This window comes from Melioribacter sp., from assembly GCF_049325435.1.
Lineage (GTDB): Bacteria > Bacteroidota > Ignavibacteria > Ignavibacteriales > Melioribacteraceae > Melioribacter > Melioribacter roseus.
In genome coordinates this window covers 1-89392 of the sequence record NZ_JBMOLD010000006.1, presented here as the reverse complement: position 1 = coordinate 89392, position 89392 = coordinate 1, and the positions used below count along the sequence as shown (strand labels likewise).

Here is an 89392-nt window from a genome sequence, read left to right as displayed (position 1 = left end):
TTATTTCGAACCTGTGACCTACCCGCCAAGGCGGGTCGCTCTAGCCAACTGAGCTAAGAACCCATTTAATTTATTTAACTCATAAAACTATTTTCTTTTTTAATAATCAGTTAATTTATCTTGTCAATGTATAATATTATTTCGAACCTGTGACCTACCCGCGAAGGCGGGTCGCTCTAGCCAACTGAGCTAAGAACCCATTTAATTTATTTAACTCATAAAACTATTTTCTTTTTTAATAATCAGTTAATTTATCTTGTTAATATATAATATCGTTTCGAACCTGCGACCTACCCGCCAAGGCGGGTCGCTCTAGCCAACTGAGCTAAGAATTCAATTAACTTATTTTCAATAAGTTATAATTAACTACAAAAACTTAGTTTTGAAAAAAGACGTACCGAGGGCCGGACTCGAACCGGCACGGGTGAAAACACCCACAGGATTTTAAGTCCTGTGCGTCTACCAATTCCGCCACCCCGGCAGACATTATGTCAATGAATAATAATCCAAAATGGAATACAAATATAATCTTTTTTTTATCTTTTTTGCAATATATGGACAAATAATAGAATTTTAAGGCGCAAATTTACTTATATTACCTAATCGTATTTGCAAAGAAACCGCTAAAACATTATTTTTGTACCGCTTAAAATAATGGGCCCATAGCTCAGTTGGTTAGAGCAGCTGACTCATAATCAGCGGGTCGGAGGTTCAAGTCCTTCTGGGCCCACAGAAAAAAATAAAAGCCCGGTACTTAATTTTGCCGGGTTTTTTGTTTTTAAAAAATCAGCGGATCGGAGGCCCGTCTAAGTCGGGTAAATTCAAGTCCTTCTGGGCCCACAGAAAAAAGTTAAACCCGGTACTTAAACTATTGCCGGGTTTTTTGTTTTTATAAAATCAGCGGGTCGGAGGCCCGTCTAAGTCGGGTAAATTCAAGTCCTTCTGGGCCCACAGAAAAAAATTAACCCGGTACTTAAACTATTGCCGGGTTTTTTGTTTTCAAAAAATCAGCGGATCGGAGGCCCGTCTAAGTCGGGTAAATTCAAGTCCTTCCGGGCAATAGATTATTTATAATTAATGGCTCTCAACTTTTATCATTTCTAAATAAAAAGCCCCATTCACAATTAAGGAATGAGGCTTTGTTATCTTTTTTATTCTACTAAGTACTCTTCTTTTATTTAAAGGCTACATCCCACACTTTGGTTAATTCGTCCTTTCCGTCAGGACCTTCCACATAAAGCGTCACGTTGTAATCGCCACCTTTCTTATATTGATAAATCGGATTTTGCTCGTATGAGTAGTTGCCGTCTCCGAAGTCCCACTTCCACTTCGTTATGTTCCCGACCGACAAATCCCGAAAAGCCACTATTCTTTTTTCGAAATCGATTATCTTAAAATCCCAGTCGGCTTTAATTTTGGGAAGGAATTCCTTTAACAGCGGCATTAGTTTGAACAGGCATAAATAAGACGCATTGCCATACATTGTATGTTCGCGCGAGAGATTCCAGAAACCGTTATGTCCGCTTGAAGCGGAATCATCATAGTCGATAACCGCCCACGATAGTCCGATCATCTTATTCTCCTCGAGCTTCGATTCTACAGATCGCGAAGGTCCGTCCGCCGAAGCATAATCGAATAGCGTAATGTAAAATTCAAGTGTCAATTTCCCGGAATCGCCGGTTTTATTAAAATCATATTTACAAGCGGAAAGCGCGTACGGAAAATCTTTTATCCAGGGTTGAACGCCCCATACCATACACCAGTCTTTATTCCCGGAAGGAGTAAAAATATGATAGTTCTGTGCGTGCACTCCATGCATCAACCAATGCTCGTCTTCTGTTTTTATACGCGGATCGAGTTTAACTCTTATATCACCCACAGCATTTTCTTTCCATACTTTATAATGCCCGTGGTCTACCAACGGACCGCCCGACAGATCGCCGTCTACTACAACTTCGAATATGTCGTTATGGTGATCGCGTCTGGAAAAATTCCAGAAATTGTCATAAGCTTCGTACAAAAAATAGAGTCGGTTTAATCCTTTTACCCAGCCAACTTTCACTTTTACATCGAGATTTTTTTTGTCGATTTTATCCTGTTTTCCGGAGTCTTCCCACAATTGCTCGATACCGATTGCAAAAGAGTCCGGAACTATTGACCAGTCTTCTATATTTCCGTCGATTACGGGTATTCTTTCGTGAGGAAACTGGAATACGGAAAAAGTTGTATCCTGCCTCAACTGACAGAAATTCGAAGAGGTAATTATAACCATGAATATTAGCGATACAATAATTCTTTTCATTATTTTACCTATAAAAATAAGATGTCATCATATTTGGTTTGGTTTGCGGAACTGCCGTTAAATGATTTTATTCTTATATTTTCTGAATTTTCAATCTTAATAGCGTTCGTGAAATATTCGGGTAAATTCTCGCCCCATTTTATTGAACTGTTAAATACTGAAACATCTTTAGCATGCCGAATACTTATAGCCGGATTGTCTCTGTGTTCAATCGGCTCATAAATTTTAGTGGGCCGGTTGTCGAATAATCCGCCTTTATATTTTGTCCATCTGTCGAATTTTACCGAGACATTTTCAAGTTTAACATTTTCAATTATACTCTCTTTGGTACCGTTAATTCTGATACTGTTTTCGGCTTTACCGAATACATTTTTCACTAATATATTTTTGATTTTACCAGATTTAGTATCGGGATTTCTCGGTATAGCTGTAAACGAAATTGCTTCTCCGCGTCCCCACCACGGGTCGGAATGATACCTCGATATAAACTCGATATTGCTGAAAACAATATCGCTTACTATACCGTTATCTCTCAGTTGAATATTTATTCCCCGGCAGCTCGATTTTATTTTACAATTTTCAAAAAGCACGTTCTTGATATCGCTCGTAGTTTCGGTGCCGATTTTTACTCCCGAATCCTGAGTCTCGAGTATGCAATCGTAAACGCGAATATCCGTAGACGGACCGTAGTCTTTGTCCTGTTTAGTGGCTTTAACCACTATTGCGTCGTCTCCGCAAACTATATCGCAATTTTTTATTTCCACTTTTCTGCAATGGTCGGGATCGACGCCGTCGCAATTTGGAACGTCGAGATAATTTCTGACCCGGATTCCATCTACCAGAACATTTTCGCAGCCGAGCATATGAACGCCCCATTCCGGCGCTCTGCTGAAAGAAAAATCTTTCAGCTGCATGTTCCTGCATTCTTTCAGAATAAACATTTTCGGACGCCATTTGTTGGGAATCCACCATTCGTTTTCTTCTTCGTAATGGGACATAAAATCAGTAGCGCGTCCTTCAATATTACCGAAGCCCGACATAGTCAAACCTTCGGCGCCCTCGGCATAAAAGACAGCCGAATTCTTGTAATCGGCTTGATTTGCGCTAATTATCAATTCAGCGCCCTGATCGATAAAAAACTCGACTCCGCTTTTCAAAACAATTGTGCCGGTTAAGAATTTGTATCCTTCCGGAATAATAACTTTTGCGTTGCCTCCTTCGGCATGGGCTTTGTCAATCGCATTTTGAATGGCTTTAGTATCCAAAGTTTTACCGTCGCCCGCAGCGCCGAATTTAAGAACATTATATTCTTTCCCGCCGCCTCCTTTTGGCGTAAAAATAAACGGACTCAACGAAGGAGAGATGGCTGTCAACGCCACGGCTCCCGCAGTTTTTATGATGGCATCACGACGTTTCATAGATTTTCCTCTGTTATGTTATCAGAAATTTGCTAAAACAGAAAATTCAATATATGACTTTAAACGAAAAAGAGCGGAATATTATAAACCGTATTAATTCCCGAAAATTCGGTCTGTTAACCGATTTTTTATTCGACCGAATGAATGTTTTGATTGATTCATGGGAGACTTCGAACAGATTAAAACAGGAAAAAATATTTTGCAGTTTTTAATAAACCGCTCTTTAGGGATAGGAAATCAGCTTCTTTTGCTGAGGACTTCTTTTTCGTAATTTTCAATTACAGTAATATAGTCTTCCCCGACGGGAACGTCATTAATCAGGCAATAATAATCATATACAGCTCCGAACGGTTTGGTTTTCAACAGTTCGAGCAAAGCCAAGCGCTCGAAATATTGTCCGTTTTCTTCATATTCCCTCAGCTTTTCGGTAGGTTCAAGCAGCGCGAACAAGAAGGCAAGCTGAGTGGCTCTTGTACCGACCACGTACGCTCCTATCCTGTTCATACTACCGTCGAAGAAATCGAGCCCTACATAAATTCGTTTCAAAGCGTTTGCTCTTACTATTTCCTCGGCGATCAATTTAACTTCGTCGTTAAATATTACCACATGGTCGCTGTCCCAGCGTACGCCGCGGCTGATATGAAGGAGCAATTCATCCACAAAGAGAAGCAAAGAAGAAACTTTGTCTCCTATTTGTTCGGTCGGATGGAAGTGGCCGCTGTCGATACAAATCAGTTTGTTATTCCTAACCGCATAGCCGGTATAAAATTCGTGCGAACCAACGACCATCGATTCCGAACCGATGCCGAAGAGTTTGCTTTCGAGCGAGTCCCTTAGATATTCCTTTGGAAATTCCGTTTTGAATATTTCGTCCAGGGATTCTTTCAGTAAAGCGCGGTGAGCGGCTCTGTCGACGGGAATATCTTTTGAACCGTCGGGAATCCAGATATTATTAACAGACGGTTTGCCGAGTTGCTTGCCAATTTCGGCTGCAATTTCCCGCGTGCGTTTGACGTGCTCGATCCAGAATTTTCTGTGTTTTTCATTTTTACTCGACAGTGTAAAACCGTCGTCTGCATAGGGATGCGAAAAGCAGGTAGGATTGAAATCAATACCGATACCGAGTTTCTTCGCCCAGTCGACCCAGCTTTGAAAATGTTTTATTTCTATTTGGTCTCGATCGACTTTTTCGCCTTGAAAATCGCCGTAGATGGCATGGAGATTCAGACGTTGTTTACCCGGCAGCAGACTCATAACTTTTTCGATATCAGCTCGCAATTGTTCAATTGTTCTGGCTTTCCCGGGATAATTGCCGGTCACTTGAATCCCGCCGCCGCTGAGTTCGGAATCGGGAGTTTCGAATCCGCCCACGTCGTCAGCCTGCCAGCAGTGAAGACTTATGTTCACCTCTTCCATTTTTTTAATAGCCTCGTCGGTATCAACGCCAAACTCAGCATATGCTTCTTTGGCAATTTGATATGCCTGTTCAACAGTTTTTGGATTTTTCATGTAATCCTCCGTATTTCTGTATGATTATAATTTGATTACAAATGTGGATAGAATTAATACAATTAAGCCGACCATCAAAGTAGCGACGGTTTTGGCGCCGGCATTTTTCCATTCCTTGAGTATTAAGCCCCAAACATTACTGAAGAGAATGTTTAATGCCATTAAAATACTCCAGCCGAATACAAACATTTCTTCGGGCAGTTTGCTTTGTCCCATCCCGAAGAAAAAGAACTGCAAATACCAGAGCGTTCCGCCCAGAAGGCTGAAAAGCAGATTGTTTAACAAAACCCGTTTATTGACACTAACATAATCGCCGAAGGTTTTGTTTTTATAGTTGAGATACATACAGTAGACAAAATTCGTAACAAATCCTCCGAACATTACAATAATATAAACGGGATTTACTACGAAGAGCGGATCCGTTCCGAAGGAAGAGGCAACTTTTTGAATAGCATAACCGGCGTCGATTACTCCGGGAATGCCGTTGATACCGAAATTGAAGCAAGCGCTCATTAAGCCCGATAGCACCGCAATCAGCAATCCTTTTTTTAGAGCGAAGTCTTTTATGGCTTCTCTTCTGGCTTCCTCCGGCATATTGCGCGAACGAAGGACGCCCGCATATCCTACGATGGCTATACCTGCTACGCAAAGAGCCACTCCCAATAAAATCAATCTTCCTTCATAAGTCGTAAATAAATTTCGCCCCGATACAAAAGGCGGAATTAAAGTTCCCAGAGCCGCTGTAAATCCGAGGGCAACCGATTGACCGAGCCCCACTCCCAGATATCTCATACTCAATCCGAACGTCAACCCGCCGACTCCCCAAAGAGCGCCGAATATAAATGCAGCCCAAACGGCGTCGCCCGGGGAGTTTTTCAAAACGTCCAGCAGATTTGGAACAGTGAAATATGCAAAAATCCAGGGCGCCAGAATCCACGATACAACTCCCTGAACAATCCAGTATGATTCCCACGACCATTCTTTGATTTTTTTAATCGGCACGTAAAAGCTTGCAGCGCATATACTGCCAAATGCAATAAGTATAATACTCATTAATGAATCCATATGATTTATCCTTTGTTTATTAGTCCATATGAAATACCATTTCCAGAGGAACGGTAACTGGCGAATTGTCCGGATTTGTTTCCATTATATCAGCCATGTACTTCCACCATTTTTGGACAATCGGGTTCGACCCCAAATCCTGCGACGACGAATCCCCGGCAAGTTTTTGTACTGCAAAAAGCGTATTGGTTTCTTCGTCCAGAAATATCGAATAGTCTCTGACGCCGCTTTCAAGCAGAAGGGTTTTTAGTTCAGGCCAGATGGCCTCGTGTCTCTTTTTGTATTCTTCTTTAAAACCGGGTTTGAGTTTCATTTTAAAAGCAAATGTCTTCATAAATCCCCCTCAGTTATTTTTTAAATTCTCTTTCAATTTGACGACTTCAATACCCGCGTCAATTACGGAACCGATGCCGTGCTTTTCATTTAATCTGGCGGGACGTTCGTAATAGAAAACGAGATTGTCCTCAATTCCAGTACCCACGCAAATATCTTTTACCTGACCGTCAGACCTGATTTTCAATTTTTTCAAGCCCTCCCATCCTTTGAGCGCAACCGAAGCATAACGTTTATCGATCCAGCCCTGGTTGACAGCTCTAGCAATTGAATAGACAAACATTGCAGAACATGAAGATTCAAGATATGAATCGTTTTTATCGAGCAATTGATGCCACAGACCTTCTGGGTTTTGGTATTTGGCAATGCCGAGGATTTGCCTTTCGAGATCTTTTCTAACTTCTTCCCTGCCGGGATAATCTTCGGGTAAAATATTCAACAGGTGAACTTTAGCCATCATTACCCAGCCGTTACATCTTCCCCAATGCGCAACGCCGTTTCGTTCAACGTCGGTATAATAGCAGTGCCAGTACAATTCTTTATTGTCGTCCCACAGATATTTGGTAAAGTTTTTTATTTGAAGAATTGCGTCGTCCCAATATTTTGTGTCGCCTGAGAACTTGCCCATTCTTGCCAGAAACGGAACGCTCATATAAAGGTCGTCAGCCCACAGAGTCATTTCGTGCGGAAACCTTCTGACCAGAGTTCCGTCTTCGAGACGCTCCTGCCCTTCCGAAATATGCCGCGCTGCGTCTTCGATATATTTTTTGTAATCGTCGCGTTTGACGAATTCATAAACGTCCATCATGCTGGCGCCCATTGCGCCGCAATCGTCTAGTTCGCGCATTGTCCATAATTGTCCGAATGGGAAATGATAATGAGGCCCGTCTTTTTCTTTATTGTATCTTGCCTGGAAATATTTATAATTGTCCATACCGAAAGCAACATGAGCAGCCGCATAGTCGGCATATTTTTTATCTCCTGTAAATTCAGACAGATTAATCAATGCCATATTGATCACACCGTTTGTATAATGCCATTCGCCGAAGGGGGAAATAAACCGAAGCGCCGCGTCTTTCGGCGCGTCTTTTGTTGACGAATACACTTTTCCAGTATTCAAGTCTTTAAATCCCAGGACTCCGTGTTCGACAATATAATCGGCTACTTTCCTGATTATCTTTTCGTCCTCATTTTTGTTCTGGGCAAGCGCCAGCGTACTTATAAATAAAATAAGCGTAAAATAAATTACTCGTTTCACAGCTTTCTCCTTTAATTTATTAATGAAATAGGTAAAAGTCTTTAGTTATGTTTTCCGAGCCAATCTTCCGGAATCGGTATAATGCAAAGATTCATTGATCTACCGTCTTCGGACAGCATAGCCGATTGGATAAGAATTTTAGAGCCGTCCGGGCTGAACGAGGGATGAGGATGATCTGCCGCAGTGGTTTTATGGCCGGCAGAGAGCAATTTCATTTCATGAGATTGTCTGTCGATTAAATAAATCTCGCGCGCAAAATTATCGCCTGCGGCGAACCGGCCGTCATGCGAACCGACAACATGCCAGAATCCGCTGCCGTAAGGTATTTGACCGGCAATCATCATTTCACGCGTTTTGATATTTACAATCGCCAGACCGGTCGGTTTTTCCCTAGTGCCGCAATTTCCCCATTCCGCTTCCTGCCCCGGACTCTCGTTATCGGTTTCATCCGATTTATTTATTCCGGGAATTTTTCTGTGTCCCAATATAGCAAATGCTACTTCGTCGGGAGTTATTACGACTTCGTGAGTAACCCATTCGTAAGGAGCTTCGGGGTATAACGGTCTTAAGCCAGTTCCGTCCGAGTTTACAATCCATGTGCGTTGCGGCGATTTCCCTCCCGTCTCCCAACAAAAAACTATTTGGCCCGGCGCCCACGGATTGCTTTGAATATGCCCTACCTGAAAAGGAACGGAGACAACATATTTAATTTCTCCGGTCTTAACATTAATGCCAGCAATGCCGCCGGGGCCTGCGCCCATATTGCGGGGACCGAAATTTCCTTCTATCGTGGCGTCTTCCGGCAGATATTTCATTGCTTTTTCTTTGCCTACGCGGAACCATAACCACTCTTCATCCGCGTCAAAAGCGAGTTCTCCGTTAGCTCCGTAATCGGCGGGAATTACGCCGCAGACTTTTTGATAAAAAGAAGCGTCTTTCAGAGCGCCCTTTTCGCTGTCTTCGAATAGTTTATCGAGATTAACTTCGATAATTTCCCTCGGGTTGCTATCATCATAAAATCTTTTCATATAATAAAGCTTCATCGATTTTCTGGCTACAATCAGCGTTCCTCTGTAACCGCCTTCGGTAACCTGTACAATATCGCCGCTCTTTTCATTAACTGCCATAGCTTCGCCCCTTACTCTCCTCGACCTGAAAATAATCCAATTGCCGTCGGAAGTCCATTGATTGTGCGTGGGATAAATTTTGGAATCGCCCGACTGCAAGCTTGTCAAAAAGATTAATTTAACTCCGGTTACCGGATCGATTACGACTTTGCGTTCCGATGGAAATCGTTTCCCTATGTGCGAAAAAACATTTGAAGAAAATATACCGTTAATTATCAGAGCGAACACAATAAAGATAATTTTTCTTTTCATTATACTGTTCCGAGATGATTAAAAATTATTTTAAACGGTAGATCTTGAAGTCGTCTATTTCCTGGTGCGATTTTACAGTACGGAATCCGAAATATCCTTCCGTTAAAGGATCGTTGTCTTTATAAGTAAAATACAATTCGCCGTCGACGTAAAGGCTTGTCGTTCCATTGTAAACAATAATTTGTATAAAGTAGGTTTTGTTCGGTCGAAGGAGATGTTTTTCATCCTTATAATCGAATATGAGAGCGCGCTCGCCGTTTCCCCGGTATTTCCGAAATCGCGTAGTTGTATTGCTGTTTCCGCCAATACCCGCATAATAAAGACTCAACGAGTCATACGACGAGAATGCGCCGTCTCGCGTGAACAAATTATCGTTCCTCGGGTCTGTTGCCATCCAGAATTGATTTAAGTCGGATAATCTGTCGTTATATCCACCGTTATCAATTACCTTCCTTTTATACTCAATCAACAAATTACCTTCGAGTTTTTTATTAAACCATACGGTAGCTCCGTGCTCTACGTCGATAATCAATTTACCGTCTTGAATTTCAACTTTGGAAAAAGGCGATTTTTTTGTTTCGACAATCCAATTATCCAGTCCGTTTTCGAAGTCGTCCCGGTACAGTAACTCGCCTATTTTGTATCCTTCGGCGCAGACGCTATCCCTGAAATTTTGTAAAATTTCTTCGGGAATATTATCACCGACGAGTTCAAGCAATTCGATTGCATTCAGGCACCATTGCGCCGTATTGTTCGTTGAAACTCCTCTCACTTCATAAACCGGCTGTAAACTTTGAACGCTGTCGAATTTTGTCATTTTGAAAACCGTATGATAATACCTCGGTTTTGCGTTAAGAAATTCGTTCCATGCCCGGGCTGCAAAAGCAGTGTCGCCCGAAACTTTAGCGTACCAAGCGGGCAATCTGGCATACCAGGAGCCGGGTTTTCCGAGTTCGACTTTTCTTCCGAATTCTTTCTCGACTTCAGAAACCGGAGCTCCGTAAAGTTTACAGAATTGATTCCACATTTTATTCCATTTTTCGTTTTTCAATAAATTAGTTAATTCGAAAGCGACTTCGGGACCGCCCATCAGAACCGAAAGATGCGCCGAACCAATGTCGTCTTCATTCAATCGATAAAGTTTGTAAGTCTTAGGATCATATCCGAAAGCGGCGTCTTTTCCCGAAAAGAAACCGTACGGCATGTCATAAAGACTGTTAACTCCCTGCATAATTCTGTTGCGATATGTCGTATCCCCAGTTCTTTCCCATTCCGTCATCCAGTTGCCTACAAGCGCAAGCCAGTCGGGTCCGACGCGTACATGCGTAGGATAATCGCTCTTTTCGAGAATCAAACGCAACGGGTCGATTTTACCTATCGCTTCATTAGCAGCCTCCGTTACTTCATGCATTAAATCGCCCGTTCTTTCGTCGGTAGTCAGATAATAGTAAAATCGATTTAAAGCCGCTTGAGAAATTCGCGCTTCTTTGGCGCCGCATCCCCAATGAACGACGTTGTGGCGGCTGCCCAATCCTTTGAAAGGTCCCAGATGATAAATATCCACTTCGCTGTTATGGCGAGTCATTGCTTCAGCCATTCGGAATATGTCGCTATTTCCCGTTCTCAAAAAGCTGTACCAGAGCCACATATTCGGCATCAATTCCGTATTTGCCCAGGCATATCCCCCCATATCGTATTTCCACGTATGCCTGCGGCGGTCGTAGCTGTGTTGAATATCTCCGTAATGCCAGAAACCGTACCAGTGGCGTTGTTCCACTTCCAGTTGATAATATTTAAATGCATTTTCGAGTTGGTTTTCGAGCCAGCATTTAACATTATTGCCCCTGTCCGGCAAACTCCAGACGCCGAATACAGGGATGCTGTGCAGATATTCCGGCGTTGCCGCCAATAAAGGCGGTTGATTAACCGTTGCAACCATTTTATGAAGAGTTTCATAATCGGGCACATTGCCGGAGGCAAATAATACCAATTCTGTTGTGCGTGCGACACCGGTTGCGATACTAAATCCCGGTTGAACGTCTTCATAACTTGCCAGAAGATTATGTCCCCAGGCTAAAGTATCGTAATGACGCATATCCATTTCGTCTGCATCCGGAGGCCAGAGCCAAGTTTTCAATCGGACAGTATCTTTTTTGACGTCTGTTATTTCGAAAGCGGAAGGAAACGACTGCCAGAAATCGCGTAAACATACCGTCAATCCGCCTGAAACGTCGCCGACAAAAGCCAAACCGCTTGCCCGATGACCGTATCCGGCGTCTATCCATGCGCTTTTATCGTTTGTCCTTTTCAATATCCTGAATCCGTCCGCGTTGAGCTGCGTTAATTTATAATCATTCCACGAAGCCCAGTTGTCAATAAGAAACCGTTGCTGTTTTGAAAGCGAATCAGGTTCGGGAATTCGTAAACCTCTCAATTGTCTGTCGTAAAAATCTTCCCGGCGGTCCAAAGGATATCTTCCGCTCAAAGGCTGACACGGTTCGTCCCATAATCTGCCGTCGTCCCCGGAAAAACGGATATGGCGGTTGTACAGTTGTTCGTCGAGCGGAACGTCAAAAACCAGTCCCAAACCGCGTATAAAATCTTTTTGCTGATCGCCGTCATAAATAATCGTATGAATCATACGGATAGATTGTTGACCTGCGTAAAAATAGAGTCGAACAATAAACGGCAGCCAGCTTCTGGCGCCCGACTCGGAGAAATGTTTGCCTTCTATTTTAATTACCGCTCTGACCGGTCCGCTTTGCTCGACCGTAACATTATCAATATTGCCGATAAATTTTTCTTTTGCGGGTTGTATTCCGGCTTCGGAGCTTGGTCCATTCTGTAAAATACAAACCAATCTTCCGCCTGTGGAAATTTCTCTCGCGTTAATCTTTATAAAACGAATAAGTCGTTCGCCGCGCTTGGGAATGCCACACTGTAGAACTCCTGTGTTCACTAATATATCATTGCCTGTATCTGTTACTTCCACTTTTGTTTTAAACGGATTGACATCGGCAGCTTTTATGGCTTGGAGTTGAAATACGGCGCCGGAATTCGTATCGACAACAGTACTTAAACCGATCCATTTTAACGAACCGTCCGGCCAATAAGCCAAAGGCCATGATTGAACAGGCAAAGTTTTTCCCTGTGAATCTTTCAATAAAAATTTTGTTGATTTATCTAACTTGCCTTCAGGAAACGGAACCCCCCAGCTAACGCCGGTAGATAATAACGGCGGTTTACCCCCAAGCCAGGATAACTTTACCGGAGCATTGTTCTGGGCTAAAGTCGAATTCCATAAGATACCGAGAATTAGCAGTACACATACTAAAACTATCAGCCGAATTCTTTTTTTCTTTTGAAAACTATCGGATATTTCTCTCTTCATAATTTTTTTACTCTGTCTTTTCGACTTTTATTATGTAATCGCAGTTGGGTAGTTATAATTTCGTCCGAACGGAAACAACATAACACATCGGCAAGCTTATTTAATGACAATCATTTTTTTAGATTCCGTGAACAGCGGCGTTTCTTTATTTTGAATCGTAATCCTATAAAAATAAATTCCGCCGCTTAGATTCGAAGCGTCGAACACTACTGTATAATAACCGGCTTCTTTATATTCATTAACTAACTCAGCAATTTCGCAGCCAAGTAAATCGTACACTTTAATATTTATTTTTGAAGCAGAAGTTATGGTATAATTAATTTGCGTACTTGGATTAAACGGGTTCGGATAATTTTGATACAACTGAAATTCGGCGGGTACAGAACTACTTTTGTTCTCCGGCGGTACGCCGGTGGTTCCACCGGCCATTTTATAAATTTCGCTTCCGGCAAGCAGGAAGGCTCCTAGCCCATAATCTTCAAAGTTCGGCGCTTTGTCGTAAGTAACGGGCTGTCCGTCGGAGGGTTGTTTACCGGTGCTTTGAACGTATCCCAAAAATCCGTTTTCGTGGAGCGCGTCATTGGCTAATGCATTCCAACCCTTTATTGCCGCTTCTTTATAAACGGAGTCTGTTAACAATCCTTTATTCACGCCCCATGCCAAGCCGAAAGTAAAGAACGCGGTACCGGATGTTTCTTTACCGCCGAATTCGCCGGGGTCATGCAAGCTTACGTTCCAGAAACCGTCTTCGCGTTGAACCGCTATGAGCGCCTCGGCCATTTCATTAAATGTTGTTTCATATTCGTCTCTGTGCGGAGCGTTATAGGGCATTACATCCAAAACGCGCGCTAGCGCCGCAAGAACCCAGCCGTTGCCTCTCGACCAATACGTATCTTCGCCGTTCGGCGAAGTGTGAGGAGGATCGAAATCTTTGTCGCGCCACCAAAGATGGTCGATTTTATTATATAATCCCGAATCCCCTTCTTCCGTTTTGGTATGCATATACATTCGATACATTCGATTAAAATATAGAGTATCGTCGTAGATTGCGCCGAGTTTTGCAAACACCGGCATCGCCATATGCAATGCGTCTATCCACCACCAATCATCAACTTTATTGCTGTTTATCATTCCATCGATAACTTTTTTAATTTTTTCAATCCTTTCCGGTTGAGGATCTATCTGGTAAAGTTCGATATATGTTTGACCGCACGCCTGGTTATCCGCATTACGTGTAGTCGTGCCTCCGTAAGCCGGTTCCCAATTGTGGCTTTCGGCCCATTGAACCGCATAATCATAAAATTTTTTGTCGGGTTTAATTCCGTACAACGCCATTAAACCTTCATAGTATGTGGCGCGTGTCCAGATATTGCTCGGGCGTCTTTTATCCGTAACAATATCCGCTCCCGGGTCCGGCCATTTCTTCATAAAGTATTCATTAGCCAGCAGCATTTTTTCCAGAACTATATTTTTATCTACATTTTTATCTACCGGGTTTTGAGCATGAACGTTTGTAACGTTTAATAAGGCGACCGTTATAAGACAACTGATTATTCCGGTAATCTTATATCCGTAATAATTTTTCATAAAAGGTTTTTTGAGTTAATAGAATTTCAAATAGGCTGTGCCTCTTTCAAAAGACACAGCCTTGGATAAGTGAGAGGCTACTCACTTCAGGAGCATAAGTTTCTTAACGCTCACAAAATCATTCGCTTCGATACGATAGAAATAGACGCCGGAAGCCAAATCAGAAGCGTTGAACTGAATAGTATGATAACCGGCGGCATATTCTCCGTTAACCAGATTGGCTACCAATCTGCCCAGGAGGTCATATACTGCAATTTTGACGATGCTTTTTTCCGGCAGCGAGAACTTAATGGTTGTTGTCGGATTGAAAGGATTCGGATAATTCTGTTCGAGCGAATAAGAGACCGGCAAAGATTTTTCTTCTTCAACCGATACCGGTTCGGGCACTTTGCCAAGATTTACCATACGAGCCACTTCATTCAGGTAAACTTGTTTTGCGCCTTCCGTAAAATTATAATAATTGAATAAAGCGGCATCCCCGCCGGTTGCATAAGCGTGGTCGTTTCCGTTTCCGATTAATGAACGATATCCGGCAGGCATATCTCCGGCTCCGTCATAAAATTCGACCCAGGGTTCCCAGCGTACAAAGAGGACATTTGACGTGGCGGCATCCCTTGCAAGCACAATACCGTTACCGGCGTCCGCGGCTTCCAGGAAATCATAAGGAGAAGTTACCCAATACATTGTGCTGTCGCTCGATAACGTAACGCCTGCGAATACAGGGTCGTCAGGCATTTCGATTTTAGCTATTATGGTATCTCCTGCTGAATCAAATGACGTTGTAGCGCCGGTGGGCAGCCAATTCAATCTGTTGTTGCGCGCCGCCCATAAATGCAATAAAAGAACGGGCGAAGTTATATTATTCCAGGCGGTTTTATGCGAACCTCCAAAATCGCCGCTTGTTCCGGAACGTCCTATTATCACAAGGTCGACTGAATTCAGCGTATCGACAAATCCTTCTGAAGCTGTTTCGAGCGATGCCGAATAAAGAGTGTATACTTTATAGCCCTGCTCCAGTAGCTCGTCTATAAAAGGTTTGTCGGCGCTTAGATTTGTATTCGGATCGACAACGCTTTCTTTACTAATAAATGCAATGGTTTTTCCTAGTCCGACCGGTCTCGGCGGAGCCTCGGGCAAATTGACCATCCGCTCGACTTCATTCAGGTATACCTGTTTGGCTTCGGGAGTAAAATTGTAGTAATTAAAAGGACCCGCATGGTCGTTGCCGTTGCCGATTAACGTACGATATCCTGCGGGATAATCCCCTGCGCCGTCATAGAATTCCACCCAGGGATCCCAGCGTACGAACAACACATTTGAGGTTCCGGCTTCGCGAGCCAATATCGTTCCGTTTCCCCCGTCGGTTGTCGCCATAAAATCGTAAGGAGAAACTACCCAATTCATAGTGTTGTCTTCAGCCAGCGTTATTCCCCGAAATACCGGATCGTCCGGCAATTCAATTTTTGCCTTAATAGTATCCCCCGCATTATCGTATGATGTAGTTGTTCCCGTCGGCAACCAATTCAAACGATTGTTGCGGGCTGCCCACAGATGCAGCAACATAACAGGAGCTTTAATGTTATTCCAAGCTTCCTTGTGACTTCCCCCGAAATCTCCGCTGGAGCCCGAACGTCCGATAATTATAAGGTCGGCGGAGTTCAAACTGTCCAACAGACCTTGCGAGGCGGTTTCTATAGAATTCGTATAAACCGTAAAAACTTCATATCCTGCAGATATTAGGTCGTCTATAAAAGGTTTATCGGCGTTTTCATTTGTTGCGGGATCAATTTTACCTGGCATACTTACAAAAGCTATTACTTTCGGCATCCATTCCTTATTTATATTGGGATCGAAAGTCTCGCTCGATGTAATAATAATATGATCCAGCAATGCATTCGGTTCACGACCGAAAAAATCGACAGAATGAACGCCGGCAGAATCGATTACAATCGGCGTATTCCCTTTATGCCAAGACCATGATCCTCTCGGTTGGCCTGAGACCTGGCCGGCTACAACACCGTCAACGCCGTAGAAAAAAGAATCGCTATGGTCATCCGGGAAAAACACATAAGCCCATACATAATGCGTTCCGGTATCGACAAAGTTTACATTATAAGATAATTTGATATTGATTGTTTCGGCGTTGCTTGTGCTTCCGTCGCCTTTTGCCATATAAGCTTTCATATAACCTTCGCCCATAAAGCCCTCAACGGAATCTTCCAGCGCAAAAACGTCGCCGTCTTTTGCATCCAGACCGGGTCTGTATGCGTCATATTTTTCCGCCGGAATAACGACCAGTCCGAGCGAGTCGCTCTTCTGTACGAATTGCGCATTTACACTGCTCAAGAACAGTAAGACAAATGTTGCCAAAAGATATTTGATCTTATACTTCATTACCCCTCCTAAATTAATTATTGTTTAATATGAATTCGGAAAGCAGAATCGGAAAAATTTTTTAACTATAGTATACCGATGCCCTAATTCGTGTAAGTTTGTAAACTATCTACTTTTTCGGTTTTAAATCGTCCGTGGATTGTTTTGTATGAAAGTCTATTGCAGGCGGTCGTTCTTTCTTTTCGAAGAGCTCAGCAATCGTTTCATAATCGACTTTGTATTTGGGATTAAATTTGTCCGATAACATATATTTTGTCAAACTATATAATAATTGTCTTGCAGCTGGCCGTTCCGCCAAATTGCTTTGAAGGTCTGCGCTGCAAACCATAAGTTTTCCGTTTTCCACCTGGGCTTCAAACACTACGGCTAATCTGCGATTTAAGAACCATGTATCGATCGGTTGTATCAGGGGTTTAAAATCCGGCGGGAACAACTCAAGATTCATTACCTGCTGACGGTTTAAAATTTCCCACCATTGCAAATTGCTGTGAAATTCTGTGGGGAAATCCGAAAACGCCGGATGTTTGGGATTACACAAAATTCCCAGAGTATGCGGCGGACGCATCTTAAACCACGATGTATTCCAAAATACCGGATTCAAATACTGAATTACATCTTTGCCGCGCTCGACTTTACCGGCGGCATGTAAAAATACTTTCCCGCCGTTCTTTAGCACGGAATCGGCTTTTTCATCGAGTTCATTACAAAAATATATGTCACGCTTATCAATAGTCGGAAGTTCAACCGGATAGACCCAGAAATTCCAGCTATTTGTATAATTGGCTACCGAAACCGATAAAGTCAATTTTTTAGCTTTTGTAATTTGCAAAAGCGGCAAATCGATGGAACCAAGAGTTATACAATTGTCGAGCCGTATGTCGTGTTCCTTAAAAGAACTTTGAGCTATAATGTTACCGGCGCAATCGGTCACCTTCCATTGCGCGGTAATATTTTTCAGCGGTTGTTTTCCGAAATGAAAAACTTCTATATCAGCATGAAATGTTTCGTTGTTCATAAAAACAAATTTGGGTATACGGGCAAGAGGGACGGTAGGTCCGAAAAAGTTTCTGAATTCAGACGCGGTTATATAACCTTTTTCTTCCCAGAATGCATTGAGCACACCGACGAGCGCAGTTCCCTGCCCCGGGTAATCGTTTAATGCGAGCAATTGTATACCTGCCAATTTACGAGTACGCAAAGCGGCTTCGATTTCTAACTTGTAACACAATGCCTGCAGCTTTCCCGACGCCATTAAAAAATCTTCCGCTTGTTCACCCATATGATTCTTTGTTAATACTTCCCGGAACAATTCGAAATTCTTTGCTTTGTAGACGCCAGTATACTTATCAATCTCTTTGAAATCCGGGAAAGCGCAATGTTGTCCCATTTCATGCACGACGTAAGGAACAGTATATTGTTCTATTTTATTAAAATAATCGAACATACTTTCCGGACGCTTTTTCCAGGGAAGGCCGCGCGGTTCCGATCTGACGATGAATTGACTTTCCGGAACGAGAGGCCAACTTTTTCCGATTGACGCGCCTGTATAAACCCTGCGGTTGTCTTTCTCTTTCCAATGATTGACGAGTTTGCCCAGGTATTCCGCTTGATTCCGTCCCGCCGGCTCGTTGCCGTAAGCCATCATACAAAATGAAGGATGGTTGCCGTAAGCGTCTAAAATACGATCGGCTTCATCGTAAATATATTGATCGACAGGTTTGCCGTCTCCCAAACTTGTGCCATGATTCGCCCAACTTGGACCTTCAATCTGTAAATAAAATCCCAATTTGTCCGCGGCGGAAAATGCCGCTTCGGGCGGGCACCAGGAGTGAAAACGCATATGGTTCAAACCGAACTCTTTACATATTTTGAAAATCCTTTCCCACGATATTTCTTCTGTCGGCGGATAACCTCTTTTGGGAAAAACGCAATTTTCAACCGTACCTCTTAAAAAAACCGGGCGATTATTGACTTCAAAGCGAGTCCCGTTGATAGAAAACGAACGCATTCCGAATTGGATTACACTTTCATCGGTATTTCCGAATTCATCCGTCAAAACCGCAGTCATCATATAAAGCGCCGGATTAAATTCATCCCAGAATTGAACATTCTTGCCCATCGGATAAATTATTTCGATCTGCGACTTTCCTTTTACTGCGATTATTTCCTGATTCAAAGGTTCAACTGTATGATCTATCGGTGAATTAAATGATTTCGCTCGAAGCGTTATTTTTGCTCTCGCACTTTTATCCAAAATGTTATCGATAATTATTACCGCTTTTACTGATTTCTCTTCGATATCCGGATAAAGTTTGATAGCGTCAAAAGAAACGGGCGGTTTGGACATAAGACAAATATCGCCGATTATTCCGTTCCAGTTGCCTTGCGTTTGGTCCGTAATGCCGTGCGAATCCGGACCGACATTTATTTCTTTAATACGATTATCGACTCTTATGGAAATTACATGACTGCCGGGAGTTAACAATTTCGATAAATCGTAGCGATGGGGCGTTGAAATACTGTTCCGCATTCCGACTTTTGCGCCGTCAATCCATACCGTTGTTTCCCAATGAGGACGTTCTAAAAACAATTCAATCTTTCGCCCGTTCCAATCAGCGGGAATATTCACCTCTCGCTGATACCATGCTACCCCCACATAATGTTTGTTTGGCGTTAACCAGAATGGAAACTTCAGGTTATCTTTTTTTCTGTACTTTGCCATCTCCGGTCTAAAATACCATGAACTGTCGTAAATGCTGCCGGTCCACTTTGTGTCAACAGAGAGTTCGTCGCCTTTGTTGTTATCTCTCATAGAACCGGGCAGAGTTACAAAATCCGTTAATTTTTTTCCGTACCAGTTTAGTTTGATTCCTACGTCGTCCCGATCAATTTGGAAACGCCACTTACCCTTTAAAGAAATTGCGTCGTCCCCGGTTGTTTTTGCAAAATGTAATTCTCCGGGAAAAGACAAAAAGGCAAGAACTAATAAAACACTCGCACAAATTTTAGATATATTATTCATAATTTATAAAGGTATAAATGAAACGCGCCACTTCATTCATGGGATAAGAAACAGAGGAAATAATTACTTCTTAAATTCAGTAAATAATAATTTTGCTTATCGCTAAGCCGGGATCGAGGAGCGACAGATGCAAATCGACCATGCCGTCTTCATCAAGAATAAAGTCGGTTTTCGTACGAGAAAAACCCCGCAGCACATTTTCACTCCACTCCGCACTTTTCGAGGGCGTATTTACATCGACTATATCGACGAGGCGACCGTTTATCGATATTGCCGTACGAAGTCCGCGCGTCTCGTTGATTGAATGCGTCGGCAGACAAATCAATTCTACTGTACGTTTGCCTTTGGGAAGATTCAATCGGACGGAAGCTCCGGGAGCTTGCAAAGCATTAGATTCGTCAAATGACCGATCCGTAAAGTTTATCCACGACAGACTTGCACCGCCGACTCCCAATCCCGGCAGGAGGCACAATTTTGTTGTATCAAATATTAATTCATTGACTGAAATAATTTTTATCGGTTTTCTTTTATTTACCGTTAATTCTTTTTTATCGTTATGTGAATTTGAATCCGGCATATCAAAGACAGGCCGGTTGCGCGGGTTCATGCACATTATTCCGTTCCATTTTCCGCCGGATATTTTCTTGTTATAGATTTCGGTCAACTCCTTAATTTTTTCGTATGCCTGTTTCGACATTTCATACTTGCCCAGGCGCGCATAAAAATGTTTTTCGTTCAAGTAAGCAGCGCCAAGCACGGGATAGACAATCAATTGAAAATAAGCGTCCTGTACTCTTTCGGGTATTCGTCGCTTCAGTTCCATTGTTTTATTAACAATCTCCTTATAGGATGTCATTCGTTCGTTCATTTCTTTTTCCGTAAAATTAAGTTTATCAATATGTTCCGGTTTACCGGAAGCCGCCAGGCGATAATATTCATTTTTTATTTTTACGATATCGCCGGAATAATTGATTCCGAAATTTTTAGCCGCCCATTCTTCCGGATATTTCTCTGCGTCGACAGGCTGCCATGAGTTAATATCCCATGCCAAATCCATTGCAAATTCGATTTCCATTTCAGCAGGTTTTATATCGCCCACATTAAACACCCATAATCTGTCCGCTCCATTTTGATATGCTTTAGTCATTTCATAAGAGATAAGGGAGGGCGATGTCGAGCACAGCCATAGATAATCTTCGGGCGCGCCCCAGTACGACAAATGATAATAGACGCCGCTTCCGCCGCTTCGTTTTTGTTCTTCGGGCGTAGAAAGTTTGCGAATGAAGCCGTGATTGTCGTCTGCCCACACTATTGTTACGTCATCCGGCGCTTTAACGCCTGCGTAATAAAGTGCAAGCGCCTCTTTATAAGGACAAAATATTTGAGGAATTTCGGAGGGCGATTTTTTGAAATGTTCGGAGATAAGCTTCCTTTGATCTGCGATTACTTTGTTCAAAAGCTCAACTTTGTCTTTCGTATTGTCAGGACCGGGCATGCCGCTGTCGTGAATTCCGCGCATACCGATTGTAAAGACAGCTTCAAGATTCAGAGCCGCCACTTCCTCAATCCTGTCTTCCCAGTATTTTTTAATTTCATCCGAGTTAGTGTCGTAACGCCATTCTCCCGGTTGTTTTCCGTACTCCGTCACAAAATTATTTTTCCATTCGTCCACGTTATTTCTGAGCATCGGTTCGGCGTGACTCGAGCCGACTACAATACTATATTTTTTAGCGGTTTGCGGATTCGATTTGTAATAGAAAAACGCTTTAGTGCAAGGATGCATCGCAGGCCATATAAAATTTGCTTTCAATCTCAAGAGGAGTTCAAATATCAAAGCGTACGTTTTGGGACCAATATCTTTGATGTCGGTATCGATATTCTTTGCAGCCCAGGGTTGCAAACCCCAGTCTTCATCATTCAGAAAAACACCGCGATATTTTACCGAGGGCGGTCCCATAGTTATTTTATCAATCTCAAGCGAAAGCTCCTTTCGTTTTTCGGGTAAAAGGTCAGCCCAATAGACCCAGGGCGACACTCCAAGCCGTTTAGACACTTCGAATATTCCAAATGCCGTACCTCGAGGGTCGCTGCCGCAAATTACAAGGGCTCTATTAATATTTGGCAGAGGACTGTCTATAATTTCTAATATAAAACTTTCCCACTTATCAATAATCTTATCAACAGAAAGCTTTTTCTCCTTAACCATCCGGTCGATTAAATCAGACTTGCCGATTGTGCCAATGATAATCGCCGAAGGCGCGTTAATGTATTCGCCATTATGAATACCGGGTATTATGTCTGTAATCAAACTGATATCTTTTGCCAAAGCATTGGCGCATATTCCGACTACTTCGGCGTCATTTTTATCAAAGATAATCGGGACTGCAGAATTATTTCGAACAATATGGAATTCTTTACTGTCGTTCTTTTTTGTAAACGCGTCTGTCCTTCCTGAGATTGCAGCCATTACTACCGAAAAGAGCGTAAATATGGCAATCAACCTCCGTAGTATCATTTGACAAAATACGGTAAGCTTTCCGGTACCCAATTAACAGCCTCTAATGTTTTTTAATACGAGATGCATTGAATGATAAGCAATGATGAATGATAACCGTGTAATGGATTAAATGTCTTTCCGGGAAAATTATGCTTTCCGAATATGGAATAGTCGCGTAAAAATGCTTCTTGAAATATTATCTGATATTTACGCCTATCAACTTTACGGGGCCTATCAAGCCCGACTCGAGAGGCTCCCAATTAATTGCCGTGAACAATCCGTCTTCACCCAGATTTATTCTTTCCTTAGCCGCAAAGTTTATATTATAAAATTTTTTGTAATTGATTCCGTTTTTATCCATGTATATAATCCTGTTAGCCATCAGATTTGTTACACGAACTTCGAGGATATTTTCATCCTTCAATTTATTTTTGTCAATTACAACATAGTATTCGGGACCAATTAGAGTTGTAATCTTTTCGCCGTTGAGATATATTACGGCGGAGTTACAAACTTTACCCAGATCGATCATAATTGCGTCCGAACCGAAATCCGGATTGGCAAAGGAGATTGAATAGCTTGCCGTACCGGAGAACCATTGCAATTCATCGGAATATTCGGTCCACGATTTCAAATTGTTCGTCTTAAACGAATCGGGCGCTACGGGACCTCCTTTAATAAACTTGATTTGCCATTCCCCGTTCAACGTAAGCGTATCCCCTGCGGATTTATAAAACTTATATTCTTCCGTATTTTGATCTTCAGGATACCATTGCAAAATGAGAGTTTCGCCTTTTTTAATATCGATATAAACGCCGGCATAATTATCGTCGATAATTTTGATTTTTGCTTTCCCGTATTTCCTATTCACCGGATCGAACAAAATTGCGCTGTTTCCTCCTTTGCGAATTCTAATCCAGCCGTCGACATCCTTTTCGCTCCAATTACTTATAAAATAGCAGAGTCCGTCTTCTCGAATTACCCTGTTAAACCATAAACCTTCGTCGGCTAAATTTTCGGGATATACATTAATAATACCCAGAACTTTTGATAAGCTATCAGTTACAATAAATTTTCCTTTGCCTAACTTGGAAATTCCGTAACCTTCTTCCGGCTGCAAGTTAACTTCGCTCAATTGCTTTTTGAAAACTTCCCTGTTTTCATTTAGGTTTTGCAGCCCCGGAACGTCTTTGGGCAGGTTATTGCTGAATATTACCGTAGCTCCTTCTTCCGCCAATTCAATTAGTTTATTTAACGTATTCAACGGCATGTAATCGGTCTCCGGCACGACAATTACTTTGTAACTTACACTATTGCCTGCGACAATTTTATTATTTTCAACCGTCAGATTGTGTAATAGCCTGTCGGAGACGAAATCGAATTGGTAACCCTCATTTAAAAAATATTCGCTTAGTCGTTCCAGGTCTTTCGTCAGTTCGTCCCGATGAGTTCCCAGATGTTTCAAAAGCGCACCGTCTCTTTTTGCCCAGATATCATAAATCGGGTAATAGAGCAGAATATCGTTGTCAGGTTTCGAAGATTGTAAAAAAGACTGGCAATTAGTAACATATTCGTTCATCTTTTTCAGGTCTTCCCACCAGGTATTTGTGGGGGCAAAATGAACGGAAGCATAGAAAAGCCGTCCGGGCCATTCTTCCGAAGGCGGCGAATAAGGTGTTCCGTGATAGACAAGATGATTAACGCCGTTTGCAAAGTAGCGGTCGAAATTTTTCTTTGCGTCGGATAATGTGGAAAGGAAATGTTCATTCAGCCATGTTGCCGCTTCGGCGGAAACTAATTTTTTGCCTGCAACATGCCCCGCCGACGAAGCCAATTTAATGCGCAACGGAGAAGCGCCTTCGGTTTCGGGAATATCGCTAGCGGCATAAAGGTCGAGCACGTTTGCAGGCGAGCCATGCGCCTGATTGCGTACTACGGCGTTATAATTACGCGACCAATTTTTCCATACTTTTGTAAAGCGTTCCAACAACAAATCGGAAATGGTTTCCCTGTAATCAGAAAGTACTCTCGAATTCATATCTTCGGTATCTTCGCCGAACAGCGCGGGCAAATAATTTTTCAGATCGTACCCTCTCAATCTTTTGAATTCTTCGAACATAAGCGGAGTCCAATCCGCCTCTCCTAAAGCGTCGTCCACTTCGTAAGAATCGTTGAAAAACGCTCTGATAGCGTCGAGTTTTTTCCCTTTTGCATTGTTATCAAATTGCGCTAAAAAATGTTTAATAGCTTTTTCGGAAAAATGGTCAATTACATTGCCTTCCCCTCCCCTGCTTGCTCGTTCAACCATTTTTCCGTGCCATCCCTGAAAAACAGCATAAAGTTTCCATTGCCCTTCGGGCGCAGTCCAGTGTAATTTCCCTTCTTTGTCAACTTTGTTTGTTATATCGACTTTTTCGCCCTTATTGTTATAAGCGATCAAAGCAATCAAAGGAAGTTTCCTTTTAAAACGAACCTGGTCGAGCGCAAGCTCTTGAAGATTCGGATTGGCGCTTATAGGATATTTTATTTCCGAAATATCGACTTTACGCCTAACGGCTCTTACAAGCGATTCCTGAATAAACTCGATTTTTTCATTTAATTTTTCACCCTGCTTCAAGTTATAAACTTTGTATTGAACGTACTTGCAAGCATCTTCATCCGAAATCCAGGGGCCGCCGAAAGGCCAGCCTGAAGCGTTTGCCACGTCGACTCCGAGTCCCAATTCCTTACCTATATTCAAAGTATGCTCAAGCATATCCATCCAGCGCGGAGTCAAAAACTTAATATCTTTGTCTTCATAACCTTTGACGCCGTATATAGCCGTAACTTCAACGCCTCCGAAGCCTGCTTTACTCAATTCTTCCATATTTAATTTCAAGTCGGCTTTCGTAACGGCGCTTCCGTGCCACCACCATCGCGTCCACGGCTTTGTAATGTTATTTACTTCAGGCCATAAATTCTCCTGCCCTTTATTTATTACATTGCAGGACATAAATGTGACCACGACCGTTAACAAAATGAAAAGATATCCGAACCGAGAAATAATCTTTGCCATATCAAATCTGTTTTTATGAAAAGATAATGATTACTATTTCAATAAAGTCATCTGTTTTACGACTGAATTATCGTTTATTTTCAATTTATAAAAGTACACTCCGCTTGCCAGTCCTTCCCCGTCGAAAGTCAATTTATAGCTGCCCCTTTCCTGAAATCCGCTAACGAGGGTAGCTATCTTTTGACCAGATGAATTAAATACGGCGAGATTAACAACCGCAGGCTCGCTTAATTCATATAATATATTGGTTACAGGATTAAAAGGATTGGGATAATTCTGATATAATTTGAAGTTATCCGGCAAGTCAATGCAATTAAGATTAATCGAAGTAATAAATCCCGATTCGATGGCTCCTAAATCGGGCGCATTCCCGAAATAAGGGAATCCGATGTCTGTTCCCGCGTCTATTATTTTACCGCCCTGCGCCGGACTCATAAAATCGATATCGGGCAAACTACCGTCTTCCTTACGGGGAGATGTCAGTAAATTTATATCCAGACTTTTAAAGTCGGCGTCTGACAGGGTAAGGTCAAATTGCCAAGAGTTGGTTACAAGAATATTCCTGCTTGTATCGATATAGGCAATGTGTTTATTGCCGAAACCTTTCTGATAACTCAAATTATTTTTCAATATATGATCGTATCCGTCGCCGTCAATATTATCGGCGTCTTCACGGCTCGGGCGATTAAGCATATTGAAATTAATTGTATTCTGATAAGCGGAATTGTTATACCAGTAATTACCCGCCAGATGATGATTTGCATAAAATCCATTGGCCTTATTTTTAGCCGCTATGCAAAACTGGATCGTATGCATTGGAACCGGATTGGGAATTCTGTCGGCAGTGTCGTGTGCAAAGCCGCCCGCCTTGAAACCGTTTCCGTCTCCGAGACTTTGGAACGAAGCTGAATATCCGTTATAAAAAGCCCAGCAGCTGTCGAAAACCACAGACGCGTCGGCGCGAATGATATCGAATCCGTCGTCGCTATTGAACCACGCGCGACAACCTTTGAACACAGTGCCCGTTCCGCTTGCGTCGGGATGGCAACCGAAACCGTCCGTATTTCCGCCTAGTCCGTCTTCCGAAACGTTATCCCAATTCCTGTAGGAATCGCAATTGAGAAATAAATTGTTGCCTCCTTTATAATGCCTTAATCCCGTTCCCACATTATCGTGCATGCTTATTTGCTCGAATATATTATTATTGCCCCTGCTGTAAATGCAGTACGATTCGGTGTGGGATGTTATAGTAACCTGGATGCCCGTCATTTCAATTCCTTTCAGGTGAATATAATTTCCGATGACGTAGATACCCACGACTCTTTGATTAGCAGGCATTACATCTGAAAAATCGAAGACGGGAGTCTCCCCAGGGTAAGCCCAATATTTGATTGTATTTCCTTCGGTCCCGCTTTTATCCAGATATGTAACGCATGCAAAAAGATTCGACACAACTCTCGATATCCGGTCTTCTCTTACTTTGTAAAGACCGCCGCCTATATAAACAGTATCCCCGGCTTTGGCTAATTCCTGCGCTTTCTGGAGCGATTCAAGCGGCCGGTCGATAGCGCCGGGATTCGAATCGTCGCCGTCAGGAGCTACATAAATTTGTGAATTAATATTAATCGACGTCAATATTATGACGAGCGATGCAAAAATAATTTTTCTATACACAAGAGCCTCTTTTTAAAACGGATAAAATCTTAATATGAAGAAAAAGCGAATAACGGGGTTATACCTATTTTAGCTGCCAATTTTCTTTCGTTTCAAGTTCCTTTAGATCATATTTAATCTTCGTTCTTTCGACCGACTCTTTATATAACCCGTTCAAGTCGGGTAATGTCAATCGAGCGCCTTTTCGTACGAAGAAAGGCGTTTTATAATCGGGCGTTTCGACTTCTACGTATTGACCGCCTTCGTATTCTTTTTTATCCCATTGGTCGATCCAGATTTCGCCTTTTGGCAAATATATTTTCTTTTTTGTTTTGCCCTCTTCCCAAACCACAGATACGAGGATGTCGTTACCGAACTTATATGTAGTCCAATCTTTCCAGCTTTCCTTCTGCTCGGGATATTCGAGAAACAGAGGTCTAATGATGGGCATCCCCGTTTCACTGGCAATCTTAGCGTGATCATAGATATAATCAACCAGATGCATTCTCAATTTTGTATAGAACCTCCAGACAGCGAGCAGTTCGTGGTCAAAAGACGGTTCGTAATTCATATCCCAAAAAACGCGGTTGTTTGTCGGTCCCACTTCCATGATAGGAGAAAAGCATGCAAAACCGAGCCAGCGCTTGGTAGTTTCCCGATTAATATTTTTCGGATAGCCGCCGGCGTCCGAACCCCATACGGGATACCCCATTACCGCGCATCTCTGAGCCCCGATTATGACCGACCTGAGTCCTTCGGGAGGATTGCCCGTATCGCCCGCCCACATTCCGCCGTACCGTGCGCTGCCTGTATATTGGGCTCGCGGGAATAGAATAAAATCGTTACCCAAAATCGGGCGCACAGCGTCGAATGTAGCTTTTACATATTGTCGCGGATAATCGTTATAATTTTCTCTGTAGCTTGTGCCTATTGAAGTAAATAGATTTAATGAATCCAGAAGTTTTTCGCCGTCGGCTCTGTCGAGTTTGAAACCTTTAACGCCGATTTTAGCCAATTTAGCCGGACCGTTTTCGCCCCACCATTTACACGCTTCTTCGTTCGTAAAATCGATTAACGCCTGTCTGGCATTTCTCCATATGTTGCTTTCCAACTCATAACCTCTGGCGGCGGCAGTATCCGCCATTTTGCCCATAACAAACGGACCGATCCAGAGCATTGTCTTTATGTTTTTCGAATCGAGCCATTTAATCATTTTCTCGAAATTCGGCAGTCTGTTGTAATCGATTTCGTAATCGTCAAAACCTCTTACACCCGGTCCCCATGGTCTGTCGATCCAATAAGCAGTGCATGGAATATCGTAAGCCGCCATTAATAAAATTTCTTCGGTTATCTGAGAATTATAAGGAGAATTTACTTTTGTGCCGTCGTAATACTTATCGTTGTTAAAATGTTCATCGCGCCAGCGCCAGGGCCCGAATGCCCATTTGGGAGGCGCGAACGACGGACCGGTTTCAAGAGCATGTCTTTTCACAAGTTCCGCCGGCGATTCGTCCATCATCAACGAAAAAGAAAATTGAGGACCTTCGAAAGATATTTGAACCATGTCTTCGTATTCTTTACAAAAATCGATAACGCCCGGCCAAGTTCCTTTTACAAAGAGGGCATAATTGCCGGAAGAAATATAAAACGGAGCGTAAGCCGAAACGGTCGGTTTCGGCTTCACATCAATTCTCTGTCCCCGTAAATTCAATCCTTCTTTAATGCCTTTAGCCCACGATTTATCCTGGGGCCCGTCTACCACTCTTTCAAAGATGCCCGTAAAGTATTCTTCCGGTTCTGCTTTTGTGTTGATTATCCAGGCGGATGGTTTGACATTTTCGTCCGCCAGTTTGAAATTAAACAGAATTTCCTTGTCGGATTCTTTAGTATCTAAAATTACCCTACCGTAATCGCCCTTCCATATATACGTATATTCATTTTCGGAATTCTTTTTTATTTCGGGAGATCCTTTGAGCCAATTAATTTTTCCTTCTGTTATGAAACCAACGGAGCCCAATGTATCCGCGGAAGTTATCAATATATCATTACCATATCTGTTTTCAATCTCAAACTTAGTATACGATTCGCCGTTATTTAGAAACATCAGCTTTTGCGGATTACTGCAAGCTGTAAAACCGATAAAAAACAGTAACGCCAATGAATTAACTAATGAAGTCATACTTTTTTTAGCGTTGGTATTCATATAGAAGCCTTCTTTTTCTTTTATCTCAAAAAAACTTTAAAAAAGTTAAAAATTTATCTCAGCAGAATCATCTTTTTTGTAGAAATAAAATTGCCTGCCAACAATTGATAAAAGTAGATACCGCTTGGTAAATTATCCGCATTGAATTCAATCCTGTAATTACCGGGCTCTTTCTGTTCATTAACCAGAGTTGCAACCCGGCGTCCCAATGCGTCATAAACACGCAGCATTACATGTATTCCAGAGGCGCCGGATTTCACGGTCGCAGGTATTGTATAAGTGATAACCGTAGAAGGATTAAAAGGATTCGGATAATTCTGGTAGAGCAAAAATTCTGCCGGTAATTCCGATACCGTTTCGACGGATGTAAGAGGAGTCGATTTAATAATTATTTCATCAAGATTTCCAAAGTCGGAACCGGTGGCAGAGAAACGAATTGTATTGTCATACCCTGAATTCAAATTAACCTCGACGCTATCCGTCACATAATTGGTCCAATCTCCCGTGCCTTTCATAGTGAGATTAGTTGCCTGGCCGTTAACGATCAGACTTCCCGTTCTGTCTGTATTTCCCAATGCATAACGGAATAACAGGGCTCGGGGTCCGCCGCCGAAACCCGGCATATTTGTAAATTCAACGGCGCTGTTACTTGCGTCAAAATTCGTGAATGCAGCCCCGTGATACCCCAAATGATTATTTTCCACAAAGACGCTTCCAATCAAATTAGCGTCCTCGGATTGAAACACAAAAGAATCCGCCGGCGTAATTTGTATTATATCCGTATGAAAAGATTCGGCGTTATTGGTATCGGTAACCGTTAAAGTGTAGTAATAAGTTTTTCCTTTGATTAAATTTTTATCCACATACGATGTAAAATTCTTATCAAGCTTGAATTTTACCGGATCAGACATATCGATAGATTCCGACCTGTAAATATTAACATGGGAGATTAAATCAATATCGTCATACTTCCAGAGCAGCAAACAAGAATTATTATCGTATCGATACGACACTCCGGCAGGAGCGTCCGGCCTTAACGTGGGCGTTACTGTAATAATGTCGGATAAATCGGATTTGTTGCCGTCCGTGTCGTACGCTCTCAAAGCATAATAATAAGTTGTATCGTATGTAACATTTGTGTCGAGATATGATGTAACATTGCCCACGTCAAGCGAATCTAAAAAATCATGAGGCGATTTGCCTTTGTAAAGAATATAGCCGGCAAGATCGGCTTCCACGTTCGAATCCCATTCTATCAACACCGTATCACCCAACGAAACGCCTCGCAAATTCATCGGTTTGGACGGCGGTTTTAATCTGTCTGGAATAAGCATACTCTTACCGACAAAAAAACTTGTGTGAGGCGGTTGGTTATAACCGACGTTCTGCCAGGCAATTGCCAGACGGTATTGCCTGTCGTGCATTAAAGTAACAAGTCTGTAATCGGTTTTAATATTTGTCGTATAAATTCTTAACGAATTATTGTCGCTCGTACGCCATATAACTTCCTCGCGCCAATCTCCGAATAAATCGGCTTGCAAAGAAGGAGTGGCTTTTGAGCCGTTGTTCGACGAGCATCCGTTTGCCAAAAGCAAAACCGGATTATTACTGCCGTTGTATTTACGGATATTATTATTATCGAGGAGTTCGCGCTCGAGGTCGCCATCCCACCAGACAACAAAGTTGGAAGACGGAGGATTCGGTCCTACTTTAAGATTTGTAGCGCTTCTCAATCCGTCGGTTCCTCCCCAGCATTCCATCCCCTCATACGAGTCGTCCAGATTCGCGGATACGCCTCTTCCGACATCAGCCGGTCCTGTGCCCCAGATTATCTCGCCCGTTTTACCGTCGAGTAATGCGGAGCCGACTTGCGCATTTTCGTGAATTCCCCAGACTTCCAATCCTGGTCGATTCGGATCGATATCGGAAACGTGCAAAGCGTCGCCGTGACCCAGCCTTGAATTCCACAGACCTGTTCCATCGTCGTCGACAGCCATGGCGCCGTATACGATTTCGTCTTTACCGTCGCCGTCCAGATCGGCTACGCTCAAATTATGATTGCCTTGCCCGGCATAAGCCGGATATCCGTTATTAGTATCGAAAATCCAGCGGGAAGTTAATTGTCCGTCCCGCCAGTCCCAGGCAGCCAGAACGGTGCGCGTATAATAACCGCGGCACATTACAACGCTCGGACGTTCGCCGTCCAGATAAGCCACGCATGCCAAAAATCGATCGACTCTGTTGCCGTATGAATCTCCCCATAAACTGACGTTGCCTCTCGGCGGCAGATAATCCGTCGTTGCCAGAGCCTTGCCTGTCATACCGTCAAAAATCGTAAAGTATTCCGGACCCGACAAAATATAACCGCTTGAATTTCTGTAGTCTGCGTTCGGATCTCCAATGACATTGCCTTCTCCGTCGATAGCGCCGTCGGCTGTTTTGCAAGCCAATTCAGCCCGTCCGTCGCCGTCGAGGTCATAAACCATAAATTGCGTATAATGAGCGCCCGCACGAATGTTCCTTCCCAAATCAATTCGCCAGAGCAGCGTTCCGTCCAATTCGATACCGTCCAGATATACATTCCCCGTATAACCGCTTTGCGAATTATCCTTTGAATTTGACGGATCCCATTTCAATACAATTTCATATTGTCCGTCTCCGTCCAGATCGGCTACGCTTGCGTCGTTGGGACTGTACGTATAATCAACTCCGTCCGGAGTTCTTCCGCCCTGAGGGCGTTGGAGCGGAATTGTTTTATAAAGATTTTCCCACGGCGTAACTTCTTCAGAAGCGTTTAATTCGGTTCCATCTATTACAGAAACAATCTTATACTTATCGTTCAAAGTTCCCGTCGAATCCACAAAATTCGTTGACGATTCTACGGGTATATCGTTAATTTTTATGTCCCCTCTGTAGACATTAAACTTTATGCTATCCGGGTCGTCGGCAAGTAATCGCCACCCGATATAAATCCCCCCGTTTTCAGCCGGAACGGCTACGACTCCCCTATCCAGATTTTCGTGTTGAAAAGATTGTCCGATAATGTTAATCGACGCGCCTGTCAGAACAATATTAACATATAAGATGACCCTCATTAAAAATTTCATTTACATTCTCCCGCTAACTTTTTACAAATTGATACATCCGATTTGCTTACAGAATTAGTTGAGTAATGATACTGGAAAACTCAAGAAGATTAGCTTTTCCAAAATAAGTAGTAATATCGTTAGTTAATATTTAGAAGATTCACAGCTATGATGTTGAAAGATTTTTTTCAATTGAGTTTATAAGTATTCACCCGGTTTTAATATAATTAGTGGTCAATCCGAAATTAGATTGACCACTAATCCAATAAGTAAAAGAAAACGAGCTACATTATTTCAGAAGCATCATTTTCTTGGAGGCAACAAAGTTTTTGCCGTTTACGCCTTTAGCGGCAATAGTATAGATATAAATACCGCTGCTAAGATTGGAGGCGTTGAAATGGAGTGAATGGTTACCGGCCGAAAGCGCTTTTTCGGTCATTTCGAATACTTTTTGACCCAATACATTGTAAACGGTCATGGTAACAACGGATTGTTCCGGAAGACCAAAGCGAATAGTAGTCGTGGGATTGAAAGGATTAGGATAGTTATTGCCAAGATAATAATCGTTGGGGACATTATTATCGTACTGTTCAACCGAGACAAGATTATCCTTCGTTATAAAAGCGGAAAGACTGTCGCCGGGAATATAAACATATTTAGCGTTAGTCATCGAGTCTCTCAAAGCTGCAAGATATTGATCGCGGTTTGCAAGGTAGATGGCTTTTTTATCCGGGAACCAGTTCAAGTCTCCAAGCGGAAGTCCGTCAGTGCCGCCAGTAAGCAAAGTATCGTTTTGATAACTCAAGTCGAATTTCGGAGGCCAATTCAGTATAGGTTGTCCGTCGGCGTCATAATCCACAACCAATTCCACTCGCCAGTCTGGCCAAGTACTCTCTTTCAGCCAATAGTATTTGTCCCAGGCTAACATGCCTTCGAGATTGCTTGTGTTATTAACGAACATAGGATCAAACTGCCAATAATTTTTTCCGACTGTAAAGTTATCGTCTTCTGTTATTGTAGTATCTACGCCTTTAGGCCACAAGTAACACATGATAACTTTATCGGAATCGTTTTCAAAATTAGGATTAATTACGCTATCCCAAAATTCGGGGAAAGCCGGGTCGAGATAGAAAGCGTTCATACCCTGATAGAGTGAAATGGAATCGAGTTTTTCAGCTATTTCATAATGATGATCCCACGTTGTAAAAGGAGCTTCATAGTGGTTTGTTCTCAATGTGCGTCCTCTGTAGCTCCAATTGTAATAGATGTTGTTTGCCTGCAGAGCTTCGTACCAGTGTAATTCGTGTCCGTTCACCTGCATATTGAGATAAGTGTTGTGAACTTCAATTTCTTTGGATGTGAAGAAATTGCCGCCGTTTCCAAACAACCGTCCGGAATTGATAGATGTGTTATTTTCAAAAATAAAGTTTTCAACGCCCGCGTCGATACGCAGCAGCATACCGTTGAACGGCGAACTGGCTTTACGAACCATATTGATAAAAAGACAGTTTGTAACGCTGATAGTATCGGCATAAGCCTGATTTCTCAGAGTAAACCATTTGATTTCGCCAAAAGCGCAATTGTCATAAATTATCTTATGTCCGCCCTGATTGACAATGAAAGCGCCTACAAGTTCACCGTTGGAAAGATTTCCGTCAACAATTACATTTTTAATAGTAACGCTTCCCCCCGCTTTAATATGGATCATATCCCTTGCGGAACCGTCAGCGGCGGGAATTTGCAGGAAGACAGGCGGCGCGGTTTGATTTTTGATCCAGGTATTATCCGGTCCTAATATGACGAGGTCAAAATCGACATCCAGAGTGCCGTCGAAAGCATAGATTTGACCGCTCTCCGCCAAATAGACTGTTTTTGCAGGATCGTGAGATCCGTCGGCGAGAGTATCTGCTGCAATTTGCACATTTACGAACTGATTCGGGTCCAGTACCGTTTGAGCAGACAGATACGAAACAAATACAAAAAAGACCATAAAAGGTAAGACTAACCTTTTCATAGATTCCTCCTAGTTTTATTATGGATTAAATTAATGGGGAATATTGGTAGTGTTTTTAATTGAGCGGTTAAAAAAATTATCACCTCCTTGGTACCTGCTAATAAAAATCATATTATTGGTCAGAATGAGTATCGGACGCCCAGGTCTGCGGTTGTACCGTAATATTCTACACCGGACAGTTTTTCAAGAACGCTTACAAATTGGCGGTCCGGTCTGTTTGTAATGTTATTAATATTCAGATATACTTGCAGACCTTTGAGCCATGGTAATTTCTGATATGCCGTAAAGTCCCATCTTGAATAAGGAGCGGTATACGAGTCAAGTTCCTGATAAACGGTGTGCGCGCTTCTTAAAACGTTGTCTGTGTACTGGAATGATAATCTTGCCGAAAAATCTCCTATATCATAACCGATTGTTAAGTTCAATATATCATTCGGCTGATTTATTAATCTTCCGGAGCGAGTTGTATCTATATAAGTATACTTTTTAAAGATGCCGCTTCCGATTGCGACGCTTTTGAAGTAAGGATAACGCGTTTCGGAGTTGATGTGGGTATAATTAATATTCAGTACGAGCCCTTTTAAGAACGAAGGCAGGAACCAGAAATGCGTTTGCCAATCGAGCTCGATTCCGCGTACGTACGATTTTTCTTCAAGATTTGTCCAGGTGTAAACAGTAGTTCTCTGATTCGGAGTCAGAGGATATCTGTAATTGATTTTCGAAGCGTCTTTGGTAAAATAAGTAATCGGCACGATTAAATTCTCTATTTCTTTATAAAATAACCCGGCCGTAAAGAGTCCGATATAATTATCATAAACGGAAACATATACGTCATAATTTTGAGTAATGGCGGTTTTGAGGTAAGGATTACCCATACGCAAAACAGGGTCGCCGTAAGTGTCGATAAAGAGATAAGGAGAAACGGCTCTGTAGTCTGGATAAATTATACTTTTTGTGCTTGCCAAACGGATATCGAGCCAATTGGCCGGTTTTATGCGAAGTAATATCTGAGGAAACCAGTTATCGTCTTTTGTGGAATCCCAATGCACTTCTTTATAATCATAATAGTATTCCCCCGGGGTAGTCAAGCGACCAAATACATAGGTCGAATCGGCAGTGTAATCGAAGCCAAATTTTTCGTATCTCAATCCCGGCGTCAAAGTAATAAATTTCCCGATTTTCATTTCTGTCATAAGATAAAAAGCGTAAAAATTCCTCGTATAATTATAATCGTACTGAGTAGATCCGAGCGGGTCGGGCAAATAGTAACCGTATTCTTTTGCAATGTCGGCTAAACGATGCATTTTCCAGATCGATACTTTATTGTAGAATACATTGCTGCCGATCCCTTCTTCGCCGGACAGGAAATCGCCGATATCGTAATCCGGATCGGCAAACAGCGAAGCCTTGAGACCGTTATCTTCTTTTGTAATGCCAAGGTCAGTCCACGCTACGTCACGCAGCAAAGTATTGAAATCCAATGCAAGACCGCCGCGATCGACATCAATATACCAAGCCGTTTCATCATTTTTACGAGTGTTTCTTTCGTACTTTCCGCCTAATTTCAGATCGCCGGAAATATAACTGAAAAAGTTATACGGAATTTTCACGTTAAAGATTGCAGACTGAGCTGTTTCGTCGATATCACGTTTAAGAGTATTCACGTTATTTACAATTTTATCCTGTCCCAGAACCTGTAAGTGATTCAGCAAAACGCTGGGCGAAACCTGATTTTCTTTGCCGGCAATAACGGAATCGGGAACCCATCCCTGAACGCCGCCGGATCTTGTCCTCATATCGAGCGTTAAATCGCCCGGGTGACGCTGAGTCGTAATGGAATTCGAAATGGAGAAATCCATATTTACATTATAGAATTCAAACTCGCCTTGCAATGCGTTGCTTATTACCGTATTTGTAAATTCTCTGTCTGTGGCATAACCTCTCCAATCGTACGACGTTGTAAAATAGTTTCTTTGTTGTATTTGATGTTCTTTCAGACTTCCGATAAAATTATTTAACAACAATGTTCCGTTCGAAAACTGATAATCGAATACCAAACTGCCGCCGTATCTTTTTCTGTCTCTAACGTCGTCATAGATATTGACGTCGTTAAGCAATGTAGGAATAAGTCCTTCGTTTGTTATCGATTCGACATTTGTGGTATAAGAAGCGCTTAAGCGGTCTGAATTCCTGTTATAATTGTCGATATAAACAGAGAGCTGAATACCCAGTTTATTATCGAATACCCGATTGCTTACGAGAGCCGCCAGGCGATAATTTCCGTAAGGATTATCATTTGCAAGCGACGCGTATCCTCCCTGCGCCGAGAAATTAGTATGCAATCCTTCGCGGGCTTTACTGATTCTAAGATTCACGGTGCCGCCGACGGCGTCGGCGTCCATATCGGCCGTGAGCACTTTTGTAACTTCAATGCCCGAGAGAATATTGGGCGCGATCATATTTAAGTCGACGCTGCGGTTTTCACGGTCTGTCGATTGAAGTCGCACGCCGTTTACCATCATAACGTTGTATTGAGGCGACAAGCCGCGGATTGTAACCTTTTGACCTTCGCCGCCGCTGCGAATCAGCGATATACCGGGCAAACGAGCTACCGATTCTGCGGCATTGACATCCGGGATGTCTTTGATGCGATCGGAAGAAACAATGTTCTTAATAGTATTTGCAGATAACTGCTGGTTAATCGCCTCCATCTGCCCTTCCGCCTGAGCGGTAATTACAACTTCGCCAGTTTCAAGAGCTACGTATTCGAGCTCAACATCCACCTCAATAGTCTTACCTGCAACTACTGTTACCGGAATTCTCTCGTCCTTGTAACCGAGATATTTAACAACCATGGTATAATTTCCGGGCGGTATGCTTCTGATGTAATATTCGCCTTCAAACGAAGCGGCTGCTCCGATACTCGTGCCTTCCAATAATACATTCGCGCCGGGCAGAACTTCTCCTGTCTCTTTATCCAGAACTTTGCCTCGTATTCTACCCGAGCCTTGAGCCTGAATAAAACCCGCCACAAACAAAATCAGTATCATGCACTTGAGCATTATCTTACTTACTTTCATAACTTAACTCCCTTTTTATTAGAGAATTATTAATTATATACTTAATTGATTTTTCATCTCAGAATTTTATTATATCGTCCTGTATTTTCGTCAAAATAATTTTTATTCTTCGGTAAATAAGTTTTCAAATCACAGGAATTGCCTACGATTTTTCTCCACTCATTAAGATTCTCAACAATTCCTTTGGAGATTGCCTGGACGCCAATATTGCCCAGCACGGCTCCTTCGACGGGTCCCGCAACAACTTCGCATCCCGTAGCGTCTGCGGTTAACTGGGTAAGCAGTTCGTTCTGAATACCACCGCCCACAACGTGAAGGCGTTCTATTTTTTTCCCGACGACCGATTCGATTTTTCTCAACGTATCCCGATAACTATACGCAAGGCTTTCGATAATAACCCTTATAACGAATCCCATATCATTATCATGCTTTTGTCCGGTCTCTTTTAAGAAAGCAATTATTTTTTCGGGCATATTGCCTGCTTTTAAAAATCTCGCATCCGAAAGGTCGACCCAAGCGCCCGAGGCGCCGTATTTTTCCGCTTTGTCGGTTAACTCTGCATATGCAAATTCCTTCTCTTCTTTTTCATCCCAGTAACGTTTGCATTCCTGGATAGGCCAAAGTCCCAGTATATTTTTCAGAAATCTAATCGTATTATTAAAGCCGCCTTCGTTTGTAAAATTATTACCGAGAGCTTCTTCGCTTAAAACCGGTCGATCGAGTTCTACTCCCATTAAAGACCATGTGCCGGAACTTAAGTAAGCCCAGTTGCCTCCCTGCGCGGGAACGCCTACGACGGCTGAAGCGGTATCGTGACAAGCAGTGGCAATGACCGATATGTCCGGATCCAATTGAGTTAATCGAGCCGTCGATGATGAGATTGGTCCCAACACTTTTCCGGGTTCGATGAGTTCGGGGAAAATACTCTTCTTAAATCCCAGTGCTTCCGTAATTTCCCAGCTCCAATTTCTCGTAGAAGGATTCACAAGTCCGGAAGTGGACGCAATAGTATATTCCGACACTTTTCTCCCGGTGAGCAAAAAGTTCAGGAAATCAGGTATCATTAGAATTTTATCGGCGACATTCAAAAGGTTGGTTTTTCTTTTCTGTTCGGACAATAATTGATAAATGGTGTTAATTTGAACGAATTGTATGCCTGTCGATTTATAAATTTTTTCTTTGGGTATAATCTTGAATGTCTCTTCCATCATATTATCCGTACGATCGTCCCTGTAATGATAGGGATATCCGAGGAGCCTGTTCTCGGAATCAAGCAACACATAATCCACGCCCCAGGTATCGATGCCGATTCCGTCGAAATGATTCCCGAATTCTTTCTTTGCCCTTTTCAGTCCTTCGATAATTTCTTCGTAGATTACCAAAATATCCCAATGAAATCCGTAATCGTATTTTATTGACGGAGTTCTAAAGCGATGCGTTTCGTAGAGAGATACTTTTTGATTGTTCAGCAGACCCACCATACACCTGCCGCTTTCGGCTCCCAGGTCGAATGCTATAAATTTTTTTTCATCCATAATTAACCCGTGATTATGATTTGTTTAATGATTGATATACTCTGGTTGTGTACAAGAAGAGGAGCGGTTAAAAATTTATAGAGTAAAAGGGGAATTAATCTATCGCTGTAAGAACAAAATGAATTTATATTGTAATCTATTATCTGTCTTCTGATAAACCGCAGGAGATGAGAAAGGGGGAAGAGAATAATCTCAAGAGATAACGCCCTGTCATTATAACTTATCTTTTGAGGATACTGTATTCTACAGTTACGTCTTCGTAATCGTTATAGCTTTTTCTGTTTTCGAGCATATCGATAAGAATATCGGTAGCCGTTTTTCCGATAACATACGGATTTTGCTGAACGGAATAATAAGGGACGCCCAATCGGGAAACAATCGTATTGTCGCCGAATTCTCCCAGGAGTATATCCTCCGGGATTGAAAGATTTTTATCCAAGATCGCTTTGCCCGCTCCGTAAGTAATCAAACCGCCGATACTGATCACTCCGTCGATTTTAATCCCCGTATTCAGGAGAGCAGTCATTTTATTATAACTGTCTTCAACGCTTCGGAATGTTTGAAGCACGAGATCTGGATTGAAATCGATGCCGTTATCCTCGAGGGCTTTTTTGTAACCCTGGAATCTGTCTTCGCAAACGGGTATTAGTGTATTCGGTCCGAGGAACAATATGTTTCTGCGTCCTTCTTTTATCATATCGGTGGTAAGTTCGTAAGCGGCGTCGACATCGTTTATTTTAACTGTGGTAAAGGGCAGTTCATGCACTTTACGATCCCAGCAAACAATTCGAATACCTTCTTCGTCCATTTTTTTATAAAGTTCCAGATTTTCGTCGCCGCCTACGGCGTTCAACAAAATACCGTCGACGCCTATGTCGGAAAGGAATTCGATTTTTTTTCTTTCTTTGACGGCATCCTCGTCGTGAACCATTAAAATGCATTCGTAGCCCTCGTTGCCCGACTCTTCATACATGCCCCGTACGGCTTCGGAAAAGAATGAAATTCTGAGATCGGGAATTAGAACGCCCAGAATTTTACTTCTGTTGGTAATAAGCGAGCGGGCCAGAATATTGGGGCGATAGCCCATTTCTTTGCATTTTTCTTTAACTAAAGTTTTAGTTTCGACAGAGATATCGCTCGAATCTCTCAAAGCTTTCGATACTGTTGCCGGAGTAAGAGAGAGTTCCAGCGCAATATCTTTTAATGTGACTTTTTTCTTTTTATAACTCACTGAAATTGCCCATAAGTTGTATTAGTATGGATAATATTACCATTTTAACGTCTAAAATTCAAGCAGAGGATTATGGATGCCCGGGCACAGCTCCGCCACGTAAGTCCCATATATTGAATGATTTATGCAGAAGAGGAAGAATAAAGCCGATATCAGAAAAGGTTTTCGAAAACCTTTAAGTAATTTAACCCTAAAAATGAGCCGATTCAGCTCACCCTGTATTTACTTAAACGTTTTCGATGCCGCTATGAAAATATTAAGATTATTTTCTTATGTCAAGTTAATTTTTCAGTAGATTACCTTTTTTCTGTTATACCGGCTCCTTCTACTCCTTTTCGAGTATTAATTTATTCAAATAATCCGCAGGATGATATATTCTTTCTTTCCTTTCGGAAAATCCTTTTAATTGTTCTCTGCACGACGTTCCGCTCGCCAAAATTACAATTCCGTCAGAGCTTCCTAATTTATTTTTTACCTGATCCAACAAGCTGAGTCCCAGCGACTTGCTGATTTTATAGTAATGCTTTTTATAACCGAAGCTGCCCGCCATTCCGCAACATTCCTGCGTCGAGATTACGACGTCTATCCCGAGCCGTTTATATAATTCGGGCGCTTCGTTTCCAAGCCCTATTGATTTCAATTGGCAATGACCGTGATAAAAAATTCTTTCGTCAGTGAATTTTATATTCCTTTTTATATGATTAATGTCAATCTTCCCTTCTTCGATCTTCCTATTAAGATATTCGAATAAATCGTAACATCTATCTTTTACGGCGGAAAACAGTTTGTCTTCTTTAATCAGTTTCCCGTAATCATTTCGGAACATTGTAAGCACGCTCGGTTCCACTACGATAACATCGTATCCATCGTCAATCAAGTTTTTCAAATAAGAGGCGGTTTGAGCCGCTTTTTTCTCCGCATATTGAATCATACCCTGCGATAAAGCAGCTCTGCCGTCGTCATATACTTCGCTTACTTCAGCGTCAAATCCAAACTTCTCAAGTAATTCCACGGCGTTCATACCCACGGCGGGATTATTATAGTTAGTAAAGACGTCCGCGAATACAATTACTTTTTGCATCTCCTTATCGGATTTCTCCCGAAGAGGAACATGGGCTTTTCTTTTCTTATATAATTCAACAAAAGTTTCTACCGAGAATTCGGGAATTTCCCTCTCCTTTTCGACGCCAAAAAAATTATCCAGTATAATTTTTACTGGATTCAATTTCATTAAAAAATTTACCGACGAAGGAAATTTAGAGGCAAACTTTGCCATCGCTCCGAAATAGCCGAAGAACATTTTCTGAATTGAGGGAGATTCTAATTTCGATAGTCTGTTTTTTATAACCGTATTTAAGCGCGGGATATCGATCCTGACGGGACAATTCGGAACGCAGCGCGAACATCCGGTGCACAATTCCGCAAAACGTCCTTCCTCCAATTTACCGGTTGTACCGACGGCCCAACTGGCTCCAATACCTCCGGTATAACATTCGCCTCCGAATGCATGACCGCCGACGGTCTGGAAATTCGCGCATACATTCATGCACGCGCTGCATCTGATGCAATAGAGCGCTTCTTTCAATTCGGGATCGTCTCTCATTGCCATTCGTCCGTCGTCTATCAATACCAGGAAGAATTTTCTTTCTTTATCCGATCTTTTGTTTAGATTCAGAGTCGGGGCTTTCAGTGGCGGTTCGAGTATGTTTGTATAAGAAGTCAACACCTGCCCCGTAGCGCTGGCAGCCAGTAATTCGATAAAAATCCCGAAATCTTTTCTGTTGGGAATTATTTTTTCGATTCCCGCAATCGCGATATGGATTGCAGGCAGGTGCGTCGTCAGTCGAATGTTCCCTTCGCTTTCGACCAAAAGGATCGTCCCTTCTTCGGCGGAAATCAAATTTGCCCCCGTAATTCCGACATCCGCCGCAAGAAATTTTTCTCTTAAAGTTTTGCTGGCAAAGGCGGTCAATTCTTCTCCGGTTTCCAGTGGGTCTGAAGTATTGATATTCTCTTTGAAGAGTTTCGAGATGCTTTCCCTGCTGCGATGAATGGCCGGTGCGACTATATGCGAAGGTTGTTCTTTGGACAATTGCAATATGAATTCAGCCAGGTCGGTTTCAACGACTTCGATATTTTCCGCTTCCAAAGTTGCGTTCAGTTTAATTTCTTCGGAAGTAATCGATTTCGATTTAACGGCTAATTTAACCGAATTGGACAAACAAATTTCTTTAATAAAATTTACGGCTTCTTTTTTGTCTTTTGCATAGAAAACCGAACCGCCCCGGGCTTCGATTGTTTCGGTCAGTTTATCTACCAGAAACGGCAGATTCCTGATCGAATTTTCTTTGATTTCCCGCGCTTTATCTTTTAATTCTTCGTAATCATCAATTTGACTTATTGCTTTGTAGCGGTTGTTATTAAAAGTTTGCGTGTTGTGCCGAACGGATTCCGTTTCGAAAGCAAGCGCGTAGTCGATGGCTTTAAATAAATTAACTTTATTCGCTTTACTCGCAAAATCTCTCGGATGAACCGATTTACTGTTCATAATCCTTCCGTTACGATTATATGCAATTTGCCCGGACCGTGAACGCCTCGCACAAGCGGACCCATGTCCGCCGTGGCGCTCGGTCCCGTTATAATCGAATAACTTCCTTGCAGAAATATATTTTCTTCGTCAAAAAGTTCGCGCGGTCTGCTTACGATTTTATTTCCGTCCAGGATTACGATGTGATTTCTTACAAGCATTGAGATATAACTCGTTAGGTCGTCGGATATCGGAACAATAACGGAACCGGCGGAAGCAATGCCGCATACAGCTGGCGTAATTCCCGTTTTAGCGTTTCTCAGTTTCCCCTTGTCGAAATTCTTTAAATATTTTGCATCGTCGAATATTTGTTCGAAAAAACTCCGTTCTATTATTCCGGGATTCGAAACCAATATTTCGTTTTCGCCTTCGGTAATTTTTTGCAATGCCGTTTTTATTGAAGAAGGGTCGCCTGCAACCGAGATAACATTTGCGCAGGCAGCCTTCGCTTTACCGATAAATTCTTTCAACAATTCTTCTTTGGACTTCATCAAATTTTTTTTAATAAACCGACTTTATTGTTTACGAATTATGCTTATTCAGAAATTCCTTGACTTCGGACGCAACGATGAACTCTTCGTTAGTAGGAATAATTGCAAGTTTAACAGGCGAGGCGTCGTTCGATATCAATCCTTCTTTCGGATTCGATTCGTTTTTACGGTCGTCGAGAATCACGCCGAGATTTTCCATATTTTCCGCGATCTTTTTTCTCAACAAAACGCTGTTTTGCCCTCCTCCGGCGGTAAATACAATACAATCGGCGCCGTTTAGAATTGCCAGATACTCGCCGATATACCTCTTTACATTATAGACAAAAGTATCGAAAGCGAGTTTCGCACGGTAATTGCCTTTCCCCATTTCCGACTCGATATCTCTCAGGTCGCCCGATTTAATGCCTGAGATGCCGTAGAGCCCGCCTTTGGTCATCAATATTTCGATTGCATCGTCGATAGAAAGACTTTCTTTTTGCATAAGATAAAGGAGCGCATACGAATCTAGGTCGCCAACGCGTTTGGCGTTAATCAGTCCGCACTGAGGACTCATGCCCATAGAAGTATCGACCGATACGCCGTTCTTAATAGCGCATACAGAAGAACTGCCGCCGAGATGGCATGAAATAACTTTGTTGCAATCGAACAGTTCTTTTGCGCGCATAGCAATATAACGGTGCGACGCGCCGTGGAATCCGTATTTTCTTATACCGTGCTTTTCGTAATATTCATACGGTATTCCGTACATGTAGGCTTCCGGAGGAATATTTTTATGAAAGTGAGTTTCGAACAATCCGACCAGAGGAACCGTATCGAGTAAATCCTTGAAAATCGATATTGCAGTCAAATATACGTCGGTATGAACCGGAGCCAGAGGGCGATACTCTTTCATGGCTGCTATGACTTCTTCGGTCAGTTCCACGCAGCCGGAAATTCCTTTTGCATGAACGGTTTTAAAACCGACAGCGGAAATTTCATCCGCAGAATATTTTTCGTTAAGCGCTTTTAAGGTCATATTGACCGCTGTCAAATAATCTTTAATTTCAAGATTATTCGTTATTTCTTTTTCTTCCTTGAAAGCATATCTGAAAATAGCGTCCTTTTGACCTATCTTTTCGACTACCGCCTGGAATAAAATATCCATATTGCCGGCGTCGTATAGTTTGCACTTGTATGAAGTGCTTCCCGGATTAGCAATTAATATTTTCATTGCGTTTTATTTTGTTAGTTTACTTTTTAAGTTAGTCAGCACCTGTTCAACAATATCCTGTATCATACTTTCATTTAATTTTTGAGGTTGAGGATCTTTATTCTGAGCGGCAGAATTTGCGTCCGTACTGCAGACGGTAACTCTACCGGGCAGATTGAATTTTTCCCTCAAACCGAGCAGACGGTCGCGTTCCTCGGGCGACAAGACATTCAGGTTGCCCAATTGAATGGCTTTCCAGACAATGCTGGCAGTATGTTCGAGAGTTTCCATTTTGTAATAAGCATTGAATAGATCGCTGCCAAGCGTAAGCGCGCCGTGATTTTCGAGCAGAATTGCATCCGAATTTTTTATATAGGGACGGATATTGTCGGGAATTTCGGACGTAGAAGGCAGACCGTAAGGAGCAATCGGCACAGCTCCGATTACAATTATTGCTTCGGGCAATACGCATTTGTCAAGCGGTATGCCTGCAACTGCAAAACTGGTAGCATACGGTGGATGCGCATGAACTACGGATTTTACATCCGGACGTTCCCTATAAACTTCAAGATGCATTTTCAACTCGCTCGAAGGACGGTATTTTGAATTTTTCGTGATTACGTTGCCCTGCCTGTCGCATTTGATTATCATGTCGGTCGTCATGAAACCTTTACTGACGCCGGTGGGAGTTGTCAAAACCTCGTCGTCGTTTAATAAGACGGTTATGTTGCCGTCGTTTGCCGCTACGTATCCCCGCGTCCAAATTCTTTTTCCGACCTCCACAATGTGTTTTCGCAGTTCCCATTCGTTATACATGGCTTATTCCTTTATTTTTAGTATTATTTTCCTTTTATGAAAGTACAAAAAATATCAATATGTTTACGGGAAAATGCAACCAATTCTTTTATAATTCGTTCTCGTTATAATCAATTTTATCTACGATGGCAATAATTAGCGTTCTAATAGGCGCCAGATCGAGTCCGAAAATCGATTGAGCCACGCCGGGAGCGCCGCCGCAGACAACGATATCGCCCAACCCCGCTCCGATATAGTCGAGCGCGACGTGTTCAGTTTCCAGCGCTCTGCCGTCCGGCAGAACGGGTTTTACTACATAAACTTTTTTACCGTTATAAGCCTCGTGCTTTACCACGGATACGACTCTTTTTGTAACTTTTGCCAGATACATTACGCCACGCTGTCGACTAATTTAACAATACTCGCGTTTACCGGCGCAAAGCCGGAATCAAAAGCCTGGGTTGCGTCGGTGCTCGTAACATAGACCACCAGATCGCCTTCTGCCGCAATGTTTTTCGGGTCGGCAACCACAAGCGGATTTCCTACCGGATTGGATTCGGATGAAACCGGCTGAACTACATATAGATGGCAGCCTTCCAATTCTTTCACTTTTTTAGAAGCCCAGGTTTTGCCGATAACGATTCCCAATTTCATTTCTGCGCCGTAATCTTTTTTGTAATCTGAACGTCGTCAATAATTGCAACGATTACCGCATCGATGGGAGAATCTTTAGTGGTTTCGGTCATACGGGCAGACGAACCGTACGTTAAAAGAACAAAATCGCCCTCTCCCGCCTGAACGGCGTCAATAGCCACATGATATGAACCCATCGGTTTCCCCTCATGGTTTACTTCCTTACATAGAAGCATTTTCTTACCCGTTAATTTAGGGTCTTTATGAGTTGAAACCACGCTCCCTATGACTTTGGCAAATATCATTTAGATTTTCGATTAAATGATTCGTCCAACTCGTCTACCGGACGCGGTATAACCAATTGAGAAATAACCTCTCCAATTCGTGAAGCGGCGTCTGTTGCCGCATCAATAGCGGCGCGCACAGCGGCTACATCTCCTTCGATTACAAAGGAAACATATCCGCTCCCGACCTGCCGCCACTCGACGACGTCTACGTTTGCCGCTTTTACAGCCGTATCCGCGCCGAGCACCAAAGGCGCAAATCCTTTTGTCTCTAAAATACCGATAGCGTTTTTAATTGCCATTTTATTCTCCTTCAATTAAAAATTTTATACAAATCTGAATGATTTATGAGTCATAATACGTCGTTTTCTTACAAAATGAATAGGAGTACAAATTCCCTCTCCCGTCGGAGTAGCAATCGTATGGGAAAAGTATCCTTCTCCGAGATCGCCGCCGTTACCCCTTAAAGTTCCGCCGTTAATTACATGCACGTCGCAGTCCAACACTCTGGTAAATATTGTAACGCGTTCAAGGTCTCTGGAAAAAATACTTGCAGTGTGTTTAAAACCGTGTTCGGCTTTTAGCGCCGCCTGCAAACCTTCTTCGAAATTTTTTACACGTACGACAGGTATGCAACAGGTCATCTGTTCGGCAACCACCCACGGATGATTCTTTTCCACTTCGCCGAACAATAACGGCACGTCACCTTGCAGATTAAGCCCGAGCGCTTTGCCCAATACCGCAGCGCTTTTTCCGGCAAAATCTCTTTTTATCAGCCAGTGTTTACCCGACAATTCCAGCGCTTTTTCTGCCAGGCGGTTCATCTCTTCGGTCGACAGTCGATAATTACCGGCTCTTTCCATTTCAGCCATAAAACGTTCGAATACGCTGTCGACAACGAAAATTTCCTTTTCGGCAATACAGAGAATATTATTGTCGAAACTTGCGCTCATTGTAATTTCCTGCGCTGCAAGTTCAAGGTCGGCTGTTTCGTCAACCAGAACGGGAGGATTGCCCGGTCCGGCGGCGATAACTTTTTTGGGATACTCAAGAGCCATTTTAACTACCTGAGGACCGCCGGTTACAGACAATAGTTCAACCTTGTCATGCCCGAACAGAGTCCTGGCAGTTTCAAGCGTCGGTTCGGCAACGCAGGTTACGAGATTCTTCGGAGCGCCGGCTTCGTACATATATTTATTTGCCAACTGAATTACTTTTGCGCTTACCTTTTTAGCCGAAGGATGAGGGTTAAAAACAATCGTATTTCCGCCGGCTAATTGAATAATAATATTGTTAATTATTGTCGGGCCCGGATGCGTGCTCGGCGAAATGTTTCCTATAACTCCGAACGGGGCGTATTCGTCGACTGCCAATCCGTTCCTGCCCGACCAGGCTTCCGGCTGCAAATATTCCACTCCGGGGCTATGATTTGCCGCATTGACGTATTTTGATATTTTATGGTCGACTCGACCCATCCCTGTTTCTTCAACGGTCATTTGCGCCAATTCTTCTTTATTTTCGAGAGCCATTTTTCGAACCGCGTCGATAAATTTTTTGCGGCATTGAATACTTCTGTCCTTAAATTGCAAGAAAGCTTCGTGAGCCGCTTCGACCGCGTCGTTCATCTCCGTAAAAACGCCCCAATCGCCTTTTGCGCCGGATGAGCCGGCAATCGTTTGCGACATTACCTTTTCAACTACCCGTTCAACAATTTTTCGAATTTCATTTTCGTTCAAATCCACTTGATTCCCCGTTTAAATTTTTTTTACTGTTTCTTTAAATTTAGCGGTTCAATCGGAAACTTACCCGAAATTTTATCCGAAGGGCGAGGTATAATAACCTCCGACAAAACATTTCCGATATTCGAAGCGGCCTGAACGCCCGCGTCGACGGCGGCTTTAACCGCCGCTACGTCGCCTCTAATAATAATGCTTACTCTTCCGCCGCCAACTTTGACCCATTGCGCCAATCTTATATTAGCGGATTTAACGGCTGCATCGGCAGCTTGAATTGCGGCTGTAAAACCCAAAGTTTCTATGATGCCCAATGCTTCCAGCATGTTACGCTCCTATTTGTTTAACATTAATAATTCGAATACTTCCTCGTGAGCCGAGGGTATGATGTTTGTGCAGACCAGTTCGCCTACTCTAGCAGCCGCTTCCGCTCCGGCTTCAACCGAAGAACGGACGGCGCCTACTTCGCCTCTTACCAATGCGGTAACATATCCGCCGCCGATTTCTACTCGCTTTACAAATTCTACATTTGCCGTTTTGAGCATGGCGTCGATTGCGTTGACCGCTCCCGTATTACCTCTGGTTTCAATAAAACCGAGAGCTACTCCTTTTGCCATTTTTACTCCTATCAGATTTGTTTATAAATTATTTTTATTCTTTTTTTATTAATAAATTCCTTGGCGCCCGGAGTAATAACCGTTCCCTTGGGAATGACTATTCGGGAAAAATTATTACCCGCTTGCGTCAGCATATTTTCAGTAAGCACGGGAGTTTTGAATTCTCTCATATCAATTTCGTATGAATCGTTTTTGTTTTCATTGTCCTTATTATCTACAAATGTAATTTCATATCCTCTCTTATCGAGTTCGTTTATAACCTCCGTAACTATCAGTTCGATTAATTTTTTAATATTAATACCGCTCAAGATCGACTATTTTTTTTGTAAATAATTTTATTTCCGTGCGACACCGAATCGACAATTCCGATAATAGTATTATCGGTTGCCGCGTCTTTTGTCTGTTCGGTCAATCTTGCCGAAGAAGACGAGCAGAGCAGAACAATATCGCCCTCGCCGGCGTTAACCGTATCGACGCAGGCGGAAGTGTGAGAAGTTCTCTCCAGATTTTCATTAAGATAATTAACAACCAGAATTTTCAATCCTTTCAATTTGCCCGCTTTTTTGGTTGAAACCACGCTCCCTATGACCAATCCGAATTTCATATTTACATTTTTCCCAGATACTCGGCATAAACTTCGCCTTTTATAAACGCCGCATTGGCGTCGTCTGTATCGAGGTGCATTTGAAGCCGCCAGTTGTCATTTATTCTAATCAACACATTTTCAAAAATCGTACTTTTGATTCCCGCTATTCTAACTTTACAGTAATCGCCGTTTTTTACGCCCAATACGAGCGCGTCCCCGGAAGTCATGTGGATATGTCGATTGGCAATAATTGCGCCTCTTTCGAGAAAGACCGAGGATTTGGGTCCAACAAGGGTGATAGGAGCGGCGGTATCGAGCGAGCCCGAATTTGTAACCGGCGGATTCAAACCCAGATAGATAGAATCGGTAAGCGATATTTCAACCTGGTCGTATTTTCTTAAGGGTCCGAGAATTCTTACTTTTTCGATTGCTCTCAATTTAGAGCCTACGATTGTCAGTGTATGCTTCGAAGCAAATTCTCCCGGTTGGTAAAGCGGGCGCATTTCTTCGAATTTTGCATCCTGCCCAAATAGTTTTTTGAAGGTTTTTTCGGTAAGATGTATATGTCTGTTCGATACTCCTACGGGGATAAGAGGATATGAACTTTTGAACAGGGCGCTGTATTTATCTTCAATCGAGCGGGAAATTTCATCTGCCAGAGCGGCAATGAAATCTTTTTGCTCGCCGCCGTAGTTTTCACCTACGATGGTTTTAATGTCGAAACCAGCCAAAACGACCCTCCCCTTAATCATCATTAAATTTCAAAAGTGGACAGGAAATAAGTAAGAGAAACCAACGAAAAGGTTTTCGAAAACCTTTAAGCAAAAGTAAGATATCTATTTTGTTTTGTCAAGTAAAGAAAGCATAATTTTTCAGAAAGTAATAATAAAATCCGATATAATCCGTCATAAATTTGTAAATTATATTTTCTCTTTTTTAATTACGGGTAAAATGGACAAAAGACATAACAAAACCGGTCTTGCTCTGGGAACTGGAGCAGCCCGAGGACTAACGCATATCGGTGTGCTCAAAGCAATCGAAGAATACGGCATCAAAATAGATTATATATCGGGCAGCAGCATCGGAGCATTAATTGGCGGCGCTTATGCAATGGGACTGAGCGCCAAAGAAATTGAAGAGATTGCATTAAAAACCAACTGGAAGCTGATGGCAAAAATTTTTACCCCCACCCTTTCACTGTCTTCGCTTGTCAACTCCGATTATTTGGATGAATTCCTGAGCACGATTTTCGGCGGTAAGAATTTTAATGATCTTCGAATACCCTTTTCTGCAATTGCCACCGACATTTTAACGGGAAAGATGGTAGCGCTCGACAAAGGCGATTTGACAACGGCAATACGAGCAAGTATTTCGCTACCGATAATATTTTCCCCGGTTACATACGGCAAATATAAATTACTCGACGGCGGACTCGTAAATCCTACGCCCGTCGATATAGTTAGAAAACATAATGTCGATACAGTAATAGCCGTCAATCTGCGAAGATTCGAAACTTACGGCATAAATCAAATACCCGAATCCGACAATAAACGAATGTCCGACAGCGAACTTAAAAAATTGTCGCTCAACGAAAAAATTCAGTACTTTATTAAAAATCCTCTCCACTATATCAACAACCGCAATGAAACTCCCGACCCTAAATTTTGGGAAGTGCTTTATCAAATGTTCATAATAGTTCAGGTACAGATCAGCGAACTTACAATGCAGATAGCCAAACCGGATATTTTGATTGAACCCGATACGGGCAAATACAAGCTCCTCGAGTTCAACAAAGCCGAAGAATTAATTGAAATAGGCTACAGGACAGCCAAAAGCAAATTGAAACAGCTCAAAAATTAACGGCTATATTCGCAACCATTTATTGTATTCGATACACTTATTTTTATTAACTTATAATCGTTAATTATTTTTTCTTATAGTATAATAAACCGGGGGAGATATGAAAACAATTTCACGCAATAAGAAAACATCGTTTTTGAAATTACTGCTTTTAATAACAATCGCCCTCAACGTTTCTCTTACAGCTCAACCTTCCGGAGGTCCTTACGGCCCGATGACGTTGAAATATAATATTCCAGATATTAGCGGAACCGTCTACTATGTTTCTCCGGACGGCGACGCAGCAGCCGATGGAGTAAGCCTCGATAAACCGACCGCTATTGAATCGGCTTTTCAAAGAGCAAAAACAGGGGACGCGATTATATTGCGCGGCGGAGTTTATCGTACGGGAAATCTGATTTTCAACCAGGGTATTATAGTTCAACCGTATCTGGACGAACAACCGATTCTCAAAGGCACGTATGTGGCGGACAAATGGGAAGACCTGGGTAACGGACTGTGGATTACAAAATGGGAACGTCTCTTCCCTTCCAAACCGCAGAGCTGGTGGCGCAGGAATCGCGAAGGGAAAAAAACGCCATTGCATAAATTCAACAACGACATGGTTTTTGTCGACGGCAAATTTCTCCAATCTGCCGGCTGGGAAGGCGAAGTGGATGAGAACAGTTATTACATCGACTACGACAGAGGATTGGTTTATATCGGGATTAACCCCGAAAAACATTTAGTCGAAATTACGGCATTCGACGCCGCCCTTATAAGAACGACGAAAGAGGTAAACGGAAAAGCTCCGGATAATAAAGGATTCATGCTCAGAGGCGTTACGTTGACTCAGTATGCTTACCGCGCAATCGAAATCGAAGGCAAAGACCCCGAAGGCTTATCGGACGAAAAGAATCACGGTAAAGACGTGGTCGGAACAGTAATAGAAAATTGTACGATAACTTACTGTTCGCGAGTAGCTGGCTATTTCAGGGGCGATAGTCTCGTTATCCGTAATTGCCTGATCAGCGACACAAGCACCGAAGGTCTCTACATACTCAGTTCATCAGATGTTCTTCTTGAGAAAAATATCATAAAGAGGAATAATATTGAACGTATTACAGGATATTATCCCGCAGCGGTTAAAATTTTCAATCAATGTTATCGGGTTACCTGCAATGACAATCTCGTTATTGACCATCCCTACTCTAACGGAATCTGGTACGACGTGGGCAACGTGGACGGAGTTTTTATCAACAACTGGATTGAAAACATTGGCGATTATACATCGCCTTATTCAATTGAACGTCCCTGGCCAAGCGACAACGGATTTTTCTTCGAAATTTCCAAAGGCGCTGTCTGCGCGGGAAATGTATTTGTAAATTGCGACCATGGAGTCTGGGCGCTTAACAGCTCGAATGTGAAATTCTACAACAACACTTTCATAAACAGTATGGCGTGCATATCGCGCAACGAAAGAAGCGCTCAAGGCGACCATTTCGGATGGCATCCGAGCACGGGCCCCGACGTGGACGAAAGAGTGGGACATGAATTCGTAAACAATCTTTTGTATGCCGACGAAAGCTACAACAGACCCCTGCTCTACGTTTGGCAGCCGGCTTCAATTTGCGATACGATTAACGACCCGCAAGTAACAAAGCTCGATTATAACGTATACGTACACAAATCGGACAATCCGCATAAGCCGGCTTTCATTTGGAGCCCTGCGGATAACGAGCGCTGTCAATATCTGTTCGATTCTTACGACGACTTTGCGGATAAATTTCCTCAGTACACTAAGCATAGTAAATATTTCAAAAACTACAACGGTCCGTTATTCAAAAGCATTGAACTGCACAATCTGGAACTGTTAAAGGGATTTCCCGCAGCTAATACGGGTACGGATTTACCGGCTAAAATTGAAAAGTTAATCGGGAAAAGATTCAAGTCCGTGGGCGCTTATATTGTAAAATAATATAACGGCGGGCTGACCCGGCTTTGGCGCCGGGCAGTCCGTTTTTTTATATTCAAAATTGCAGTTTAATGGAAGAATAAGAATTATTCGACGCCTCTATAAGTATTTACAGAAAAAAAATATTATTTAAAATAGCCGGTTTTTTCCGAATAAATCTTTTTATTGTCTTCACTGGTTATTGTCAGGGTACCGGTAATTTCAGGTCCGTTCAAGAGCGTCTTTTTATTAATAATGACTTTCTCTCTCGGTCCTCTCTCCTTATTGAGATTCCACATACGGTCGCCTACGGCATCCATATAAATTCTTTTCATCGTAAGTTTTAACCGGTTGCCGCACAACTCGCCTACGAGATAGTCGAGCGTGTTAACGACTTTTCTTCCCCAAGAAGATCCGTGGACAATTTGCCAGACGCCGTCCGATTCGAGAATTGTAACATCGTGAAATTCGCCAGCAAGGTATAAATCGACGCCATATTCTTTCAAAGATTTATAGAACTCGCTTTCTTTTCCTCCGTTCAGCATCAATTTGCTCGAGGAGCGCGCTTTTATTTCGCCCCATATCGGAACATGCCCTTGCACAATCTTAAACTTCGCGTCTTTATTTTCGTTTAATACTTTTTTTACCCATTCAAGCTGTTCGCCTATCACTCCCACATTCATCGTGTCCGACTCTACCTCAAAAGTTTCAACGGTAATCAGCAGCAAATCTCCTTCTCTTACAAAATAAGCCAACCCTTTTTTGCCGTCGGGGCCATTTTCGGGCATCGCAAGGATTTTTCTGTAAACATTTTCGAAATAAGGAATTAATTTAATTTTTTCGGGCGGCCAGGGATCGTCGCCCAGTTCGTGATCGCCCACTGCGGTATAATATTTCAAACCGAACTTATTGAGTCTTCTTATCCATCCGGAATAATAGAGGGTTCCCAAATGTTCTACGCATTGAGGACTGTCCCACCAGTGACCGTTTACAAGGTCCCCCGCAATTAATACAAACGACGGTTCTTCGCTTTTTACCTGTTCCAAAAAATAAGCGACCGCAGTATCATAATCCGGCCAGGGTTCCGGTATGTCGAAGTTGAAAAAGTCGGGAAAACTTACAAACTTTAGCGTTTTGTAATTCTTAACGTTCTCTTTGCCTTGCGCCTCTGTATTCCGGGCAATCGATAAAGCGATTACGACTAACACGATTATTTTTACGACTTTCATTCTTATCTCATTTTTGTTTCGCGATTAATTATGGCAAGTATAAAAAAATATTTTACGAAAAGCAGAGATATAAGGAAGAGGATTTAAGTATTCCGGACTCGTAACCGCATTGGCTAATCGAACCGGTTACTTTAAAATAAAGAAAAGAGTATACTACTTCATCAGAATCATTTTTCTTACTTTCGATTTTCCGTTATAATAAATTCCGTAGAAATAAATTCCGGATGCGTATTGGCTGCCGTTCCAACTCACGATATGTTTTCCTTCAATTTGATTTCCATGATAGATTGTTTCAGCCTCTTTGCCCAGCGCGTCAAATACAACAATTTTAACATTGCCCGTTTCGGGAATATAATACTCGATATTCGTAACAGGGTTAAACGGATTGGGATAGTTTTGTTTAAGATAAAATTCATTTGCTATTTCCGCTCCGCTTTCTTTTACGGATGTAATTTTATCCGGGGATACTGCAACGTCTATACTTTTATTCCTGTATAAATTTGCAACCTTTACTCTCAATGAATCGATATTATTATTAAAAACATCGTCTGGTATTTTTAGCAATACTTCGTTTCCTTTGCGCGGATCGGGCATTAAATTGATTTCGGATACTGTGTAATTGGTATCGCCTTCGGCTTCGATTATTACAATATGCTCGTCCCCGGGATTGTCAGTAACAAATATCACTTCAAATTCTTTGTTGTAAAAAAATCCGGCGGTGTCGATCGATAGAATGAAATTATAATTTGCCTTGGTAATTTTATTCAATTTTACGGTAGGGAAAAATGTTTCCCGCCATTTGAGAGTGGAGCCGGCGGACAGAATAGCGGGTTCGAAAAATTCGTGCGAATTGCCCGCCCACAATTCCACGTAAGGTCGTTTAACATTATCCGGATTCTCGAACGGATTGACGTTTTCATAATCGTCAAATTTCCATGCCCAGATTTTTATACCAGGAGTAATGTTATTATCCGCAACTCTAATCAAGCCTTCCTCGTTGTCATGGTTTATTACTCCCCAGTAATTAAGATTTTCATCATCCCATACATAAGCGATACCGTCGTTGACCCAATTCTTCCAAAGTCGCAGCTTATCGAAATAATAGACGCCTCTTTGTCCCGTTACATGTTTTTCCTGCCGGGCAATATCGGGATACCATGCAGGTATTTTTATTTTATCCGCCGGAACAATGATCTCCAGCCCGTCCGTACAAAACGGATTATTCCTGTCGGAGCCTGGAGCCAGAGTTATGCAAGTCCAGTACTCGTACTCGACAGTTTCGTTTTTGTTATTTTTAAGTTCTACTTCGGTTTTAAGAACCGAGCTCCCTTTAACAAGAGTTATATAATAATTGCATTCGATATCGGTTATGCCATATTTCCACTTATTCGGGTCGGCGTTTTTAAATTCAACCGTATCCCGCCATCTCATAACACATTTTATACTGTCTTCTGATTGACGGACTACTTTAAATTCCCACGGTAATAACCAGGCTTTGCCGTGTTCGGGCTCCGTCAATGTAGGGAATATACCGCCGTAGACCATCAGCCATTTATAATAAAACCAATCCTGACCGACGCCATACGGAACGCCGACCGGATTTCTGTAGAGCTGCTCGTGTCCTGTCGGTTTATAAATAAGAGAGAGAATTCTGCCGCCGAATTCCGGCAACAATAATATTTTCAAGTACTCGTTTTCGAGAATATACGCGTTGAATTTTACCGAGGTTGTGTCGAACGGCTCCGGAGAAAAAGAGTCAATTGAATTGTCGTCATTAAGCGTATATTCGAAAGTGCGCCAAGTTATTACGGTATCTTTCAGTATAACCTGCGCATGCGTATTAAAAATTGTTATCAGAAAAATAATCGAAGTAATATTCTTCATTATGCCCTCTTATTGCGTACCTTAAAAGGCTACTCTTTTATTTTATAAATATATATTGAACTTCTTGCAGCTATATAAAGCAGATTCTTTTTACCGTCAATCACAACGTTTGTCGGGCGTTCCGGTACTTTGATTCTTTTCAGTAGTTTTCCCGTATTATCGTATACGTAAATATCGCCTGCGGGAATGTAGACATTGCCTTTCGAATCGACTGCTACGTCGTGTTCTCCCTGCTCGGCGAATAAATGAGGGTCGGCAAGCATACCGTTCTGTTTGACTTTAAACTTCCAGGTTTTCTGACCGAATTCATCAGCCATATAAAATTCATTGCCCGGGACTGCATATCTGAGCGCTACCGCTCTGTTAAGGTCGTTATATTTTGGTATAATCAAGGAGCTGTCTGTCGAGATAAAATATTCTTCAAACGGATTGCTGTTGTTTCTGAAGTACATAGTATAAGAAGAATGGCTGTAAGGATAACAAGCTGCCGAGTCCGCGGTAATTATCAAAAAATCGTGTTCGTCCCGCCACAGATGCGAAGGATGAGCTGCAAAACGAGGCATTATCTCCCCGGGTTTAATTGTTTTCAAGGGCGTAAGATTTTCATCCGTATTTTTCAAATTGGCGCTGTAAGCCTCTCCGAAAGCCGACGTGATAATTAAATTGCCGCTCTTGTCAAAAGCCAATGCCGCCGGTTCGAATGTTAAGTCCTTTACCGTAGAAAGCGTATTTTTATCTACCGACCATTTATAAATCTTTTTAAAACGTGAATCGGTAAAATAGACGTCCCCATTATCGTCCAGAACCGCGCCTGTAATAAACTCAAAACCTCCTACCAATTTTTCTACTTCGTATCGTTCCTGTTGGGATTCATCGCCTTTTACTGTTAATCGAGCAATTTCTCTTTCTCGCACATATATATTTTTATTTATGTCGTACAATGTATTGTCGTATGAAAGCGCCGTGGGACTGTAAACGTGAATGCCGCGGAATTCTATATCTCTGCTGTCGCTTACAATTATGCCGTAGGGATAAGGAGTTTTCATTCTTATAACTCTATAAAGGTATAGATTGGCAAAGAGCAAATTAGATGAATTTTCAATCCTCAATGGAAGCGCTTCGGGACTTTCTGCGCTCTCTTCTTCCATTTGCAAAGCGTATATTTCCCAGTTGGATACGTTTTTTATTATCACTTCATTACGTACGTGATGCTCTACCGACATTGCATAAATTTTACCTGGAGCGCTCGTCTCAGAAATATATAATCCAGCCGTTGCATACGTATTAGGCGTCCAGATATCTTTAAATATCCCTCCTCCTCCGTTTGTAATCCAGAGGCTCCAATATTGTTTATCCCAGTCCCAATCTTTCAGCGGGTCTCCGGTTCGGTATTCGTTATAAATCGGAACGTAATTACCGGATGCCGTATAAGTACCGTGCCCTCCGAGAAGGCGAACGTCGTTCATTAGAGATTTTCTACCTGCCATCCATTTAACAGCGACCGCTCTGTTATTGTAAAGTCCCGGATCCACGCCGATACCCGTAATAATATTACTGCCTCCTTCCGGAGTTTCCAAAACAGCGAGCGGACTGCCTTCTTTACTGAATTCAGGCAGTTTTTCTTCCAAGACTAGTTGAGTTGTTATGGGATTAAGGCCGATTAATATTGTATTTTTATTAAGTCGTATTGTCTCTTTCACTTTATATCTTCCCGTTGGGAAATAAATAACGTCGTATTTTGAAATCGCTTCTTTTATAATCCGGGTGTCATCATCGATTCCGTTTCCCTTTGCCCCGAGCATTTTAATATTCATCCATTCTTTATCTTTTGGGAGGGGCGGTATTTCTTTTATATAGTTCTTTAATTGTTTGTAATCATTGTCATATTCGAAAGTCGTCTTTATTTCCGAAGGCGCGTTAAGGCTGTCGATCTGAAGTCCGTGGATAAAATCGATTATTCGAAATTTCGCAGCGGGCGACTCAATAATTTTTCCGCTTTTTCTGAATGCCGCAAGAGTACGAACGTTTTTACACGATACATTTTTCAAACTATATTGAGCGGTTGAATTATATTCTTCGCTTATCGTAAGAAGAGCGCCCGTGATGTTTTCAAAATAAGAGCGGGTAATAAACAGTCTTTCAGCTCTGTCGGGGTTAACAGTAATTGCTTTCGGTAAATTCCGAAAGATCGAGTTAACTATAGTAAACCCTGCTTCTTCTGTTTTAATGGCTGCAATTTTTTGATCCTCGAAAATACAGTCAATCATAAGGAATGGCCAGCTCGGCGAAGTTTTAGTTGCTATGATGCCGTATTTCCCCCCCACAAACCGGCAGTCCTCAATTTCGTTGCCGATTTCTTCGATGCCTGCCAGAGCGTTTCCGATATTGAAATCGACATGAGAAATGTAAGAATGCTGCGCAAAATGCGAACGAACAGCAACAGCGGACGGATTACCGTCATTGATAACTATTGCAACGTTACTAAGGGCGCTGTAAAATGTACCCGGGTTTGCGTCTCGTATCGGTTGTCCCTTACGGGGCTTATTGCTGGCAAAGTGGAACAGATATTTGTTCTCTTCGCCGCTGAAGCCCGGAGTGTTTTCTTTAAGTAGAAAAACCGGTTTGTTTTTTCCTATACCAATTACTCTTATTCCCTTCCAAATATAAACCGTACCCGAAATTTCATACTCGCCTTCCGGAATAAAAACAATACCGTATTTCGATTTTTCTTCAACCTCGTCTATCGCGTTCTGCAGAGCTTGCGTGTCGTCGCCTTCCGAATTTGGGGTTACATCAAATTTATCCGGCGTTAAATAGACTGCCAACGAATCCGATATGTAAGGAGGGTAAAATGATTCCGATATTTTTTGAGCATATCTTTCAGGAAGAATTAAAAAAAATAACACAATAAAGGGTAATATCTTTTTGCCGCTCATCACCGCCCCGCAGTTAAAATGAAATAGGATAAAAAAATAATACAGGGCGCCCAATATAACAGGCGCCCTGAAGTGGAGGCTATTTAAGTAACATCATCTTCTTGACCTGGATATTATTTTCCATTTCTAGTTTATAGAAATAAATACCTGCAGGCACGCTTATGCTGGCGGAATTTTTTCCGTTCCAAGTTACAAAATGACTTCCTGCATTTTTAACGTCGTCAACCAGAGTAATTACTTTTTCTCCCAACAAATTAAATACGCTTAGCTTTACATAACCGGATTTGTTGAGATTGAATCTGATGATTGTCGAGGGATTAAACGGATTGGGATAATTTTGCAGCAGTTGGAAATCATTCGGAACGCCATTCGAATTTTCTTCAACGCTTACCAAATCGGGATAATATCTGAGATCTCCAATCGGCAGTCCGTCGGTGCCTACCAATCCTGCGTAAGATCTGAAGTTTTCAGGCAGCGGATAAGGATTGATCAAACGATAGAATTGGGGATCGGAAACCTGGTCGGCGTCCCAATCCCATTCGTGCATTGAGCCCGCTCTGATATCCAGACATACCTGAACCAATTTTGCGGTAGCTTCCGAAAGCTGAGGAAAATCGTTGAACATCGGATCCTGGTTCCAGGTATTTTCTTCGACCAAACCGGGCCATTCGGTGTCGTTATCGAACATGGCTCTTGTACGGCTGTTCATCCAAACCTGAGCTTTAACGGAGTCGTTATTAGCCCAGTAATCCTGGAGATCCTGAGTAAAGTAATAAAGATTATTCTTTACAATTATCTCTCTTTCACTTTCGGGAATAGTATATTGGCCGGGTTGGCCCAGTTCATTGGCGGCGAGTGTATCGACGTTAATCAGGCCGTATTCAAGGTGATCGGGATCCTGACCTTCTTCTTCCGTTTCGGTCAAAGAAAGAGCGCTCACATTATAGAAAATATTATTGGTAAATTTGGCTTTTAACCACTGTGTTTCGTGGAAGGGCCACTTTAACAAATTCACGAATGTACAGTGGTCAACTTCAATATATTGGATTACATCAGGAGGAAATATAAAGAAGCTGTTCGATTGGAAGTAGGTGCAATTTTTAGCGACAAAAGTATCCACTACTCCCGCATTTTCTAAGAAAAAGACAAACGTCGTCCATTGGTCGCCCGGATTTTGCTCGTTGCGAGCGTGGAGGTTATTGATGAACCAGCTCGTGTGAGGCTGTGCTGTAGCTATTGCAGACCAGCCGTTATAATCGAGCCAGACGCCGTCGAGCGTAACCGTAACAAAAGAATCCTGAACAGCCAATGCCTGTCCATATCCCCAGCCTCTGTTTTGACCTCCGGCGTCAATGCCAGCCAACCATACGTTTTTAATTGTAATGTCAGCCCAGGTATTAATGAGATTCATTGTGGCTGTTCCTCCGTCAGCGGTAACATTTGATAAGATTTTCGGCGGAGCTTTTTCCGGATCGTTTTCAACCGGCGGGTCGGCAACAATTTTAACGGGATTTTTCAAGTCGACGGCTTTGTCGACAATGTAGAAACTCCCTCTTTCGAGTTTATATACGGAATGCAACTGTTCGCCTGCGGCGTTTGTATCGGCAACTATATAATCGATAAGCGAATTGACGTACGGGTCGCCGTTTTCTTTGTTCGCAGGCACGTAGACAGTGTCCGTTTGTTGTGCAAATATCACTCCCCCATAGAGCGTTACCGTCAGAATAAACAGTAAAAGTTTTTTCAGCTTCATTGTACCTCCTAATTGATTAATGAGTGTTTTTTGTTGTTAATTGAGCTATTAATTTGTTATATATCAAACCACCTCCTGAAGTTTAATTTAGCGTATATGTAATTCCCAAATCTGCAGTCAGACCGTAATAGCTTCGGTAGCTGAACCAACCCGTGCCGTAATTAGAAGTCTGGTCCACAGCTTTAGTCAGATTATTTACGTTGAAGTAGATTTGCAGACCGTCAACCGGCAGCATCTGTCTTACTTTTACGGTCCACAATGTTAACGGATCGGTTGTTTGCTGCAGCTCTTTATACCAGTTGTCTGCGCGGAATACGTCGGATTTGAATTGAGCCGAACCTCTTACAGAGAATCCTTTGTAGTCGAATCCCACAGTGAAATTAAAAATATGCGTTGGCTGATCAAGCAGGCGCGCGTTATAACTTCCGTCGCCTGTGCCGACTATTTTAGGTATCTTAATTGGACCTACTTTCACGTATTCATAAATAGGAACTGTTCTGGGATATTTCAGATCGGAGTGGGTATAAGTATAATTGACGTTAATTACCAATCCGCGCCAAATGCCCGGCAGGAACCAGAAATTCGACTGCCATTCGGCTTCAATACCCCAAAGCTTAGCAGTATTCGGATTATTGATGAAACCGTTTATTTGACCGCCCGGTTTAACGCTTGCAGGCCATTCAGGTTGCAAATAAGACGAATCTGCAATCCAGGTAGTAGCGCCGTATATAAATCCTTTTATTTGCTTGTTGAATACGCCAAATGTCAACAAGCCCAATTTATCCGTATAAAACGAGAAGAAAATGTCTAAGTTTTTGGCTTCCGCAGGTTTCAAATTCACATTATTCCACGTAATGCTGTTGCCGTAGGTTGTCCATGTCGGTATAATTCTGTTGTAATCGGGACGGGATAGCGTCTGCGTATAACTTGCTCTAACATCGAACCAATCGGTAACCTGATACTTGAGATGAATCATTGGAAGCAGATAATTGTTCTTACGCGTCGAAGTGTACGAGAAATACACATAAGGATCCGTGTCTCTTCCCGGGCTGTTGGATCTGTTTGCCGTATATTCGGTCTTATTATATTCGTATCTGAAACCGGGTATGAATATAACTTTATTGTTTCCGAATGTAATTGTCGGCAGAATATATGCCCCGAAATAATTTTCGTAACCGTAATAGTCGTTTGAATTGGAGGGCACATAATCATAATAAATTGTCTTTCCGGTGGGAATACCGCGTACGCTGGTCAGGTTTTCAATTTCATGATAAACGTCTACCATAGTATTTTTGTCCGGCACGCGACTGATCGTATAATCGATACCGGCTTTGAAATCGCCCGCAGTGTAATTCCTGTCGATAAAGGGAGCATACGGAAAATCGCCGGCGATATCGTAATTGGTCAGACCGAATCTGTCTTTCAGATAGAGTCTAACGATATCCAAGTCGTTCCATGCAATCGGTATTTCGCTCTGTTCGTAGTCGTACTTTTTATATTTATGCTTATATTCGCCGCCGAATTTCAATTTAATATCAGCTTCACCGATTCTAAAGCCCCATTCAAAATTCAGATTGGCGGCTTCTTCTTCTTCGAGCATGTCGCTGTTGCTTTTTACAAATCTGTTAAGGTAAGTCTTAGTTGTATCGTTTAAAGCTTTGGTTACAATATCAAAAGGATATATCTGATAATCGTCCCACGTCCAGCTCCTTACGAACGCATTAGCTTCTTGAGCATTCATCGAAATCTGTTCCGGCAATTTATTGGAAGATCTGGAATAACTGGCTCCGCCGGTTATTTTTAAGTCGCCTATAAACTGTTCCACATCGAGCGCGTTAATCATAGTCAGCAGATTGCGTTCGGAATAATTGCCGTAGTAATTATGATTCCTTCCAACCGGGTCGAAATTTTCCTGACGCAGGAAAGTGTTGATGTCGATTCTATTAAGCGTGTTTGACAGTTTTATTTTCGTTGTGGCAGATTCGTAGTCGAGCACAAGAACGCCGCCCATTCGCTTATTAACTCTGTCGATATCTTCGAGATTCAAACTGTTGGCAAGCGTAAGAGTATCGTGCTGCATTTGATATCCGGCGCCGGCGCTGTTGTTGCTCCTGTCCGTTCGTTCCAGATTAAGCTGGGTAAAGACGCCAAGTTTGTCGTCAAAGAATCTTTTGCCTCCGCCCAGCACATAATAATAGTTGCCGATTTCATCACGCAAACCGTTATAACCTCCTTGCGCGGTAAAATTAAACACAGGTTTTTTGGGAGCTCCTTTCAGAATAAAATTGACGGTGCCTCCCAAGTGATCGGCTTCCTGGTCTGCCATGGCTGTTTTACTGACTTCGATACCGGAAAGTATGTAAGGCGAAATCATACTCAGGTCAACGCTTCTGTCGGCTTCGCCGGTAGCAGCCATGCTTACTCCGTTCAACTGAATTTTATTGTATTGCGGAGACAAGCCTCTAATTACCACTTTGCTGCCTTCGCCGCCTTCGCGTAAAAGAGATATGCCGGGCAAACGTCCCACCGCTTCTGCGGCATTTGCTTCGGGCAATTCTTCGATCTTAGAAGCGGATACTATATTTTTCACCGTCAATGCGCTCTTCTGCTGATTAATCGCTTGAATCTGCCCTTCCGCTTGTGCGGTAATTAATATTTCTTCGCCTTCCAATACCATGTATTCGAGTTTAGCATTGTATTCGAGAGTTCTGTTGTCGGGCACTTCGATTTCAAATTGCTGAGGTTTATATCCCAGATATGATATCTGAAGCGTATATTTTCCCGGGGGAACGCCCAAAATAATATATTCGCCTTCGATATCGGTAGCTGCGCCTAGATTCGTATTTTTCAAAATAACATTAGCACCCGGTATCGGCTCCCCCGTGCCTTTATCGACAACCTTACCTCTGATTTTAGAACTGGCGTATATAATACCGGGGATTAATAAAAAAAGGAGTATCGGTATCATAAAATAGTTTTGTAGCCTCTTCATAAACCACCTATTTTTTATTGCTTATTTATATTATTTATCAATACGATAACGCTCGAAATTTTTCCTTCGCGCTTAAAGATAGAATCGCTCCATTTTCTCGAAAGGACTAATCCTTCTTCCACCTCGCGTTCACCGTCTGTCAGGTTTACAATAATTTTCGATTCGTCAGATAATGAATAGACTATCGGCACCTGGCAATAAGTAAATATCAACATCCCGGCATTAATTATCATTGTCTGTTCTTTTTCGTAAACATCGTAGTAGTTGAATATTTGCGATTTATTTAAGAACTCATTGTCGTTCAAAAAATGAGGGACAAAAGAAATTTGTCCTTCTTTAATAACAATTCCAAATTCTCCTAACCGCGATATCACATCCTCTTTCACCTGACCGGTTAAACCCGGTTGCTGAACTCCCGAATTGAGAGGCGTATGCGAATACGGATCGGTAGTAAACGCTCCGTATTCATCGGGCGATTTGTGAATTCCCAACCCTTCTTTTATTTCGTAATATCGCTCTTTCAGCTTATCGAGCAGATTGAGATTCTTGTCCGAAAAAATAATTCGATAATAATTCTCTTCCACTGCCAACAGCAACTTGGATACCATGTGCCAGTAGATACTGCCGATTCCTTCATATTTATAAAATGTGCCCGACCTGCCTGTGAAATAACGATGTTGAAATACTTTTTCGTAAATATCGACAATAATATTTTTTTCACTTTCTATTAAATCGCCGTAATCATTTTTCAATTTTTCCAATTCGTTTTTGAGCAAAGCAGCGTTACGTAAATGCTTTTTGAAATGATAATTGCCGTTTTTGTCCGGGACGATCAATCTGTAATCCCTGTTCGCCAGCATCGTCTTTAATAGTTGCGACTTTTCAATTTCTCTATCGGGTATTTGATTTTTTTTGATAAAAGGCGGCAATGTTTTTACAGGATAGAGCGTATAACTTTTCTGGTCGGCTCTATAAAGTCTGCTGTTTCGCAGACTGTCGAGTAATTCGAGCGTTTCTCCGCCGGTTAGATACCCCGAACTCAAAACAGCCACCTGCCCTTCGAGCATTTCATCCAGACGATGAATTGATATTGCATTATCCGAAATTTCCATCAAATTATACGAATGATATAATCCGTCTTCTCTCCTGTTATATTTTATCGAATGGTCTATAATTTCCATCATCAGTTTGAATAATCGCAATAACTTATTCTTGTCATAACCCACTTTACCCTTGCGGAACGCGGCGTTATAAATCGTGTTTCGATAATCGCTTCCCGCTTTTCCAAGCCCGTCGACGATTTTTTTTCGTATTTCGTCGTTTAATTTATCATTGAACAAATCTTTTGATTCTGCGAGTGTTTTTTCAATGGCTTCTATAAAATCACAGAGCTCTTTGCTAAGAGTCAGATTATCATTTCCAAAGTCTTCGATTAAATCTATCAGGAAAGCGATATATCGCCTCATGTAAAAAAGCGTAACCATCGATGCTCCGTAACCTGCCAAAGCATTGTTGGCGTCGTTCCATTCCGGTCTTTGAGTATTCATCCAAATCCCGGCTTCTGGCACGAAATTCGAAATTTTGGTCATTAGAGGGATTATCAACTTTTCTGCTAATGTCGCTCTGTGGGGAACGTCGTTTTTATCAAGCAAATATTTGCCGGTCTCTCCCAGCGTAGATACTTTTTGTTTTATACTATCGTTGAGTTGATAGTCGAAGTCGATTGAATTTCTGGGGTCTTTCAGAATTTCATCGTACGGTTTAATCCTATACGGGACATTTGCAAACACAAACAAATCTTCTTCGAGCAACTCGGCGAGTCTGGACGGTTTGAATTTCGAAAGCGTTTCCAGGAGCTTCAGTAAATAAATTATTTGATGGTCGCCCCAATATCCGATGTACGACCATTCGTCGTCCGTGTCTAATTCTTCCCAATCAAAACTTTCTTTCGTAAGTCTGTACGGATTATATCCGTCCGCAGTTGAAGCGTTAAGAAATTTGAAGATCATCGATTCGGTATATTCAGGGAACGAATACGATAAAGCTTCCCAGTTCTGGAATATATCTCTCCAATTGCCCTGGTAATTATAAACTTTATTACCGTATTCTTCTTTAATGTCTATTGAGAACAAATTCCACGGTCTGCTCGGGTCGCCGTGTCTACGGCTGAAAGACAGAGGCATATACTCAATTGCCATTCTGAGCAATTCTTTATCGCCGGTCTCATCGGCAAATTGAACAAGCGAATCTTTTGTTATACTGCCCGGAAGCTTTTCCAGACGGGAAATATATTGGTCATATGATCGGACGCTTATCGCACGGAGATATTTAATAAAATCGTCTTTGTCTATATTATAATTATTATCGAATACTCCTCCTCTCATAATGTTGAACATTACATTCGAGAGATGGCGGTAATTTGTCAGGCGGTCGCTCGTCAACTGGCAACCGTCGGCTTTGGCTATTAATAATTTGAGTTTCGAAGTATCCTCTTCGATTTCTTTTTCAATCGAAGAGACAGGGTCGATTCCCGATTCGAGTATTGAAATAAGCTCTACGAGTTTGGAGTGGTCATAATCAACGTCGGCGACTATGTACCAATATTTTTGTTCGCTCGGTATTAAATCGAATTCAGAATGAATAAAATAACTACCGCGTTTACCGTTGGAATTGTGTTCTTTCGAGACGACCGAGTCGCTTCTGAAATTATTTAATTGATCTGTCGAAAGAAGTATGTCCGTTTCGTGTAAGCCGCACGACCATACGACAGATGTTTCCAAAGATTCGCTGGGCTCGGCTCTGTCCGTTGGCACGGAGCTGAGCGCAAAGATTCCGAGATTAATTTCTTCCAGCAATTCATTCTTTTTATAAGCATCGAGGAGCGAGCTGTATTCGAGCTGGAACCTTCTGTTAGTCCCGGAAGGCATTATATTCATAATACCGTCGAGTATTCTGACGGAGACCTTTTCGTCATCGAGATTTTCGATAAAAGATTTTTTTACGAATCCGTATTTGTCGCAGGATGTCCACTGATATCTGAAAGCTAACTTGAGGTCGTGATTAATTTCCTCGAAAATAATTTTGTTGCCGGAAATATTTTTATAGAGATTTCTTTCGGAGTTATAAATCGATTCGTATTTACCGGAAAGGGGTTCCCACAAAAAATTATTCGAATCTTTACGAACAATCAATATAGTCTTGCTGCCTGTAACGTCGCGGCTGTCGTGAATTTTATCTTCGGTATAGTAAGGAAACAATGCATGGTCGGGATTAATGCGGCCTGCGGTAAGACTGCCGTAACTCGAAATAAACATCCACAAATCCGAGCCGCTAACAATACTCATCAGGAAGGGATTCATTAAATCAAAATTGCGTATACAATTAAACTCCTCGTTATTGATTTTAACGATCTCGCTTTTTATGGTTTTCGTTTCGTAACGAAGCGGATGAAAACCGATTTGTATACTGTTTTGATTCATATCAATGATTATTTTATTAATACAAGTTTACGGCTTTGCGAACGCCCCCCGGCATTTAATGAATAAGTATAAACTCCCGAACTCAATTTCGATGCGTCGTAAAAATATTTATAATTGCCCGCATTGTGATATTCATCCACAATTACATCGGCGGTCTGTCCGTAGATATTATAAAGCGTTATTTTAACGTTGGCTGCTTTGGGCAATTGATATTCAATGACAGTCTGCGAGTTAAAAGGATTCGGATAATTCTGTCCCAGATAAAAATCCGCCGGTTTACCGGAATTGTATCCTTCTTCGATATCCGTGCTCACTTTTTGATAAACTCTGACGTAATCGATAACGAATTCCTGAGGAAATTTAGTGGAACCGTCCGGATTTCCCGGCCAGTTGCCGCCTACGGCTAAATTGAGAATCAGATGAAAACGTTGATCAAACGGCGCGGGGAAACTGTGTCCCGATGTATACCAATGCGTCTGCGTTTGATAGAGTTGCCCGTCTACGTACCAATCCATTCTGCCTTCTTCCCAAACCAGAGTAAAAGTATGGAAGTCTTCGTTGAATCCGCCCGACTTTAGAGTGTACGATTTTCCGGAATGAACGTTATTTGGCCACGAACCCCCGTAATGAAGAGTGCCGTAAACAGTGGTTGTATCGTGACCGAGATATTCCATAATATCGATTTCGCCGCTGGCAGCCCAGCCGCCGTATACGTTGTCGGTAGGCAGCATCCATATGGCTGGCCAAAGCCCTTTACCTTTGGGCATCTTGGCTCTTATTTCGAACTTGCCGTATTTCCAGTCGCCTTTGTTTTTAGTTCTTATACGCGAAGAGGTATATTGGAAGTTCTGATAATTTTCCTTCTTTGCCGTGATAGTCAGAAATCCGTCGCTAACAGTAGCGTTTTCTTTTCTGTAATATTCGAGTTCGTTATTGCCCCACCCTGCGGGCGGTCCGTTGCCAATCTGAAATTCCCATTTATCCGTATCCAGCTCGGCGCCGTCGAATTCGTCGGACCAAACTAATTGATATTCCTGCGAAAATATCAAGTCAACTTTTAATGTAAGCGCAATTAATAAGAGCAATAATATTCTTGTTCTCATTTAATACCCTCCTGTTGTCCATTCGCTTTTCTTAATTTAAGGTCGTTTTCGATTTTTTTCATTGTATTGTCGTCGAGTTCGTAAAAGAATGCGGCTATAGTTGCAATTAAAGTTCCCGCGGCAGGAATAAAACTCATCATCATTTTAATACCGTCCAGAGTTTCGGGAGCTTGCGCCGTATTCGGAACGAACCCGAAGAGAGCCAGCATCCACCCCGCCATACCTCCTCCAACGGCAATTCCGAATTTCTGAGCGAATGTGGCGGCTGAAAATACAAGTCCGGTGGCTCGTCTTTCATTTTTCCATTCCGAATAGTCGGCTGTATCGGCATACATTGCCCACAATAACGGAGCCTGCGGCGCCATTATAAACGAGATTAAAATATGCAATGCGAAAATCAAAAATATCTGGTCGGACGGAAGGAAATAAAAAATCATTGTCAATATGGTAGTCAATGACATCACAAAAATGTAGAATCTCTTTTTGCCGAATTTTTTTGCAAAAAATTGAGTCGACGCCACGCCCGCAATAACTCCGATAGTGCCGAGCACCATAAAGAGCGAAGCCAGCGCTTCGCTGCCAATATAATACTTGAAATAATATAAAATAGTGCCGCTTCGAATAATAATATATCCGAGCGTAAAGATTCCCATAACCAGCAAATACATCCATGGTCTGTTACGAATCAAATCCCTGAGATCATCCTTTAAAGCAGTTTTTTGGTCGGACGATACAACGACTCTTTCCCTGGTAGTTTTAAACGTTATATAGAACAAAATGCATGCAAGAATTCCGTAGACGCCCATTGTAAAGGGGAAGCCCAGCGCCTGATCTCCGCCGCCAAAGAAATCGACCAACGGGAGAGTCAAACCCTGCACTATAAAAGCGCCGACAAATGCTAGCACAAAACGGAATGTAGAAACGCTTGTTCTTTCCTGTGAATTCGGAGAAATTACGCCCATCAACGCCGAATAAGGAATGTTTACCGCAGTGTAAGCCATCATTACAAGCGTAAAAGTAATGTATGCATAAATGATTTTTCCGGTTACATCGAAAGGCGGCGTCGTAAAAGCCAGGACTCCGAATATTGCCAGAGGACCGGACATCCAGATTAAATACGGTCGAAATTTGCCCCACTTTGTATTGGTACGGTCGGCGATAATTCCCATGATAGGATCGTTAGCCGCGTCCCAGAAACGCGAAACCATCAACATTGTGCCCGCAGCTGCAGCGGGTATTCCGAATATATCAGTATAAAAGAAAAGGAGAAAATTGACAAACATCTGGAAATAAAGATTCGAAGCCGTATCTCCCAGCCCGTATCCGATTTTCTCTTTAAGGGACAATTTCTCGCCGGTATTATCCATTTTCTCACTCCGAAATTCTTATAATGCTGGCTCTTTGACTACAAAAAAAATAATTAACTATTGTTTAATCTCGGCTTATAGTAACAATTAATAGTACTATAGTAACATCGTATTTTTTCATTTATTTTATTGTTTTCAAACGTTTTCAATATTTATATCAAACGTAAAAGTTCTTATCCATTCGTCTTTTTCGCCCGGATTCAATTCGATTTTTTTGAACAATTCCGGACTAACCACATGACGTTTTCCCCATAAATTGATTTTAGACGCCGCGAAATTTCCCTTTTCGGATATCATACATCCGTATGTTCTGTTTATAATCCTCCATTCAGCTTTGCAATTACTGTTTATATTTTCCAGAAAATATTCGGTTTGAGGTTCATTCTTCCAGGAGAGAAAATTTCCGCCGAATATTAAATTGTTTTCTTTATCGATTACTTTATGAATTTCTTCTTTTATGATTTCAAATGGAAAAATCAACCGATAAGTCCCAGATATCTTCTCCGAATTAACCGAAATGAAATTGTGAACATACTCGTTGGTTCGAATAACTTTATCGCCTTTATTTTCAATTTTGTATTTAATATCGAATTGATTGCCCGTCAAAGCGATTTCTTTTTCGGCTTCAAAAACATAACCGATAGAATTGCAGAGATAACGATAAATAATTTTCCCCTGCTCTATACAATAATCGAAATCAAACGGGCGGAATTTATATTCGAAAAAGAAATCGTATGGTTTATCCGACTCTTTTATTAAATATCCGACTCCCGGTTTAATAAATTCTTCGCCGGGCTTAATTTCATCGTACCCCAAAGGACTGTCGATGCCGAATTCATTAAAAAAACCGCAGCCTTTTTTGAGGTCGTACTTTTCGGATTCGGTTGTACCGAATTCAATACCGTTATAAATAACTCTTCTAATTTTTCCGGTATAGTCGAAACGCGCGCCGGAATAACCTTCTTCAGGCAGTTCAATTATAAGACTCAGTTTGTTGTTTTTTAATTCAACCGGCATATCATTTTATAATAATTGTTTGCAATGAATTCCCGGGCAGATTGTAATTAATATATTTTCCTGCAATCTCAACCGAGTATGTAAATTCTTTTTCAGTCGGATTAAATAATTCGACTGCAATCGATTTGTCTTCGTTGATTGCCGCTGTCGCCATAATACCGGAATTGTTAATATCGAGTTTAATCCTATGAGCCCCCGGTCTTATATACTTGCTGAAATGCGACATTACGTAATAGAGCGGAGTGTAATAAACCTCGTCTTCTTCAGGTTTAACGATTACAGGCGCAATGCACCAATTTTGAGCGTGATTCGGTCCTCCTTTATCGTCGAGAACTATATTCCAGTCGATCCATCCTGTAAGCCAACTGTTAAGCCCCCCGATAATATCACGCGCATATCGGAATACGGGCACGTATTTAGGATGCAGATGCTTGGTTTCCGGAGAAGCCCAATCGTAACCCCAATCGGTAGCCTCTTTGCTCCAGTACCAGAGGTCGTCCTTCCAAACCGGGACTTCCGAATCGATACACCCTTCGGTGTGCATTAAGTGTTTATCGGGAAATTTTTTGTGCACTTCATTCAAAGCTTCGGGATACCACGAAATTGTACTGCTGTACCAGTGAACCGCCGTTCCCCATACGTATTTTGCCGCGTCGGGATCGCCGAGAATTTTTTCCGCCCACTCTACAACTTCGTCCCTGTTCTGGTCGTAAATCAAAATATTAGCGTCGATGCCTTCTTTTTGGAAAGTCGGTCCCAAATGATTCTTAACGAAATCAGCCATTTGTTCGGGAGTATAAATCATGCTTTCCCAATTTTCATCGTTCCCCAGCGGCTCGTTTTCGACTGTCACTCCCCAAATATCGATTCCCAGACTGTCATAAGCTTCAATATATTTTACAAAGAATTTAGCCCAGACCGGATAGTATTCCGGTTTTAAAGATCCTCCGTTCCAATCGTTATTGTCTTTCATCCACGGCGGAGCCGTCCAGGGCGACGCTAACAGCTTGAAACCTTCCGCAGAGATTTTCCGGGCATCTTTAATCAGCGGAACTAAATCGTCCAAATCCTCTTTGACGGTAAAATATTTCAGAGCCGTATCGCCGGGCACATCGGCATATGAATAATTTTTCAGCGAAAAATCGCAACTGTTAATATGAGTTCTCATCAATGAATAATCAGCGCCCGATTTTGAGAAATATGCGTTCAATACCTCTGTTCTTTTTTCGGGACTGATTTGATTTAGAACATAAGCCGAAGATTCAGTAAACGCGCCTCCGAATCCGACAATTTTTTGATAAAGCGTGTCCGGTTCAAGCTTAATTAGGATATCGGAGTTATACCCCTGAGAGCTTAAATTGAAAAGTCCCTTCTCTGACAGTTTATCGCCAGATTTCGAAGTCTGGACTACAACCGCTTCAGAGTATTCATACCCATCGCGGGCGCATGCCGCGGCAATAATTATCAGCAATACGAATAATAAATTTGTCCTCTTCATTGTTCCTCCGGTAAGTAAAAATTTAAGACGCATGACAAAATATTCGGATTGCAAGCGATTGTCTTGGATATTAGTAACAAAAATCAGGACTATAGTAACATTGGCAGCGTTAGGGCGCGGGTCAATTATTTTTATTCGACATGTATTCGGAGGGGGATTTGCCGTATTGTTTTTTGAAACAGCGGGCAAAGTATGTCAAATCGTTAAAACCGACGGCATAAGCTATTTCCGTAATGGTCATTTTTTTCTGTTCGAGCATTTGCGTGGCTTTTTTCAATCTGATATTTCGAATGAACTCGTGCACGGTTTGATCCGTCAACCCTCTCAATTTCCTGTATAATTGCATTCTGCTCATTCCGATTTCTTTACTCAGCATATCGGCGTTGAATTTTTCGTCGGATATGTGATCTTCGATTATTTTAACAAGACTTTCGAGGAAGCGGGCGTCGATGTCCGTTAAAGGAATTTTCGAATCGCCGTAGATAAATTCTTTGCTGAATTTTTCCTGCATTTTCTTTCTCGATTCGAGAAGATTTGTAATATAAGCTTCGAGCACGCTTATGTTGAAAGGTTTGGGCAAATATGCGTCAGCCCCCTGATTGATGCTCTTAATATGGTATTCCTGCGTATTGTAACTTGTTAAAATTATTACGGGAATATGACTCGTTTTTTTGTCGTTCTTGAGTTTATTGCACAAAGTAATGCCGTCCAATTTTTTCATTTTGACGTCGCTAATTATAATATCGGGAATAATTTGCAGGGCTTTTTTGTAGCCTGTTTCGCCGTCTTCGGCTTCGTGCACGCGATAAGCGTACTGGAATGAATTCTTAATATATTCCCTTATTTCGTCGTCGTCTTCTACTATCAACAAAACCGGAACGTTGTGCAATTTGTATTTAACGAGAGAGGCTTCATTGTTCTTTCCGTTGCCCGGTTCGGGTAAAAATTGATTGTTCGACGACAGTTTGAATTTTGCCACGAGCTGATTTTCTTCCAGGTAATGTTCGTCCAAAGGAATTTGCACCGTAAATTTGGCTCCTTCGCCTTCTTTGCTTTCAACTAAAATGCAACCCCTGTAGAGTTTAATCAGTTCGTAAACCAGAGCTAGACCGATTCCCATTCCGTCGTAACGTTTGCCTTTATAATCTTCGATGTGATAATAACGTTCGAAAATATGTTCGATTTTGTTTTCCGGAATGCCTATTCCCGTATCTTCAACAATAATTTCAATGTAATTATCCGCATTTTCGTCCGCACCGTTTCCTTTGAAATCGCCGGAGCCGATAATATTAACCGAGACCGAAATGACGCCGCCGTCGGGAGTAAATTTAAACGCATTCGACAGGAGATTATAAATTACCTTGTCTATTTTATCGGCATCGAACCAGGCGATATAATTTTCAACCCCTGAAGAAAAGCGGAAATCAATTTTGTGGTCGATTGCAATATCATGGAAAGAATACGTACTCTCCCGAATGAAATTAATAATATCTCCTCTCGACAAATACAATTTGAGATCGCCGGTGTCGAGTTTATTCAAATCTTTCAATTGATTTGCCATCCGTTGAAGCCGTTTGGCATTACGATAAATAACCATCAGATTATTCTTTATTTTATCGCCCACATCTTCGGAAGAGATTATTTTTTCAAGGGGACTTAAAACAAGCGTGAGCGGCGATTGCAGTTCGTGCGATATATTTGTGAAAAATTGATTTTTCAGGTGGTCGAGTTCGTACATCTTTTCGAGTTCGATATGTTCCTTTTTCAATGCGTTTCTGAGACGCTTCCGGCTCATATAATAATTAGAAATAAAATAAGCGATTATGCTTAGCATCAAAAATTCGATGAGATATGCCCACCATGTTTTATAGAACGGCGGTTCAATTACAATGTTCAATACAGCTCCCGCTTCGTTCCAGACCCCGTCGTTGTTCGACGCTTTCACTTTTAATATGTATTCTCCGGGGTCGAGATTCGTGTATGTAGCGGTTCGGACGTTTCCTACATAGTTCCAATCTTTGTCGAAACCTTCCAGCATATAAGCATATTGATTTTTTTCGGGGCTGTTGTAATTAAGCGCGACAAATCCGAAAGAGATAACGGAATGCTTGTATGATAGGATCAATTCTTTTGTATTGATTAAATTTTCTTTCAAAGGGGAATCTTCTTTACCTACTGCTACAGGCTTATTGAAAATCTTCAAGTCTGTAATGTAAACAGGCGGCACCGATTTATTGTCTACCAATTTGTCGGGTTCGAAAAGATTGAATCCGTTATTTCCGCCGAATAATATTTCCCCTTTCGAAGTCATATAACCGGACCGGGCGGTAAATTCGCCGTTTTGCAATCCGTCGGAAACGTCATAATTTTTAACCGTCCCGTCGGAAGGATTAAAACGCGTAATCCCTTTTGTGGTGCTTATCCAGAGGTTATTGTTTTTATCTTCCACAATAGCCATTACTTCGTCGCCGGGCAGCCCGTCCTGAGTAGTGAAGTGAACGAATCCGCCGGTTTCGGGTTCGTACTTGTTGAGTCCGCTTGTGGTTCCAATCCAGAGCGACGAATCGCGCGCCTCGAGTATAAAAGTAACAAATCCTTTCGTAATACTTTTTGAGTCTTCGTTATTATGCCTGAAGAGTTTGAAAGTTTCGGTTTTAGGATCGAATAATTCGAGTCCGATATCCGTACCGATCCAGAGTTTGCCCGTATGGTCTTTAATGATAGCCCTTAAATCGTTGTCGCTAATGCCCGAATTATCCGTATTGTATATTTTTACTTTGCCCGTTTCGATATCCAGTCGCGTAAGCCCGCCCCAGAAAGTACAAAGCCACAATTGTTTATTGTCGTCTTCGACCATTTGAAAGATATTATCGCTGGCCAATCCCCGGTTATCCTTGGTATAATGAGTAAACTGTTCCGATTTGGTATCGTACTTGAACAGCCCGTTGCCCCAAGTTCCGATCCAGAGATTCCCGTTACTGTCTTCGTAAAATGAGAGGACCACATCAATACTGCCGTCGTTTTTTCTGAGTTTCTTGTGTGAAAACCTGTTAGTCTTCCTGTCGAAGATATCGATGCCGCTTCCGCCCGTTGCAATCCAGATATTGCCTCTGGCGTCCTCCCAGAAACAATTTACTATGTTATGCCCCAGCGAATATTTGTTACCGGGAATATTTTTATAATGGTGGAAATAAGCTTTCCCTTTTACGACGAGATTTATTCCTCCCGCATACGTACCCAGCCATACGTTACCGTCCCTGTCTTCATAAATTGAATAGATCGAATTGTTATTTAAGCTGAACGGCTCAATCGGGTTAGCCTTGTAAACAATGAAGTTGTCGTTGGCAGGATCGTAAATCGAAAGTCCTTCGTCTTCCGTCCCTATCCAAACAAATCCGTTTCTGTCAATCATAAGGGAAAATACAACGTTTCCGCTAATGCTGTTGCCGTTAGCCGGATTGTGAATATATCTTTTTACCGATAAAGAATCATCGTCGTTGAAAGTAAGCCTGAGAAGTCCGTCGCCCTGAGTGCCTATCCAAACGGTTCCGTCGGGCGATTGCGATATGGCGGTCACGGGCATATTCGTAAGTTTTTTGCCGTTCAAATAAAGCGGCTTAAAAAGCGAATCGTTCGCGTTTTTAATGTCGATAGAGCCGTTCCAGTGTCCTATCCAAAGCCTGCCCTTATTGTCTTCGAATATTTCCCTTACAAAATTGCTGCTGATTCCGCCGGGATTATTCTCCTTGTAATAATAATGTTTGAAACGATTGGTCTTTTCGTCGTATAAATTCAGTCCTCCGTTTCGAGTCCCTATCCAGAGTCGTTTTTGACTGTCTTCAAAAATTGTTTCGATTTGGTTGTCGCTTACGGAAAAAGGATTTTTCCCGTCGCGCCGGAAACGCACAAAATTGTCGCGTGAACCGACGTATTTATTCAAGCCGTCGCTGGTGCCAACCCACAGGTCTCCTTTGTAATCCTGAGTAATCGAAGAGATGTAATTGTGGCTCAAACTCGTGGAATCATTCTGAACATAATGATAAACCTGAAAATCATAACCGTCAAAGCGGTTCAGTCCGTTAAACGTGCCCGCCCATATAAATCCTTTGTTGTCTTGTATAATACAGGTGACGCTTGCGCGTGATAATCCTTCGTTCGGAGTAAAATGCTCGAACCGAAGACTCCTGTACTGGGCATTAACCGGTATATTTATTGCAAGAAGTATTATAAAAATAAATTTGAGCCGAAAGTCCGACATAAATTTCACCGTAAGATATTACTCACAGAATCTATTTTCCCCCGAATTTCTAATCGTTAAGATAATAAATTCCTTACGATTGGGAAATAATACCGTAGATTTGCATACCCTTACGGCAGGGCGTTATTTACAATTTCCCGCTTCTAAAAAATAAAAAAGCCGTAACCCGGCGCGTTACGGCTTTGTTTCAATCGAAAATATTAATTAAGGAAATAGTTTTCATTAAAAGGGATTACCATCTTGGCAGCGCCGCCATCCCCCCCATTTCCTTCAAAAGACGTTCTTCCGCTTTGCCCCGCACGAATTCTAAATCGGAGCCGTATTCCGCTGCCAATCTTAGTACGTATTCACGCAACGGAACTTCTTCAGGTTGGCTGCAAACAGTTTCGGCTATCTCACGCGAAGCGGCTATAAAACCGCCCTCTGAACACCGCCATATATTTATATCGAGCGACCAGGGCAATATCCAAACCTGTACTCTCCCCATCTGTAATGCGTCCAGAACCTTATCTATCCCGCGTAGTCCTTCATTTCCGTTTAATTTATCCAGCAGTTCCATTTCGTTTTTTCTTTCCGCCTCAATAAGCGCTAGCTCAACCCTCCGCCAAACCGTATTCGGCGACAGTTTTCCTGAGTCGGGCCACAGCGGAATTCTGGCGACAATCCGGTTTTGCAAACGTCTCGTTAAATAAGTTTCAAAATGCGAGGTTTGCCATTTTTCGCCTACCAGCGCCAGTCGCTCGATCGGTAGAGAGTCTACGGTTCTACTGAGAGCGCGGGCTAATTTATTATAATATTTATTGAGCCAGGCATCCGTCCTTGCAGACGCGCGATCTTTGGGCGATAACTTATCAAAACGTCCGCCCGGATTGGCAGCGCGATAATTCATTTCCGTTGAAATTCTTTCGTTAGATTTTGCGATCAGATTCCAGTCTTCGCCGGGCGTATCTCCGAAGATCTCTTCAACTTCGCGCGCTTCGCCTAAAAAGACTTCGTAAAATTTCCAACCGTCAGGCTTCATTATCAATATACCCGTGCGTTCATATTCGTCGACGGCAAACAACAATGGAGTTAAATACGGATCGCCGTAACGTACGTCTACACGCCCGTTTGCCAAATTCACAATGGGCAAATCAATCTGTAAATCGAGTCGTTCGGCTCTCAATTTTTTATTTTTGTCCCGATATGCAAAGAGCGCGAGTGTACGCGCTTCCGGTTTTTCTTGTTCCAAAAGTTCCATTACGAGGTCATACAATGGTTCGTCCCTCTTTCCCTGACTGTCGCGGATTTCGGGCAATTCCTGCAACGCATTCTTAATTCTTTTGAGCCATGAACGACCCGCATTTTCCGGATTGGCCGGATTAACGTCGGCGTAAATTGTTAAAATGTCGGCATCAGCTGTTTCGATCCACTCGCGTAATTCATTCAGCCTGGATTCTATCTGCAACATAGGATTTATCCCCCTGTTTTTGTTCGATAATGATAATAACGAATACGATTTACTAATGCCGATACCGATATCTTATACCGGCAATATTACGTGTGTGTTTTTTGGCGACAGTTCTACCATTACAGCCGGCAAAGAGTTCCGCGCGAATAACTCCTGAGAACACGCCGAATTTTACCGCCGAATCATAGCCATAGGTAAATGCCTGCCATACGATATGAAAGCATTTTTTATATGAGCGCATTAGGATTCTAACAATTTTACAGCTTCCGCTCGGCTTCGATTTTAGAGACAATACGGCTCTGGACTTCGAGGGGAGGGAGGGGGGGAATGCTTTGTGAAATTATAAATTATGATAAAATAACAAATAGTTATTTAATAATTTAACTTTTCCCAGATTCTTTTATACTCCTCTGCAGTTAATGGAGAATTTGTTGGTATTGCCTGCTCCCAAATTTCTAATCGTTGCTCCTTTAACCAAGAACTTACCGTAGCAGTTTTTACATTATAAATTTCTTCTCCCATGTTGTTTTTATATATTAAACCAATGTTATTAGCAATACTTCTTGGAACGTTTGCTTTTCGCATTAAAACTCCTTCGTCAGTATTAACACCATAAAAAAGATATGCTGGGATATTCATCATTTTTTTCTTTTCAACTTCGGATAGATCATTCCAATCAATTCCACTAGTTGGTATCTTTTGAATTGCTGATATTCCCCAGCTTCCAATGTTCGCTATTACTTTATAAATGGCTTTAGTTGTTTTCTCAATTGCTTTTGTTAAATCTTCATTTGGAAATAGACTTTTAGCTATGTCATAAATGGTTTTTCCATTTACCCAATTAAGAATTAATCGAGAAATGCTTTTTTGATCTAAAATATTATCACCAATTTTTATTTCTTCTAATGATTTTCTTATTTCATAGGTATTCATCATAATACCTACCAATTTTTTCATAGTTTCATTTTGCTCCGAAAAGAGTTGTTCTTTTCTCCAATCATTTGGTGAAATATTTGATTGGGCTAATCTTGAAATGATTAGTCTAATGGAGACGGTTGAAAATCCAGTGGAGTCAGCTATTCGGGCATATTCTAATGATATTTTCTGAGCATATTCTCTCAGTTTACTTATTAAGAATCTTTTTTTCTCTTCCGATATTTGCTTGAAACCAAGAGTTGCTTGTAATTTTTCTTCGAGATGATTTATAAACTCATTTAAATCGGCTATTTGGGTTCGTAAATGAGAAATATATTGCAATACCGCTGACCATCTTTCATCTAAATAAAGCCATTTAGAAAAATCCTCGTTTTGATTATTCATTGCGGTTTCAACAACACTTTCTAATTGTGAGAGTAAATCAGTAGATGCTTTTTTAACGTAATCAGCAATATTTTTTTCATCTCGTGTTTTTTTGGAAACCATTCCAATCCAACCCATTGATTTCTGACCCACACGACCAACACGGCCGGCAAGATTCCAAAAATCACGAGTTGGCATTGGTCCTTGAAATGGATAATTATATGATCCCATAACTACAGCTGAAACTGGAAAATTTATACCTTGTGCAATAGTAGTTGTTGCAACAAGTGCTTGTAACTTTCCCTCTGTCATAAGTAATTCAATTAAGTATCTTATTTCGTCGGGAATAGCTGAACTATGAATGGCGATTCTTTTATCTAAATATTTAACAAGTGGGAAATCATTACCCAATTCACTTTGAACAAACTTCTTCAATAAATCAATATCTTCATCATTATTAAAATTATGATTGCAGTTTTCCGTCAAATAATCTGCAATTGTATAGGTTTCTGATATACCTGATGCTAAGATAATAATAGGTGAATTATAACTTAAAATTTTACTGCTAAAAAACTTTAAGAATTCTAATTTAGAAGATGTAACCTTTGATTTTATTATATTTTCACTTTTTATTTTAATTATAGGAATTTTATTCCCAATATTATACGAGCCTTTTACAGTATTTAAAGTTTGTAAATAAATATCAAAATTTCTACCTCTTCCTTCAGTTTTCAAAGTACCAACTACACGTTCGTTGGGTTGCCACCAGTCAAATTCAATTTGTATATTTTTGCCTCGTTCACCTCCAAGCCATTCGGCTACTTGTTTTGCATTAGGAATATCTGGAGTTAAAAGCATAAAGTTTGCTTCTTTACAGTCATTTCTAATTGTTGCCAATAATAATTCCAGATTAAGCCCTCTTTGTTTTTCTTCAATATTATGAGCTTCATCTACTACAACCAAAACAAGAGGTCTTTTTTCAGTAGTGCCTAATCCTTGCCTTATTAAAAGATTTAATTTTTCATAAGTAGTAACCAATACGTCAAAGTCAGTATAATCTCCTTTATTTTCTACTAAATATGACTCAAATCCATCTATTTCTATGGCGCCACTAGCTTTCTCTATTTTTAATCCAATAGGATTGAAATCTTTATTTAAACGGATATAAATTTGATTAACTAATGCCTTAGTGGGTACAATATATGCCACCCATCCACCTCTTTTTTTGAATTCATTAAGTGCCTGTAAAATCTTGTATTCTGCTATTAAAGTTTTTCCACTGGATGTTGGTAAACTTACTACAAATGTTCTGTAAGCAGGATTTAATAATTCGCCTTTTAATATAGATTCCTTTTGTGGATATAATAACTCAAAGATTGGATTTTGTTTTTGTTTGCTAATGAATTTATTAAATTCACTTACCCAATGATTTACGCCGGTTAATGTATACCAGATAGTATTTCTTATGAGTTTAATCCCAAATGCTTCAAGATATTGATATAGTAGTTCCAGCATCATATTCCCTGATGCATTGGCAAACTCCTTTGCAATTCTTATATGGTATTTTATTTTATTCTCAATGTCATAATGGCTATTCTCAATTTTCCCTTCTAAAAGATATTGTCCTAATATTTCAATTGTTTTAGCAAAATGATAAAGAGAGACAATTTCAGCTGCTCCATAAGGTTGGCTTTCTTCTTTTATTTGATTTAAGAAGATCCCTTCATATTGTTTTTGTTCTTCTCGCAACTGGTTTATTAATTCAACTGCTTTAGAAATATCATTCCACGATTTTTTTATGACTAAACTTACAATAACTTGAAAACATTTTCTCAATAACCTACTATTCCATCTTTTAGGTATATCTAAATCAAATATTTGTTCTATCTGTTGGTTTAAAAAATCTTTTACAAAATGAGAATGTTCTCCTAAGTATCCAAATGTGATTATTTTAATTAGTTCGAAAATATATTCATCTGAATCAATTTCTTCTACCTTGATAGTTGCTAAATCAAAATAAATCGAACAGAGAACTTTAAAATCTTCAGTATCTTGTTTATCCCATAATTCGATAATTTTAAGTTCACATAATTCTTTAGCTCTTGATATTTCTTGAAATTCACTTTCATTCAATCTAATAGTTTCAAATCGATTAGCAATTTTTGCCTTTTGTATAATTAAATTAATATTCTGAATTAATTCAGGAAAAGTCTTTGAAAGAATATTATATTTTTCGTTCGCTTTCATTTTTCTAATCCATTTATGATATTTAGCCATTTTTCTTTGGGAAGAGGCAGATAAATAGCGAGTAATTTTAATCCTATCGTATTTTCAAGAATTTCTTTGTTTAATTTATCAAAACTTTGTTTTAAGTCTTTTTTATCTGGATTTGTATCTCTTACTAAAATACCATATAACATATATGTTGAGTTATGTTGATTATAATAGTTTTTTATAGCAGCAGCAAAATCATTTTTAAAAGTATCATTTTTTATTAGATTAATTTTGTTTTTAATATATGAAATAAGTATTAGTCGTTTATTTTTATCTTTATATAAGTCTCTTAATTGATTTTCTAACCCATAAGGATTCGTCATAACTTGAGGAGGCGATTGTTTTTCTGACGATGTTTTTACTTCACCAAATAAAAATAATACTTCACCATTATCTATTTCGATAAACCCCACTAAATCGGCTCCTGTTTTATTTCCTTTTGGGTTTCGAGAATCCCGAAGCTCATTCCAATAAAAACGACAATTAAAATTTTCTTCCAATACCACCTCTGCCAATGCTTCCCCGATTCTAAAATCTTGAACATCTATTACTGAATTTTGTAATGCTTGAATATCTGCCAAAAGTGTTTCAGATAATTGAAAACCTGTATCTTGTTGTAAGACTTGTAAATAATTAATAAATTCATCTCTTTGAGGTTTATCTATAAGTTTCTTTTTTACATTATCTATAAACAAACCTTTAGTCTGAGTTTCATCTATCAAAATTCCTTGATAACCTCTAAGATTATTTTCTTCATAATAAGAATATAATCTTTTACTCATAAAACTCATTTTATTCTCTCCAGTAAGTAATTTTTTCATAGCTATTAAACATTTAACCTTGTATCCTTTATATTATACCACACCCCCCCACACCTTATCAATCACCCTTTTTATCTTCTCCTCATAGGCCTTCACCATCTCCCGCAGGCTGTCTATCACCCTCCGCTCGGATTCGATTTTTTCGACAATACGCTGCTGGACTTCAAGGGGCGGAAGGGGGATTGTTAAATTTTCAACATCATTAGTATTTATGCTGGGATATGCCCCTTTACCCATTTTAATTGTCATTTGTTTCATAGTTGCTTCTGAAAAAATACAAGTATAAAGATATTCAGGGATTATGCTTTCTTTACTCCTTAATACAGCAAATCCTGTTGAAGCAATTGAATTCTTTGGTAATCCTTTAAGTAGTGCAAAAGCTTTTAAGTTAGGACGAACAGTTGATAACAAAATATCATTTTCTTTTATTACTCGTTTTGCACGGCTCGGAGCATTTTTAGCTGAAATTTTGTTTTCAAAAGAGACTTTTCCTGTTCCATTCTCTACGGAAGTTATGTCAATGTAAACAATTTCAGTTTCACCAAATATATCGTATGGATAGACGGAGTCAGGATTTATCTCACATACCTCTCCCAGCTTCACCATCGGCCACCCTTCGACAGGCTCAGGGCGGTGACCTTCGGCAAGTTCTTCCTGCTTTCCCGGGTGCTCTGCAAGGTAGGTCTTGAGCTCTTCCTCCAGGTAGCCTTCCACATCGGGCTTCCAGGCATCTATCACCTGCCTGCAGCCGTCGATAAGCTTCCGGTAGCCTTCTATCTCTGCCACTATCTCTTGCTGCACTTCAGGCGGAGGGAGTGGGATTTGGATATTTTTAATTTCTAAACTTACACCACCAATTATACCTTTTATATATGGTTGCAATAAACTTTTGAATTGATTTGATTGTAATATTCTAAAAAGAAATTGGTTTTTGATATCTTTATTGGCTCTAAATATATAAACATGCTCATTGACAGCCGCTTTATCACTGTATTTCCAATATCCAATTTTCCCAGTAGTAGCTCCATCTTTTACCATTAATACGTCCCCATAATGAAGGATACCTTTTTTCATTTCTTTGAAATATTCTTCTGTAATATATTTCATTTTGTCGAATCGTATTGATCCATCTTCTGATATTTGTTCTCCACCAATACTATAAATACCTTTTTCAACAGCTCCACCTTTTTGACGTGAACCAGTTTCAATCTCACACACCTCCCCCAGCTTCACCATTGGCCATTTCCGGTGTTTGCGTTTTTCTACTACCCGGTATCTATCGCCGGTGAGGTAATATTCGCCATTTTCGGCAAGTTTTTCTTTTTTCACCAGCAGGGCAGAGCAGGGTTTTTCGTCGGCATTAAATTCATCCACTTTGCCATTTCTTACCTTACCCAGATATTCACGGATCACCTGCAGAGCATCGGGCAGATCGTTTCTGTCAATGGGGCGGCGCTGGGCACCGAGGTCAAAGCCGTCGTTTTCAATTTTTATAAACAGAATGCTATCGGTCTTTCTGGCAAGTTCTTTATCCATAAGCAGGATTGAGGTCTTCACCCCTGAATAAGGCTGAAAAACTCCGGCAGGCAGCGAGACCACAGCATACAGATAATTTTCAACCAGCATCCTGCGAAGCTGCTTATAGGCATTTGCACTCTGGAAAATAATGCCTTCGGGGACAATCACCGCCGCCCTTCCTGTGGGAGTAAGATGCTCGGCGATATAGTCGACAAAAAGCACCTCGCTACGTTTACTCTGCACGCTAAACTTTTTATGCGGCTTGATACCTCCCTTCGGAGTCATAAAGGGAGGGTTGGCAAGGATTACATCGGCATATTCGTTCCATCGGTCTTCGCTCGTCAGGGTGTCGTATTCGTATATTTGAGGGTTTACAAAGCCGTGAAGATACATATTGACAAGCGAAATTCTCACCATATCGGGCGAAATGTCATAGCCTTTGAAGTTGGTAAGCAGTTTTTTCTTTTCATCGGTAGTAAGCAAGTCGCCTCTTCCGTTACCGTTTTGTGAGCGGTATTTTTCGGAAGTATTTTCACGCATAATATATTTGTATGCTGAAATTAAAAATCCGGCAGTGCCGCAGGCAGGGTCAAGGATGAGTTCGTTTTTTTGAGGGCTAACTATTTCAACCATAAAATCGATTATATGCCGTGGGGTGCGAAATTGCCCGGCATCGCCCTGACTGCCAAGTACAGAAAGCAAATACTCAAAAGCATCGCCGAGGCTCTCGGAATGGTCGTAGGTGAATTCGTTTATGGTTTTCAGAAAGAGTTTGAGCGTTTCGGGGTCGCGATAGGGCAAATAGGCGTTTTTGAAAATGTTACGAAAAAGCTCGGGCAAATTGGTATTCTGACTCATCCTTGTTATGGCATCAGCATAAAGACTGAGCATCTCATGCCCACCAAGACGAGGGTCAAAAATTTTGTCCCAGCTATATTTTTCATATTCTCCTGTGAAAAAGGTTCGCTTACCGCCCATCTCTAGTGATTCTTTATCCATGTCATTCATAAACTTGTAGATTAGGGCGATGGTAATCTGCTCCACCTGACTCTTTGGGTCGGGCACTTTGCCCACAAGGATATCACGGGCGGTGTCGATTCGTCTTTTAGTTTCAGAATCAAGCATAGTTTCTAATTTAATTGATGAACAAATTGTCTTTTTTCAACATACTGATAAAACATGTCGAGATTTTCCGTTTTTTTCGACATATCAAACAGAACATGTCGAAATTTTCCGTTTTTTTCGACATGTTAACTCTTCGATAATGATATTTCTGAAGTTAAATCAAAGTTTTTAAATAATAGAAACAAAGGCTCGTTAATAAAATAGTTCACTCATTTTTTTAATATTCTTTATGCAACAAATTTATTTAGCGAAACAAAATCCTTTATATATTCTGGAATAGCTTTACGAAGCTCTGGGGATAAACGCTTGAATGCTTCACCATACGGCGACACATTGAGCAATGCAAAATTGCCGTTGTCTATTATCTGTCTAAATTCAGCATCAAGGATATAAGCCTTAAACACTGTTTTTGCATATTCAAAATACTCTTCCTTGGGCAAATAGCGGCTGTCGAATTTATCAAACTCCTCGTCTAAAAGTTCATCGCGTGTTTTAAAGTATGGAATCATACCGAACACTTTTTCAATAATTTCCCTCAATGTAATACGGCGATCGATGTTAATCGATTTCCGCAATTTTTCAAGCGTGAAATACTCTTCAGGCTTGTTAAGAATGTTTTGCTCAAGGTATGTCATCAATTCATTCCATCTATCGTTTTCTGCATATTCTTTAAGAGCCGGATGTTCAAAAACTTTTTTCTCAAACTTCTGGAAATACATACGGTCTATCTTCATGCCCTCGTATCCAATAACCGTTTCTTCAATGGATAATATAGAATCGGGTTGTGTGGTTTCAAAGAAATCGACTGGAAGCCTAGAATCGTCACCCCCTGTACTTCGGGTTGAAATTCGTGGCAATTCTAAGACTTCATCATAATTAAATTTTTCTTCGAAATACTCACAATTAGCAAAGAAGTCAAAAATCTTATAGTTCTCTTTTTGTTTTTCACCCACATTATTTCTTTTTAGCAAATCAGTAATATCATTAGCAAAATCATATTTTCTTGTGCCTCTTCCTTTGATTTGAATAAACTCCGTAGCTGAAAATATGGGTCTCATTAAACAGAGGTTAAGAATATCCCGGCAGTCATATCCTGTTGTCATCATACCAACTGTTACGCACACTCTTGTTTTGCTGGTTTTATAAATAGGTAAAAAATTGCCAGAACCAGAAAGATTATTATAGGAAAAGTTAATGGCGTATTGCTGTGCAGCGGGAACATTGGAAGTAACCTGTACAGCAAAATCAGATTGATACTTCCCCGGAAACATTTGGTCTGCAAATTCGTTTAGTATTTGAGTAATTTTAGCAGCGTGGTTTTGCGATACACAGTAAACAATTGTTTTGCCTATTTCATTACTTATAGGATCTCTAAGGGCATTTTTAATAAATGCTTCGCAAAATGCCCTATTTGTATTTTCTGAAAAGAATTTTTTCTCAAAGTCTTTATGAATAAAAAATTCTTCGACTTTTTCTCCATCTTCGGTTTGTGTAATGACCGCATAGCCTTTATCAGAAAGTAATTGAGTAGAGATTTCCGTTCGAGCATCGACTACAATCGGATTTACCAGAAAGCCGTCTCTAACGCCATCAATAAGCGAATATCTGAAAGTCGGTTCGCCATTTTCACAACCAAAAGTCTTGTATGTGTCAAGAAGAAGTCTTCTTTCAAGCTGACGCGGGTCATTTTCACCAAGTTTTGATATGTCGATATTTTTTAGATAGTTTTTTGGCGTGGCTGTTAATCCCAATTTATATCCAATAAAATATTCAAACACAGCACGGCTATTTCCGCCTATGCTTCTGTGAGCTTCATCAGATATCACAAGGTCAAAATCGTCTGGTGAAAATGCTCTTTTATATCGGTTCTTTGATAGGAATGTTTGAATAGTAGAGACTACAATTTCAGCTTTTTGCCAATCACCTCTATTCTCTTTATAGATAACCGTAGTGTAATCATTTTTTAAATATTCCCTGAAGGCTTTATATGCCTGATCTTCAAGTTCAAGCCTGTCTACTAAAAATAATACACGACGAGCATTTCCCGTTCGTAAAAACAATTTTATAATTGCTGCAGAAACAAGAGTTTTACCTGTCCCTGTAGCCATTTCAAAAAGGAATCTATCTTTCCCCTGGCGAACTGCATTCTGAATTGCTGTGATTGCAAGTAATTGATACTTTCTTAAAAACCGTAATTTATTTTCTTCAATAAAACGCTTGCGAGTTTGCTCGTCAATATATGAAGGATCATTTTTATAATCGGGCTTTTGTGTAAGAACAATGTAATCGTCCTTAATAATTTCATTAATCAATCGGTTTCTATCGGGCTTAAAAGTCTCATACCCTTTTATTGTTTGGAGCGATGGAAGTTTACTTATGATATGAGGATTGCCTCTTTCTAAATCCCAGAAATAATGAATATTTCCATTTGAAAGGATAACAAACCTACAATGCTGAGCCTCTGCATATCTACGCGCTTGTTCTTTGCCAAAAAGCGGATTTTTATCTTCAGCTTTTGCTTCCAGCACAACAAGTGGAAACCCTCTATCGTCAAGAAGAAGGAAATCAACAAATCCGTTTGTTGTGCGCTCAAAATTTTCACCAAACTCGTTAAGCCTCCGCTCTGTTATTTTCACATTATTTTCCAACAATATATTTGCTTTCCCCTCTTCAGTGTCAAAAAACCGCCAGCCCGCTTCTTCCAGAAGTTTATTTATTTTTATCCTTGATTTAGCTTCCTTATCTGGCATAATTTTATTTAATGCATGCGATTGTTTATTGTGTTGTGATTTATTAGCCTTTCAAAAGTAGTGATTTCTACTCGTATGTTTAAGTCCTCTGTTGATATAGCTATAAGACATTTTACAATGTCTTTTGCATAGCGTAATATTATCTTTTCCCCTCTTCGCACATAAGAACATTGGCAACTTAAAAAAATTTAGACTGCCCTTCAACAATTACTCTTGCATAGCTGAACAAATTTATTGCTGGACTAATCACATTAATACTATCATTTTTGTAAATTATTCTCAAGATAGTGCTTGGACTATTTCAGTCACTCTGATATGTTATATTAAAATTACTTGCTTTGATGTTGTAACATGAATCCCCCTTATTTCAACTAGTCGGCTTTTAATGTTCTTAATGACAAATTATCGAATTCCAATTAAGCATTTTACTGCGAGCATACAATAAGTCCATATTTTAAGCAAACGAAATCGTTCAGCTTATTAATGGCATATACTGTTCAATAACTTTTACAGCACGGCATATATTAAACAAAGAGCAGAAGTTTAAATTGATAAACTATATTTGGAGAAAGACAGTTAAATTCGTCGAGGTAATACTAATACAAATACACAAAAGTTGTTATAATTACACTTCTCCGATGAAAAAAAATAATTGCTCATATTTAAGAAACTTCATTAGAGAATTATTTAAAAACATTTCTGTCTATATTCAGTTGTTGCGAAGCATCAATTATATTCACTCTTTGGTAAAGCTATATTTATATTGCGCGGCTCCGTCAAAAAAAATTTTGCTTTACTTTAACAGCCGGGACAGCAATATACTTTATTTACAGATTTAGCAGGTTATATAATTTCAGGCGTGTTTAAATAAGACACTGTTTTTAAAGCTGGAAAGACAATTTCGATTTATGTTGTCTTACACATATTTTTAGCGGCAATCGGTTGAAGGATTCATTGGAGTAGAAAGTTAGGAGCTTACTAATTAAATTACCAGTTAGGAAATAGAATGAATTTGTTTGATGGCATTCATTGGTAAAATTTTACTAGGGTGAATGAGTTATACGTCCGGAAACATAATCTTAGGTCAAGCTTTTTAATTTGGCCTATCTTACAAAGCCTATGAAGGCATTCCAGACTACTTCAGTTTCTACTTCAGTCGAAATTTCTTTAGACTAAAAAAGCCTTGTAACTTATTGAATTACAAGGCTTAAGTGAGTGGGCGCTGAAGGATTCGAACCTACGACCCCCTGCTTGTAAGGCAGGTGCTCTGAACCAGCTGAGCTAAGCGCCCAAACATATTATCAAAAAATTGAGTACCAATTATAGCTGATTTAAAGTAAATATTCAATACCTCTAAAAAAATTTTTTTGAGCGGGCGACGGGACTCGAACCCGCGACATGCAGCTTGGGAAGCTGCCACTCTACCAACTGAGTTACGCCCGCATATTTTTTATGTTTTTTTTATTTTTTTCTACAGGCTGCCACTCTGCCTCCGTCAGTTGACGGATGAGTTACGCCCGCATATTTTTTATGTTTTTTTTATTTTTTTCTACAGGCTGCCACTCTGCCTCCGTCAGTTGACGGATGAGTTATGCCCGCTTATTTTTTATGTTTTTTTATTTTTTCCTACAGGCTGCCACTCTGCCTCCGTCAGTCGACGGATGAGTTACGCCCGATTATTTTTTATGTTTTTTTATTTTTTTCTACAGGCTGCCGCTCTACCTCCGTCAGTCGACGGATGAGTTACGCCCGATTATTTTTTATGTTTTTTTATTTTTTTCTACAGGCTGCCGCTCTGCCTCCGTCAGTCGACGGATGAGTTACGCCCGCTTATTTTTTATGTTTTTTATTTTTTTCTACAGGCTGCCACTCCGTCAGTCGACGGATAAAACAATTTTTCAATGAACTCAAATAATCTA

At 41.2% G+C, this 89392-nt stretch carries 52 protein-coding genes, 4 tRNA genes and 2 pseudogenes; 3 read left to right on the top strand and 55 right to left on the bottom strand.

Going from position 1 to position 89392, the window contains the following annotated elements; translation table 11 throughout:
• Positions 1-395: 395 nt before the first annotated feature.
• Positions 396-481 (bottom strand) — tRNA-Leu (locus tag ACOYVE_RS04780).
• A 175-nt stretch (positions 482-656) separates the two neighbouring features.
• Here ACOYVE_RS04780 and ACOYVE_RS04775 point away from each other — a divergent pair.
• Positions 657-730, top strand: a tRNA-Ile gene (locus ACOYVE_RS04775).
• A 444-nt stretch (positions 731-1174) separates the two neighbouring features.
• Here ACOYVE_RS04775 and ACOYVE_RS04770 read toward each other — a convergent pair.
• The 36 genes and pseudogenes from ACOYVE_RS04770 to pduL all read right to left on the bottom strand — a co-directional run bounded on the left by ACOYVE_RS04770 (position 1175) and on the right by pduL (position 49658).
• A complete protein-coding gene (locus tag ACOYVE_RS04770; RefSeq protein ID WP_014854753.1) occupies positions 1175-2302 on the bottom strand; it encodes a PKD domain-containing protein in 1128 nt (375 codons plus the stop codon).
• Between the two features lie 8 nt (positions 2303-2310).
• Positions 2311-3720 (bottom strand): glycoside hydrolase family 28 protein, encoded by a 1410-nt coding sequence (locus ACOYVE_RS04765; protein WP_014854754.1) that lies wholly within the window; start codon positions 3718-3720, stop codon positions 2311-2313.
• Positions 3721-3957: 237 nt separating this feature from the next.
• Entirely contained in the window at positions 3958-5229 is a 1272-nt protein-coding gene (locus ACOYVE_RS04760; protein ID WP_014854755.1) for an L-rhamnose isomerase, read from the bottom strand.
• 24 nt (positions 5230-5253) lie between these two features.
• Complete coding sequence (locus ACOYVE_RS04755) at positions 5254-6294, bottom strand: L-rhamnose/proton symporter RhaT (RefSeq protein ID WP_014854756.1); 1041 nt, start codon at positions 6292-6294, stop codon at positions 5254-5256.
• 19 nt (positions 6295-6313) lie between these two features.
• Positions 6314-6628, bottom strand: coding sequence for an L-rhamnose mutarotase (gene rhaM, locus ACOYVE_RS04750; RefSeq protein WP_014854757.1), 315 nt, complete (start codon positions 6626-6628; stop codon positions 6314-6316).
• A gap of 9 nt (positions 6629-6637) precedes the next feature.
• The gene (locus ACOYVE_RS04745; protein ID WP_422881028.1) at positions 6638-7885 is read right to left on the bottom strand and encodes a glycoside hydrolase family 88/105 protein; all 1248 of its coding nucleotides are present in this window, start codon (positions 7883-7885) and stop codon (positions 6638-6640) included.
• A gap of 41 nt (positions 7886-7926) precedes the next feature.
• Positions 7927-9264 (bottom strand): PD40 domain-containing protein, encoded by a 1338-nt coding sequence (locus ACOYVE_RS04740; RefSeq protein ID WP_014854759.1) that lies wholly within the window; start codon positions 9262-9264, stop codon positions 7927-7929.
• A 25-nt stretch (positions 9265-9289) separates the two neighbouring features.
• The gene (locus ACOYVE_RS04735) at positions 9290-12655 is read right to left on the bottom strand and encodes a DUF6250 domain-containing protein (RefSeq protein ID WP_014854760.1); all 3366 of its coding nucleotides are present in this window, start codon (positions 12653-12655) and stop codon (positions 9290-9292) included.
• A gap of 96 nt (positions 12656-12751) precedes the next feature.
• Positions 12752-13084, bottom strand: a complete 333-nt coding sequence (locus ACOYVE_RS04730; protein WP_408606250.1) for a T9SS type A sorting domain-containing protein — start codon at positions 13082-13084, stop codon at positions 12752-12754.
• Positions 13082-14242 (bottom strand): annotated as a pseudogene (locus ACOYVE_RS04725) (glycoside hydrolase family 88 protein); the annotation flags it as partial. The pseudogene ACOYVE_RS04725 and the gene ACOYVE_RS04730, both read right to left, overlap by 3 nt.
• Before the next feature lie 81 nt (positions 14243-14323).
• Positions 14324-16636 (bottom strand): T9SS type A sorting domain-containing protein, encoded by a 2313-nt coding sequence (locus tag ACOYVE_RS04720; protein ID WP_014854762.1) that lies wholly within the window; start codon positions 16634-16636, stop codon positions 14324-14326.
• Between the two features lie 109 nt (positions 16637-16745).
• Positions 16746-19658: an exo-beta-1,4-galactosidase gene (locus ACOYVE_RS04715; protein WP_041355650.1), complete on the bottom strand. Its 2913-nt coding sequence runs from the start codon at positions 19656-19658 to the stop codon at positions 16746-16748.
• Between the two features lie 76 nt (positions 19659-19734).
• Entirely contained in the window at positions 19735-22158 is a 2424-nt protein-coding gene (locus tag ACOYVE_RS04710) for a glycosyl hydrolase 115 family protein (RefSeq protein WP_162098587.1), read from the bottom strand.
• A 193-nt stretch (positions 22159-22351) separates the two neighbouring features.
• Positions 22352-25210 carry a glycosyl hydrolase gene (locus ACOYVE_RS04705; protein ID WP_041355652.1) on the bottom strand — a complete coding sequence of 953 codons (2859 nt, stop codon included), beginning with the start codon at positions 25208-25210 and terminating at the stop codon, positions 22352-22354.
• Between the two features lie 33 nt (positions 25211-25243).
• Positions 25244-26884: a right-handed parallel beta-helix repeat-containing protein gene (locus ACOYVE_RS04700; protein ID WP_014854766.1), complete on the bottom strand. Its 1641-nt coding sequence runs from the start codon at positions 26882-26884 to the stop codon at positions 25244-25246.
• Between the two features lie 64 nt (positions 26885-26948).
• Positions 26949-29066 (bottom strand): TIM-barrel domain-containing protein, encoded by a 2118-nt coding sequence (locus ACOYVE_RS04695; protein ID WP_014854767.1) that lies wholly within the window; start codon positions 29064-29066, stop codon positions 26949-26951.
• Between the two features lie 53 nt (positions 29067-29119).
• Positions 29120-29581 (bottom strand): T9SS type A sorting domain-containing protein, encoded by a 462-nt coding sequence (locus tag ACOYVE_RS04690; RefSeq protein WP_226991018.1) that lies wholly within the window; start codon positions 29579-29581, stop codon positions 29120-29122.
• An 807-nt stretch (positions 29582-30388) separates the two neighbouring features.
• Positions 30389-32161, bottom strand: a pseudogene (locus ACOYVE_RS04685) (rhamnogalacturonan lyase); the annotation flags it as partial.
• Positions 32162-32441: 280 nt separating this feature from the next.
• Positions 32442-34166 (bottom strand): T9SS type A sorting domain-containing protein, encoded by a 1725-nt coding sequence (locus ACOYVE_RS04680; RefSeq protein ID WP_014854769.1) that lies wholly within the window; start codon positions 34164-34166, stop codon positions 32442-32444.
• A gap of 119 nt (positions 34167-34285) precedes the next feature.
• Positions 34286-37246 carry a TonB-dependent receptor gene (locus ACOYVE_RS04675; protein ID WP_014854770.1) on the bottom strand — a complete coding sequence of 987 codons (2961 nt, stop codon included), beginning with the start codon at positions 37244-37246 and terminating at the stop codon, positions 34286-34288.
• A 53-nt stretch (positions 37247-37299) separates the two neighbouring features.
• Positions 37300-38781 (bottom strand): rhamnulokinase, encoded by a 1482-nt coding sequence (locus tag ACOYVE_RS04670; protein WP_014854771.1) that lies wholly within the window; start codon positions 38779-38781, stop codon positions 37300-37302.
• A 220-nt stretch (positions 38782-39001) separates the two neighbouring features.
• Positions 39002-40012, bottom strand: coding sequence for a LacI family DNA-binding transcriptional regulator (locus ACOYVE_RS04665; RefSeq protein WP_014854772.1), 1011 nt, complete (start codon positions 40010-40012; stop codon positions 39002-39004).
• Positions 40013-40337: 325 nt separating this feature from the next.
• Positions 40338-42560: an LUD domain-containing protein gene (locus ACOYVE_RS04660; RefSeq protein ID WP_014854773.1), complete on the bottom strand. Its 2223-nt coding sequence runs from the start codon at positions 42558-42560 to the stop codon at positions 40338-40340.
• Entirely contained in the window at positions 42557-43090 is a 534-nt protein-coding gene (locus ACOYVE_RS04655) for an LUD domain-containing protein (protein WP_051015841.1), read from the bottom strand. The genes ACOYVE_RS04660 and ACOYVE_RS04655 overlap by 4 nt, the downstream gene beginning before the upstream one ends.
• A gap of 31 nt (positions 43091-43121) precedes the next feature.
• Positions 43122-44300: an acetate/propionate family kinase gene (locus tag ACOYVE_RS04650; protein WP_014854775.1), complete on the bottom strand. Its 1179-nt coding sequence runs from the start codon at positions 44298-44300 to the stop codon at positions 43122-43124.
• Between the two features lie 6 nt (positions 44301-44306).
• Positions 44307-45095 (bottom strand): class II aldolase/adducin family protein, encoded by a 789-nt coding sequence (locus tag ACOYVE_RS04645; protein ID WP_014854776.1) that lies wholly within the window; start codon positions 45093-45095, stop codon positions 44307-44309.
• A gap of 88 nt (positions 45096-45183) precedes the next feature.
• Complete coding sequence (locus tag ACOYVE_RS04640; RefSeq protein WP_014854777.1) at positions 45184-45465, bottom strand: EutN/CcmL family microcompartment protein; 282 nt, start codon at positions 45463-45465, stop codon at positions 45184-45186.
• Positions 45465-45728: a EutN/CcmL family microcompartment protein gene (locus tag ACOYVE_RS04635; protein ID WP_041355653.1), complete on the bottom strand. Its 264-nt coding sequence runs from the start codon at positions 45726-45728 to the stop codon at positions 45465-45467. The genes ACOYVE_RS04640 and ACOYVE_RS04635 overlap by 1 nt, the downstream gene beginning before the upstream one ends.
• Positions 45725-46012: a EutN/CcmL family microcompartment protein gene (locus ACOYVE_RS04630; RefSeq protein ID WP_014854779.1), complete on the bottom strand. Its 288-nt coding sequence runs from the start codon at positions 46010-46012 to the stop codon at positions 45725-45727. Before ACOYVE_RS04630 ends, ACOYVE_RS04635 begins: the two co-directional genes overlap by 4 nt.
• Positions 46009-46293 (bottom strand): BMC domain-containing protein, encoded by a 285-nt coding sequence (locus tag ACOYVE_RS04625; protein WP_041355655.1) that lies wholly within the window; start codon positions 46291-46293, stop codon positions 46009-46011. The genes ACOYVE_RS04630 and ACOYVE_RS04625 overlap by 4 nt, the downstream gene beginning before the upstream one ends.
• Positions 46294-46317: 24 nt before the next feature.
• Complete coding sequence (locus tag ACOYVE_RS04620) at positions 46318-47733, bottom strand: aldehyde dehydrogenase family protein (RefSeq protein ID WP_014854781.1); 1416 nt, start codon at positions 47731-47733, stop codon at positions 46318-46320.
• 23 nt (positions 47734-47756) lie between these two features.
• Entirely contained in the window at positions 47757-48050 is a 294-nt protein-coding gene (locus ACOYVE_RS04615; protein ID WP_014854782.1) for a BMC domain-containing protein, read from the bottom strand.
• 9 nt (positions 48051-48059) lie between these two features.
• Positions 48060-48341 (bottom strand): BMC domain-containing protein, encoded by a 282-nt coding sequence (locus tag ACOYVE_RS04610; protein WP_014854783.1) that lies wholly within the window; start codon positions 48339-48341, stop codon positions 48060-48062.
• 11 nt (positions 48342-48352) lie between these two features.
• Positions 48353-48649, bottom strand: coding sequence for a hypothetical protein (locus ACOYVE_RS04605; RefSeq protein WP_014854784.1), 297 nt, complete (start codon positions 48647-48649; stop codon positions 48353-48355).
• On the bottom strand, positions 48646-48945 hold the full coding sequence (locus tag ACOYVE_RS04600; RefSeq protein ID WP_014854785.1) for a EutN/CcmL family microcompartment protein: 300 nt from the start codon (positions 48943-48945) through the stop codon (positions 48646-48648). The genes ACOYVE_RS04605 and ACOYVE_RS04600 overlap by 4 nt, the downstream gene beginning before the upstream one ends.
• Before the next feature lie 2 nt (positions 48946-48947).
• Positions 48948-49658, bottom strand: a complete 711-nt coding sequence (gene pduL / locus ACOYVE_RS04595; protein WP_014854786.1) for a phosphate propanoyltransferase — start codon at positions 49656-49658, stop codon at positions 48948-48950.
• Between the two features lie 220 nt (positions 49659-49878).
• On the opposite strand from pduL, the gene ACOYVE_RS04590 reads away from it, so the two are divergent.
• Positions 49879-50787 (top strand): patatin-like phospholipase family protein, encoded by a 909-nt coding sequence (locus ACOYVE_RS04590; RefSeq protein ID WP_157867274.1) that lies wholly within the window; start codon positions 49879-49881, stop codon positions 50785-50787.
• 100 nt (positions 50788-50887) lie between these two features.
• Positions 50888-52744: a right-handed parallel beta-helix repeat-containing protein gene (locus tag ACOYVE_RS04585; RefSeq protein WP_014854788.1), complete on the top strand. Its 1857-nt coding sequence runs from the start codon at positions 50888-50890 to the stop codon at positions 52742-52744.
• 122 nt (positions 52745-52866) lie between these two features.
• Here the strand turns inward: ACOYVE_RS04585 and ACOYVE_RS04580 are convergent, their stop codons facing one another.
• The 18 genes from ACOYVE_RS04580 to ACOYVE_RS04495 form a co-directional block, all read right to left on the bottom strand.
• A complete protein-coding gene (locus tag ACOYVE_RS04580) occupies positions 52867-53949 on the bottom strand; it encodes a metallophosphoesterase family protein (RefSeq protein ID WP_014854789.1) in 1083 nt (360 codons plus the stop codon).
• Between the two features lie 153 nt (positions 53950-54102).
• Positions 54103-55833 carry a DUF5107 domain-containing protein gene (locus ACOYVE_RS04575; protein ID WP_014854790.1) on the bottom strand — a complete coding sequence of 577 codons (1731 nt, stop codon included), beginning with the start codon at positions 55831-55833 and terminating at the stop codon, positions 54103-54105.
• Between the two features lie 29 nt (positions 55834-55862).
• Positions 55863-58769, bottom strand: a complete 2907-nt coding sequence (locus ACOYVE_RS04570) for a glycosyl hydrolase family 28-related protein (RefSeq protein WP_014854791.1) — start codon at positions 58767-58769, stop codon at positions 55863-55865.
• Positions 58770-58848: 79 nt separating this feature from the next.
• A complete protein-coding gene (locus tag ACOYVE_RS04565) occupies positions 58849-60522 on the bottom strand; it encodes a T9SS type A sorting domain-containing protein (protein WP_422881023.1) in 1674 nt (557 codons plus the stop codon).
• Between the two features lie 82 nt (positions 60523-60604).
• Entirely contained in the window at positions 60605-63514 is a 2910-nt protein-coding gene (locus ACOYVE_RS04560; protein ID WP_081489424.1) for a TonB-dependent receptor, read from the bottom strand.
• 14 nt (positions 63515-63528) lie between these two features.
• Entirely contained in the window at positions 63529-66993 is a 3465-nt protein-coding gene (locus ACOYVE_RS04555) for a hypothetical protein (protein ID WP_422881021.1), read from the bottom strand.
• Between the two features lie 8 nt (positions 66994-67001).
• Complete coding sequence (locus ACOYVE_RS04550; protein WP_422881020.1) at positions 67002-68096, bottom strand: family 16 glycosylhydrolase; 1095 nt, start codon at positions 68094-68096, stop codon at positions 67002-67004.
• A complete protein-coding gene (locus tag ACOYVE_RS04545; RefSeq protein WP_014854796.1) occupies positions 68093-69463 on the bottom strand; it encodes an MFS transporter in 1371 nt (456 codons plus the stop codon). Before ACOYVE_RS04545 ends, ACOYVE_RS04550 begins: the two co-directional genes overlap by 4 nt.
• A 135-nt stretch (positions 69464-69598) precedes the next feature.
• The gene (locus tag ACOYVE_RS04540) at positions 69599-70480 is read right to left on the bottom strand and encodes a hypothetical protein (RefSeq protein ID WP_422881018.1); all 882 of its coding nucleotides are present in this window, start codon (positions 70478-70480) and stop codon (positions 69599-69601) included.
• 1 nt (position 70481) lies between these two features.
• A complete protein-coding gene (locus tag ACOYVE_RS04535; protein ID WP_422881017.1) occupies positions 70482-71978 on the bottom strand; it encodes a glycoside hydrolase family 30 protein in 1497 nt (498 codons plus the stop codon).
• Between the two features lie 121 nt (positions 71979-72099).
• Positions 72100-76236, bottom strand: coding sequence for a two-component regulator propeller domain-containing protein (locus ACOYVE_RS04530; protein WP_422881015.1), 4137 nt, complete (start codon positions 76234-76236; stop codon positions 72100-72102).
• Between the two features lie 232 nt (positions 76237-76468).
• Entirely contained in the window at positions 76469-77686 is a 1218-nt protein-coding gene (locus ACOYVE_RS04525) for a VLRF1 family aeRF1-type release factor (protein ID WP_014854800.1), read from the bottom strand.
• 372 nt (positions 77687-78058) lie between these two features.
• Positions 78059-81232, bottom strand: coding sequence for a DEAD/DEAH box helicase (locus tag ACOYVE_RS04520; RefSeq protein WP_014854801.1), 3174 nt, complete (start codon positions 81230-81232; stop codon positions 78059-78061).
• Entirely contained in the window at positions 81229-82080 is an 852-nt protein-coding gene (locus ACOYVE_RS04515) for a hypothetical protein (RefSeq protein ID WP_226990960.1), read from the bottom strand. The genes ACOYVE_RS04520 and ACOYVE_RS04515 overlap by 4 nt, the downstream gene beginning before the upstream one ends.
• A 33-nt stretch (positions 82081-82113) precedes the next feature.
• Positions 82114-84723: an N-6 DNA methylase gene (locus ACOYVE_RS04510; protein WP_014854803.1), complete on the bottom strand. Its 2610-nt coding sequence runs from the start codon at positions 84721-84723 to the stop codon at positions 82114-82116.
• Between the two features lie 227 nt (positions 84724-84950).
• Positions 84951-87473, bottom strand: a complete 2523-nt coding sequence (locus ACOYVE_RS04505) for a DEAD/DEAH box helicase family protein (protein WP_014854804.1) — start codon at positions 87471-87473, stop codon at positions 84951-84953.
• A 1216-nt stretch (positions 87474-88689) separates the two neighbouring features.
• Positions 88690-88764: transfer RNA gene (locus ACOYVE_RS04500), tRNA-Val, on the bottom strand.
• Between the two features lie 79 nt (positions 88765-88843).
• A tRNA-Gly gene (locus ACOYVE_RS04495) sits at positions 88844-88916 on the bottom strand.
• Positions 88917-89392 lie beyond the last annotated feature (476 nt).

Excerpts from the sequence above, each read along its gene's own strand:
- ACOYVE_RS04705 (WP_041355652.1), bottom strand. The coding sequence starts at position 25,210 with ATGGCAAAGATTATTTCTCGGTTCGGATATCTTTTCATTTTGTTAACG.
- ACOYVE_RS04600 (WP_014854785.1), bottom strand. The coding sequence starts at position 48,945 with ATGAAATTCGGATTGGTCATAGGGAGCGTGGTTTCAACCAAAAAAGCG.
- ACOYVE_RS04525 (WP_014854800.1), bottom strand. The coding sequence starts at position 77,686 with ATGTTGCAGATAGAATCCAGGCTGAATGAATTACGCGAGTGGATCGAA.
- ACOYVE_RS04765 (WP_014854754.1), bottom strand. The coding sequence starts at position 3,720 with ATGAAACGTCGTGATGCCATCATAAAAACTGCGGGAGCCGTGGCGTTG.
- ACOYVE_RS04640 (WP_014854777.1), bottom strand. The coding sequence starts at position 45,465 with ATGTATCTGGCAAAAGTTACAAAAAGAGTCGTATCCGTGGTAAAGCAC.
- ACOYVE_RS04755 (WP_014854756.1), bottom strand. The coding sequence starts at position 6,294 with ATGGATTCATTAATGAGTATTATACTTATTGCATTTGGCAGTATATGC.
- ACOYVE_RS04690 (WP_226991018.1), bottom strand. The coding sequence starts at position 29,581 with ATGAAAGGCACGGGAGATTGGACCAATTATGTGACGGATAGCGTCGAG.
- ACOYVE_RS04770 (WP_014854753.1), bottom strand. The coding sequence starts at position 2,302 with ATGAAAAGAATTATTGTATCGCTAATATTCATGGTTATAATTACCTCT.
- ACOYVE_RS04565 (WP_422881023.1), bottom strand. The coding sequence starts at position 60,522 with ATGAAGCTGAAAAAACTTTTACTGTTTATTCTGACGGTAACGCTCTAT.
- ACOYVE_RS04740 (WP_014854759.1), bottom strand. The coding sequence starts at position 9,264 with ATGAAAAGAAAAATTATCTTTATTGTGTTCGCTCTGATAATTAACGGT.
- ACOYVE_RS04550 (WP_422881020.1), bottom strand. The coding sequence starts at position 68,096 with ATGAGAACAAGAATATTATTGCTCTTATTAATTGCGCTTACATTAAAA.
- ACOYVE_RS04540 (WP_422881018.1), bottom strand. The coding sequence starts at position 70,480 with ATGCCGGTTGAATTAAAAAACAACAAACTGAGTCTTATAATTGAACTG.
- ACOYVE_RS04660 (WP_014854773.1), bottom strand. The coding sequence starts at position 42,560 with ATGAACAGTAAATCGGTTCATCCGAGAGATTTTGCGAGTAAAGCGAAT.
- ACOYVE_RS04615 (WP_014854782.1), bottom strand. The coding sequence starts at position 48,050 with ATGCTGGAAGCATTGGGCATCATAGAAACTTTGGGTTTTACAGCCGCA.
- ACOYVE_RS04580 (WP_014854789.1), bottom strand. The coding sequence starts at position 53,949 with ATGAAAGTCGTAAAAATAATCGTGTTAGTCGTAATCGCTTTATCGATT.
- ACOYVE_RS04650 (WP_014854775.1), bottom strand. The coding sequence starts at position 44,300 with ATGAAAATATTAATTGCTAATCCGGGAAGCACTTCATACAAGTGCAAA.
- ACOYVE_RS04555 (WP_422881021.1), bottom strand. The coding sequence starts at position 66,993 with ATGAATCAAAACAGTATACAAATCGGTTTTCATCCGCTTCGTTACGAA.
- ACOYVE_RS04675 (WP_014854770.1), bottom strand. The coding sequence starts at position 37,246 with ATGAAAGTAAGTAAGATAATGCTCAAGTGCATGATACTGATTTTGTTT.
- ACOYVE_RS04570 (WP_014854791.1), bottom strand. The coding sequence starts at position 58,769 with ATGAGCGGCAAAAAGATATTACCCTTTATTGTGTTATTTTTTTTAATT.
- ACOYVE_RS04625 (WP_041355655.1), bottom strand. The coding sequence starts at position 46,293 with ATGGCAATTAAAAACGCTATCGGTATTTTAGAGACAAAAGGATTTGCG.
- ACOYVE_RS04560 (WP_081489424.1), bottom strand. The coding sequence starts at position 63,514 with ATGAAGAGGCTACAAAACTATTTTATGATACCGATACTCCTTTTTTTA.
- ACOYVE_RS04505 (WP_014854804.1), bottom strand. The coding sequence starts at position 87,473 with ATGCCAGATAAGGAAGCTAAATCAAGGATAAAAATAAATAAACTTCTG.
- ACOYVE_RS04715 (WP_041355650.1), bottom strand. The coding sequence starts at position 19,658 with ATGAATAATATATCTAAAATTTGTGCGAGTGTTTTATTAGTTCTTGCC.
- rhaM (WP_014854757.1), bottom strand. The coding sequence starts at position 6,628 with ATGAAGACATTTGCTTTTAAAATGAAACTCAAACCCGGTTTTAAAGAA.
- ACOYVE_RS04520 (WP_014854801.1), bottom strand. The coding sequence starts at position 81,232 with ATGAAAGCGAACGAAAAATATAATATTCTTTCAAAGACTTTTCCTGAA.
- ACOYVE_RS04530 (WP_422881015.1), bottom strand. The coding sequence starts at position 76,236 with ATGTCGGACTTTCGGCTCAAATTTATTTTTATAATACTTCTTGCAATA.
- ACOYVE_RS04730 (WP_408606250.1), bottom strand. The coding sequence starts at position 13,084 with ATGGCCGGTGGAACCACCGGCGTACCGCCGGAGAACAAAAGTAGTTCT.
- ACOYVE_RS04670 (WP_014854771.1), bottom strand. The coding sequence starts at position 38,781 with ATGGATGAAAAAAAATTTATAGCATTCGACCTGGGAGCCGAAAGCGGC.
- ACOYVE_RS04575 (WP_014854790.1), bottom strand. The coding sequence starts at position 55,833 with ATGAAGAATATTACTTCGATTATTTTTCTGATAACAATTTTTAATACG.
- ACOYVE_RS04610 (WP_014854783.1), bottom strand. The coding sequence starts at position 48,341 with ATGGCAAAAGGAGTAGCTCTCGGTTTTATTGAAACCAGAGGTAATACG.
- ACOYVE_RS04720 (WP_014854762.1), bottom strand. The coding sequence starts at position 16,636 with ATGAAGTATAAGATCAAATATCTTTTGGCAACATTTGTCTTACTGTTC.
- ACOYVE_RS04515 (WP_226990960.1), bottom strand. The coding sequence starts at position 82,080 with ATGAAAAAATTACTTACTGGAGAGAATAAAATGAGTTTTATGAGTAAA.
- ACOYVE_RS04590 (WP_157867274.1), top strand. The coding sequence starts at position 49,879 with ATGGACAAAAGACATAACAAAACCGGTCTTGCTCTGGGAACTGGAGCA.
- ACOYVE_RS04655 (WP_051015841.1), bottom strand. The coding sequence starts at position 43,090 with ATGAAGTCCAAAGAAGAATTGTTGAAAGAATTTATCGGTAAAGCGAAG.
- ACOYVE_RS04735 (WP_014854760.1), bottom strand. The coding sequence starts at position 12,655 with ATGAAGAGAGAAATATCCGATAGTTTTCAAAAGAAAAAAAGAATTCGG.
- ACOYVE_RS04645 (WP_014854776.1), bottom strand. The coding sequence starts at position 45,095 with ATGTATAACGAATGGGAACTGCGAAAACACATTGTGGAGGTCGGAAAA.
- ACOYVE_RS04510 (WP_014854803.1), bottom strand. The coding sequence starts at position 84,723 with ATGCTTGATTCTGAAACTAAAAGACGAATCGACACCGCCCGTGATATC.
- ACOYVE_RS04695 (WP_014854767.1), bottom strand. The coding sequence starts at position 29,066 with ATGAATACCAACGCTAAAAAAAGTATGACTTCATTAGTTAATTCATTG.
- ACOYVE_RS04680 (WP_014854769.1), bottom strand. The coding sequence starts at position 34,166 with ATGAAAAGGTTAGTCTTACCTTTTATGGTCTTTTTTGTATTTGTTTCG.
- ACOYVE_RS04760 (WP_014854755.1), bottom strand. The coding sequence starts at position 5,229 with ATGAAAAATCCAAAAACTGTTGAACAGGCATATCAAATTGCCAAAGAA.
- ACOYVE_RS04545 (WP_014854796.1), bottom strand. The coding sequence starts at position 69,463 with ATGGATAATACCGGCGAGAAATTGTCCCTTAAAGAGAAAATCGGATAC.
- ACOYVE_RS04585 (WP_014854788.1), top strand. The coding sequence starts at position 50,888 with ATGAAAACAATTTCACGCAATAAGAAAACATCGTTTTTGAAATTACTG.
- ACOYVE_RS04630 (WP_014854779.1), bottom strand. The coding sequence starts at position 46,012 with ATGATATTTGCCAAAGTCATAGGGAGCGTGGTTTCAACTCATAAAGAC.
- ACOYVE_RS04535 (WP_422881017.1), bottom strand. The coding sequence starts at position 71,978 with ATGAAGAGGACAAATTTATTATTCGTATTGCTGATAATTATTGCCGCG.
- ACOYVE_RS04635 (WP_041355653.1), bottom strand. The coding sequence starts at position 45,728 with ATGAAATTGGGAATCGTTATCGGCAAAACCTGGGCTTCTAAAAAAGTG.